105 protein-coding genes and 4 tRNA genes (2 of these 109 only partly in view) are annotated in these 114,641 nt (G+C 69.1%); 71 read left to right on the top strand and 38 right to left on the bottom strand.

The annotated features are described in order from the left end of the window. On the bottom strand, positions 1-358 hold the 5' portion of the coding sequence (locus tag LC438_RS08850; RefSeq protein WP_105673047.1) for an ATP-dependent zinc protease. Its footprint begins 131 nt before the window's first position; 358 of the gene's 489 nt are visible here — the first part of the coding sequence; the start codon lies at positions 356-358; the stop codon falls past the left edge of the window. Between the two features lie 17 nt (positions 359-375). Between LC438_RS08850 and LC438_RS08855 the strand changes: the two genes are divergently transcribed. Further along, positions 376-1,563, top strand: coding sequence for a RimK family alpha-L-glutamate ligase (locus LC438_RS08855; RefSeq protein WP_105673048.1), 1,188 nt, complete (start codon positions 376-378; stop codon positions 1,561-1,563). Between the two features lie 65 nt (positions 1,564-1,628). Here LC438_RS08855 and LC438_RS08860 read toward each other — a convergent pair whose 3' ends face one another. Then, on the bottom strand, positions 1,629-2,339 hold the full coding sequence (locus LC438_RS08860) for a DUF4191 family protein (RefSeq protein WP_105673049.1): 711 nt from the start codon (positions 2,337-2,339) through the stop codon (positions 1,629-1,631). Between the two features lie 164 nt (positions 2,340-2,503). Between LC438_RS08860 and LC438_RS08865 the strand changes: the two genes are divergently transcribed. Then, positions 2,504-3,979 carry a hypothetical protein gene (locus tag LC438_RS08865; protein WP_223586359.1) on the top strand — a complete coding sequence of 492 codons (1,476 nt, stop codon included), beginning with the start codon at positions 2,504-2,506 and terminating at the stop codon, positions 3,977-3,979. Between the two features lie 8 nt (positions 3,980-3,987). On the opposite strand, the gene sucB is transcribed toward LC438_RS08865, so the two are convergent. The 3 genes from sucB to LC438_RS08880 all read right to left on the bottom strand — a co-directional run bounded on the left by sucB (position 3,988) and on the right by LC438_RS08880 (position 8,619). Beyond that, on the bottom strand, positions 3,988-5,703 hold the full coding sequence (sucB, locus tag LC438_RS08870; protein ID WP_223586360.1) for a 2-oxoglutarate dehydrogenase, E2 component, dihydrolipoamide succinyltransferase: 1,716 nt from the start codon (positions 5,701-5,703) through the stop codon (positions 3,988-3,990). A 67-nt stretch (positions 5,704-5,770) separates the two neighbouring features. Next, positions 5,771-7,144, bottom strand: a complete 1,374-nt coding sequence (gene lpdA / locus LC438_RS08875) for a dihydrolipoyl dehydrogenase (protein WP_223586361.1) — start codon at positions 7,142-7,144, stop codon at positions 5,771-5,773. After that, a complete protein-coding gene (locus LC438_RS08880; RefSeq protein ID WP_223586362.1) occupies positions 7,141-8,619 on the bottom strand; it encodes a leucyl aminopeptidase in 1,479 nt (492 codons plus the stop codon). Before LC438_RS08880 ends, lpdA begins: the two co-directional genes overlap by 4 nt. A 113-nt stretch (positions 8,620-8,732) precedes the next feature. Between LC438_RS08880 and LC438_RS08885 the strand changes: the two genes are divergently transcribed. The 6 genes from LC438_RS08885 to LC438_RS08910 all read left to right on the top strand — a co-directional run bounded on the left by LC438_RS08885 (position 8,733) and on the right by LC438_RS08910 (position 14,885). After that, on the top strand, positions 8,733-9,674 hold the full coding sequence (locus tag LC438_RS08885) for a proteasome assembly chaperone family protein (protein WP_105673054.1): 942 nt from the start codon (positions 8,733-8,735) through the stop codon (positions 9,672-9,674). 166 nt (positions 9,675-9,840) lie between these two features. Further along, complete coding sequence (locus LC438_RS08890; protein WP_105673055.1) at positions 9,841-11,082, top strand: RNA polymerase sigma factor; 1,242 nt, start codon at positions 9,841-9,843, stop codon at positions 11,080-11,082. Further along, positions 11,082-12,398 (top strand): MurT ligase domain-containing protein, encoded by a 1,317-nt coding sequence (locus LC438_RS08895; protein WP_105673056.1) that lies wholly within the window; start codon positions 11,082-11,084, stop codon positions 12,396-12,398. The genes LC438_RS08890 and LC438_RS08895 overlap by 1 nt, the downstream gene beginning before the upstream one ends. Next, positions 12,395-13,153, top strand: a complete 759-nt coding sequence (locus LC438_RS08900; protein WP_105673057.1) for a type 1 glutamine amidotransferase — start codon at positions 12,395-12,397, stop codon at positions 13,151-13,153. Before LC438_RS08895 ends, LC438_RS08900 begins: the two co-directional genes overlap by 4 nt. Beyond that, positions 13,153-13,848: an alanine racemase gene (locus tag LC438_RS08905; protein WP_105673058.1), complete on the top strand. Its 696-nt coding sequence runs from the start codon at positions 13,153-13,155 to the stop codon at positions 13,846-13,848. Before LC438_RS08900 ends, LC438_RS08905 begins: the two co-directional genes overlap by 1 nt. Continuing rightward, on the top strand, positions 13,845-14,885 hold the full coding sequence (locus tag LC438_RS08910) for an alanine racemase (protein ID WP_223586363.1): 1,041 nt from the start codon (positions 13,845-13,847) through the stop codon (positions 14,883-14,885). Before LC438_RS08905 ends, LC438_RS08910 begins: the two co-directional genes overlap by 4 nt. 29 nt (positions 14,886-14,914) lie before the next feature. Here the strand turns inward: LC438_RS08910 and LC438_RS08915 are convergent, their stop codons facing one another. Continuing rightward, positions 14,915-15,130, bottom strand: a complete 216-nt coding sequence (locus LC438_RS08915; protein WP_105673060.1) for a hypothetical protein — start codon at positions 15,128-15,130, stop codon at positions 14,915-14,917. Positions 15,131-15,312: 182 nt separating this feature from the next. Between LC438_RS08915 and LC438_RS08920 the strand changes: the two genes are divergently transcribed. Both LC438_RS08920 and LC438_RS08925 read left to right on the top strand, forming a co-directional pair. Next, entirely contained in the window at positions 15,313-17,391 is a 2,079-nt protein-coding gene (locus LC438_RS08920) for a type IIA DNA topoisomerase subunit B (RefSeq protein WP_105673061.1), read from the top strand. Positions 17,392-17,410: 19 nt separating this feature from the next. Further along, positions 17,411-18,226, top strand: a complete 816-nt coding sequence (locus LC438_RS08925; RefSeq protein WP_223586364.1) for an alpha/beta fold hydrolase — start codon at positions 17,411-17,413, stop codon at positions 18,224-18,226. 111 nt (positions 18,227-18,337) lie between these two features. Here LC438_RS08925 and LC438_RS08930 read toward each other — a convergent pair whose 3' ends face one another. Continuing rightward, positions 18,338-20,779: a DNA topoisomerase (ATP-hydrolyzing) subunit A gene (locus LC438_RS08930; protein ID WP_223586365.1), complete on the bottom strand. Its 2,442-nt coding sequence runs from the start codon at positions 20,777-20,779 to the stop codon at positions 18,338-18,340. Positions 20,780-20,824: 45 nt separating this feature from the next. Between LC438_RS08930 and LC438_RS08935 the strand changes: the two genes are divergently transcribed. Next, the gene (locus LC438_RS08935) at positions 20,825-21,946 is read left to right on the top strand and encodes an alkaline phosphatase family protein (RefSeq protein WP_223586366.1); all 1,122 of its coding nucleotides are present in this window, start codon (positions 20,825-20,827) and stop codon (positions 21,944-21,946) included. Positions 21,947-21,961: 15 nt separating this feature from the next. On the opposite strand, the gene sepH is transcribed toward LC438_RS08935, so the two are convergent. Then, positions 21,962-22,999, bottom strand: a complete 1,038-nt coding sequence (sepH, locus tag LC438_RS08940) for a septation protein SepH (protein WP_105673064.1) — start codon at positions 22,997-22,999, stop codon at positions 21,962-21,964. 200 nt (positions 23,000-23,199) lie between these two features. Here sepH and LC438_RS08945 point away from each other — a divergent pair, with 200 nt between their 5' ends. Further along, positions 23,200-23,493, top strand: coding sequence for a DUF4193 domain-containing protein (locus LC438_RS08945; RefSeq protein WP_105673065.1), 294 nt, complete (start codon positions 23,200-23,202; stop codon positions 23,491-23,493). Positions 23,494-23,629: 136 nt separating this feature from the next. Here the strand turns inward: LC438_RS08945 and LC438_RS08950 are convergent, their stop codons facing one another. Then, positions 23,630-24,103, bottom strand: coding sequence for a DUF3093 family protein (locus LC438_RS08950; protein ID WP_105673066.1), 474 nt, complete (start codon positions 24,101-24,103; stop codon positions 23,630-23,632). A gap of 12 nt (positions 24,104-24,115) precedes the next feature. On the opposite strand from LC438_RS08950, the gene dut reads away from it, so the two are divergent. The 4 genes from dut to acnA all read left to right on the top strand — a co-directional run bounded on the left by dut (position 24,116) and on the right by acnA (position 28,908). Continuing rightward, a complete protein-coding gene (gene dut, locus LC438_RS08955) occupies positions 24,116-24,601 on the top strand; it encodes a dUTP diphosphatase (RefSeq protein ID WP_223586367.1) in 486 nt (161 codons plus the stop codon). Continuing rightward, on the top strand, positions 24,601-25,188 hold the full coding sequence (locus LC438_RS08960; RefSeq protein WP_223586368.1) for a DUF3710 domain-containing protein: 588 nt from the start codon (positions 24,601-24,603) through the stop codon (positions 25,186-25,188). The genes dut and LC438_RS08960 overlap by 1 nt, the downstream gene beginning before the upstream one ends. Further along, positions 25,185-25,919: a DUF3159 domain-containing protein gene (locus LC438_RS08965; protein WP_223586369.1), complete on the top strand. Its 735-nt coding sequence runs from the start codon at positions 25,185-25,187 to the stop codon at positions 25,917-25,919. Before LC438_RS08960 ends, LC438_RS08965 begins: the two co-directional genes overlap by 4 nt. A 154-nt stretch (positions 25,920-26,073) precedes the next feature. Continuing rightward, positions 26,074-28,908, top strand: coding sequence for an aconitate hydratase AcnA (gene acnA / locus LC438_RS08970; protein WP_105673070.1), 2,835 nt, complete (start codon positions 26,074-26,076; stop codon positions 28,906-28,908). A gap of 67 nt (positions 28,909-28,975) precedes the next feature. On the opposite strand, the gene LC438_RS08975 is transcribed toward acnA, so the two are convergent. Continuing rightward, positions 28,976-29,695 carry a hypothetical protein gene (locus tag LC438_RS08975; protein WP_146114266.1) on the bottom strand — a complete coding sequence of 240 codons (720 nt, stop codon included), beginning with the start codon at positions 29,693-29,695 and terminating at the stop codon, positions 28,976-28,978. A gap of 125 nt (positions 29,696-29,820) precedes the next feature. On the opposite strand from LC438_RS08975, the gene dxs reads away from it, so the two are divergent. Next, positions 29,821-31,761 carry a 1-deoxy-D-xylulose-5-phosphate synthase gene (dxs, locus tag LC438_RS08980; protein ID WP_223586370.1) on the top strand — a complete coding sequence of 647 codons (1,941 nt, stop codon included), beginning with the start codon at positions 29,821-29,823 and terminating at the stop codon, positions 31,759-31,761. A gap of 6 nt (positions 31,762-31,767) precedes the next feature. Here the strand turns inward: dxs and LC438_RS08985 are convergent, their stop codons facing one another. The 6 genes from LC438_RS08985 to LC438_RS09010 all read right to left on the bottom strand — a co-directional run bounded on the left by LC438_RS08985 (position 31,768) and on the right by LC438_RS09010 (position 36,494). Further along, positions 31,768-32,346 (bottom strand): hypothetical protein, encoded by a 579-nt coding sequence (locus LC438_RS08985; protein WP_223586371.1) that lies wholly within the window; start codon positions 32,344-32,346, stop codon positions 31,768-31,770. Then, positions 32,343-32,870: a hypothetical protein gene (locus LC438_RS08990; protein ID WP_105673074.1), complete on the bottom strand. Its 528-nt coding sequence runs from the start codon at positions 32,868-32,870 to the stop codon at positions 32,343-32,345. The genes LC438_RS08985 and LC438_RS08990 overlap by 4 nt, the downstream gene beginning before the upstream one ends. Positions 32,871-32,914: 44 nt before the next feature. Further along, on the bottom strand, positions 32,915-33,589 hold the full coding sequence (locus LC438_RS08995; protein ID WP_105673075.1) for a TetR/AcrR family transcriptional regulator: 675 nt from the start codon (positions 33,587-33,589) through the stop codon (positions 32,915-32,917). A 45-nt stretch (positions 33,590-33,634) separates the two neighbouring features. Continuing rightward, positions 33,635-34,330: an SPFH domain-containing protein gene (locus LC438_RS09000; RefSeq protein WP_223586372.1), complete on the bottom strand. Its 696-nt coding sequence runs from the start codon at positions 34,328-34,330 to the stop codon at positions 33,635-33,637. A 140-nt stretch (positions 34,331-34,470) separates the two neighbouring features. Beyond that, a complete protein-coding gene (locus LC438_RS09005) occupies positions 34,471-35,919 on the bottom strand; it encodes a glycerol-3-phosphate dehydrogenase/oxidase (RefSeq protein WP_223586373.1) in 1,449 nt (482 codons plus the stop codon). After that, positions 35,916-36,494 (bottom strand): TetR/AcrR family transcriptional regulator, encoded by a 579-nt coding sequence (locus tag LC438_RS09010; RefSeq protein ID WP_105673078.1) that lies wholly within the window; start codon positions 36,492-36,494, stop codon positions 35,916-35,918. Before LC438_RS09010 ends, LC438_RS09005 begins: the two co-directional genes overlap by 4 nt. Positions 36,495-36,514: 20 nt before the next feature. Here LC438_RS09010 and LC438_RS09015 point away from each other — a divergent pair, with 20 nt between their 5' ends. Genes LC438_RS09015 through LC438_RS09025 form a run of 3 tightly spaced genes read left to right on the top strand, consistent with a single transcriptional unit; the run spans position 36,515 to position 40,659 of the window. Further along, positions 36,515-38,137, top strand: a complete 1,623-nt coding sequence (locus tag LC438_RS09015; protein ID WP_223586374.1) for an FAD-binding oxidoreductase — start codon at positions 36,515-36,517, stop codon at positions 38,135-38,137. Between the two features lies 1 nt (position 38,138). After that, the gene (locus tag LC438_RS09020; protein ID WP_223586375.1) at positions 38,139-39,044 is read left to right on the top strand and encodes a diacylglycerol kinase; all 906 of its coding nucleotides are present in this window, start codon (positions 38,139-38,141) and stop codon (positions 39,042-39,044) included. Then, positions 39,037-40,659, top strand: coding sequence for an FAD-dependent oxidoreductase (locus LC438_RS09025; RefSeq protein WP_223586376.1), 1,623 nt, complete (start codon positions 39,037-39,039; stop codon positions 40,657-40,659). The genes LC438_RS09020 and LC438_RS09025 overlap by 8 nt, the downstream gene beginning before the upstream one ends. A 117-nt stretch (positions 40,660-40,776) precedes the next feature. Here the strand turns inward: LC438_RS09025 and LC438_RS09030 are convergent, their stop codons facing one another. From LC438_RS09030 to LC438_RS09045, 4 genes are all read right to left on the bottom strand, one after another. Then, positions 40,777-42,921 (bottom strand): 3-hydroxyacyl-CoA dehydrogenase NAD-binding domain-containing protein, encoded by a 2,145-nt coding sequence (locus LC438_RS09030; RefSeq protein ID WP_223586377.1) that lies wholly within the window; start codon positions 42,919-42,921, stop codon positions 40,777-40,779. A 6-nt stretch (positions 42,922-42,927) separates the two neighbouring features. Then, entirely contained in the window at positions 42,928-44,133 is a 1,206-nt protein-coding gene (locus LC438_RS09035; RefSeq protein WP_105673082.1) for a thiolase family protein, read from the bottom strand. Between the two features lie 73 nt (positions 44,134-44,206). Continuing rightward, a complete protein-coding gene (locus LC438_RS09040) occupies positions 44,207-45,400 on the bottom strand; it encodes a ribonuclease D (RefSeq protein WP_105673083.1) in 1,194 nt (397 codons plus the stop codon). Next, a complete protein-coding gene (locus LC438_RS09045; protein ID WP_223586378.1) occupies positions 45,393-45,974 on the bottom strand; it encodes a DUF3000 domain-containing protein in 582 nt (193 codons plus the stop codon). Before LC438_RS09045 ends, LC438_RS09040 begins: the two co-directional genes overlap by 8 nt. A gap of 25 nt (positions 45,975-45,999) precedes the next feature. Here LC438_RS09045 and LC438_RS09050 point away from each other — a divergent pair, with 25 nt between their 5' ends. Next, a complete protein-coding gene (locus tag LC438_RS09050) occupies positions 46,000-47,154 on the top strand; it encodes an alpha/beta hydrolase (protein ID WP_223586379.1) in 1,155 nt (384 codons plus the stop codon). On the opposite strand, the gene LC438_RS09055 is transcribed toward LC438_RS09050, so the two are convergent. Together LC438_RS09055 and LC438_RS09060 are read right to left on the bottom strand one after the other, a co-directional pair. Continuing rightward, positions 47,138-47,569, bottom strand: coding sequence for a SufE family protein (locus LC438_RS09055; protein ID WP_105673086.1), 432 nt, complete (start codon positions 47,567-47,569; stop codon positions 47,138-47,140). The two genes, LC438_RS09050 and LC438_RS09055, sit on opposite strands and share 17 nt — an antisense overlap. Before the next feature lie 19 nt (positions 47,570-47,588). Next, entirely contained in the window at positions 47,589-48,482 is an 894-nt protein-coding gene (locus tag LC438_RS09060; RefSeq protein WP_223586380.1) for a sulfurtransferase, read from the bottom strand. A 130-nt stretch (positions 48,483-48,612) separates the two neighbouring features. Here LC438_RS09060 and zapE point away from each other — a divergent pair, with 130 nt between their 5' ends. From zapE to LC438_RS09075, 3 genes are all read left to right on the top strand, one after another. Then, positions 48,613-49,653, top strand: coding sequence for a cell division protein ZapE (gene zapE, locus LC438_RS09065; RefSeq protein ID WP_105673088.1), 1,041 nt, complete (start codon positions 48,613-48,615; stop codon positions 49,651-49,653). Between the two features lie 124 nt (positions 49,654-49,777). Then, entirely contained in the window at positions 49,778-51,016 is a 1,239-nt protein-coding gene (locus LC438_RS09070) for an ammonium transporter (protein ID WP_223586381.1), read from the top strand. A 108-nt stretch (positions 51,017-51,124) separates the two neighbouring features. Continuing rightward, positions 51,125-51,718 carry a type II toxin-antitoxin system PemK/MazF family toxin gene (locus LC438_RS09075; protein WP_223586382.1) on the top strand — a complete coding sequence of 198 codons (594 nt, stop codon included), beginning with the start codon at positions 51,125-51,127 and terminating at the stop codon, positions 51,716-51,718. On the opposite strand, the gene LC438_RS09080 is transcribed toward LC438_RS09075, so the two are convergent. Both LC438_RS09080 and LC438_RS09085 read right to left on the bottom strand, forming a co-directional pair. Beyond that, a complete protein-coding gene (locus LC438_RS09080; protein ID WP_223586383.1) occupies positions 51,684-52,844 on the bottom strand; it encodes a DUF1611 domain-containing protein in 1,161 nt (386 codons plus the stop codon). The two genes, LC438_RS09075 and LC438_RS09080, sit on opposite strands and share 35 nt — an antisense overlap. Positions 52,845-52,976: 132 nt before the next feature. Further along, on the bottom strand, positions 52,977-53,618 hold the full coding sequence (locus LC438_RS09085; protein WP_223586384.1) for a Pr6Pr family membrane protein: 642 nt from the start codon (positions 53,616-53,618) through the stop codon (positions 52,977-52,979). A 94-nt stretch (positions 53,619-53,712) separates the two neighbouring features. Between LC438_RS09085 and LC438_RS09090 the strand changes: the two genes are divergently transcribed. Next, positions 53,713-54,099 carry an SPW repeat protein gene (locus LC438_RS09090; protein WP_105673092.1) on the top strand — a complete coding sequence of 129 codons (387 nt, stop codon included), beginning with the start codon at positions 53,713-53,715 and terminating at the stop codon, positions 54,097-54,099. A 58-nt stretch (positions 54,100-54,157) separates the two neighbouring features. On the opposite strand, the gene LC438_RS09095 is transcribed toward LC438_RS09090, so the two are convergent. Both LC438_RS09095 and LC438_RS09100 read right to left on the bottom strand, forming a co-directional pair. After that, complete coding sequence (locus tag LC438_RS09095; RefSeq protein WP_223586385.1) at positions 54,158-54,403, bottom strand: GIY-YIG nuclease family protein; 246 nt, start codon at positions 54,401-54,403, stop codon at positions 54,158-54,160. 284 nt (positions 54,404-54,687) lie between these two features. Continuing rightward, positions 54,688-54,763, bottom strand: a tRNA-Val gene (locus tag LC438_RS09100). Positions 54,764-54,916: 153 nt separating this feature from the next. On the opposite strand from LC438_RS09100, the gene LC438_RS09105 reads away from it, so the two are divergent. From LC438_RS09105 to LC438_RS09120, 4 genes are all read left to right on the top strand, one after another. After that, positions 54,917-54,989: transfer RNA gene (locus tag LC438_RS09105), tRNA-Gly, on the top strand. Positions 54,990-55,042: 53 nt separating this feature from the next. Next, positions 55,043-55,113, top strand: a tRNA-Cys gene (locus tag LC438_RS09110). A gap of 25 nt (positions 55,114-55,138) precedes the next feature. Further along, positions 55,139-55,210, top strand: a tRNA-Val gene (locus LC438_RS09115). 278 nt (positions 55,211-55,488) lie between these two features. After that, positions 55,489-56,379: a restriction endonuclease gene (locus LC438_RS09120; protein WP_263294812.1), complete on the top strand. Its 891-nt coding sequence runs from the start codon at positions 55,489-55,491 to the stop codon at positions 56,377-56,379. A 66-nt stretch (positions 56,380-56,445) separates the two neighbouring features. Here LC438_RS09120 and LC438_RS09125 read toward each other — a convergent pair whose 3' ends face one another. Together LC438_RS09125 and LC438_RS09130 are read right to left on the bottom strand one after the other, a co-directional pair. After that, positions 56,446-56,844 (bottom strand): hypothetical protein, encoded by a 399-nt coding sequence (locus LC438_RS09125; protein WP_223586387.1) that lies wholly within the window; start codon positions 56,842-56,844, stop codon positions 56,446-56,448. A gap of 32 nt (positions 56,845-56,876) precedes the next feature. Continuing rightward, complete coding sequence (locus LC438_RS09130) at positions 56,877-57,824, bottom strand: alpha/beta hydrolase (protein ID WP_223586388.1); 948 nt, start codon at positions 57,822-57,824, stop codon at positions 56,877-56,879. Between the two features lie 165 nt (positions 57,825-57,989). Here LC438_RS09130 and LC438_RS09135 point away from each other — a divergent pair, with 165 nt between their 5' ends. The 3 genes from LC438_RS09135 (at position 57,990) to LC438_RS09145 (ending at position 60,659) form a co-directional block, all read left to right on the top strand. After that, a complete protein-coding gene (locus LC438_RS09135) occupies positions 57,990-59,153 on the top strand; it encodes a sensor histidine kinase (protein ID WP_223586389.1) in 1,164 nt (387 codons plus the stop codon). Then, positions 59,141-59,806 carry a response regulator transcription factor gene (locus LC438_RS09140; protein WP_223586390.1) on the top strand — a complete coding sequence of 222 codons (666 nt, stop codon included), beginning with the start codon at positions 59,141-59,143 and terminating at the stop codon, positions 59,804-59,806. The genes LC438_RS09135 and LC438_RS09140 overlap by 13 nt, the downstream gene beginning before the upstream one ends. A gap of 85 nt (positions 59,807-59,891) precedes the next feature. Beyond that, positions 59,892-60,659, top strand: coding sequence for a head GIN domain-containing protein (locus LC438_RS09145; protein ID WP_223586391.1), 768 nt, complete (start codon positions 59,892-59,894; stop codon positions 60,657-60,659). A gap of 10 nt (positions 60,660-60,669) precedes the next feature. On the opposite strand, the gene LC438_RS09150 is transcribed toward LC438_RS09145, so the two are convergent. Then, positions 60,670-62,298 carry a hypothetical protein gene (locus tag LC438_RS09150; protein ID WP_223586392.1) on the bottom strand — a complete coding sequence of 543 codons (1,629 nt, stop codon included), beginning with the start codon at positions 62,296-62,298 and terminating at the stop codon, positions 60,670-60,672. A gap of 106 nt (positions 62,299-62,404) precedes the next feature. On the opposite strand from LC438_RS09150, the gene LC438_RS09155 reads away from it, so the two are divergent. Beyond that, positions 62,405-62,764: a YnfA family protein gene (locus LC438_RS09155; RefSeq protein ID WP_223586393.1), complete on the top strand. Its 360-nt coding sequence runs from the start codon at positions 62,405-62,407 to the stop codon at positions 62,762-62,764. A 1-nt stretch (position 62,765) separates the two neighbouring features. Here LC438_RS09155 and LC438_RS09160 read toward each other — a convergent pair whose 3' ends face one another. Beyond that, positions 62,766-64,118, bottom strand: a complete 1,353-nt coding sequence (locus LC438_RS09160; RefSeq protein WP_223586394.1) for a deoxyribodipyrimidine photo-lyase — start codon at positions 64,116-64,118, stop codon at positions 62,766-62,768. 117 nt (positions 64,119-64,235) lie between these two features. Between LC438_RS09160 and thrS the strand changes: the two genes are divergently transcribed. Both thrS and LC438_RS09170 read left to right on the top strand, forming a co-directional pair. Further along, entirely contained in the window at positions 64,236-66,239 is a 2,004-nt protein-coding gene (gene thrS / locus LC438_RS09165) for a threonine--tRNA ligase (RefSeq protein ID WP_223586395.1), read from the top strand. Then, the gene (locus LC438_RS09170; RefSeq protein ID WP_105677371.1) at positions 66,236-66,784 is read left to right on the top strand and encodes an HIT domain-containing protein; all 549 of its coding nucleotides are present in this window, start codon (positions 66,236-66,238) and stop codon (positions 66,782-66,784) included. Before thrS ends, LC438_RS09170 begins: the two co-directional genes overlap by 4 nt. Positions 66,785-66,889: 105 nt before the next feature. On the opposite strand, the gene pdxY is transcribed toward LC438_RS09170, so the two are convergent. Then, entirely contained in the window at positions 66,890-67,741 is an 852-nt protein-coding gene (gene pdxY / locus LC438_RS09175) for a pyridoxal kinase PdxY (RefSeq protein ID WP_105677370.1), read from the bottom strand. A 46-nt stretch (positions 67,742-67,787) separates the two neighbouring features. Continuing rightward, on the bottom strand, positions 67,788-69,092 hold the full coding sequence (locus LC438_RS09180; protein ID WP_223586396.1) for an aminotransferase class I/II-fold pyridoxal phosphate-dependent enzyme: 1,305 nt from the start codon (positions 69,090-69,092) through the stop codon (positions 67,788-67,790). A gap of 93 nt (positions 69,093-69,185) precedes the next feature. Between LC438_RS09180 and pdxS the strand changes: the two genes are divergently transcribed. The 10 genes from pdxS (at position 69,186) to LC438_RS09230 (ending at position 79,330) form a co-directional block, all read left to right on the top strand. Next, entirely contained in the window at positions 69,186-70,079 is an 894-nt protein-coding gene (gene pdxS / locus LC438_RS09185; protein WP_105677367.1) for a pyridoxal 5'-phosphate synthase lyase subunit PdxS, read from the top strand. Further along, positions 70,069-70,668, top strand: coding sequence for a pyridoxal 5'-phosphate synthase glutaminase subunit PdxT (gene pdxT, locus LC438_RS09190; RefSeq protein WP_223586397.1), 600 nt, complete (start codon positions 70,069-70,071; stop codon positions 70,666-70,668). Before pdxS ends, pdxT begins: the two co-directional genes overlap by 11 nt. Positions 70,669-70,730: 62 nt before the next feature. Then, complete coding sequence (locus LC438_RS09195) at positions 70,731-71,489, top strand: YebC/PmpR family DNA-binding transcriptional regulator (protein ID WP_223586398.1); 759 nt, start codon at positions 70,731-70,733, stop codon at positions 71,487-71,489. A 48-nt stretch (positions 71,490-71,537) separates the two neighbouring features. Next, positions 71,538-72,122 (top strand): crossover junction endodeoxyribonuclease RuvC, encoded by a 585-nt coding sequence (gene ruvC, locus LC438_RS09200; protein WP_105677363.1) that lies wholly within the window; start codon positions 71,538-71,540, stop codon positions 72,120-72,122. 9 nt (positions 72,123-72,131) lie between these two features. After that, complete coding sequence (gene ruvA / locus LC438_RS09205) at positions 72,132-72,737, top strand: Holliday junction branch migration protein RuvA (RefSeq protein WP_105677362.1); 606 nt, start codon at positions 72,132-72,134, stop codon at positions 72,735-72,737. Continuing rightward, positions 72,730-73,755, top strand: a complete 1,026-nt coding sequence (gene ruvB / locus LC438_RS09210) for a Holliday junction branch migration DNA helicase RuvB (protein WP_105677361.1) — start codon at positions 72,730-72,732, stop codon at positions 73,753-73,755. Before ruvA ends, ruvB begins: the two co-directional genes overlap by 8 nt. A gap of 74 nt (positions 73,756-73,829) precedes the next feature. Then, positions 73,830-74,228, top strand: a complete 399-nt coding sequence (yajC, locus tag LC438_RS09215) for a preprotein translocase subunit YajC (protein WP_105677360.1) — start codon at positions 73,830-73,832, stop codon at positions 74,226-74,228. A gap of 57 nt (positions 74,229-74,285) precedes the next feature. After that, positions 74,286-76,016, top strand: a complete 1,731-nt coding sequence (gene secD, locus LC438_RS09220; RefSeq protein ID WP_105677358.1) for a protein translocase subunit SecD — start codon at positions 74,286-74,288, stop codon at positions 76,014-76,016. After that, the gene (gene secF / locus LC438_RS09225; protein WP_105677357.1) at positions 76,016-77,005 is read left to right on the top strand and encodes a protein translocase subunit SecF; all 990 of its coding nucleotides are present in this window, start codon (positions 76,016-76,018) and stop codon (positions 77,003-77,005) included. Before secD ends, secF begins: the two co-directional genes overlap by 1 nt. A 69-nt stretch (positions 77,006-77,074) precedes the next feature. Continuing rightward, entirely contained in the window at positions 77,075-79,330 is a 2,256-nt protein-coding gene (locus LC438_RS09230) for a bifunctional (p)ppGpp synthetase/guanosine-3',5'-bis(diphosphate) 3'-pyrophosphohydrolase (protein WP_105677356.1), read from the top strand. Here the strand turns inward: LC438_RS09230 and LC438_RS09235 are convergent. Beyond that, complete coding sequence (locus LC438_RS09235) at positions 79,317-79,868, bottom strand: hypothetical protein (protein ID WP_223586399.1); 552 nt, start codon at positions 79,866-79,868, stop codon at positions 79,317-79,319. The two genes, LC438_RS09230 and LC438_RS09235, sit on opposite strands and share 14 nt — an antisense overlap. A gap of 62 nt (positions 79,869-79,930) precedes the next feature. Then, entirely contained in the window at positions 79,931-81,301 is a 1,371-nt protein-coding gene (locus LC438_RS09240) for a DUF349 domain-containing protein (RefSeq protein WP_223586400.1), read from the bottom strand. 214 nt (positions 81,302-81,515) lie between these two features. Here LC438_RS09240 and nirB point away from each other — a divergent pair, with 214 nt between their 5' ends. The 4 genes from nirB to LC438_RS09260 are packed head-to-tail and all read left to right on the top strand — an operon-like array spanning position 81,516 to position 86,345. Further along, positions 81,516-84,092 carry a nitrite reductase large subunit NirB gene (gene nirB / locus LC438_RS09245; RefSeq protein ID WP_223586401.1) on the top strand — a complete coding sequence of 859 codons (2,577 nt, stop codon included), beginning with the start codon at positions 81,516-81,518 and terminating at the stop codon, positions 84,090-84,092. After that, positions 84,089-84,460, top strand: a complete 372-nt coding sequence (gene nirD / locus LC438_RS09250; RefSeq protein ID WP_105676352.1) for a nitrite reductase small subunit NirD — start codon at positions 84,089-84,091, stop codon at positions 84,458-84,460. Before nirB ends, nirD begins: the two co-directional genes overlap by 4 nt. Positions 84,461-84,471: 11 nt before the next feature. Further along, entirely contained in the window at positions 84,472-85,221 is a 750-nt protein-coding gene (cobA, locus tag LC438_RS09255; RefSeq protein WP_223586402.1) for a uroporphyrinogen-III C-methyltransferase, read from the top strand. Continuing rightward, positions 85,218-86,345 (top strand): uroporphyrinogen-III synthase, encoded by a 1,128-nt coding sequence (locus tag LC438_RS09260; protein ID WP_105676348.1) that lies wholly within the window; start codon positions 85,218-85,220, stop codon positions 86,343-86,345. Before cobA ends, LC438_RS09260 begins: the two co-directional genes overlap by 4 nt. 54 nt (positions 86,346-86,399) lie before the next feature. On the opposite strand, the gene LC438_RS09265 is transcribed toward LC438_RS09260, so the two are convergent. Both LC438_RS09265 and LC438_RS09270 read right to left on the bottom strand, forming a co-directional pair. Next, positions 86,400-87,287: a formate/nitrite transporter family protein gene (locus LC438_RS09265; protein WP_105676346.1), complete on the bottom strand. Its 888-nt coding sequence runs from the start codon at positions 87,285-87,287 to the stop codon at positions 86,400-86,402. Positions 87,288-87,430: 143 nt separating this feature from the next. Further along, on the bottom strand, positions 87,431-87,727 hold the full coding sequence (locus LC438_RS09270; protein ID WP_105676345.1) for a hypothetical protein: 297 nt from the start codon (positions 87,725-87,727) through the stop codon (positions 87,431-87,433). 88 nt (positions 87,728-87,815) lie between these two features. On the opposite strand from LC438_RS09270, the gene LC438_RS09275 reads away from it, so the two are divergent. From LC438_RS09275 to LC438_RS09345, 15 genes are all read left to right on the top strand, one after another. Next, complete coding sequence (locus LC438_RS09275; RefSeq protein WP_105676343.1) at positions 87,816-89,159, top strand: replication-associated recombination protein A; 1,344 nt, start codon at positions 87,816-87,818, stop codon at positions 89,157-89,159. Positions 89,160-89,208: 49 nt separating this feature from the next. Continuing rightward, on the top strand, positions 89,209-90,504 hold the full coding sequence (locus LC438_RS09280) for an acyltransferase (protein ID WP_181155949.1): 1,296 nt from the start codon (positions 89,209-89,211) through the stop codon (positions 90,502-90,504). Positions 90,505-90,666: 162 nt separating this feature from the next. Beyond that, complete coding sequence (gene rpsD, locus LC438_RS09285) at positions 90,667-91,296, top strand: 30S ribosomal protein S4 (RefSeq protein ID WP_052674772.1); 630 nt, start codon at positions 90,667-90,669, stop codon at positions 91,294-91,296. Between the two features lie 108 nt (positions 91,297-91,404). Next, complete coding sequence (locus LC438_RS09290) at positions 91,405-91,593, top strand: hypothetical protein (protein ID WP_105676339.1); 189 nt, start codon at positions 91,405-91,407, stop codon at positions 91,591-91,593. Between the two features lie 64 nt (positions 91,594-91,657). Beyond that, on the top strand, positions 91,658-94,318 hold the full coding sequence (alaS, locus tag LC438_RS09295; protein ID WP_105676337.1) for an alanine--tRNA ligase: 2,661 nt from the start codon (positions 91,658-91,660) through the stop codon (positions 94,316-94,318). Beyond that, on the top strand, positions 94,315-94,788 hold the full coding sequence (ruvX, locus tag LC438_RS09300; protein WP_105676335.1) for a Holliday junction resolvase RuvX: 474 nt from the start codon (positions 94,315-94,317) through the stop codon (positions 94,786-94,788). Before alaS ends, ruvX begins: the two co-directional genes overlap by 4 nt. A 2-nt stretch (positions 94,789-94,790) precedes the next feature. After that, positions 94,791-96,323 carry an endolytic transglycosylase MltG gene (gene mltG, locus LC438_RS09305; protein WP_223586403.1) on the top strand — a complete coding sequence of 511 codons (1,533 nt, stop codon included), beginning with the start codon at positions 94,791-94,793 and terminating at the stop codon, positions 96,321-96,323. Continuing rightward, positions 96,323-97,135 (top strand): shikimate dehydrogenase, encoded by an 813-nt coding sequence (locus LC438_RS09310; RefSeq protein ID WP_223586404.1) that lies wholly within the window; start codon positions 96,323-96,325, stop codon positions 97,133-97,135. Before mltG ends, LC438_RS09310 begins: the two co-directional genes overlap by 1 nt. A gap of 54 nt (positions 97,136-97,189) precedes the next feature. Then, on the top strand, positions 97,190-98,419 hold the full coding sequence (aroC, locus tag LC438_RS09315) for a chorismate synthase (RefSeq protein ID WP_105676331.1): 1,230 nt from the start codon (positions 97,190-97,192) through the stop codon (positions 98,417-98,419). Further along, on the top strand, positions 98,403-98,921 hold the full coding sequence (locus LC438_RS09320; protein ID WP_105676329.1) for a shikimate kinase: 519 nt from the start codon (positions 98,403-98,405) through the stop codon (positions 98,919-98,921). Before aroC ends, LC438_RS09320 begins: the two co-directional genes overlap by 17 nt. Next, entirely contained in the window at positions 98,918-100,006 is a 1,089-nt protein-coding gene (aroB, locus tag LC438_RS09325; protein ID WP_105676328.1) for a 3-dehydroquinate synthase, read from the top strand. The genes LC438_RS09320 and aroB overlap by 4 nt, the downstream gene beginning before the upstream one ends. Next, positions 100,003-100,446: a type II 3-dehydroquinate dehydratase gene (locus tag LC438_RS09330; protein WP_105676326.1), complete on the top strand. Its 444-nt coding sequence runs from the start codon at positions 100,003-100,005 to the stop codon at positions 100,444-100,446. The genes aroB and LC438_RS09330 overlap by 4 nt, the downstream gene beginning before the upstream one ends. Positions 100,447-100,521: 75 nt before the next feature. Next, on the top strand, positions 100,522-101,082 hold the full coding sequence (gene efp, locus LC438_RS09335; protein WP_105676325.1) for an elongation factor P: 561 nt from the start codon (positions 100,522-100,524) through the stop codon (positions 101,080-101,082). Positions 101,083-101,085: 3 nt separating this feature from the next. After that, the gene (gene nusB, locus LC438_RS09340) at positions 101,086-101,496 is read left to right on the top strand and encodes a transcription antitermination factor NusB (protein ID WP_105676323.1); all 411 of its coding nucleotides are present in this window, start codon (positions 101,086-101,088) and stop codon (positions 101,494-101,496) included. A gap of 56 nt (positions 101,497-101,552) precedes the next feature. After that, on the top strand, positions 101,553-104,846 hold the full coding sequence (locus LC438_RS09345; RefSeq protein ID WP_223586405.1) for a DEAD/DEAH box helicase: 3,294 nt from the start codon (positions 101,553-101,555) through the stop codon (positions 104,844-104,846). A gap of 10 nt (positions 104,847-104,856) precedes the next feature. On the opposite strand, the gene LC438_RS09350 is transcribed toward LC438_RS09345, so the two are convergent. Beyond that, positions 104,857-105,288, bottom strand: coding sequence for a MepB family protein (locus tag LC438_RS09350; RefSeq protein ID WP_105676322.1), 432 nt, complete (start codon positions 105,286-105,288; stop codon positions 104,857-104,859). A gap of 57 nt (positions 105,289-105,345) precedes the next feature. Next, complete coding sequence (locus LC438_RS09355) at positions 105,346-106,248, bottom strand: DUF4349 domain-containing protein (RefSeq protein ID WP_105676320.1); 903 nt, start codon at positions 106,246-106,248, stop codon at positions 105,346-105,348. Positions 106,249-106,430: 182 nt separating this feature from the next. Here LC438_RS09355 and LC438_RS09360 point away from each other — a divergent pair, with 182 nt between their 5' ends. The 7 genes from LC438_RS09360 to carB form a co-directional block, all read left to right on the top strand. Further along, a complete protein-coding gene (locus tag LC438_RS09360; protein WP_105676319.1) occupies positions 106,431-108,008 on the top strand; it encodes a Rieske 2Fe-2S domain-containing protein in 1,578 nt (525 codons plus the stop codon). Between the two features lie 82 nt (positions 108,009-108,090). Then, complete coding sequence (gene pyrR / locus LC438_RS09365) at positions 108,091-108,621, top strand: bifunctional pyr operon transcriptional regulator/uracil phosphoribosyltransferase PyrR (protein WP_105676318.1); 531 nt, start codon at positions 108,091-108,093, stop codon at positions 108,619-108,621. Beyond that, entirely contained in the window at positions 108,618-109,583 is a 966-nt protein-coding gene (locus LC438_RS09370) for an aspartate carbamoyltransferase catalytic subunit (protein WP_105676317.1), read from the top strand. The genes pyrR and LC438_RS09370 overlap by 4 nt, the downstream gene beginning before the upstream one ends. Then, a complete protein-coding gene (locus LC438_RS09375) occupies positions 109,580-110,884 on the top strand; it encodes a dihydroorotase (protein WP_105676316.1) in 1,305 nt (434 codons plus the stop codon). Before LC438_RS09370 ends, LC438_RS09375 begins: the two co-directional genes overlap by 4 nt. Then, a complete protein-coding gene (locus tag LC438_RS09380; protein WP_105676314.1) occupies positions 110,881-111,390 on the top strand; it encodes a hypothetical protein in 510 nt (169 codons plus the stop codon). Before LC438_RS09375 ends, LC438_RS09380 begins: the two co-directional genes overlap by 4 nt. After that, positions 111,387-112,529: a glutamine-hydrolyzing carbamoyl-phosphate synthase small subunit gene (gene carA, locus LC438_RS09385; RefSeq protein WP_105676312.1), complete on the top strand. Its 1,143-nt coding sequence runs from the start codon at positions 111,387-111,389 to the stop codon at positions 112,527-112,529. The genes LC438_RS09380 and carA overlap by 4 nt, the downstream gene beginning before the upstream one ends. Beyond that, a protein-coding gene (gene carB / locus LC438_RS09390) for a carbamoyl-phosphate synthase large subunit (RefSeq protein WP_105676310.1) crosses the window boundary here: on the top strand, positions 112,529-114,641 show its 5' portion. The gene runs 1,175 nt beyond the window's last position; the window shows 2,113 of its 3,288 coding nt (coding positions 1-2,113); it begins with the start codon at positions 112,529-112,531; the stop codon falls past the right edge of the window. Before carA ends, carB begins: the two co-directional genes overlap by 1 nt.

Here is a 114,641-nt window from a genome sequence, read left to right on the forward strand (position 1 = left end):
CGCGGTTGCTCAGCGTGACCTCGGCGAGGACCTCGCGGTCGTGCAGGCGGATGAGCAGCTCGACGACGAAACGCTCCTGCGCGTGGCCAGAGGAGCTGCGGACGGCCCGCCGATCGTGCACGGGGCACTCCACCTCGACGGTGTCCTCCTGGCTGTCCTGCCAGGGCTTGACGCGGAATCGCACCCACTCCTCGCCGTCGCGCTCGAACTCGCGGATCTCGAAAGCGTGCAGCGATGAGGTGCGCGCGCCCGTGTCGATCTTGGCTTTCAACCAGTCGACGCCGAGATCGGGCAGGCTCACCCATTCTCGCCACCCGATAAGAGTGTTTGAATGGGATGTCTTACTCACCCGATACATCCTGGCAGGAAAACTTCGTGAAGATCGCTGTGCTCTCCCGTGCGCCGCAGGCGTACTCAACCCAACGACTCCGTGCAGCGGCACTCCAGCGCGGGCACAACGTCAAGGTGTTGAACACGCTGCGCTTCGCGATAGACCTCACGGCCGATGAACCGGACCTGCATTATCGGGGGCGTCAGCTCAGCGACTACGACGCGATCCTGCCGCGCATCGGCAACTCGATCACGTACTTCGGCACCGCCGTGGTGCGCCAGTTCGAGCAGATGGACGTGTACACGCCGAACACGGCGAACGGCATCTCCAGTGCGCGCGACAAGCTCCGCGCGAACCAGATCCTGTCGCGCCACAACATCGCGATGCCGCCGACCGCTTTCGTCCGCAATCGCGCCGACGTGCGCCCGGCGATCGAACGCGTGGGAGGCGCCCCCGTCGTGATCAAGCTCCTCGAGGGCACGCAGGGCATCGGGGTCATCCTCGCTCCGCAGGTCAAGGTCGCCGAGGCGATCATCGAGACCCTGCACTCGACGAAGCAGAACGTGCTGATCCAGAAGTTCATCTCGGAGAGCCGTGGCAAGGACATCCGCGCCCTCGTCGTGGGCGACCGCGTCGTGGCGGCCATGCGACGCTCGGCAGCCGGCGACGAGTTCCGGTCGAACGTGCACCGGGGCGGCTCAGTGGAGGCCATCGAGCTCGACCCCGTGTACGAGCGCGCCGCGGTGCGCTCGGCGCAGATCATGGGCCTGCGCGTCGCCGGAGTCGACATGCTGGAGGGCGAGGACGGCCCGCTCGTCATGGAGGTGAACTCCTCTCCGGGGCTCCAGGGCATCGAAACCGCCACGAAGCTCGACGTCGCGGGTGCGATCATCGACTACATCGCCGGCCAGGTCGCCTTCCCTGAGATCGACGTGCGACAGCGGCTCACCGTCTCGACCGGGTACGGAGTGGCAGAGCTCATGGTTCACGGGGCGGTGGATCTCGTGGGCAAGACGCTCGGCGAGGCGGGGCTGTGGGAGCGCGACATCACCGTGCTCACGCTGCACCGGGGTGTCAGCGTCATCCCCAACCCGCGCAAGCACGTGATCCTCGAGGCCGACGATCGGCTCTTCTGCTTCGGCAAGCTCGACGAGATGCGCTCCATGATCCCCGAGCGACGTCGGCGCCGTGCGAAGGTGCGTCGTCTGCCCCGCCAGCCGCTCTCCGAGTGAACGACGAAGCGCGGCCGCCCTCCTGACGAGGTGCGGCCGCGCTTCTTCGTGTGCGGGGCGTTCGATCAGCGCGGACGCTGCGAACGGACCTTGGTGGGGTCGATGCCCTTCGGGATCGGCAGCGAGGAGAGCGACTGGGAGACCGAGTCGATGCGGCGGATGACCGCGCCCATCGTCGCCTTGTCGATGGCCTTCGGAAGCTTCTTGATGGTCTTCGCCAGGTCGGCGATCGTGACGTCGTCGTCGCCATGGCCGACGTAGAGCACCGTGACGGGAACACCGTGCGCGACGCGCTCCGCCTTGCTGCGCTCATCGTTGACCAGGCGGGTGAGGCGTCCGCGAGAACCCTCGCCGACGACCACGACGCCGCCGCGTCCGACCGTGCGGTACACGGCATCCTGCGTCTTCGGGTTGATGCCCACCGGCGTCTCGGAGGCCTGCCAATTGCGGCCGAGGCTCGTGCTCAGCACATGACCCGTCGCGCCGGGCATGCCGTCGATCTTCTGGTACATGGCGGACGTCGACAGGCGCGTCATGAGGAACATCGCACCGAGGATGCCGAGCATGAGACCGGAGATGCCCCACAGGACCAGCGTCCAGATCTGGAACGGCGGGATGACGTATCCGGCGATCAGCCCGACGAGGACGCCGGCGACGAGGATGGCGATCTGCGCCCACGGAAGCCAGGGATAGATCTCACGGGTGAACTTGAAGAGGGACCTGATCTGGGAGAAGAACCCAGGACGCTTCTCAGGTGCGGACGCGCGGTTTGCCATGGGTATCAGCCTACCGATTCCCCGGTGCGTCCGATGTCCCGTTCGCGCCGGGCGGATTCCACTCTTCGTCCACAGCGGTCGATTCGCGACGGATCCATCCACATCACCCGCTTTCGCCACCACGGCGCTGGCGGATGCGCTGTCATGGTCGCATGGTGAGGGAGATGAACGCGGCGACCGGGCTGGTGCCCGGTGCGCACCGCGCGATCAGGGTGCTCGATGCGGACGAGGGGCCGTTCCGGGGCACGTTGGTCGCAGACGGCGAAAGGGTCGCCGTCTGCGCGGATGCGGCCGCGTTCAGCGGGTGGACGGGGTGGATGCTCGCGGGGAGCGATCATGTGGCCGGTCCGCTCGACCTCGTGCGTCGTGCCGACGGGCACGACGTGCTGCTGCCGTGGTGCACGGAGCGGATCTCGGCGTTTCTGGGGCGCCGAGCCGCTGCGGGCTCCACGCTCGCCCCTGGGGAGGTGAGCACCCTCGTGGCGAGTCTGCTGCGGGGTGTGGCGGAGTGCGGGGAGAGGATCGCCGAGGGGAGCGGCACCTGGTGGATCACGGACGGAGGTCGGCCGATGTTCGTGATCGGGGAGGGCGAGGACGTGCGGATCGCGACCGCGCGGATCGTCGAGCTGGTGCAGCGGGAATGCACCGACCGGGCGCTGGGGCGGCTGCTCTCCTCCGTGCAGGGTGGGCTCACGGAGGGGAGCAGCAGGCCGCGGATGCTGCCTCAGCTCCTCACGCGATGGGAGGCGGAGCTGTTCGAGCTCGCGGCGCCGAGGGCGCTCGACCGGGAAGTCCTGGCGCCAGAGAGGGTTCGCGACATCGAGATGCTCCGCGACGAGGACCCCCGCGCGCAGGTGTGGAGTCGGCGGGAACTCCGACGCGCCTCTGACGAGGGCGATGCGTCCAGGGGAGTAGGACGTGCCGTCCGCTCAGCTCTGGTGGGATGGGGGCGGGCTGCTTCCGGGACGATGGCCGACCTGCTTCTCCGTCTGCGACCTGACTCCGGCCGCGGTGTTGCGCGGGAGACAGGCGCTGGCTTGCGGAGCCGCATCGGTCGCGGGCGGCGTGACGACGGACAGAGTGACAAACGTCGGGAGGGCGACGGCGGACGGGTGCCGAGGCCCCAGCGGCGCCGAGCGCAGATGATCGCCGGTGTCGCCGCCGTGGCAGTCCTGGCCGTGGGGTTGCTGTGGCCCGCCGATGGCGCAGAGACGGTCGGTGCCGTGACACCGGAGACGCGGGTGTCCACTCCGCCGGAGTCCCCGGCCGCGACACCTGATGCACTTCCGCACAGCGCGCCGGAGTCGCCGGGCCCTGAAGAGGATCCGCTGGCGTCGGGTCCCGTGCTTCTCGACACGATCTCACAGTGCCTCGCTGAGTCCGATGCCGCGTGCACGGAGGCGGTGGCCGAAGGCTCAGCCGGTGTCGTCGATGCGCTGGCGGTCGCGCTGCGGGGCGAGGAGCGACCGGAACTCGCGCTGGTCGACGAGTACGGCGACGTCGCAGTGGTGCGGATGTCAGCGGTCGCAAGGGAGGATGGCGGTTCTCCCTCCGAGGGCGAGCGGATGCTCGTGCTCGTGCGCCTTAACGAGCACTGGCTGGTCCGCGACGTGTACGACGTCGCGGACCAGCCAGGGTGATGCTGTGATCAGGCTCCGAGGTCTGCCGCGAAGTTCGCCGCCTCGAGGCGGGCCTTGACCGCACCGAGGAAGCGAGCTGCGTCGGCGCCGTCGATGATCCGGTGGTCGTACGAGAGCGCGAGGTACACGTACGAACGGACGGCGATCGCATCGGCGCCGCCCACCTTCACGAGACCGGGGCGCTTGACGACGGTTCCGGTGCCGAGGATCGCGGACTGCGGCAGGAAGACCACCGGAGTGTCGAACAGCGCGCCGCGCGAACCGGTGTTGGTCAGCGTGAACGTGCCGCCGGCGAGCTCGTCGGGCTTCAGCTTGTTGTCGCGAGTGCGAGCAGCGAGGTCGGCGATCTCATGAGCGATCTGAGCGATGTTCTTCGACGCCGCGTCGCGCAGGACGGGAGTCAGCAGGCCGCGCTCGGTGTCGACCGCGATCGACAGGTTCTCGGTCGCCGGGTAGACGATCTGGTCGCCGTCGACCGTGGAGTTCACGATCGGGAAGGCGCGCAGAGCCTCGGCGGCGGCCAGGGCGAAGAACGGCAGGAAGGACAGCTTGTCGCCGGTCTTCTGCAGGAACGATCCCTTGACGCTGTCCCGATAGTCGGCGAGGGCCGTGACATCGACCTCGACAACCGTCGTCAGCTGGGCCGTCTGCTGCATCGAAGCGACAGCGCGCTCCGCGAGCACCTTGCGCAGACGCGACATCGGCTGCGTCGTACCGCGCAGCGGCGACACCTCGAGAGGAGCGGGAGCCGGAGCAGCGGGTGCGGCAGCGGCAGGCGCGGTGGCTGCGGCCTCGGCGGCCTTGAGCACGTCCTCCTTGCGGATGCGTCCTCCGACACCGGTGCCGGCGACGGTCGCGAGGTCGACACCCTGCTGCGAAGCGAGGCGGCGCACGAGCGGCGTCACGTAGACGTTGTCGTTCTCCGCAGCGGCCGGGGCCGGTGCGGCGGCGGGTGCCGGTGCGGCTGCAGGCGCCGGGGCAGCTGCGGGAGCGGGAGCCGGTGCGGCGGCGGGTGCCGGTGCGGCAGCGGGTGCCGGTGCGGCGGCGGGTGCAGGAGCCGCTGCAGGTGCCGGAGCAGCGGGCGCCGCGGCGGCGGGTGCTGCACCGGAGCCGACACGCGCGAGCACGGCGCCGACGGCGACGGTCTCGTCTTCACCGGCGACGATCTCCTGCAGGACGCCGGCGACCGGCGACGGGATCTCGGTGTCGACCTTGTCGGTCGAGATCTCGAGCAGGGCCTCATCGACCGCGACGGTGTCGCCGACCTGCTTCAGCCAGCGGGTGACGGTGCCCTCGGTGACGCTCTCGCCCAGTTCGGGGAGGACGATGTCGGTGGCGTCGCCAGCCGGTGCGGCAGGGGCCGCGGGTGCGGACGCAGCGGGTGCGGCCTCGGCCTGTGCACCGACGCTGGGGTCGGCCGGCTCGGGGGTCGCCTCTGCAGCAGGGGCCGCGGCTGCCGGGGCATCCGCGGTCGGTGCCGCGCCGCTGCCGTCGCCGATGCGCGCGAGAAGCGCGCCGACCTCGACGGTCTCGTCTTCGGCGACGAGGATCTCCTCGATCACGCCGGTGACAGGGGAGGGGATCTCGGTGTCGACCTTGTCGGTCGAGATCTCGAGCAGGCCCTCATCCGCCTGCACCGTGTCACCGACCTGCTTCAGCCAGCGGGTGACCGTACCCTCTGTGACGCTCTCACCGAGAGCGGGGAGGATCACGGATGTGCTCATGACGGAGTCTCCTTCAGGAAGTTGTATGACGCTTGTCTAGCTTAGTGAACTGCGCACCGGTTGGTGCTCAGAGAGCGTGGAGCGGCTTTCCGGCCAGCGCCAGGAAGGCTTCGCCCAGTGCCTCGCTCTGTGTGGGGTGGGCGTGGATCAGGGGGGCGATGTCCTCGGGGTGCGCCTCCCACGCGACGGCCAGCTGGCCCTCGGTGATGAGTTCGCCGACCCGGTCGCCGAGGAGGTGGACGCCGAGGACAGGGCCGTCCTTGAGGCGGACGACCTTGACGAGACCCCCGGTGCCGATGATCTCGCTCTTGCCGTTGCCGGCGAGGTTGTACTCGTAGGCGGCGACGGCATCCGCTCCGTGGGCGGCGATCGCCGCCTCCTCGGTGATGCCCACCGAGGCGACCTCGGGGCTCGAGTACGTGACCTTCGGGATCTGGACGTCCGGGACGTTCGCGGGCGACAAGCCCGCGATGCGCTCGGCGACCGCGATGCCCTGCTGGAAACCGCGGTGTGCGAGCTGCAGACCCGGGACGATGTCGCCGACGGCCCACACTCCGGGGACGCCGGTGCGGAGATCCTGGTCGACCGTGACGAATCCGCGGTCGAGGACGACGCCCGCCTCCTCGAACCCGAGGTCGGCGGTCACCGGACCGCGGCCGACCGCGACGAGGAGGTAGTCGGCGGTGAACTCCTTGCCGTCTTCGAGCGTGACGGTCACAGAGGCGTCGTCCTGCACGGCGGTCTGGAAGCGGATGCCGAGGGAGTACTGGATCCCGCGGCGGCGGAATGCGCGCTCCAGGCCCTTGCTGAGCGCGATGTCCTCGTTGGGGACGAGGTGCGGGAGCGCCTCGATGATCGTGACCTCGGCGCCGAACGAGCGCCACACGCTGGCGAACTCGACGCCGATCACGCCGCCGCCGAGGATCAGCACCTTCTCGGGGATGACGTCGAGGGAGAGCGCCTGCTCGCTCGTCAGGATGCGTCCGCCGATCTCGAGACCGGGGAGGGTCCTGCTGTACGAGCCGGTCGCGAGGATCACGTCCGCGCCGACGTACACGTCGTCGCCGACGCTCACCGAGCGATCGGCGTTGAGGCGCCCGGCGCCGGCCACCGTCGTGATGCCGCGGGCCTTGACGAGGCCCTCGAGGCCCTTGTACTTCTTCGCGACGATGCCTTCGCGGTATGCGCGGACGCCCGCCGGGTCGATGCCGTCGAGCGACGCCGAGATGCCGACGTGCGCGGCCCCTCGTACGTGCTCCGCCACCTCGGCGGCGTGCAGCAGCGCCTTGGTGGGGATGCACCCGCGGTGCAGGCAGGTGCCGCCGACCTTGTCCTTCTCGATCAGGGCGACGGACTTGCCGAGCTCGCTGGCGCGCAGGGCTGCGGCGTACCCGCCGCTGCCGCCACCGAGGACGACGATGTCGAAGGTGTGGGTTGTCATGATCTTGCCTCCGGGTGGGATGCGTCGGCGAAGGCGATGATCGATCGGACCATCGCCCCCGTTGGGCCCTTCTCAGTGAAGCCGTAGGGTGCGCCGTTGTGCTCGCTGGAGCCGGCGATGTCGAGGTGGACCCACGGAATGCGCGGGGCGTCCTCGGCGTCGGACACGCGGCCGACGAAGCGCTGAAGGAAGAGCCCGGCGAAGGAGGCTCCGCCCATGCGATCGCTCATGTTCGCGTTCTGCAGGTCGGCGATGGGGGAGTCGAGCGAGTCCTCCATGTAGGCGGGGAGGGGCATGTGCCACGCCGGCTCGTCCACGGCATCCGCTGCGGCCAGGAACTCCGCGACGGTGTCGTCGTCTCCGAACACGCCGGTGTGCCGATGGCCGAGCGCGGCGATGATGGCGCCGGTGAGGGTCGCGACGTCGATGATGACATCGGGGTGCTCGCGGCTCGCGGCGACCAGGCCGTCGGCCAGCACGAGGCGACCTTCCGCATCGGTGTTGTTCACCTCGACCGTCGTGCCGTCGAGGATCCGCAGGATGTCGCCGGGGCGGATCGCCCGTCCTGAGGGCATGTTGTCGGTGATGCACAGCCAGGCGGTCACACGAACGGGAAGGCCGAGCTTCGCGATGGCCCGCAGCGCGGCGAGGCTGGTCGCGGCTCCCGCCATGTCGAACTTCATCCCGACCATGGAGGCGGCGGGCTTGAGGGAGAGGCCTCCGGTGTCGAAGGTGATGCCCTTGCCGACGAGGGCGATGTGGCGCGCCGCGTCGGCGGGGGAGTAATCGAGGCGCACGAGGCGCGGCGGCCGGTCCGATCCCTGGCCCACGCCGAGGATGCCGCCGAAGCCCTGCTCGGCCAGCGCCTTCTCGTCGAGGATCTCCACGGAGACCTCGAGCCCATCGACGCTGTCGGCGGCGCTCTGGGCGAGTTGCGCGGGGCTCTGCCACTCGGCGGGCACCAGCACGAGGTCCTTGACGAGCGCGACGGCCTCGCCGACGGCTGCGGCGCGCGCCACGGCGGCATCGTCGAGCTCAGCGTGAAGCAGAACGGTGCTCGCCCGCGGCTTCGGGGGATCGGCCTTGTACCCGTCGAACCGGTGGCCTCCGAGCACGGCGCCCTCTGCCGCGGCATCCGCGAACTCCTCGAGCCCCGGCGCCAGTGCGACCGAGACGGTCGCGAACCCCGTGAGCGTGCGCAGTGCGGCACCGACGGCGTTGCGCACGGCGAGCGCGTTCGGGTTCTTCCCGGCGCCCACCACCGCGAACGGCACCGTCGTCACCTGGGGTGCGTGCACCCGCGCGAAGGCGGAAGCGCCACCCGTGAAGCCGATGCCCTGCAGCGAGTCCGCGAGGCCGGGGAAGCCGGCGAGCGACTCTGCGGAGTCGGAGATGTCGGGCACGACGAGCACTGCGGCATCTGCAGCGCTTCCGGGGAACTGATCTGAGGTGCGCGAGAGCGCGGGAAGCGTCATGCCTCCATCCTAGAGAGCACGGAGGCCGGGGGCGTGTGGTGGCGCCGCCGCGTGTTCGCTCTGAGCAATACCCGTGCCGCCCCCTCGTCCGACGCGGCTCGTAGCATGGAGATATGCCCTTCTCCGGAGACATCCTCGAACGCGTCGCCAACGCGCCGGCAGTGCCGCGCGGCCTTCCTCTGGTGATGCTCCTGACCGGATTCACCGACGCGGGCAGCGCCGTCTCCGGACTCATCGACCACCTCCGTGAGACGGCCGATCTCCAGCCCGTCGTCGTGTTCGACAACGACGCACTCCTCGACTACCGGGCGCGTCGCCCCGTGATCTCCTTCGATCAGGACCACCTGACCGAGTTCCGACCCGCTCGGCTCGAGCTCTCTCTCGCCACGGATGCGCTCGGGCAGAAGTTCCTGCTCCTCTCCGGCTACGAGCCCGACTTCGCCTGGAACGAGTTCGCGCGCACCGTCCTCGAGCTCGCGACCGAGTACGAGGTCTCCGGCGTCAGCTGGGTGCACTCGATCGCCATGCCCGTGCCGCACACGCGTCCGATCGGCACGACGGTGAGCGGCAACCGACGCGACCTCACCGTCGCGCACTCGGTGTGGCGCCCCCGCACGCAGGTTCCGGCGACCGCGGGGCATCTGCTCGAGTTCCGGTTCGCCGAGCGCGGTGATCGCGTAGTCGGCTTCGTCCTGCTGGTTCCGCACTACCTCGCAGAGACCGAGAACCCGGATGCCGTGATCACGGCGGCCGAGCGTCTGATGGCCGCGACGGGGCTGGTGCTGATGCTCGACGAGGTGCGCGCGCGCCGGGAGGACTACATCACCCGGGTCGACGAGCAGGTCCTCGGCAACGACGAGCTGCAGCAGATGGTGCACAACCTGGAGCGCCGCTACGACGCCTACATGGCGGGGCGCGACCCGGAGGACGACTCCTACGACGAGGGCGGATTCAGCGAACGCGACCTGCCCAGCGCCGATGAGCTCGCCGCGGAGCTGGAGAGATATCTGGCCTCGCGGCCGTCGGGCGATGACGACAAGCAGGGTCGAGGCTGACGATACGCGGTATGTTCCGCACCGAATGCAGCCGCACACCCGTACGTGTGCGATACTAGGACTCTGACCCGTTGTCAATCAGTCTTTTCGGAGGCTGGACTTGACAAGGGTCTTACTAGTGTCCGAAAGTTCCGGGGCGTTTCAGCGGCCCCGTGAAAGGCGAAACGTGACTCCTGCCACGACAAACAAATCCCGGACGAAGAAGACCGCCGTCGAACCGGAGATCGACGCCCAGGTCGACGAGACGCCCGAGAAGCCCGCGCCCAAGACCGCTGCGCAGCGTGCCGCGGCGAAGCGCGCTCCTGCCAAGAAGAAGAAGTCGGATGACATCGTCGAAGACGACGATGCCCCCGTCGCCGGCGCGGCCGAGGAGGCCGACGAGGACGACGACGACGCGAAGCCGAAGTTCACCGAGCCGCTGCCGACCGGCGCGATCGTCATCTCCTCGAACGACGACGAGGACGTCCCGGTCTACTCCACGCAGATCACCGGGGCGACGGCCGACCCCGTCAAGGACTACCTGAAGCAGATCGGAAAGGTCGCGCTGCTGAACGCGGCCGAAGAGGTCGAGCTCGCGATGCGCATCGAGGCCGGTCTGTTCGCCGAGGAGAAGCTCGCCGCGATGACCGCGGCGGAGAAGACCAGCCAGCTCGGACTCGACCTGCAGTGGGTCGCCCGTGACGGTCAGCGTGCGAAGAGCCACCTGCTCGGCGCCAACCTCCGCCTCGTCGTCTCGCTCGCCAAGCGCTACACCGGTCGCGGCATGCAGTTCCTGGATCTGATCCAGGAGGGCAACCTCGGCCTGATCCGCGCGGTCGAGAAGTTCGACTACACCAAGGGCTTCAAGTTCTCGACGTACGCCACCTGGTGGATCCGTCAGGCGATCACCCGCGCGATGGCCGACCAGGCCCGCACCATCCGCATCCCGGTGCACATGGTCGAGGTCATCAACAAGCTCGCCCGTGTCCAGCGTCAGATGCTGCAGGACCTCGGCAGGGAGCCCACTCCCGAGGAGCTCAGCCGCGAGCTCGACATGACGCCCGAGAAGGTCGTCGAGGTGCAGAAGTACGGCCGAGAGCCGATCTCCCTGCACACGCCGCTCGGTGAGGACGGCGACAGCGAGTTCGGCGACCTGATCGAGGACACCGAGGCCGTGGTCCCCGCTGACGCGGTCGGCTTCACGATGCTGCAGCGTCAGCTCGAGCAGCTGCTCGACTCTCTCTCCGAGCGCGAGGCCGGCGTGATCCGGATGCGCTTCGGCCTCGGCGACGGACAGCCGAAGACCCTCGACCAGATCGGCGACACCTTCGGCGTGACGCGTGAGCGCATCCGCCAGATCGAGTCGAAGACCATGGCCAAGCTGCGGCACCCGAGCCGGTCGCAGTCGCTGCGGGACTACCTCGAATGATGACGGGCGCACCTCAGGCGCGCTCGGCAGGCATCCGCTACGTCTTCCCCGTCCTGGCGGGCAAGCTCGCCCGGTTCGCCACGCGTCTGCGCGGCGGCGGATCGGCGTTTCCGGGGTACCTGACGAACAGACTCGCGCCGACGCTGCTTCCCACGCTCGCCGGACAGTTCCGGTACGGCGTCGTGTTCGTGCTCGGTTCCAACGGCAAGACCACGACGACGCACATGATCAGCGAGGTGCTGCGTGCACACGGTCTGACCGTGTTCACGAACCCGACGGGCGCGAATCTGCCGCAGGGCGTCACCAGCGCGCTGCTCGCTGATGCGACGCTCACCGGCCGCATCCGTGCCGACGTCGCCGTGCTCGAGATCGACGAGGGCTACGCAGCGGATCTCGCGGATCGGCTCTCGCCGTCCGTGATCCTCTCGCTGAACGTGCAGGTCGACCAGCTGTACCGCTTCTACGAGACCGAGCGCGTGGCCGACATGATGCTCGAGGCGTCGAAGCGCGCCACCGGTCATGTCATCGTGAACCGCGACGACCCGTACCTGAGCAAGATCGACACGAGCGCGATGCGCGGTGAGGTGTCGTTCTTCGGCGTCTCGCCCGAGCTCGTCGCGGCCTCAGCCCACGGCCTCGCGAATGCCGCGGACACCCGGAGCGGCAACGCCGGAATCCTCGACCACGACGCCTTCGCCGAGGTCGTCAGCGCCCGTGGTCGTGATGTGGTCGTCCGCGTCGACGGTGTGGACGCCGAGATCACCCTCCCCGCCCGCGGCCTGCACTACGCGGCCGACGCGGCCGCCGCGCTGACCGTGGCGTCGCGAGTCCTCGGACCCGACTTCACGGTGGAGAGCGCCGCGAAGGGCTTCGCGCAGATGGCGCCCGCGTACGGACGCGGCGAGGTCATCCCGCTCCGCCGCGACCCGGCGGGCGAGCAGGTCGAGTTCGTCATGTTCAAGAACGCGCCCAGCCTGCAGATGAACCTGGATGCGCTGGAGGGGGCCCCCGAGCGCGCCCTCATCGCGATCGACGAGGGCACCCCCGACGTCTCCTGGCTGTACGACGTCGACTTCGACGTGGTGAAGCGCATCGACGTCGTGACCGGGGAGAAGGCGTACCAGCTCGCTCTCAGCCTCGAGCACGCCGGCGTCGAGATCGGCGTCGTCGAGCCCGACATGGAGAAGGCCGTGGCGCTCATGCGGGCGCTCGAGCCCGCGGCCTCTGGCCGCCAGACCTGGTTCGTCAACTACGAGCTGATGATGATCGGGCGCAGGCTGCTCGGTCACGGAGATCAGGAGATTGCGCGCCGATGACCGACACCGTGCGAATCGTCCAGCTCTATCCGGTGGAGCTCGGCATCACTGGCGACCGCGGCAACGTGCGTGCCCTGCAGGTGCGTCTGGAGCGCGCCGGAGTGCCCGTCGACGTCGTCCGCGTCGGCATCGGGGAGGCACTCCCCGCGGATGCCGACATCATCGTGCTCGGCAACGGCCCCCTCTCCGCCATGCGCATCGTCGCAGACGACCTCCGGGCGCGCGCCGCGGAGCTCGAGAAGTTCGTCGAGGCTGGCCGTTCGCTCTTCGCGATCGGCGCGTCCGCCGAGCTCCTCAGCGAGGGCGTCGATCTGCTCGACGGTGAGATCCTGGACGGCCTCGGCCTGTTCCCGTTCCGTGTGGCGCGCACGCGCGACCGCAACGTCGGATACATCATCGCCGACGCCCCGTTCGGTCGAGTCATCGGATTCGAGGACCACGCCTCCCGCTGGACCCTCGGCCCGCAGGCCGAGGCCGCAGGCACCGTGGTGGCGGGCAAGGGCAGCTTCTCTCTTGACGGCGCGGCCGGCGAGATCGTCCGCAGGGGAGAGTCCTACGCGTCCAACGTGCAGGGTCCGGCTCTTCCGCTGAATCCGCAGTGGTCCGACGCGATCCTCACCGCGGTGACCGCACGGCGCGGCATCGCGTGGTCCGCCGGCGATGCGCACACGCATCTGAACGAGTACGCAGACGGAGCCCGCGCGGCCATCGAGCACCTCGTTCACAGCAAGGACTTCAGCACGATCGGTCTGTGATGATCAGCAGCGCGCTTCCCCGGGCGGTGATCTCGCGATCGGCGCTCACCGCATCCGCGGCGGCCGCTGTCGCCGCAGGAGGCCGAGTGGCTGATCTGCGCTCCGATGCCTGGGGGCACGGCATCCTCTCCGTCGCCCACGCGGTGACGATGGCGGGAGCCGAAGCGGTGCTCGTCGACTCGGCGAGTCAGGCCGAAGCCCTGTCCCTGGAGGGCATCGGCGCGGTCGTCGGCATCGAGCCCGACATCGACTCCGCGCGGCTCTACGGGCTGCCGGACGATGACGGCGTGCTGCTCACCGATCCCGTGATGCGGCTGGCAGGCCGCGTGATGTCGACCAAGAGGCTCAGACCCGGTGATGCCGTGTCCTACGGGTACACCCACCGCGCGACCGCGCACACCGTGGTCGCGCTGGTGACCGGCGGATACGCGCAGGGGATCGTGCGAGCGCTCGGCAACAGAGCCCACGTCGAGGTCGACGGCAGAGAACGGCCCATCGTCGGCCGGGTGGCGATGGATGTCTGCGTCGTCGACCTGCAGGGCGAGGACGTCCCCGTGGGCACAGAGGTGACATACTTCGGCGGCCGAGGTCCTGCCGGACCCGCCCTCGCCGGGTGGAGATCGGTGACGGGGCTCTCCGTCGCGGAGCTCGTGACGGTCGCAGGGTCCCACGCCGAGAGGGAGTGGGAGTCATGACCCGTCCGCAGCTGCGACTGAGCAGCGCCCGCTTCATCGCGAACATCGACGCGGTGCAGGAGCGCATCTCGCCGTCCGAGCTGATGCTCGTGATGAAGGACGACGCCTACGGGCACGGAATCACCTGGGCCGTGGAGACCGCGGCGCGCACGAGCGTGGAGTGGTTCGGCAGCTACGACGTCCGCGGAGGTCTCGAGATCCGTCGCATCCTCGAGCGCCCAGCGCGCGTGTTCGCCTGGGCGACGGCGACGGATGACGAGATCGACGACGCGCTCCTGCAGCGGATCGACCTCGGGGTGGGCACCGATGAGTACCTCGGCCGGATCATCGCCAGGGCCGTCGCCCTCGGACTCCGCGCGCGCATCCACCTGAAGATCGACACCGGGCTGCACCGCAACGGCGTGCTGCCCGAGGACTGGGCTGCGGTCGTGGAGCGCGCCCGTGCGGCCGAAGCCTCCGGTGCCATCGAGCTTGTCGGTGTCTGGAGTCACCTCGCGGAGGCGAGCGATGCCGAGGACGACGACGCCCAGAGAGTCTTCCTCGACGCTGTGCAGGTCGTGAACGCGTCCGGCGCTGCTCCGGAAGCCCTCCACCTCACCGCCTCAGCGGCGTCGTGGTGGCGTCCTGAGCTGCGCGGATCCGTCTCCCGGATCGGGGCGTTCTGCTACGGCGTCCGTTCGGCTGACGGCCCTGAGCTCGACGGGATCCTGCCGGTGGCGGAGCTCACCGCGACGGTCGTCGAGATCGCAGACGGTGCCGCGGTGATCGGCATCGGCAGTTTCGACGGCCTGTTCTCGACCCTCGCGGGCATGCCCGTCGGGACGGAGTCCGGAACTCGGCTGCTCACGAGCATCGGCGACACCACATCCGTGATGTCCGACGCGGCCGACCTCGCGGTCGGCGACACCGTCTGGATCCTCGGTGCCGGCGCTCACGGAGAGGTGAGCGCGACCTCGCTCGCGGAGCGGGTCGACACGGTGGGCGAGGAGATCCTCACCCGTCTCACCTCACGCGTGCGCCGCGTGGTCATCGACTGACGCACGCGGCGCCGGTCGGGAGCAGAGAGTCAGGCCTCGATGAGGCGAGCGGTCTCGTCGTGCCAGCTCGTCGCGATGCTGCGGAGCTTCTCTTCGTACTTGCGTCCGTGGTGAGCGCAGAAGAGCAGCTCGGAACCGTTGACGACCGCCGCGATGTAGGCCTGAGCGCCACACGAATCACAACGATCCATGGCGGTCAGGCGGAACTCGACGGCGGAGGTCTCACGTTCGGTCGTTGCATTCATCTCGGTGCCTCCTTGGGTGTCGGGTTCACTGTCGGGGTGTGCTCAATACAACCACGCGCAACCTGTACGCATGCCCGGCTTACGGCGTGTTTCGCTCAGCGCGTACGCCGCGGTGGCCGTCTGGCGCAGATCGGGGAGTGTCTGCGGCTCTGGAGGGGGTCGCGAGAATAGAATCGGAGATTGTGACCGCCGAGTATTCCGCCCATCATCTCCAGGTGCTTGAAGGGCTCGAGGCCGTCCGGAAGCGCCCCGGCATGTACATCGGCTCCAACGGCTCGCCCGGCCTCATGCACTGCCTCTGGGAGATCATCGACAACGCCGTCGACGAGGCCGTCGCGGGCAACGGCTCGAAGATCGACATCATCCTGCACGCCGACGGCAGCGTCGAGGTGCACGACAAGGGACGCGGCATCCCCGTCGACGTCGAACCGCGCACGGGTCTGACCGGTGTCGAGGTGGTCTTCACCAAACTGCACGCCGGCGGCAAGTTCGGCGGCGGCTCGTACGCGGCATCCGGAGGCCTGCACGGTGTCGGCGCCTCCGTCGTGAACGCGCTCTCCGAGCGGCTCGACGTCGAGGTCGACCGCGGCGGCAAGACCTACGCGATGTCCTTCCACCGGGGTGAGCCGGGGAACTTCGCCGACACGGGGGAGAAGCGCCCCGACGCGCCGTTCACGCCGTTCCAGGACAAGAGCGAGCTGCGCGTCATCGGAAAGGCCCCCCGCGGTGTCACCGGCACCCGCATCCGGTACTGGGCAGACCGGCAGATCTTCACCAAGGACGCGGCCTTCCAGCTCCCCGATCTGGAGACCCGCGCACGGCAGACCGCGTTCCTCGTCCCCGGCCTCGAACTCGTCGTCCGCGATGAGCGCGCCGAGGAGAAGAACGAGACCTCGTATCACTACGAGGGCGGCATCTCCGAGTTCGTCGAGTACCTCGCCTCCGATGCGCCGGTGACCGACACATGGCGCATCCAGGGCGAGGGCACCTTCAAGGAGACCGTGCCGGTGCTGCAGGCCGACGGTCACATGGTCGCCACCGAGGTCGAGCGCGTGTGCGCGGTCGACATCGCGATGCGCTGGGGAACCGGCTACGACACGACGACACGCTCATTCGTGAACATCATCGCGACCCCGAAGGGCGGAACGCATCAGCAGGGCTTCGAACAGGAGCTCCTCAAGGTGCTGCGCACGCAGGTCGAGCAGAACGCCCGACGGCTGAAGGTCGGCAACGACAAGCTCGAGAAGGACGACGTGCTGGCGGGGCTCACCGCCGTGCTCACCGTCAACGTGCCGGAGCCGCAGTTCGAGGGCCAGACGAAGGAGGTGCTCGGCACTCCCGCTGTGCGCCAGATCGTCGCTCAGGTGCTCCGGAAGGACCTCGGCGACCGCTTCAGCTCGACGAAGCGCGACGACAAGAGCCAGGCCGTTCAGCTGCTCGACAAGATCGTCGCCGAGATGAAGGCGCGCGTCTCCGCGCGCGCACACAAGGAGACGCAGCGCCGCAAGAACGCGCTGGAGTCGTCCACACTGCCGACCAAGCTCGTCGACTGCCGCACGAACGACGTGGAGCGCAGCGAGCTCTTCATCGTCGAGGGCGACTCGGCGCTCGGCACGGCGAAGAACGCGCGCAACAGCGAGTTCCAGGCGCTGCTGCCTATCCGCGGAAAGATCCTCAACGTGCAGAAGGCCTCGGTCGGAGACATGCTCTCCAACGCCGAGTGCGCCTCGATCATCCAGGTGATCGGCGCCGGATCGGGGCGCAGCTTCGACATCGACGCCGCGCGCTACGGCAAGGTCATCCTGATGAGCGACGCCGACGTCGACGGCGCCCACATCCGCACGCTGCTGCTCACCCTCTTCTTCCGCTACATGCGGCCGCTGATCGAGCAGGGGCGCGTGTTCGCCGCCGTGCCGCCGCTGCACAGGGTCATCGTGATGAACCCGGGGTCCAAGCCGAACGAGACGATCTACACGTACAGCGAGCAGGAGATGCACGCGCTGCTGACGAAGCTGAAGAAGTCGGGCAAGCGCTGGCACGAGCCGATCCAGCGGTACAAGGGTCTCGGCGAGATGGACGCCGAACAGCTCGCGACCACCACGATGGATCGTGGCGGACGTCTGCTCCGGCGGGTGCGCATGGAGGATGCGGAGGCCGCTGGTCGCGTCTTCGAACTGCTCATGGGCAACGAGGTCGCTCCTCGTCGCGAGTTCATCATCGAGTCGTCCGACCGTCTGTCGCGCGAGGCGATCGACGCCTGAGTCGTCGCGGAGGCCGGTCATGGGGCAGTTGGACGGATTCCTCGATCGGCCGGGCTCCCGCATCGCGTTCGCGGACCACGGCGGACGAGGCCGTCCGATCGTGCTCACCCACGGCGCGGGCATGGACCACCGTATGTACGACGATCAGGTGAGAGCGCTGTCCGCGGCCGGCTTCCGGCCGATCGTCTGGGATCTGCGCGGTCATGGGGAGTCGACCCTGGTCGGGCGACGGTTCACCGCGGAGGATGCCGTCGGCGACCTGAAGGCGCTGCTCGCATCGATCGGAACCGAAGGCGCCGTTCTCGTCGGGCACTCCCTGGGCGGCAACCTCTCCCAGGCAGTGATCCGCGAAGCCCCTCTGGCCGCACACGGACTGGTCGTGATCGACGCGAGCTGGAACGCCGGACCGCTGTCCGCGATCGAGCGCTTCGCTCTGCGCATCGCGGCGCCCTCGCTGGCCATGGTCCCCGCGCGGGTGCTCCCCGGACTCATGGCGAGAGCGTCGGCGACCACCCCGGCGGCCGTCGCCCGCACGGAGGAGGTCTTCGCGCGGATGCCCAAACGCGTGTTCCTCGACGTCTGGCGCGCCACCGCCTCCCTGATCGCGCCGGAGCCCGGCTATCGCACGCCGATTCCCGTCGGTCTGATGCGGGGTGCAGAAGACAGGACGGGCAACATCTCCACCGCGATGCCTGCCTGGGCCGATGCCGAGGGTGTCGTCGAGCACGTCATCGCGGGTGCAGGGCACATCGTCACCTGGGATGCACCGGACGCCGCCTCGACGGCGCTTCTGCGCATCCTGGACGGTGCCGCCTTCAGGGGCCGAGCGTCCTGAGAAGCGGGGAGCGGCAGACCCCGCACAGACTCCCGGCTCGTTCGGTCTGCGCGACGTGAGGGCGATGGGCGTTCTCGGTCGCGCTCATCCCGGCCCCTCGGGGGCGCCGGCTCAGACGATCGTGCGACCGATGGAGCCGATCACGCCGTCGATCGGCTGGCCGGACGCGTCGCGGCGAGAGCCGCTCTCGGGGAGCTTGCGGACCGCACCGGTCGGATCGACGGCGAGTGCGGGGTCCGGACCCACCCACGCCACCGTGAGCCGGTCCTCGCCCTTCAGGAAGGCGTGCGCGCGGACACCGCCCGTGGCACGGCCCTTGGCCGGGTACTCCGCGAAGGAGGAGACCTTGGCGCGTCCCGGCTCGGTGCCGGGCAGAGCGCTGTCGGCGCCCGACACGGTGGCGACGACGGCCTCGGCCTCTGGAGCCACCGCGCCGAAGAACAGCACCGAGGCGCCGGCTCCGAGCTTCACGCCCGCCATGCCGCCGGCCGGTGCGCCCTGCGGACGCACCGCGGATGCTCCGAACCGCAGCAGCTGCGCATCCGTCGTGATGAACACGAGCTCGGCGTCGTCCGGAGCCTCGGCGGCTCCGACCACGGTGTCGCCGGGCTTCATCCCGATGACCTCGAGATCCGGGCGCACGGGGAGGGTCGAGGGGACGATGCGCTTGACCGTGCCCTGTGCGGTGCCGAGTGCGATCGGCGTCTCGCTGTCGAAGCGCACGAAGCCGATGACGCGTTCGCCGCGCGTCGTGACGCCCAGATAGTCCCGCAGCGGGGTTCCCGCGGCGAGCTGCACCGACGTCGACGGCACCGACGGCAGATCGACGGGGGAGAAGCGCAGGACGCGCCCCTCGCTGGTCAGCGCACCGAGATCCGCACGCACGGTCGTCTGGACCGTCGTGAGGATCGCATCGTGCTTGCTGCGGCGCGCCGGCGCCGTCAGCTCCTGCCCCTCGGCGAGGTCGACGCGCACGGCACGACCGGTCGTGGAGAGCACGAGCACGGTCGGGGCGTCGGCGATCTGCAGATCGGGGGCGCCCTTCGCGGCCCGCGGCTTCGGAGGGGCGGCGTTCATGAGCAGCGTGCGCCGGGGGGTGCCGTAGGCGTCGGCCACGGCATCCAGCTCCCTCGCCACGGCAGCTCGCAGCAGCACCGGGCTCGCGAGGAGCTCCTGCAGCGCGGCGATCTCCGCGCGCAGCGCATCGCGCTCGGCCTCCAGCTCGATCCGGGAGAACTTCGTGAGGCGACGCAGCCGCAGCTCGAGGATGTACTCGGCCTGCAGCTCGCTGAGGTCGAACACCGACCGCAGGCGGGTGCGCGCCTGCTCGGAGTCGTCGGACGAGCGGATGACCTGGATGACCTCGTCGATGTCGAGGATCGCAATGAGCAGACCTTCGACGAGGTGCAGGCGCTCCTCACGGCGGGCGAGGCGGTAGCGGCTGCGGCGCGTGATGACCTCGAGACGGTGCGCCACGTAGACGCTGAGCATCTCCTTGAGGCCGAGCGTCCGCGGCTGTCCGTCGACCAGGGCGACGTTGTTGATGCTGAAGGAGTCCTCCAGCGGGGTCAGCCGGTAGAGCTGATCGAGCACGGCGTTCGGGTCGAAGCCCGTCTTGATGCCGATCGCGACGCGAAGGCCGTGGTTGCGGTCGGTGAGGTCGGTGACGTCGCTGATGCCCTGCAGCTTCTTCGACTGCACTGCGTCGCGGATCTTCTCGATGAGGCGCTCGGGGCCGACCATGTACGGCAGCTCCGAGACGATGATGCCGGTGCGGCGCGGGCCGAGCGGCTCGACGGAGACCTTGCCGCGCACCTTGAGCGCACCGCGTCCGGTCGTGTAGGCGTCCTTGACGCCGTCGAGGCCCATGAGGATGCCGCCGGAGGGGAAGTCCGGCCCCGGCACGAACTCCATGAGCTCCTCGGTGGAGGCGTCGGGGTTCTCCAGCAGATGCGTCGCCGCGGCGACGACCTCGATGAGGTTGTGCGGCGCCATGTTCGTCGCCATGCCGACCGCGATGCCGCTGGCGCCGTTCACGAGCAGATTGGGGAAGGCCGCGGGGAGGACGGACGGCTGCTGGAACTGCCCGTCGTAGTTCGGGATGAAGTCGACGACGTCCTCGTCGAGGTTCTCCGTGAGGGCCATGGCAGGCGACGCGAGACGGGCCTCGGTGTACCGCGCGGCCGCGGGGCCGTCGTCGAGCGAGCCGAAGTTGCCGTGCCCGTCGACGAGGGGCACGCGCAGAGCCCACTCCTGCGCCAGGCGGACGAGGGCGTCGTAGATGGCCGAGTCGCCGTGAGGATGCAGCTTTCCCATCACCTCGCCGACGACGCGGGCGCTCTTGACGTGTCCGCGGTCGGGACGAAGACCCATCTCGGCCATCTGATACAGGATGCGTCGCTGCACGGGCTTGAGACCGTCGCGGGCGTCGGGCAGAGCGCGCGAGTAGATGACCGAGTAGGCGTACTCGAGGAACGAGCCCTGCATCTCGCTTTCGAGGTCGATGTCCTGGATTCGTTCCGGGGCGAGCTCGGGCGGCGGGGTTTTCGGCATGGAGTTCCTGAGGGCGTAGATGGAGCCTGTGTCAGACTGGCTCGGATGTCCCTCATGCTACCGTCCGAGTCCCCGACAGCCCGGAGCGTCGTCGGGGTGGCGGACGACCTGTTCGCGTCCCTGCGCGGTGAGTCCGCGGTGCTGCCGCGGGCGGACTCCGTCGTGCTCGTCCTCATCGACGGCCTCGGGGCCATCAGCCTGCGAGCTCACGCCGGACACGCGCGGAGCCTGACGGCAGGGATGGCGAAGAAGGACGTCGCCCACTCGGTGTTCCCCTCGACGACGGCTGCCGCCCTGACGAGCATCCTCACAGGGGTGTGGCCCGGCGAGCACGGCCTCGTGGGATACCGCGTGCTCGACCGCGAGCGCGATGTGCTGGTCAATCAGCTGTCCGGGTGGGAGTCGGAGGGCATCGACCCCGCCGTGTGGCAGTCGGCGCCCACGGTGTTCGAACGCGGACGCGCCGAGGGCAGGCCGGTCTTCGCCGTGGGTGTCGCCGCCTACGCGGGCAGCGGGTTCACGCGGGCCACGCTGCGCGGTGCGGACTTCGTCGCGGCGCAGTCGCCCGCGGATCGCGTCGAGGCCGCCTACGAGCTCGCGGAGCGCCATCCCGGTGCCCTCGTCTACTGCTACCTTCCCGAGGTCGACAAGGCGGGGCACAAGCATGGCATCGCGTCGCGCCAATGGGCGTCGGCGCTCGAGGACGTGGACGCCGCGCTCGCACGCAGGATCCCCCCGGGCGTCGGTGTCATCGTGACCTCCGACCACGGGATGGTGGACGTGCCGAGCCATCGGCAGATGGTGCTGGAGGCCGAGCACCTCGACGGAGTACGGCACGTCGGAGGAGAGCCGCGGATGCTCCACGTGTATCTGGAGCCCGAGAGCGACGTCGATGCCGTCCTCTCGCGGTGGCGGTCGGACCTCGACGGCGTCGCCGACATCGGGTCGAAGGCCGAGGCCATCGCTTCGGGACTCTTCGGGCAGACGGTGACGGATGCCGCGGCATCCCGGATCGGCGACCTGCTCGTCGTCGCGCGGGGGAGCGGGGCCGTGTACGACGGGACCGCCGCCGATCAGCGCAGCCGGGGGATGGTAGGGCAGCACGGCGGACTCACTCCCGAGGAGCGCCAGGTGCCTCTGCTGCGATTCGGCGCGTTCGCTCGCTGAGCGGTCGCGCGCGGATCACTCGTCGGTGCGCGCTCCGAAGACGATCTCGTCCCACGACGGCATCGCGTTGCGGCGACGGCGGCGTCCGTTGTCCTGCGCGGGTTCGGGGGTGGGCTCCGGCTCGTCCTCCGGCTCGTCCTGAGACGATTCGAGAGCGTCGAACAGGGCGATCGGACTCGGCTCCGGCGAACGATCCTCGTCGTCAGCGTCGATGAGGGGCGCGCTCTCACGCTGGCCGCGACGACGGCGCAGAGCCTCGAGCAGGTCGGCCGTCTCCGGGCTGGTCGTCTGGGACTCCGGTGCGCGCTTGATCGCGGCATCCTGAGCGGCGGACGGGGAGCGCTCCGGGAGGCTCGGGTCCTCGACGTCGGCCTCCGGCGTCGGGACGAGACGGGGTCCGAAGGCGCCGGAGTCGAAGCGGCTCTCGTCCTTGTAGGGCGACGCGGGGCGCTCCGCGTCCACGGCGCGCAGCCGGGGGATGAGGCCTTCGGGCAGGGATCCCTGGCGGGAGAGCTGGGTGGCGTCGGCGTTCAGCGGTGCGAGAGCGCTGCGGCGCGGGTCGAAGCTCCAGCGCGCATCGTGCTCGACCTCGTTCGCCGTGAACTCGAGCTTGACGATCCAGCCGCTCTCGTCCTTCCAGCTCGCCCAGCGCTCGGCGGACGCCTCGAGCTCTGCGAGCTTGGCGCGGATGGCGGTGCCGAACGTCGGCTGGGCATCGGGTTCGACTTCGCTGCCGATGAGGACCGGCACGGCGAGCGCCTGCCCGATGACGTGCTCGCGCTCGGCGAGCACTGGCCCTTCGAATCGCGCGACGTCGTCGACGCCGATGCCGAGGAGCTCGGCGACCTCCGGTGCCGTGAGTCCGGCGCGGATCTGCGCCTGGATGTCGCGGGGGCTGGCGGCGAGGCGCTGCACGACGGGCTCGCTCTGTCGCGTCGCGCGGCGGATCTCCCGGTGCAGCACGTCGTCGATGGGCAACGCGAACCGCGCGCCCGATTCGGTCGCGAGTACCAGCACTCCTGCTTCAGTGCCGACGATGGTGACGTTTTCCATGCGAATGCCCCTCTGGTGGGTGTGCTTTCATGGTGTCACGCATGATCCGGCAGGGCCGGGAATACCCTGGGCGTGCCGTGAGTTTGCTCTGTCGCATGCGAGGGCATTTGCGAAATCTCTCGCGGTCATGCAAACTATGGCCGCCGATTACCCGACGGCGCATCCCGACCACTCGCACCATGAAAGTGGAGATTTACCACATGGCAACCGATTACGACGCTCCCCGCAAGAGCGAAGACGACTCCGAGTCGATCGAAGCCCTCAAGGAGCGTGTGCCGGACAAGCTCTCCGGCTCGACCGGGGACGAGGACTCGGACAACCCGTCCAGCTTCGACCTCCCGGGTGCCGATCTGTCCGACCTGGAGCTCGACGTCGTCGTGCTCCCCGCTCAGGAGGACGAGTTCACCTGCATGAGCTGCTTCCTCGTGAAGCACCGCTCGCAGCTCGACCACGAAGACGCTTCCGGTCCGATCTGCAAGGAGTGCGCTGCCTGACGCAGCGACACGCGATCGTCACGCGCTCTGAACCTCACGGTTCAGGGCGCGTCGTCGTATCCGGGCGCTGGTCGCCGCGGTGCCGGAGGGGCTGGCCGGTCGCGACGGTTCAGCCCGCGAGCGGACGCACGATGGATCAGTCGGTGACGGGCCGGGCGGCGCGGATCGCCGCGGCGAGGCGGTCGGGGGTCCGCGTCGAGATCGTCCAGGTGTCGACAGGGTCGTCCGGATCGATGTTGGGGACGGTCACGACGCCGTCGATGCCGCCGCGGATGAGGTGCCAGCCTCGTGCGGGGAGCCGCGGGCCGCGAGCCTGCCGCGCCTCGTCGCCGGTGAAGGCCTCAGGATCGCCGAGGAAACGCGCGTCGATGTGCGCCCTGCCGGCGCGCAGCACGGTGCCATCGACGGACAGCACCGGAGTGAAGCCGATGAACGCCGCGACGAGCGCAGCCGACACGGCGGCGCCGGCGAGGAGAGCCACGGTCGAGCCGACCGGGACGAAGATCAGAGACACCATGGGGCCCGCGAGGGCGACGGTCACGAGCAGCCAGAGGCTCGGCGACAGCCGCTCGCGGTAGAGCGGACGTGTCTGTGGGGCGCGGTTCTGCATTAGCCTCGTGGGGTGACTGAATCGGTGGACATCCCCATTATCGCCCCTGTGCTGAACGACGCCGTCGTCGTTCCCGGTTACGCGCACCCCGGAGACGCCGGAGCCGACCTCGTCGCTGCGGAGGCCGTGCACCTCGGACCGGGCGAGCGCGCGCTCGTCGCGACCGGCGTCCGCATCGCCCTGCCCGAGGGATACGCCGCGTTCGTGGTGCCGCGCAGCGGCCTCGCCGCCAAGCACGGGATCTCGATCGTGAACTCCCCTGGGACGGTGGATGCCGGTTACCGCGGGGAGATCAAGGTGAGCCTGATCAACACCGACATCCGCAGCGCGTACGATGTGGCCGTCGGCGATCGCATCGCCCAGCTGATCATCATGCCGGTGACCCGAGCGACCTTCATCCCCGTCGAGGAGCTGCCAGACAGCGTCCGCGGCGAGGGCGGATTCGGATCCACCGGATACCAGGCAGCATCCCACCAGAACGAAGCAGGACAAGGCTGATGACTGACAACAACGCCACCCCGTCGAAGTCGGCGCCCGACAACCGGGCCACCGAGGGCCCCCTGGACGACTCCGAGGCGAATCCCGTCCGCCCGTACATCGACCTCGGCGGCATCAAGATCCTCCCGCGGGAGGGCCTCAACCTGCGCCTCGAGGTCGAGGAGCAGACGAAGCGCATCGTCGCCGTCGGACTCGACTACGCGGACTCCTCCCTGCAGGTGCAGCCCTTCGCCGCACCGCGCTCTGGGGGTCTGTGGGACGAGACCCGCGTGCAGCTGCGCGACCAGGTCAAGGCCCAGGGCGGCCGGGTCGAGGAGCGCGACGGCCCCCTCGGCAAGGAGCTGCTCGCCGAGGTGCCCGCACCCGCGAACGAGGGCTCCGAACTGCGTCTCGCGCGCTTCATCGGCATCGACGGCCCCCGCTGGTTCCTGCGCGGCGTGATCGGCGGTGCGGCGGCATCCGACCTGGACGCCGCGGCCAAGGTCGAGGACCTGTTCCGCTCGATCGTGGTCGTCCGCGGGGGCGCTCCCATGCCCCCGCGCGACCTGATCCCGCTGAAGATGCCGGCGACGCCGGGCTCCGCGTGAGCGCAGCAGAGCCCGACGACCAGCGCGAGTCCTCCGCATCCGAGATCCTCGGGGCGGCGCTCGGCGGCGCTGCACGGCGTGCAGGGCTCGATCCCGCCGACAGCGCGAGCACGCAGAAGGTCGTCTGGTCCGCCATGGGCGGCTGGCGCGGCATCCTGGAGTCGGTCCTGCCGAGCCTCGCATTCGTGATCCTGTTCACCATCCGCCCCGAGCCGCTCGTCCTGGCACTGGGGGTGTCCGTCGGTCTCGCCGCCGTGTTCACGATCATCCGGCTGCTGCAGAAGTCGCCGCCGTCGGCCGCGATCGGCGGTCTCGTCGCCGCTGCGGCCGCCGCCGGTCTCGCGCTCTGGACGGGCCGAGGGCAGGACAACTTCGTCCCCGGTCTCATCACGAACGCCGCCTACGGGACGGTGCTGCTGATCTCGGCGCTGATCGGATGGTCGCTCATCGGCCTGGCGGTCGGGTTCCTCATGGGCGACGGCACCGCATGGCGCCGGGATCGCCGGAAGAAGCGCGCGTTCCTGTGGCTCGGGCTCGCCTGGTCCGCGCTGTTCTTCGCGCGGCTGGCCGTGCAGTTCCCGCTCTACCTCGCGGGGGAGGTCACCGCGCTCGGCACGCTGAAGCTGATCATGGGGCTTCCGCTGTTCGCTCCCATGATCGCCGTCACGTGGCTCGTGGTCCGAGCGCTCTACCCCCGCGAGTCGGTTGCCGAGTCCTCTTCCGAGGCATGATAGATTTATCTTGACATCAAGATAAATTGCAGGCTTTCGCCCGAGGCCCGCGGGGAGCAGACTGGGTTAGGTCCACCTTGCTAGCCGGACGGCGTCGGAGGCGAGCAAGATGGAGGCGCCTGTCGCTCCCATCCGAATAGAAGGAGACGGATTCGTGTCCACGGTGAACAGCTTCGGTGCCAAGAGCACCCTGACGGTCGGCAGCACCGACTACGAGATCTTCCGCATCGACACGGTGCCCGGTTTCGACAAGCTCCCCTTCAGCCTCAAGGTGCTCCTTGAGAACCTGCTTCGCACCGAGGACGGCGCGAACGTGACGAAGGCGCAGATCGAGGCGCTCGGGTCGTGGGATGCCGCGGCGGAGCCGAACACCGAGATCCAGTTCACGCCGGCGCGCGTGGTCATGCAGGACTTCACGGGTGTTCCCTGCATCGTCGACCTCGCCACGATGCGCGAGGCCGTGACGGCGCTGGGCGGCGACGCGAACAAGATCAACCCGCTCTCGCCGGCCGAGATGGTCATCGACCACTCCGTGATCGCCGACCTCTTCGGCTCGGAGAACGCTCTCGAGCGCAACGTCGAGATCGAGTACGAGCGCAACGGCGAGCGCTACCAGTTCCTGCGCTGGGGCCAGACGGCCTTCCAGGACTTCAAGGTCGTTCCTCCCGGCACCGGCATCGTGCACCAGGTGAACATCGAGCACCTCGCCAAGGTCATCTACGACCGGAACGTGAACGGCGTCCTGCGCGCCTACCCCGACACGTGCGTCGGCACCGACTCGCACACCACGATGGTCAACGGCCTCGGCGTGCTCGGCTGGGGCGTCGGCGGCATCGAGGCAGAGGCGGCCATGCTCGGCCAGCCCGTGTCGATGCTCATCCCGCGCGTCGTCGGCTTCAAGCTGTCCGGCGAGATCCCGGCCGGCGTCACCGCGACCGACGTCGTGCTGACCATCACCGACCTGCTGCGCAAGCACGGCGTGGTCGGCAAGTTCGTCGAGTTCTACGGCGAGGGCGTCGCATCCGTCCCGCTCGCGAACCGCGCCACCATCGGCAACATGTCTCCGGAGTTCGGCTCCACGGCCGCGATCTTCCCGATCGACGACGTCACCCTCGACTACCTGCGCCTCACCGGTCGCAGCGAAGAGGCCGTCGCGCTCGTCGAGGCGTACGCCAAGGAGCAGAAGCTCTGGCACGACGCGTCGCACGAGCCCGTGTTCAGCGAGTACCTCGAGCTCGACCTCGGCACCGTCGTGCCGTCGATCGCCGGCCCGAAGCGCCCGCAGGACCGCATCCTCCTCTCGGAGGCGAAGTCGCAGTTCGAGCACGACATCCTCAGCTACGCGACCCCGTCGACCTCCGACGACCTCGTCGACCTCGAGGGCAAGCACTCGTTCCCGGCATCCGACCCCGGTCAGGTCCCCGGAGAGGAAGCCCCGACGACCCGTCCGGTGCACATCAACAGCGGTGCGCCCGCCAACGCGTCGAAGCCGGTTCCGGTGACCACGCCGTCGGGGGAGAAGTACATCCTCGACAACGGCGCGGTGACCCTCGCGGCCATCACCTCGTGCACCAACACGTCGAACCCGTCGGTCATGATCGCCGCCGGTCTCGTGGCCCGCAAGGCGCTCGAGAAGGGCCTCAAGCAGAAGCCCTGGGTCAAGACGACGCTCGGCCCCGGCTCCAAGGTCGTCACCGACTACTACGAGAAGTCCGGTCTCGACAAGGACCTCGAGGGTCTCGGCTTCTACACGGTCGGCTACGGCTGCACGATCTGCATCGGCAACTCGGGTCCGCTGATCGAGGAGGTCTCCGAGGCGATCAACTCGCACGACCTCGCCGTGACCGCGGTGCTCTCCGGAAACCGCAACTTCGAGGGCCGCATCAGCCCCGACGTCAAGATGAACTACCTGGCGAGCCCGCCTCTGGTCATCGCCTACGCACTCGCCGGTTCGATGCACTTCGACTTCGACAACGACGCCCTCGGGAAGGGCTCCGACGGCAACGACGTGTTCCTCAAGGACATCTGGCCGACGCCCGAAGAGGTGCAGGAGATCGTCGACTCGTCCATCTCTCGCGACCAGTTCATCAAGCAGTACGCGACGGTGTTCGACGGCGACGAGCGCTGGCGCAGCCTCCCCACTCCGGATGACGCGATCTTCCAGTGGGACGAGGACTCGACGTACGTCCGCAAGGCTCCGTACTTCGACGGCATGACGATGGAGCTCACCCCGGTGCGCGACATCCAGGGCGCCCGCGTGATGGCGACGCTCGGCGACTCGGTCACCACCGACCACATCTCGCCGGCCGGAAACATCAAGCCGGGCACGCCGGCCGCGAAGTACCTCGAGGCGCACGGCGTCGACCGCAAGGACTTCAACTCCTTCGGCTCGCGCCGAGGCAACCACGAGGTCATGATCCGCGGCACGTTCGCGAACATCCGCCTGAAGAACCTCCTGGTCTCCGCCGTCAACGACGGTCAGGTCATCGAGGGCGGCTTCACGCGCGACTTCACCCAGCCTGACGGCCCGCAGTCGTACATCTACGACGCGAGCATGAACTACCAGGAGCAGGGCACACCGCTCGTCATCTTCGGCGGCAAGGAGTACGGCTCCGGCTCGTCGCGCGACTGGGCGGCCAAGGGCACCAGCCTCCTGGGCGTGAAGGCGGTCATCACCGAGAGCTTCGAGCGCATCCACCGCTCGAACCTCATCGGCATGGGCGTCGTCCCGCTGCAGTTCCCCGCGGGGGAGAGCTGGGAGTCGCTGGGCCTCGACGGCACCGAGATCGTCTCGATCACGGGTCTCGAAGAGCTCAACAACGGCGTGACCCCGAAGACCGTCCGCGTGACCGCCACCCCGAGCGAGCACTCGCCCGAGGGCAAGCAGGTCGTGGAGTTCGACGCGGTCGTCCGCATCGACACCCCCGGTGAGGCGGACTACTACCGCAACGGCGGCATCCTGCAGTACGTGCTGCGCTCGCTGGTCTGATCAGCTGCTGACAAGGCGCCCCGCTCGGCTTCGGCCGCGCGGGGCGCCTTGTCGTCGTGCGATCGCGTCACGCGAACATCTGGCGCAGCTTGGTGATGTCCCCGGCGTCGAGAAAGGCGCTGATCAGGTCTGCATCAGCCTCCACAGGGAACATCGGCGCGAGCGTCTTCGTCCAGATCCTGCGCATCGTGTCCACGTCGCCGGCGTTCGCCGCCTTGCGCATGTCGACGATCGCCTGCTGATAGGGGATCTGCTGAAAGCCCTCGGGAGCGTCGGGCGGCTGGAGGAAGGGGACATTCGGCACGTTCGGATCCTGCGTGAGGCGGAGCACCTGGCCGGGGTAGATGTCGCGGGAGTGATTGAACATGTCGAGTGCACCGGCTTCGATGCACAGCCTCTCGCCGATCATGATGAGCCCATCGCCCGGAGCGACGGTGTAGGTCGTGATGGCGCCGCTCTCGTCGGCGCCCACGGTGCCTTCGGCGTAAGGGCGAGGGCCGCGGTCCTCGACGATTCCGGCGATCTGTGCGGTCATGCGCCCCCAGTTGATCTGCGCCGGCCGCTCGCAGCCGTCGAACGGATCGACGGGGGCGGGGGACGGCGTGTCCGCGGGCGTCTCGACAGGGCGAGGGGCGGCGGTATCGTCCGGAGCGGCAGCGGCCTGGCCGAACAGCGACCAGCCGCCGACTGTCGACGTGGCCGCCGCGATCGCCGGGGCAGCGATCGCGGCGAGGCCCGCGACGGTGAGCGCGGACACCGCGACCGCGATCTTCTGCGAACGGTTCATGGCCATGAGCTTCGCACGGATCGCCCACCTGGCGCCAGGTTCTTCCCCAGCGCCGCGCGATAGGATCGTAGCGGCCTTCGAACCGGAACTCGGATGCCGCGTACAGAGCCTGTGAGGAGGCGCAGATGCCCATTCTTCCGAGCATCTCAGGACCCCGAGATCTGGACGCCCTGTCCACTGAGCAGCTGATCGAACTCGCTGCGGAGGTCCGCGACTTCCTCGTGGAGAACGTGTCCCGCACGGGCGGCCACCTGGGGCCGAACCTGGGTGTCGTCGAGCTCACGATCGCACTGCACCGGGTCTTCTCCTCGCCCGACGATCCGTTCATCTTCGACACTGGTCACCAGTCGTACGTACACAAGCTGCTCACAGGGCGGCAGGACTTCTCCGATCTCCGGGTCCGCGGCGGTCTCGCAGGGTACCCGCAGCGCAGCGAGAGCCCGCACGACGTCGTCGAGTCGTCGCACGCCTCGAGCTCGCTGAGCTGGGCCGACGGCGTCTCTCGCGCTCTCACCGCGACCGGTCGCGCCGACCGCCATGTTGTCGCCGTGGTCGGCGACGGCGCCCTCACGGGCGGCATGACGTGGGAGGCGCTGAACAACATCTCCGACGACAACGACCGCAACCTCGTGATCGTCGTGAACGACAACGGGCGCTCCTACGCGCCGACCATCGGCGGAATGTCCCGCTACCTCAACCGCGTGCGCACCGCGGCGGCGTACAAGGACCTGCACCGCAAGTCCGACCGCCTGTTCCGGGCCTTCGGGCCGGTCGGTCGCGCGGTGTTCCGCGGCGTGCGCGGCGGAACGCACGGGTTCCTCTCCCGCTTCACGAACAACGAGGCGCTCTACTCGAACCTCGACATCAAGTACCTCGGCCCCGTGGACGGACACGATCTGCCGGCGCTGCTGGAGACGCTCGAGCTCGCGAAGTCGTACGGGGCCCCGGTCATCGTGCACGCGATCACCGAGAAGGGCAGGGGCTACCAGCCGGCGCGTGATGACGAGGCCGACCAGTTCCATGCCGTTGGCAGGATCGATCCGGCGACGGGGGAGACGCTCTCCTCCGGCGGGCTGGGGTGGACCGATGTGTTCTCGAAGGCTCTCGTCGATGTGGGCGAGCGCCGGAGCGACGTCATCGCCATGACGGCCGCGATGCTTCGCCCCACGGGCCTCGCCCCGTTCGCCGAGCGCTTCCCCGATCGCGTGTACGACGTCGGCATCGCCGAACAGCACGCGGTGGCATCCGCCGCGGGTCTCGCCTACGGCGGCCTGCACCCGGTGGTCGCCGTGTACGCGACTTTCATGGGACGCGCATTCGACCAGGTCCTGATGGACGTCGCTCTCCACCGCGCGGGCGTCACGTTCGTGCTGGACCGCGCAGGCGTCACAGGACCCGACGGGCCCAGCCACCACGGCATGTGGGATCTCGCGATGCTGCAGATCGTCCCGCACATCCGTATCGCTGCTCCCCGCGATGCCGCGCGCCTCACAGAGGCGCTGGAGGAAGCGGTCCTCGTCGACGACGCCCCCACGGTCATCCGTTTCCCGAAGGGTGAGGTCGCCCCCGACCTCCCCGCGATCGAGCGTCTCGACGACGGCGTCGACGTGCTCGCGAGGGGCGAATCGGAAGACGTCCTCCTCGTCGGCATCGGCCCGTTCGCCGCGCTCGCGATGGACGTCGCCGCACGCCTCAGGGCGCAGGGCATCGGGGCCACCGTCATCGATCCGCGCTGGGCGATCCCCGTGCAGCCCTCGGTCATCGAGCTGGCCGCGCATCACCGTCTCGTGATCACGCTGGAGGACGGCATCCGCGTGGGCGGGATCGGCACCCGCGTGCGTCAGGTGCTGCGCGAGGCCGGGATCGACACGGCCGTGGACGAGCTGGGGCTTCCCGACGAGTTCATCGATCACGCCTCGCGCGAGCAGGTGCTGGCGGATGCCGGCCTCACCGCGCCGAAGATCGCCCAGGACGTCGTCGCGCAGGTGCTCGGCACCCGTATCCCCGTCGCCCGCAACGCCGGTGAGACCGGAGCGATCGACCTTCCGCTGCACGAACGGCACTGATCCCGGCTAGGACGTGCTCCCGGCCGCACCGCCCTCGGTGTGCGGTCGCTCTGTGCGGTGCTCCGTCCGACGTCGATCCGCGAGCAGGAGCCGGCGAGCGGTGCACCACCAGCCGAGCGGAACCGCGAGCGACGCAGAGACGGCGGGGACGAAGAGTACGTAGTCCCATATTGAGCGGATCGGGGTGAACACCTCACCGCCCCGCAGCAGCGCGATGTATACGAGGCCGATGGCGATGCCGAGCGCTGTGTAGACGACGATGTGCACCCAGAGCCGTCGGCTACGCGACAGAGCGCGCCCGAGAGGTATCGCCAGCATGACCCCCACGGGCATGACGATGAGAGAGATCGTCCCTCCGATCACGAGTGCGCAGAAGGCGGCGAACAGGAACACGTTGATGTTCGAGGGAGACGTCTCGACGCCATCCGTGAGATCGAGGGCTGTGCACCAGACGCCGATGCCTATGACGAGGAAGACGAGGAAGATCCACCACACGTCGATGCCGCCGCGCAGCGCTTCACGGTCCGTGAACGCCATCGGTCTCGCCTGAGTGCGCGGAGGGATCCCGTCCTTCTTCGCGATCATGGGCGCACCTCGGCGACCGCATCCTGAATGCTCTGCACTCGCGCCGCTTGAGAGCGAGTTCTGCTGTCTTCGAGCAGGGCGCGCCACGCTGTGTACCACCACCCCAGCGGTACCGCGAGCGCCACAAGCACGGCCGGGAACGCGAGCGGTGCGCCGAATACGCCCACGCTCTGAGGAATCTGCATCAGCAGGAGAACGAGGATGTAGGTCTTGCCGACTCCGACGCCGAAAGCCGTGAAGATCGCCACGTGAACGCGCAGAGATGCCTCGTGGCGCAGCAAGGATCCGAGCATATGCGCGAGGAGTGTCCCAAGGACCGTCACGAGAGCGGAGACGATGCCGCCGATGATGAGTACTGCGGCGTCGACGATGAGGACGCTGGGAAGAAGGGTGCCCGGCGAACCCCAGCCGGGGAAGGACGAATACGCGGCTGCGGTGATCGTCGTGGACAGAAGCAGCGTGGTCATGAACATCACCCATGCGGAGACGGCGCCTCGTACGAGCTCGGCACCAGTGAACGCCATGGGTTCCGCCGGTGTGCGAGGCGAGCGCTGCACCGATTGCGGGGTCATGATCGGACTTCCGCGATCAGTGTCAGAAGCTGCATGGTCGCTCGATGCAGTCCTGGCACCCGCACGAAGGGCAGCGCGACGCTCAACAGCCGCAGGCCGGCGTCGAGCAGCCGTGTCGTCTGCTCGTGCGACGGAGAGGTGTCGTACGTCCAGCGGAGCACAAGCGCGAGATAGCCCACGAACAGAGCTTCCGGCAGGAGCGCCGCCACGTCGGCCGGAAGGCGGTGCTGTGCGCCGTCGATCGCCTCGCGGAACAGCCCGATCGTGATGGCCCGCGCCTCCTCCGATTCGGCAGCGAGCGGGTTGATCGGCGAGTCCGGGGGGATCATCGCCGTCAGGAATCCTGCGGCGCTGCGCTGGTACGGAGTCAACGTGGACAGTCCGGATTCGAGCACCAGCCGTAGACGATCCACGAGGCCGTGCTCTCCTGAAAGAGCCGCGCGCGCCGCCGTTGCGTGCTCTTCCTGCACGCGCCGGTACAGCTCCTGGACGAGATGATCCTTGGAGGGGAAGTAGTAGTAGGCGTTTCCCGCCGAGACTCCGGCCTTCTCGGCGATCAACCGCATCGTGGTCTCGGCGTATCCGCGCTCTGTGAACGACTCGACCGCCGCCGCGCTGATCCGCGCCTTCGTACGCGCGCTCTTCGACATCGGCGCTTCAGTTTCGAACATGTTCAAAACTGTACGCCGCCGTGGCGGAGTCCGCCAGTGGGCGCCTCAGTTCAAGGCGTGCAGAGCGGCGACGGCCTGGGCGCCGCGGTCTCCGTCGCGCATGGCGGTGGAAAGAAGATAGCCGTCGGTGAGCGCGTCGCCCGTGACCATCACGCGGACGAGCTCCACGCCGCAGGCTCGACGGATCTCGTCCGCGCTGGCGGCGATCACCCTCGTGTTGATCTCGTCGTTGTGGGGCAGCTCCGCCCCGTCGAGACCGCGGATCACGTCACGCAGCGCGGCGCCGACGATGTTGGACGCACGTTCCTTGACGTTGACGACGTCGAGCTCGAAGACCCGCATATCTCGTCCGGTCGGTATGGGGCGCCACTCGAACGACGCGTGCACGCGGTGCTGGTGTCCGCCGGCGCCGGTCATCTCGCGCGCGGGGAGATCGGTCGCACGGCAGCGCACGTCGATGAGCTTGTACCAGTAGAACAGCGGGAAGGCGCCGTGCGAACCGGGATCGAGCACGACCACTTCGCCGACGGCCCCACGCCGGTTGGCCGGGCGACGCTGCGGACGATTGCGGATGATCGGCTTGCCGTTGCGCGTGCGGATGGCGGCCCAACCCTCGTCGACGGTGACCACGAAGAGCTTGAGGAGAGCCGGAAGGACCAGGAGTGTCGTGAGGATCGCCGTGCCGGTCTTCAGCAAGCCCGACATCCCCTTGCCGCCCAGCATCGTGAAGAGCATGTCCATGACACCACTGTGCCGCGTCGTGTCGCAGCAGATCGCCTCCGAAGCGCGTGCGGCGGGTGAGTTCATGCGCTGTTCGTCGGCCGTTCGCCGGAGTGCCCCGCAGCGGTTACGCCCCGGCCCTGATCGGCCGCCGCGTGGCCTCAGCCGAGGTCGGCGAGAGTACGCGCGACCAGCTCCTCGACGGCCGGGAGGCAGCGTTCCCGGTCGGCGTCGACGAGTCCGATCCTGGTCCGCCGATCGAGCACGTCCTCGGCCGTCATCGCGCCCTCGCTGCGCACGGCGAACTCCACATCGGCTCGTGTGAGACCGGTGATCTCGTCGAGGGGTTCCCGACCGGCCACGGTGCGCTCCACCAGACGCAGCGATGCGGTGCGACTCGACGGAGCGCTCAGCTTTCGTGACGAGACGGCGAGGTCGACGGCATCCTCGGCCATCCGGCGGTAGGTGGTCAGCTTGCCGCCCAGAACCGTCACGAACCCGGCATCCGACGCCACGACGAGATGCCGTCGGGAGACGTCGGAGGTGGCGTCTGCACCGCTGTCGACCAGGGGCCTGAGGCCCGCGAACGCTCCGCGCACCTGATCGCGCCGGACGGGCACGGCGAGGACCCGATTGAGAGTGCTCAGGAGGAAGGCGATCTCGGGCTCGGTGGGCTGGGCGACGGTCGGCACCGGCCCTGGCGCGTCCTCATCGGTGAGGCCCACGATCACCCGTCCGTGCTGCTGCGGCAGGGCGAACACGTATCGACTGATCGACCCCTCGTGCGGGATCGTGAGCGCCGCCGTGGGGGAGCCGAGGTCAGAGGCATCGAGGACGATGTGCGTGCCACGGCTGGGGCGAACGCTGATCGCGCCGTCGAGGGACTCCGCCCAGACGCCGGTCGCATTGATGACGGCGTGCGCCTTGATCTCGAGCCGTTCGCCTGACATGGCGTCCTCGGCCGTCGCGCCGTCCCCTCGCAGCTCGATCGCGCGCACGCGGGTCAGGATGCGCGCTCCGAGGCATGCAGCGGTGCGCGCGACCGTGGCGACCAGGCGGGCGTCGTCGACGAGCTGCCCGTCGTACGACAGCATCCCGCCGCGCAGCCCTCGGGGGTCGAGGGCGGGAGCCAGGCGATGCGCCGTGCGCGCGGAGACGAGCCTCGGGGCGGGGAGCACGGTGCGCGGTGTGCGGGCGCGCATCCGCAGCAGATCGCCGAGACCCATGCCGACCGCCCCGGCCGCGCGCTGGCGGAGAGCGACCCCCGGACTGAACGGCAGGAGCTGTGCCAGGGGGTGGATCAGATGCGGAGCGATCGTCGTCATCAGCAGGTGCCGTTCGAGAGCGCTCTCCCGGGCCGTCGCCACATCTCCGGTCGCGAGATAGCGCAGTCCGCCGTGCACGAGCTTGGAACTGAACCTGCTCGTGCCGAAGGCGAGATCCTCGGCCTCGATCAGCACGACCCTGAGGCCGCGGGAGGCCGCGTCGAGGGCGGCGCCGACGCCGGTGATACCGCCGCCGACGACGAGCACGTCCGCGGTGCCGTCGGCCGCCCTGGCGAGATCGATCCTGCGCCGAGCGACGTTGAGAACCGTGGGGTCCGGAGTCATGGCCGGAGCAGTCCGTCGAGCGCCGAGCGCAGTTCGCGCTCCCAGGCGGCGTCGGAGATGAGCTCGGACACTGTGCCGTGCGAGAGAACCGCCGACTGGGCGATGAGGAGCAGCATCACGGCGATCTCCAGAGGTTCACCGTGCCGTACCGTCCCTCCGACCTGTGCGGTGCCGATCGCCGTGGCGAGCCACTGCAGGATCATCCTCTGGCTCGACCCCACGCGCTGCAGTGTGTAGCGCGTGAACGCCTCCGGCTCGTCGGCGAGGAGACGGCCGTAGACGGAGTCGGAGCGGAACAGCGCGGTGAATCGCAGGACGTCGTCCACCAGATCGGCACGTGTGCGCGCATGCTCGGGAAACGCGTCCAGGATGCCGCCCACGCGGCGCAGCAGGGCAGCGCGGACGACATCGTCGGCGTCGCTCCAGCTGCGGTAGATCGTCGGTCGGCTGAGATCGGCGCGGCGGGCGAGCTCGGCGATCGTCACGCCGTGCACGCCCCTGCGCTCGATCAGCGCATCGGCGGCGTCGAGAATACGCACTTGCGTGGTGTCCCACATCACTTGACGTTCTTCCATGATGTGTCACACTGTAACGCATGAGCCCAGAAGATGGCAGGGTCGAGGACGACCCGTCGATGAGATGGAACGGCTGGGGCGACCCGGCGAAGGCGAAGGACCTCCCGCTCGCGGTGCGCACGCTGCTGCCCCTTCTGCTCGGACGCATCCGCAAGCCCGAGCAGGCCGCCGCCCTCGGGGAGGTCGTGCTCGGCTCCTCCGCACTCGACGACGACGATCTCGCCGCCTTTCAGGCAGCGGTAGGGGAACAGCACGTCGACCGTTCCGACGAGGCGCGCATCCGCCACGCGGGAGGACGCTCCACGCCCGATCTGCTGCGGAGGCGGCGGATCGCTCAGGATGCGCCGGATGCGGTCATCCGACCCGCCGATCACGACGAGGTCAGCGCGTGCCTGCGCGTGGCTGCCGATCGCGGCGTCGCGGTGATCCCGTTCGGCGGAGGAACCAGCGTGGTCGGCGCCCTGGACCCCGAGCGCGGACGACACCACGCCGTCGTCAGCCTCGACCTGCGCAGGCTCAGCGGGCTCGTCCGGCTCGACGAGGTCAGCGGCGAAGCGGTCCTCGCGGCGGGCACCACCGGTCCCGAGGCGGAGGCTCTGCTGTCCGCTCACGGCCTCGAGCTGGGCCACTATCCGCAGAGCTTCCGCTACGCCACGATCGGCGGCTTCGCCGCGGCGAGGTCATCCGGTCAGAACTCCGCGGGCAACGGCCGCTTCGACACCATGGTGACCGGCATCCGCGTCGCGACGCCGACCGGAGACATCGCCCTCGGCCGCTCGCCTGGTTCTGCCGCCGGGCCCGATCTGATCAGGGTCTTCCTCGGATCGGAGGGCATCTTCGGCGTGATCACCGAGGTGGCCGTGCGCGTGCATCCGATTCCGCGTGATCGCGTCTTCGAGTCGTGGTCCTTCCCCGACTTCGTGAGCGGCGCCGAGGGGCTCCGCCACGTCGCCCAGCACGGGAACGGGCCGACCGTCATCCGCCTCTCCGACGAGGCGGAGACCGCGGTGAGCCTCGCTCAGGTCGGGAAGATCGGGAAGGCGCTCGCGAAGGGCGCCAGCGTCGTCACCGTCTACGAGGGCGACGACATCGCGGAGCGCCGGTCCAGGGTCAGCGCTCTGCTCGCAGCAGCAGGAGGCGTCTCCGCGGGCGAGGGAGCGGCAGAGGAGTGGCTGAAGGGGAGATTCGACGGACCGTACCTGCGCGATTCGCTCCTGGACGCCGGCGTCTTCTGCGAGACGCTCGAGACGGCGACGACCTGGTCGAACCTCTCGACGCTGCGATCGGCGGTCGAGGCCGCCCTGAAGGACGGCTTCGCGCAGGCAGGGGCCAGGTCCTACGTCATGTGCCACGTCTCGCACGTCTACCCGACGGGGGCATCGCTGTACTTCACCGTGCTGGCCGGCATCCGCTCCGACCCGCTCGCCGTATGGGATCCGGTCAAGGCGAGCGTCAACGACGCCATCCTCGCCGCGGGGGGCACCATCAGCCATCATCATGCGGTCGGGCGGGACCACGCCGCGTGGCTGGAGCATGAGATCGGGGAGACCGGCATCCGCATCCTGTCCGCGATCAAGCGGGAGCTGGATCCCTCGGAGATCATGAACCCGGGCGCCGTGATCCCGATCGAGCGGACGCGCTGACGTGGCCGAGCACATCGCCGTGCTCGCGAATCCGTTCTCGGGCAAGGGCCGAGGCAGGCGGGCGGCGGAAGCTGCGGTCGCGCACCTGCGCGATCGTGGCGCCGACGTGCGGGCGTACGCGGGCGGCTCAGCCGCCGACACTCATCGGCTCGCCGCAGCTGCCCTGGCCGACGCCCCGCGGGCGCTCGTCATCGTCGGAGGCGACGGCACGCTGTCGGGAGTGCTCGACGAACTGTGCGCGGCATCCGTTCCCCTCGTGCTCGTCCCGGCCGGGACGGGGAACGACCTCGCACGGGCGCTGGGGCTGCCGCGCGGAGACGCCTCGGCCGCGGCGGAGCTCGCGCTGACCGGGGTACAGCGTCCCATCGACGTGGGCGTCGTCGCCACCAGGGACTCGACGCGTCGGTTCCTGACGATCGCCGCACTCGGGTTCGACGCGAAGGTGAGCGATCGCACGAACCGTCTGAGATGGCCGCACGGCGCCCTGCGCTACTACCTCGCGCTCCTCATCGAGCTCGCGCGTCTGCGTCCGATGGACTTCCGCCTATCCGTCGACGGCGCCGACCCCGAGCACGCTCCGGGAACGCTGATCGCGGTGGGGAGCACGTCGAGCTACGGCGGGGGGATGCCGGTGTGCGCGGGCGCCATCCCCGATGACGGGCTCCTGGACGTGGTGCAGGTCGCGCCGATCGGTCGGATGAGGCTGCTTCGACTGTTCCCGCTGCTGCTCCAGGGGCGGCATCTGGATCGTCGAGAGGTGAGGCACCGTCGCGCGAAGACCGTGTCGGTGTCCGCTCCCGGACTCGTGGTCTATGCCGACGGAGAGCGGATCGGCGAGGATGAATGCACCATCTCGCTGATTCCGGGCGCGCTCACGATGCTGGTGCCGAGGGAGAACAATGACTGAGTTCGACGAAGACGTCGTCATCGTGGGGTCCGGGTTCGGAGGCTCCGTCGCCGCACTGCGGCTGGCGGAGAAGGGCTACCGGGTTCGCGTGTACGAGGCCGGCCGCAGATTCGAGGACGAGGACTTCGCGAAGACCAGTTGGAACGTGCGGCGGTACCTGTGGGCGCCGGCGTTCGGATGCTTCGGCGTGCAGCGCATCCATAGGCTGCCGCACGTGATGATCCTGGCCGGCGCCGGGGTCGGCGGCGGGTCGCTCAACTACGCGAACACGCTGTATCAGCCGGGCGCGAGCTTCTTCCAGGATCCGCAGTGGCGAGGCATCGCCGACTGGGAACGGGAGCTCTCCGCGCACTACGCGACGGCGAAGCGGATGCTCGGCGTCGTCGAGCACTATCCTCACACCGGTCCCGTCGAGCGGATCATGGCCGGGGCCGCGGAAGACCTCGGCGTGGGAGACACATTCCGGCGCGCGCCCGTCGGCGTCTGGTTCGGGAAGCCGGGGGAGCGCACCCCCGATCCGTTCTTCGACGGGGAGGGTCCAGAGCGCACCGGATGCACGCTCTGCGGGAACTGCATGGTCGGATGCCGGGTCGGCGCGAAGAACACGCTCATGAAGAACTATCTCGCTCTGGCCGAGCGCCGCGGCGTCGCGATCGAATCGCTGCGGACGGTCATCGACGTGGCCGAGCTGCCCGGCGGAGGGTTCGCCGTCACGACCCAGCGCAGCGGCGCGTGGCTCCGACGAGGACGGCGGACCGTGACGGCCAGGCAGGTGGTGCTCGCCGCGGGCACGTGGGGGACGCAGCAGCTGCTGCACCGCATGAAGGAGTCGGGCTCGCTGCCGCGGATCTCGGATGCCGTCGGGCGCCTCACCCGGACGAACTCGGAGGCTCTCGACGGAGCGATAGCGACGAAGGTCCCCGAATCGCTGGAACTGGCGCGAGGGGTCGCGATCACCACGTCGTTCCACGTGGACGACCGCACCCACGTCGAGAACGTGCGCTACGGCCCCGGCTCGAACCTCATGGGCGCTCTCGCCACAGCTCTGGTCCCCGGCGATCGACGGCTCGGTGCTCGGCTGACGAACCTCGCGGCACAGGTGCTCCGTTCGCCGGTGCGGCAGTTCCGACTCGGCAACCTTCGGCGCTGGAGCGAGCGCGGCATCATCGCTCTCGTCATGCAGACGGCCGACAACTCGCTCACGCTGTCTCTGCGCCGCCGCTTCGGCAGACTGGTGATGACCAGTGAGCAGGGCCACGGCGAACCGAACCCGAGCTACCTCCCGCAGGCGCACGCAGCGGCCGCGGCCATCGCCGCACGTGTCGAGCGCGACGGCGGTGAGCCGGCCGAGGCCCGCGGCTCCTGGCCCGAGGTCTTCGGCATCCCGCTCACCGCGCACTTCCTCGGCGGAGCGGTGATCTCCTCGTCGCCGGAGGAGGGCGTCATCGACGCCTACCATCGTGTCTGGGGTCACCCTGGTCTGCACGTCGTCGACGGCTCCGCGGTCCCCGCGAATCCCGGGGTGAATCCTTCGCTCACCATCACCGCCCTCGCCGAGCGGGCTCTGTCGTACTGGCCGCGTGCGGGCGACGACGATGTGAGGCCGGTCCAGTAGGAGCACGCCACTGCACGCGTGCCTGGCGAGGCGTGCAGGGATACGCGAAACGCCTCATCCGACGTATGACGTCGGATGAGGCGTTTCGTCTCGCTTCGCTCGCTCAACGACCGGGGGTCAGCGGGCTTCGACACCCCTGATCTGCGGAGTGTGGAAGGACCCGCCGAAGGCACGCTCCGAGGCCCCTTCGCGGTCGAGGTACGGCGATGCGCCGCCGTCGATGAAGGGCCAGCCCGCACCGAGGATGAGGCACAGATCGATGTCCTCGACCTCGGGCACCACGCCCTCGTCGAGCATGAGCTTGATCTCGGTCGCCAGACCATCCTGAACACGCTGCAGGATCGTCGCTGCGGATGCGGGCGAGTTGCCCACCGCCGGCTTGAGGAGCTTCTCCGCCTGCTTGGTCCAGCCGGTCACGCGACCGCCCTTGTCCTTCTCCACGACGGCGTCCAGCGCGGCCAGCTCGTGGAAGTTCTCGTTCGCGTAGAAGCGATCGGGGAACGCGCGGACCATCGTGTCCTGCACGTGGGCGGCGACCTTCCAACCGACCAGGTCGATCAGCTGGAACGGGCCCATCGGCAGGCCGAGCGGACCGAAGGCCTTCTCGACATCCGCCACCGGGGTGCCCTCGTACACGGCACGAGCTGCCTCGCCCATGACCTTCGCGAGCAGACGGTTCACGACGAATCCGGGGGCGTCGGCAGTGAGCACCGCGTTCTTTCCCAGGCCCTTCGCGACCACGAACGCGGTCGACAGCGCGGCGTCAGACGTCGAGGGCGTCTTCACGATCTCGATCAGCGGCATCACCGCGACCGGGTTGAAGAAGTGGAAGCCCACGAGCCGCTCGGGGTGCGCGAGCTTCGAGCCGATCTCCTCGACGGACAGCGACGAGGTGTTGGTGGCGAGGATCGCGTCCTCGGCGATGATCTTCTCGATCTCGCCGAACACCTGCTGCTTGACGCCGACCTCCTCGAACACGGCTTCGATCACGAAGTCGCAGTCCGCGTAGAGGCTCTTGTCGGTGGTGCCGGTGACGAGGCCGCGCAGCTTGTTCGCGGAGTCGGAGTCCAGACGGCCCTTTGCCTCGAGCTTGCCGATCTCCTCGTGGATGTAGGCCACGCCCTTGTCGACGCGGGCCTGGTCGAGGTCGGTGATGAGCACGGGCACCTGGAGCTTGCGCACGAACAGGAGCGCGAACTGGCTGGCCATGAGGCCGGCGCCGATGATGCCGACCTTGGTGACCTTCTTGGCGAGAGCCTTGTCGGGTGCGCCGACGGGGCGCTTGGCGCGCTTCTGCACCAGGTCGAACGCGTACATCGACGCGGCGAACTGGTCGCCGGTCACGAGCTCTGCGAGCGCCTCGTCCTCGCGGGCGAAGCCTTCGGCCTTGGTGCCGCTCTTCGCCTTGTCGAGAAGGTCGAGAGCCGCATAGGGCGACTTCGGCACCGTGCCGATCTTCGACTCGAGCATGCCGCGGGCCATCTTGATCGCGATCGGCCACTTGGTGAGCCGCTCGATCTTGCCCGGCTCGTTCTTGCGCTCGACCTTCCTCCCGCCGAGGACCGCATCGGCCCAGGTCAGCGAGTTCTCGAGGTAGTTCGCCGCCGGGAAGATGGCGTCGACCACTCCCAGATCGAAGGCCTGCTGGGGCTTGAGCATCCGGTTCTGCTTGAGCGGGTTCGAGATCACGACCTCGAGGGCGTTCTCGATGCCGATCAGGTTCGGCAGCAGATAGGCGCCGCCCCAGCCGGGGATGATGCCGAGGAACACCTCGGGCAGAGCGATCGCCGCGGCGGAGGCGTCGACGGTCCGGTACGTCGAGTTCAGCGCGATCTCGAGGCCGCCGCCGAGCGCGAGGCCGTTGACGAAGGCGAACGACGGGACGCCGAGCTCGGAGAGCTTGCCGAGCACCTTGTGGCCCAGCTGAGCGATCAGGCGCGCGTTGTCTCGCGACCCGACCTTGCTGATGTCCGACAGGTCAGCACCGGCAGCCAGGATGTACTGCTTGCCGGTGATGCCGACGGCCTGGATCTCGCCGGCCGCGGCGCGTGCCTTGAGTCCGTCGAGGGTGGCGCCGAGCTCGGTGAGCGTCGCCGGACCGAGGGTGTTCGGACGCGTGTGGTCGCGGCCGTTGTCGAGGGTGACGAGAGCGAGCACCTTGCCGGAGGCGAGGCGGATGTCGCGCACGGGGGAGTGCGTGATCACCTCGCCCTCGGTGAGCGCCTGGATGGGGGAGAAGTCGATGTCTTCGTAGTTGGTCATCGCGACTTACTTCCTCTTCTTGCCGTTGTAGTGCGGGTTCTCCCAGATGACGGAGCCGCCCTGGCCGAGTCCGACGCACATCGCGGTGAGGCCGTAGCGCACGTCAGGACGCTCGGCGAACTGCGCGGCGAGCTGGATCATCAGGCGCACGCCGGATGCAGCGAGCGGGTGACCGATCGCGATCGCGCCGCCCCACTGGTTGACCCGGGGGTCGTCGTCGGCGATCCCGAAGTGGTCGAGCAGGGAGATCACCTGGATGGCGAAGGCCTCGTTGAGCTCGAACAGACCGATGTCGTCGATGGTGAGACCGGCCTTCTTGAGGGCCTTCTCGGTCGACGGGATCGGGCCGATGCCCATGATCTCCGGCTGCACGCCGGCGAAGGCGAACGACACCATGCGCATCTTGGGCGTGAGACCGAACTCCTTGACCGCTCCGCCTCCGGCGAGGAGCGACATCGTAGCGCCGTCGGTGAGGGGAGAGGAGGTGCCGGCCGTGACGCGTCCGTGGGGACGGAACGGGGTCTTGAGGGCGGCGAGGTCCTCCATGGTCGTCTGCGGGCGGCGGCCCTCGTCCTCGGTCGCGAGGCCCCAGGCGCCGTCGGCACCCTTCGTCGCGACGGACACGAGGTCGGGCTGGATCTTGCCCGCGTCGTAGGCGGCCTGCACCTTGTGCTGGCTGAGCATGCCGAACCGGTCGGAGCGCTCCTTGGTGAGGTGCGGGAAGCGGTCGAAGATGCGCTCCGCCGTCACTCCCATGTTCAGCGCGCCGGGGTCGACCATGCGCTCCGCGACGAATCGGGGGTTCGGGTCGGCGTTGCCGCCGATGGGGTGGTGTCCCATGTGCTCGACGCCGCCGGCGAGGGCGAAGTCGTACATGCCGATGCCGATCGACGCCGCCATCGTGGTGACGCTCGTCATGGCGCCGGCGCACATGCGCTCCACGGCGAGGCCGGGGACCGTCTGCGGGAGGCCGGCGAGGATCGCCACCGAGCGGCCGAGAGTGAGGCCCTGGTCTCCGGTCTGCGATGTCGCGGCGATCGCGACGTCGTCGATGCGGTCGGCCGGGACGGCCGAGTTCCGCTCCATCAGGCCGATGGTCGCCTTCACGGCGAGGTCATCTGCGCGGGTGTTCCAGTACATGCCCTTTTCGCCGGCGCGCCCGAAGGGGGTGCGCACTCCATCGACGAAGAAGACGTCCGAGATCTCGGCCACTCTGCCTCCAAGTTTGTGCGGTGACCTCAGTCTAGGAAGGCCGCGGAGGCGGGAGGAATCGGTTGGATCGAACCTACGAAGCGGGTGTGGGGGTCTCGTCGGGCGATTGACCAGCCTCTACAAAGGCGTCGGCGATCTTCTGTGCAGTCTGTGCAATCTGCCAGGGGCGCGCTCCCAGCGTGGCGAGCGCTGTGCCGATCTCTTCGACGGTCGTCCCCGGCAGATCCCACGCGATGCGACGGAGGAACTCCGGGGTGAGCAGATTCTCCGTGGGCATGCCGAGCTCCTCGGCGACGGCCTCCACCACAGGGCGTGCGGCCTTGAGCCGGGCGTCCGCCTCGGGATTGCGGTCGGCCCACGCGCGGGGCGGGGGCAGCGTGTCGCTGGGAACGCGCTCGCGCGGCAGCTCCTCGGCGGCGCGGCCGTCGACGATCGCCTGCCACCACCGATCGATCTGGGTGCGGCTGGCCCTGCCCTGGAAGTCCTTGGTGCCGGCGAGCGCCGACTTGCTCTGCGGGTTGGCGAGCACGGCGGCCACCAGCGAACGATCGGGCACCAGCCTGCCGGGGGAGACGTCCTGCTCCTGCGCGAAGGCTTCACGCGCCCGCCACAGCTCACGGGCCACCGCGAGGTTGCGCGCACCGCGCACCTGGTGGAGACCGCTCAGCCGACGCCACGGGTCCTCGCGAGGAGGCTTCGGCAGGCGGGTGATCGTGGCGGCGAACTCCTCCGCGGCGAACTCGGTCTTGCCCTGCTCCTCGAGCTCGGCGACCAGCACCTCCTGCACGTCGATGAGGTGGAGGACATCGAGTGCGGCGTACTCCAGCCACGCCGGCGGCAGCGGCCGGGTCGACCAGTCGGATGCCGAGTGCTCCTTCTTCAGGACGATGCCGAGGGTCTCCTCGACGACGGCGGCGAGGCCGACGCGTTCGTGGCCGAGGAGTCGGGACGCCAGCTCGGTGTCGAAGATCGTCGCAGGGACCAGCTCGAGCTCCCGCAGCGACGGCAGATCCTGACTCGCCGCGTGGAACACCCACTCGACGTCGCCGATCGCGGCCTGCAGCGGCGCGAAGTCCCCGATGGCAGGAGGATCGAAGAGGAAGACCCCCGCACCCCGGCGGAACACCTGCACGAGGTACGCCCGCTGGGAGTAGCGGAACCCGGATGCCCGCTCCACGTCCACGGCGACGGGACCTGTGCCCTCGGCGAGTGCGGCGCATGCCGCCAGGAACTCCTCGGAATCCGAGATCACGGAGTATTCAGTCACGTGCAGCCTTTCGCGCGCCGATCACGGCGATGCCCTCGGATCCGGGCGGAAGACCCGCCAGCATTCCGACCAGTTCGGCCCATGCCTCGACGTGCGGTCTGAACGGGCCCTCTGGAGTCCAGGACGCCCGCAATTCTATCTGTGCGCCGTCGCCCTCGACGGCGAGCCCGCCGAAACCCTTCGACAGCGTCTTGGTCGAGGTGCCGGATGCAGAGTGGTAGATCGCATCCCTCGAGTCGAGAGCATCCACCAGCCAGGACCAGGCGACGTCCGCGAGCAGCGGGTCCGTGCCGATCTCCGGCTCGAGGGGAGCCTGGGCGAACAGCACGATGCGCCACGGGCCGTCCCACGGCGCCGGAGCATCGGGATCGTGGAGGAGGACGAAGCGCCCGGTGCCGTACACCGAGTCTCCGGTGTCGTCGGGGCGGACGTCCGCGGCGAGCGCGATCGCGAACGGGGCGAGGCCCTGGGGCGTGGTGATCTCCCGAACGGCGATGTCCGCACGGAAGGCGGTCTCACGCAGTTCGGCCACGGCGGCGTCGAAGAGGGTCCCGTCATCGGGCTGTGCGGTCACGGCAACAGGCTAGAGTCAGGAGGCGATGAAGAGTCTCAGGCACGCCGTTGCGCTCCTTGTCCCCGCACTGCTCGCGCTCGGGGCTGCGGTCGCCCTGCTCGTGTTCGGCACCGCCCGTCGCGTCGTCACCCCGGGCAGGAGGCCGCTGGACACGGTCATCCGCGCTGTCGACACGGGCGCGCAGACGATCGAGCTGCAGCGGACCCTCGACACGGAGCTCCCGGGGCGCTACGGCCTGTTCACGACCGGAACCTACGGCTACGTGAAGCTGGGCGCGGTGCTCAGCGCAGATGCCACGACGGTGCGGCGCAAGCTGCTCACGCAGATCGAGCCGGGCGCCAGGGTCGACCGGGGTGCGACGTTCAGCGGCTACTACTACTCGACCCCGAGCGAACTGCACCTGCGCTGGGAGAACGTCCTGATCGGATCGCCCGCCGGTCCGTGCCCTGCGTGGTACTTCCCCGGGGAGTCGTCGACGTGGGTGATCCAGGTCCACGGGCGCGGAGCGGTGCGGGCGGAGTGCCTCAGGGCCGTGCCCGTGCTGCATGCCGCAGGGCTCCCGAACCTCGTGGTGTCGTATCGCAACGACGGCGAGGCGCCACGGAGCAGAGCCGGCGCGTATGCGCTGGGTGCTGCGGAGTGGCGCGACGTGGACACGGCGATCTCCTACGCGCTGCGCCACGGCGCCGAGCGCGTCATCCTGATGGGTTGGTCGATGGGCGGAGCGATCTCGCTGCAGACCGCGGTCAACTCGGCGAATCGCAGCAGGATCGCCGGACTCATCCTCGAGTCGCCGGTGGTCGACTGGCGCACCGTCCTGCGGTTCCAGGCGAGGGAGTCCGGACTCAGGGGGCCGCTACCGGACATGGCCATGGGTGCCCTCCAGCTCCCGCTCACCGCGCGCTTGAGCGGCGCGGACGACGCCATCTCCTTCGATCGGCTCGACATGGTGGCCAGGGCCGAGGAGCTCGACGTGCCGATCCTCATCCTGCACAGCGACGACGACGGCTTCGTCCCGTCAGACGCCTCTCACGCGCTCCAGCAGGCCCGTCCGGACATCGTGACGATGCCGCGTTTCACGGTGGCGCGGCACACCAAGCTCTGGAACTACGACCAGACGGCGTGGACGGCATCCATCACCGACTGGGTGAGCGGGAACGGCTTCAGCTCTTCTGCCTGACCTGGTTCTTGGCGCGCATCAGCATGCCCGTCATGCCGCCGATGCGCAGGGGGGAGACGAGCTTGGTCAGGCCGATCGACTGCGGGTAGTCCTCGGGGATCGAGAGGACCTCGTCGACGGTGAGTCCGGAGATCCCCTGCACCAGGATGCTGGCGAAGCCCCTTGTCGTCGGGGCCTCCGGGGGAGCGGTCGCGTGCATCGTCACGACGCCGTCGTGCACCTCGACGTAGATGTAGACGGGGGACTGGCACTCGGCGACCCGCTCGCACATCTCCGGGTGAGCGGCGACCTCGTCCGACACGGCGGGCAGCTCGTCCGCGAACTCGAGCAGGAGCAGGAGCCGATCGGGCTCCGGGGTCTCCAGAAAGGAATCGCGGATCTCGGCGAGGACGTCGGGGACGGTGCTGGTGCTCATCCCTGACATTCTCGCACCGTCAGAGGGCGCCGGGCTCTGCCCCGGTGACGATCGGCACGCGCACCGCGCTGCCCCATTCAGTCCAGGAGCCGTCGTAGTTGCGGACGTTCTCGAACCCGAGCAGGTGCGTCAGCACGAACCAGGTGTGGCTGGAGCGCTCCCCGATGCGGCAGTACGCGACGACCTGGTCGCCGTCGGCGAGACCCGCGCCGTCTCGGTAGATGGCGTCCAGCTCGGCACGCGGCTTGAAGCCGCCGTCCTCGGCGACCGCCTTGCCCCACGGCACGCTCTGCGCTGTCGGGATGTGGCCGGCGCGAAGGGCGCCCTCCTCGGGATAGGCCGGGGCGGTGGTGCGCTCACCGCTGTACTCCTCGGGGGAGCGCACGTCGATCAGCGGGTTGCCGATGTGGGCGAGCACGTCCTCCTTGTAGGCGCGGATGACGGAGTCGTCGCGCTCGATCACGGGGTACTCGGTCGCGGGGCGGACGGTGGCTTCGCGGGTGATCTCGCGTCCCTCCGCGATCCAGCGGTCGCGGCCGCCGTCGAGGAGACGCACGTCCTCGTGGCCGAAGAGCGAGAAGACCCACAGCGCGTAGGCCGCCCACCAGTTGTTCTTGTCGCCGTAGATCACGACGGTGTCGTCGCGGGAGATGCCCTTGCTGCTCAGGAGCGTCGCGAAGCCCTCGCCGTCGACGTAGTCGCGGACGACAGGGTCGTTGAGCTCGGTGTGCCAGTCCACCTTCACGGACCCCGGGATGTGTCCCGTCTCGTAGAGCAGCACGTCTTCATCGGACTCGACCACGACGAGCCCCGGATCGCCGAGGTGCGCGGCGAGCCAGTCGGTGGTGACCAGACGGCCGGGTTCCGCGTACTCGGCGAACTTGGACGAAGACGAATCGAACTCGATGGCCACAGGGATCTCCTCAGACGTTGAGCGGGCGATGACGCAGGTGCGGACGGCGTAGTGTTGAGCCGTCCCTACGACGATAGATCCCCGCTGCGCCCCCGGCACCGGATTCGTAAGACTTCGACACAGGAAAACGATGACTGACACCACCACCGCCACGGGCGTCGTGCACCTGACCGAGCGCCAGCCGACCGTCACCGGTCCCGAGATGCTCGCGAGCCTGGTGCCCCCGCCCCAGTTCGATGGAGCGACGTTCGACAGCTATCGCGCGGACGCCGCGTACCCCTCTCAGGAGGAGGCGAAGGAGACCCTGATCCGGTTCGCAGGGCGTGGTGCGCCCGTGAAGCGCGGAGGGCTGTTCAGCCGGGCGAAGAAGGAACCCGAGATCAAACCTGGCGTCTACCTCGACGGAGGCTTCGGCGTCGGCAAGACGCACCTCCTCGCCTCGATCTATCACGCGATGCCCGCGCGCAGGAAGTACTTCGGCTCGTTCATCGAGTACACCGCTCTGGTGGGAGCTCTCGGGTACAAGAACACGGTCGATCTGCTGAAGGGGGCCGATCTGCTCTGCATCGACGAGTTCGAACTCGACGACCCCGGCGACACCATGGTGATGACGCGTCTCCTCGGAGAGCTCGTCCCCACCGGGACCAAGCTCGCCGCGACCTCCAACACCCCGCCCAACGCGCTCGGCGAGGGGCGCTTCGCCGCCCAGGACTTCCTTCGAGAGATCCACGCCATGTCCGACAGCTTCGAGACGCTGCGGATCGACGGCGTCGACTTCCGCCAGCGTGCGCTCGACGGCCACGCCGTCGTGTCGTCCGATGCGGAGTACGCCGACGCCATCGCGAAGGGCGCGACCGGGGGCGCGGCATCCGACGATGCGTTCGGCGACGTCATCTCCCACCTCGCCCGCGTGCACCCCTCGCGGTATATCCGTCTGATCACGGGACTCGGGCTCGTGGGCCTTCGCGATGTGCGCGTGCTGACCGATCAGTCGGAGGCGCTGCGCTTCGTCGCCTTCGTCGACCGGGTCTACGACGCGCAGATCCCGATCGTGGCCACCGGTGTCAGCCTGGATCAGGTCTTCGCCGAGGAGATGCTCGGCGGCGGCTACCGCAAGAAGTACCTGCGGGCGATCTCGCGTCTGAACGCCCTCACCCACGCCGAACGCTGACCTGCGTAACGCGATGTTCACACGGGCGCTCAGCCTGTAACGTGCGCGCAACAAACTTCACGCATCCCGGAAATCGGGTGTCGTCACACTGAACCTCACAGTTTCCCGAATGTGAGGTTTACACATGGATGCACCCGGCAACATCTCCTGGGCGATCACAGCGACGGCTCTCGTGCTGCTGATGACGCCCGGAGTCGCCTTCTTCTACGGAGGCCTCGTCAAGGCGAAGAGCGTCGTGAGCATGATGATGATGAGCTTCGGCTCGATCGGTCTCGTCGCGGTGCTCTGGATCCTCTTCGGATTCTCGATGAGCGCCGTCGACAGCCCGACCGCCTTCGCCGGCAACCCCTTCGCCGACTTCGGCCTGAGCGCGCTGGCCAGCGGCGAGGGATCCAACGTCGCCCTGCTCGGCGTCGCGTACGGTGCGACCTTCGCGATCATCACGGTCGCACTGATCTCCGGCGCGATCGCCGACCGCGCGAAGTTCGGATCCTGGCTGATCTTCGCCGGCGTGTTCGCGACGGTCGGCTACTTCCCGGTGGCCGCGTGGGTCTGGGGCGGCGGCTGGATCATGAATCTCGGCACCACGCTGTTCGGCGAGGACAGCGGCATCGCCGTCATCGACTACGCCGGTGGAACCGCCGTGCACATCAACGCGGGTGCAGCGGCCCTCGCGCTGGCGATCGTCCTCGGCAAGCGCATCGGCTTCCAGAAGGGCATCCTGAAGCCCCACAACGTCCCGCTGACGCTCCTGGGGGCCGCCCTGCTGTGGTTCGGGTGGTTCGGCTTCAACGCGGGTGCGGAGTGGCTCGCTGAGGACATGGGCGGCGTCGGTCTGATCGGCCTCAACACGCTGGGCGCCACCGCGGCGGCGATCCTCGGCTGGATCCTCGTCGAGCGCATCAAGGACGGCAAGGCGACCTCTGTCGGTGCGGCGTCTGGTGCGGTTGCCGGTCTCGTGGCCATCACTCCGGCCTGCGCGAACCTGACGCCGGGGTGGTCGCTGCTGCTCGGCGCCCTGGCCGGCATCCTGTGCGCGCTGGCGGTCGAGCTGAAGTTCCGCCTTGGGTTCGACGACTCGCTCGACGTGGTGGGCATCCACCTCGTCGGCGGACTCTTCGGAACTCTGTACCTCGGCCTGTTCGCCACCGGCACCGGACTGTTCGTGGGCGGTGACTTCCGTCAGCTCGCCGTACAGGCGATCGCCGCGGTGGGCGTGCTGCTCTACTCGTTCATCATCTCCTTCGTGATCGGCTTCGCGATCGAGAAGACGATCGGGTTCCGCATCACGAACGAGGACGAGATCGCAGGAGTGGACCTGGTCGTGCACGGCGAGGAGGGGTACGCGCTCGCGGACGCGTGAGCGCCTACAGCATCGTCGTGCGAACGCGGAAGGGCGTCTCGGTTCCCCTGAACCGAGACGCCCTTCCGGCGTGCGCTGACGTGGTGCGGCAGCGGATAGGGTGACCCTGTGGGCAATGGCAACGGCATCCTGACCTCGATCCTGGAGATCCTCCTCAAGGCGGTGGGATCCGGGCGCAGCACGTCGCCCAAAGGTACTCCGGCACGCCCGAGGGCGCGCCTGAAGACGGATGCCGAGCGCACCGGCCCCGGGGACTCCGGGCATGTCGTCGAGCCGGGACAGGCCGCGGGCACCGACACCGTGCGCATCGATCCGGAGCGCATCCGCGACCTGCGGATCTCCTACGCGCCGGCACGTGACGGCGCTCCGGACGCCGGAGAGGTCATCTGGACCTGGGTGCCCTATGAGGAGAACGACGGCAGGGGCAAGGACCGGCCGGTGCTCGTGATCGGCCGCCAGTCATCGGACCGCGTGTACGCAGTGCGGATGACCAGCAAGGCGCACGAGCGGGACAGGGACTTCCTGTCGATCGGATCCGGCTCCTGGGACTCGCAGGGCAGGGAATCGTGGGTCGACATCGAGCAGCTGTACAGCGTCCACGAGCGCGGACTGAGGCGCGAAGCCGCCGTCCTCGACAAGGTCCGTTTCGGCCGGGTCGCCGGAGCGCTCAGCCGGCGATACGGCTGGCGAGCTGAGGGCTGAGCGCCGGGAAGGCCTGAAGCACCATCTCCACGAGCTCGCTCGCCGGCCTCGTGAGCGGATCGGTGGCGGGGATGCCGAGCTCCCCTTCGATCTCGTCGATCGCTGCGGCGAGCTGGGGAGCGGTGAGATCCTCGTGGTTGACCGTGACGCCGATCACGCGGGTGTCGGCGAACGACTCGATGAGCGCCACCTCGCTCGCGACGGACGGCATCGCGACCATCGGGAAGTCTCCGAGCGTCTTGCGGGCCGGTGCGTGCTGCACGATGACGGCTTCGGGGCGGCTTCCCCGGAGGATGTGCGCCGAGGTGAGGTACGCGGGGTGGCTGAGTGCGCCCTGTCCTTCGACGATGATCACGTCGGGATCCTCGCCCTCGAAGGCCGCGACGACCTGGTTCTCGACCTCGCCCGAGCAGAACTGCGGCACGAGCGCGTCGAGGGCGACTCCGTAGCGTCCGCCCTGGATGATCGTGGTCTGGCCGGTGCCGACGAGGACCGCCCGGATGCCGGCGTCGGTGAGGGCGCGGACGAGGAGCGTCGCGGTGGTCCGCTTGCCGATGGCGCCGTCGGTGCCGAGGATCGCGATCCGAGGGCAGGTCACATCGAAGATCCGACCGGAGAAGAGGTGCAGGTCCTTCTTGTCGCGCGGGCGGCGCACATCGGTGATGGTGACTCCTGCGGCGATGCTCGCGGAGACGAACTCGGCATCGTCGCCGAGGAACTCGTGCAGACCGCTGACGATGTGCATGCCCCGTGAGATGCCGTCGAGCAGGGCCCGGCGCACCGCGGGGGAGATGAGCCCGTCGGCGGGGGCGACACCGCAGATGAGGTAGTCGGGCACCCGCCCGGCGTTGACGATCGCCTGGGCGAGGTTCGCGAGGATCGGGATGCCGTTGTCCGCGCCGTCGAGGAACGCGCCCGTGTCCTGGAACGCGCGTGTGCTGTCGATGACGCTGAGGATCTCGTACTTCTCGGAGTGGCGCACGAGCCCGTTGGCGGTCTTGCCGTCCTGCTCGCCGAACTGTCCCTCGCAGTACACCACGGCCGTCGAACCGGCGGGAAGCGTCGCGGGGAGCGCCCAGTCGAGCGCAGAGGAGTCGATCGGGTCGGAAAGGGAATGGGCGGGCATGGCGCGCTCCTAGGATCACCCAGAGGAGGCGACGGAGAACGAAATGGCCGATGGGGGCCCGTTGGTCGACAAGAAGTCTTCCCTGACGTCGACGAGGTGCCGACCCGGTCACCGTAGCAGTCGAGCCTGGGACTACCCCGCGAACCCGGTCGACACCGTGGCGACCCCGCGCTGACGACTCATCGTCCAGACCAGTGCAGCCGCGGCGAGGAGGGCGAGCAGCAGGCCTCCGGCGGTGGCCGCGAGCTGTGCGGCGCCCCGTTCGGGAAGGAGGAATCCGTACGGGACCCATCCGTCCGTCGCGCCGCGGACGAGCGTCACGACGAGCCAGGTCAGCGGATAGGGGAGGACGATCCAGAGCCGCCGCCAGGGCAGCGGCGGCCGATCGCCGACGAGGAGCCAGTCCAGCACCAGCAGCACGGGGAACACGAGGTGCAGCGTGATGCTGACCCATGCGGGAGCGGTGCCCGTACCCGGGACGATGAGATTGTAGATCAGCGCGACGATGATCATGCCGGTGACGGCCGCGCCGCGCGCCTGCGGCATCCAGTCCGGCACCGTGCGTGTGACGGCTGCCGCAGCCCCGCTCGCGATCAGGATCAGGCCGGTCAGCAGGCTGGTGAGGTTCGTGAAGTAGCCGAAGTAGTCGAACGGATTCGCGCCCTGTGCCGGGATGCCGATCGCATACGTGTAGATCAGGATGCCGATGACGGCGGCCCCGACGAGCATGCGTGCGATGGCGACGGGGCGAGAGGCGGGGCGGATCTCGGGCACGTCCCCAGGCTATGCGGGGAGGGCGGCAATCCGTTTCCCCCTGCGCTCCGAACCAGCTGTGAGTCGCGATCCGCGGCGCAGCTAAGGAGGAATCATGCGTTTCATCCCCACCAAGGTCCACGGTGCCCTCGACTACATCGTCGGTGTGGCGTTGATCGCCGCACCGTGGCTGTTCGGCTTCTCCAGCGTCGGGGGCGCTGCCGTCGTCATCCCGATCGTGCTCGGTGTCGGACTCATCGTCTACAGCCTCTTCACCAAGTACGAGTGGGGTCCGTTCGGGTTCATCCCGATGCCCGTCCACCTCGTGTTCGACATCGTGGCGAGCCTGTTCCTCGCGCTGTCGCCGTGGCTGTTCGGCTTCTCGGGCCAGGCGCTCAACGTCTGGCTGCCGCACGTCGTGGTCGGCGTCGCGGTGATCGTGGTCGTGCTGTTCTCCCAGCCTCAGCCGGCCCGCGTGAAGGTCTCTGCGGCTCACGCGTGAGAGCGACGACGACGGTGCTGCCGGACCTGTCCGGTGGCGCCGTCATCGGCGTGTGAGGTCACCGAAGTGCATCGCTCAGCCAGCGGGCATAGAGCGTCCACGGCTCGCCGCGTTCGCGCAGAGCCGCGATATGCGCTCTCACCTCGTCGGTCAGGGTGAACCACTCGCCGCCCTCCCTGACCGAGGCGAATTCTCGGTGTCGCTGCTGTTCGAGGGCCCTGCCGCCCTGTTCGAAGGCGAGGAGCTCGTCGTGCCGGATGCTCGTGAGGCGCTGCCGTGGCCTCCGGCTCGTGCCGATCTTCACCCGGCGGTCGTATCGGAGGTAATAGACCACTTCGATCGCGGGAAGAGGCAGGTCGGGGTCAGGTGCGTCTCCGTAGCGCCAGCCGCAGTCGGCGCAGATCAGGGAACCTTCGCGCCGTGTGCCGCGCAGACCCCCGCAGAGTCCGCACGGCCCGGGCAGGGGAGGAAGGTCTGACACGGTGTGAACGGTAGCCGTGGGCTCCGACACCCGAGACTGAGCCGGTCGGGCCTTCTGCTGCGGTGAGGCGAAGAAACCCCGCGGAGTCGAAGCTCTGCGGGGTTCTGTGGTGGGCGATACCGGACTCGAACCGATGACCTCTTCCGTGTGAAGGAAGCGCGCTACCAACTGCGCCAATCGCCCATACCCGTGGGGTACGTCAACCGATACTACCCGACCGTCGGGGGCCCTGTTGACCAGATCGCGGGACACGCGCGAGATTCGGGTCTGGTTTTGACAACCGCCGATCGTCGGCTAATGTTTATCAAGTGCTCGGGGCAACAACCCGGGAACAACGCGGATGTAGCGCAGTTGGTAGCGCACAACCTTGCCAAGGTTGGGGTCGCGAGTTCGAGTCTCGTCATCCGCTCAAGTGCAGGGGCCTTCTTCGGAGGGCCTTCCGCACGTGGGGTCAATCCACACGGTGGCGTGGCCGAGCGGCTAGGCACCGGCCTGCAAAGCCGTTTACACGGGTTCGAATCCCGTCGCCACCTCTCAGAAACTGAATAGCCCCAACGGGCGCGATTGGCGCAGCGGTAGCGCGCTTCCCTGACACGGAAGAGGTCACTGGTTCGATCCCAGTATCGCGCACAGACAAAACCCCCGGTTCATCCGGGGGTTTTTGCGTTCCCGGGCCTTCGAGGGCGATCCCGCGGCGAGCTCGGACCCCAGCGAGACAGCGACCTCCAGTCGGAGGGATACACGGTGAAGCTGCGTGGCGAGACGCGCGAGCGGTGTCGTGGGCACCTTCGGTGAGGTTCGTACACTCGAATCATGTGCCGGTCCGACCTGGGCTGGAGCGCGAAGACAGGATGTAGTCCCGTGGAGGGCATGAAGTGACGGAGCAGATGCCGAACTGGGAAGGGTTCATGATCCCGACGCTTCGCGTTCTCGACGACGGGATCGTCAGGCACTGGCGGGAGTTCCAGCCGCTGGTCGCCGACGCGGCGGGGCTGACGGAGTCTCAGACGCAGGAGTTGCTGCCGTCGGGCAGTCAAGTCAAGTACGAGAACCGCATCGGCTGGGCGGTCTCGTTCCTCACCAACGTCGGTGCGCTCGCACGGCCGAAGCGGGGCCATTACACGATCACAGACGCCGGCCGTCAGCTCATCGGCTCCTTTCCCGACGGCATCCGCGAGCGCGACATCCGTGCGCTCGGTGCCGACCCGGAATCGCCGATCCGCCTCTACGAGAAGACCGAGCGGGCGAAGCCCAGCGATACGGTCGCGGCGGTCGACGGCGAGTCGATGACCCCGATCGAGCAGGTGCAGAGCGGTATCGCTCGCATCGATGAGGAGGTCGCCGCCGAGCTGCTCCAACGACTCCAGGGCAAGGAACCCGGATTCTTCGAGCAGGCTGTCGTAGAACTGCTGCTCGCCATGGGCTACGGCGGAACCACCGGCGGCGGCAGCGTGACGCAGCGCAGCAACGACGGCGGGATCGACGGGGTCATCGATCAGGATGTGCTCGGGCTCAGCCGCGTCTACATCCAGGCGAAGCGCTATGCCGACCACAACGCCGTCCAGCGTCCCGACGTGCAGGGTTTCGTCGGGGCCCTCAGCGGAAAGGCGGACAGCGGCGTCTTCATCACGACGAGCCGGTTCTCCGAGGGGGCGCGCGCCTATGCCGAAGGCGTCCCCATGCGCGTCATCCTCATCGACGGTGCGCGACTCACGAGCCTGATGATCCGTTACGGCGTCGGGGTCCAGGTGCGCGAGACGTACAAGGTCGTCGAGATCGACGAGGACTTCTTCGCCTGAGCCGCCGCGCGGCGCCAGACGATTGCGGATGTGTCCCGCCGGAACCCCCGGCGGGACGCGCGATGTTCAACGGGGGGAGCGGTCCTCCTCGGCGGTCGCCCACAGCGCCCAGAGCACGAGCAGCGGCTGCAGGAAGAGGCGGCCGAGACGGCGGGCGTCCGTGTCGAGGCCGGGTGCGGAGCGGCGCGTACGCCATTGGTGCACGTTCCCGGGGAACACGGCGACGAAGAACCCCGCCACGGCCCAGCCCATCCTGCGGCGTTCGCGGGGGAGGGCGACGAGACCGGCAGCCAGCGCGAGCTCCGCCGCCCCCGAGGCGATGACGATCGCGTCCTTGTCGAGGCGCGTGACCCGCGTCGCCCAGTCCGGGACGACGATCCGGAAGCCCCGATTGCGGACGAGATGGGCGGCGCCGGCCGCGGCGAGCACCAGCGCGAGCATCCATCGTGCAGCAGTCCTGACCATGCGTCTACGCTATCCGGTGCCCGCCGGCGACCTCAGCCGACCTGTGCCGATCGAGCCGCCTCCCATGCGCGGAACTCTTCAGCGATCCGCGGCGACTGCGTGTGGTGCAGATAGTGCGAGCCGTCGAGCGCGATCACCGTTCCGTCATCGACGCCCGCAGCCTGCTTCTCGTGCAGTTCCCGCCACTCCGGGACCTCCTCGTTGTGCTCCACGACGAAGAGCAGCAGCGGCAGCGCCGGGGCGAATCCGGTGCCGAGCGCGTCAGCGAAGTTCGTGCGGATGTGGGACATCTCATCGAGATACGTCGCACTCAGCGAGTTCCGGTTGGAGAGCATCACCAGTTGCTCGCGCACCTCTTCGGAGTACACGTCCTCCTCGTAGCCCGTGGCGGACGTGGCGACAAGGCGGATGAGCCCGAGGTTCTTGGCGGCGCCGAGCAGGCCGATGGGGAACGCGGTGTCCGTTCGGGGCTGACCGGGCACACTGGAGTCGATACCGACGAACGCCTCGACCTCGTCGGGATAGCGACGTGCGAGTTCGATGCCGTACACCCCGGCGATCGAGTGCCCCATCAGCACATACCGGTCGATGTCGAGCTCGTCCAGAGCCTCGTGCACCTCGGAGACGATGTTCGCCGTCGTGCGTTCGCGGTCCGTGCCGTCGCTCAGGCCGTAGCCGAACGGCTCGACCACGACGACGCGGTGATCCGCCGACAGGTCATCGACGAGAGGCGCGAAATCGAGCGCGGGCGACGCCGTGCCGAACCCGGGGAGGAGCACGATGGTCTCGTCGCCCTTGCCGCTGATGGCCACGTTCATGTGGCGTCCGTCGACCTCGACGAGCTGGCCGTAGGGCTCGATCCGCTCCTGTTCGGCGTCGGTGGCGACGACGTTCACGATCGTGGTCGTCGCCAATCCGACGGCGATCACCGCGGCGACGGCGGTCACCGAGACGAGCACTCTCTTCACAGACTTCTTCATTCGGACCTCTCCCGCGGCGCACGGTGCGCCCCGTCCTTCCAGCGTCGTTCGGATGCCCGCTCGAGGCATCGCCCCGGCGCAGACATCTCCCTACCGCGTTCGCAGTACGGGGAAGTCATCCTCAGGGCGGACTCCCGATCCGGCCGCGCGCGGAATACTGGAAGGATGCCCGCCCGCCCCGCTTCCGGACTCACCGCGCCGTTCGGGGATGTGATCGCCGTCGCGGTCATCGTCCTGTTCGCGGTGCTGCCCTACCCGGAGTCGGTCTTCCAGGTCCCCGGGATGCTGCTCCCGATCGCGCTCCTGCCGGCCGCGGCGATGCCGTTCCGTCGTCGGTGGCCCCTCGCGGTCCTTGGCGTCAGCGTCGTCGTCGCGGTCGTCCTCTCGGTGATGGGGATACTCTCGCCGAGCTCTCTCATCGCGACGGCGATCAGCGCTTTCGCCGTCACCGCGTACACGCGTCGCACTGTGGGGCTGATCGCGCTGACGCTCGTCGTCGGAGTCGTCTTCGTCTCCAACGCGGTCCCGCTGCACGGAGAGTTCTTCGATTCGAGGGCCTTGCAGTTCCTGTTCTTCATCGCACTGGCCGGGGCGATCGGCGATGCCACACGATCTCGTCGCGAGTTCGGCGCCGCGATGACCGAGCGTGCGGAACGTGCGGAGCGCGGCCGGGAAGAGGAAGCCAGACGTCGGGTCGCGGAGGAGCGTGTGCGCGTCGCGCGCGATCTCCACGACGTCGTCGCGCATCAGATCACGGTGATCAGTCTCAACGCGGGCGTCGCGTCGTCGGCGCTGGAATCCCGACCGGATCGCGCGAGAGAGGCGCTGACGACGATTCGACGCGCGTCCCGCACGGTCCTCACCGACATCGGGGGCCTGATGGCGCTGCTGCGCTCCGAGGATCCGGAGGACACCGGGGATCTGCGCCCGCAGACCGGGCTCGCGGGCGCCGCCGACCTGATCGCGCGCTTCGTGGACGCGGGGCTGCGCGTCGAGCTCCACGACGAGTCCGCCGGGGTCGCGCTGTCTCCGTCGAACGATCACGTCGCCTACCTCGTGCTCCTGGAGAGCCTCACCAACGCCCACAAGCACGGGGCGGATCGTCCCGTGCGCGTCCGCCTGGACATCGTCGGCGGCGATCTCCTCATCGACGTCCGCAACGAGGTGCGTCCGGGGCCGGAGGCGTCCGCTGGCGGTCACGGGCTCGTCGGGCTGCGTGAGCGCGTCACAGCCGTCCGCGGCACGGTCCGGACGGAGAGCGTCGACGGAGTGTTCCGTCTCGACGTACGACTCCCCACAGACGGAGGGAATGACGAATGGTCACCGTGATCATCGCTGATGACCAGCCGCTCATCCGGCAGGCCGTCCGCGACATCCTCGGCGACGCCGGCATCCTCGTGGTCGGCGAGGTCGCCACAGGGCGGGATGCCGTGCGCGCCGTGGAGCGCGAGTCGCCGGACGTGGTGCTGATGGACATCCGGATGCCCGACCTCGACGGCATCGCCGCGACGGCCGAGATCTGCGCAGAGGGGGCAGGGGGTCGCACGCGCGTGCTGATCCTCACGACCTTCGAGGAGGACGAGTACGTGGTGGCGGCCCTGCGCGCGGGTGCCAGCGGATTCATCGGCAAGGGCGCCGAGCCGGAGGAGATCGTGCGCGCCGTGCTCACGATCGACCGGGGCGACTCGCTCCTGTCGTCCGCTGCGACACGCGCCCTCATCGAGCGCTCGCTGCGCGCCGCCGACGCATCACCCCGCGTCCCGGATCAGGTCCTTCTCGACGCGCTCACCGACCGCGAGCGCGAGGTGATGCTGCTCGTCGCCGGCGGACTGACCAACCAGGAGATCGCCGAGACCCTGACGATCTCTCCGCACACCGCGAAGACCCATGTGAATCGGACGATGATGAAGCTGGGAGCCCGCGACCGCGCACAGCTCGTGATCCTCGCCTATGAGTGGGGCCTCGTCGTTCCCGGCGTCTGACGAGACCTCCTCGTACCCCAGAGGGAGGCGGATTCCATACCCCGGTAGCTGTTCAGCGGCCCGGCGCCTCCGTAGCGTGTCTTCCATGCGCTCCCGTCTGCTGTCCTCCACCGTCATCCTGCTCGCCGTCACCGCCGCCCTGACCGGCTGCGCGGTGTTCGACACGGGGACACGGGTGAGCGAGGACCGACCGATCACGGACATCAACGAAGTGGTGCTGGATACGAGCGGCGATCTCACGATGCGCGTCGGCAGCACGCCATCCCTGCGTGTCACCGCAGGGGAGAACGTGATCGGCGAGCTCACGTCCGAGATCTCCGATGGGGTGCTGACCCTCGGCATGGAGAAGACGCCCATCGGATGGAACGGTGAGATCCGCTACGAGCTCACGGTGACGACCCTCGAGACTCTCCACGTGCGAGGCTCGGGCGACGCGCAGGTCGACTTCACCGGCGCGACGGCGCCCTCGATCGACGTGCAGGGTTCGGGCGATGTCGAGGCCGCAGGCGTCGCCGCGGACTCGGCCTCCGTCGTCGCGGACGGTTCAGGCAGCATCTCCGTCGACGATGTCCAGCTCTCCGAGCTGACCGTCCGCATGACGGGATCCGGGGGCGTCGAGATCGACGGCACGGCCGCCGCCCAGGACGTCGAGGTCGCGGGGTCGGGTGGGTTCAGCGCGGCATCCCTGCGCAGCGACCGCGCCCGCGTGGTCGTCACCGGGTCGGGGGATGCCGATGTCGACGCCCGGCTCTCCCTCGATGTCGTGATCGACGGGAGCGGAGACGTCTCCTACGCGGGGGACCCGAGCGTGACGAAGAAGATCTCCGGCTCGGGGGAGCTGTACCGTCGCTGAACCTCGGAGGTCAGCTCCGGGACCGCGTACGCGAGCTCACCAGGAGCGCAGCCCCTCCCGCGCCCAGCAGGACGGCCAGGACGCCGAGACCGAGTGCGGCGCGCGCATCCGATCCGGTGGTCGCGAGAGTGCTCCCCGACCCCGGTGAGGTCGGCGCTTCCGGAACGACGGGACGTGCGGAGACGGCGACCTCTGCGGTGGGCACCGGTGGCTCAACGGACTCTTCCGCGTTCCGGGGCACGACTCCGCGGGCGTTTCCGCTCCAGGAGACGGTTCCCGGACGAGGCCCTGACGCCGTCGCGCGGAACGTGTAGGTCACCACGAGCGTCTCGCCGGGGCCGACGATGCCGGTCCAGCGGACGGCGCTGCCGTCCACCGTCACGGCACCGGAACTCGCGTCCGCATCGCGGATGAGGACGGAGGCGTCGTTCGCGGCGAGGAGGTCGGCGACGTTCACGTCGAGGGGGGTGTTGCCGGTGTTCGCGATGGTGAGAGCGACCCGTCCGGTCGTCTCTCCGGGGGCGGCGGTGTCGGGGGTCACTGCGCGGTCCACGGACAGCGCCGGAGAGATCGGGGTACCGGAGGCCGCTCCGCCCGAGCCGGCGAAGAAGGCGAGAGTGGACAGCCCTCCCACTCCGTTCCCCCCGCCCTGGTGCCCGCCGACCGATCCGGTCACGATACGGGTGCCGGCGCCGAACACCTTCCGTCCCTGAAGCGGGAGGGCGGTGTTGGGAGCGTCGAACAGCGAGGGGCCCGCCGAGACGAGGTCGTACGCCTGCTCGACGACGATGTATCCGGTCGGCGAACCGGTGACCGTGACGCCGAACACCGGCTCGCCATCGTGCGTCTCCTGCTCGTCCACCGTGTAGTCGACGCCGTCCTGCCACAGGGATGCCGGATCCGTGAACCCGCTCAGAGTGGCGGGGAGCTCGTCCAGCCCGAACACCCGGGTGGACCCGCTGACAGGGGCGAGTCTTCCGGTCCAGTCGTTCGCGCCGCCCACTCCGATCCACTGGCCGCCGTCTTCGGCGAACTCGGGGACGGCCTCGACGACGGAGCGCGCGAGGAAACGCAGGGAGCCGGTCGGGCTCGGGACCCACGTCCCCACGGTGCCGGCGGGGTTCCAGGCGAATCCCGTGTAGGAGGCGCTGAGCGGGAACACGACGCCGTCGGCCGCGGCCTGAGCCGTGAGCGTGTCGTTCCCCGGGCCCACGGAGTCGGCGCTGACGAAGATCGCGAGCTCGGCCTGCAGATCGACGACCGCGGCGGCTGCGGCGGAGTACGTGACGGTGATGCGGTGTCCGTCGGGTGACACGGCGAAGGTCGCGAGCTCCACCCCGTCCTCATCGCGCAGCGTCCCGGGAGCGGCCGCCGCAGTGAGATTCGCGGAGAGGTCGATGTTCGTGGCTTCGCCTGGCACGGGATCGGCGTCGGAGAGATCGATGCGCAGCGCCCAGGTCGGGTAGGCGGTGGACGGCCAGGACGGCTCGCCGGGGAAGTACGGCTCCAGCGACACGGCCGCTACCGGAGTCACGTCGTCGGAGGGAGCGACCGCGGCGCCCGCGGCCGTCGGCAGCGCGACGATCGCGAGGGCGAGAAGGCCGGCGACGGCGGCGGGGCGGGAGCGGACAGAGCGCATGGCGTGGCCTATCGGGTGCAGTGGGGGAGACGGGGATGCGATCGGCTCCCCGTGATCACCGTATCGATCAAGACGGTGAGTGCGGGAACCCTGGAACACTGAACGCATGACCGTTCTGCGCATCAGCATCCTGTTCCTGCTCGCTGCCGTCGCGGAGATCGGCGGCGCCTGGCTGATCTGGCAGACCGTGAAGGAGGACCGCGGGTGGCTGTTCGCCGTGTTCGGCGTGATGGCCCTCGGAGCGTACGGATTCATCGCCGCGCTGCAACCCGATGCGAACTTCGGGCGAGTGCTCGCGTGCTACGGCGGTGTGTTCATCGCCGGCTCCCTGGCGTGGGGCATCATCGTCGACGGATTCCGGCCCACGACATGGGACTGGGTGGGTTCGGCCGTTGCACTGGTCGGTGCGGCGATCATCGTGTTCGCTCCGACGGCTGGCGGCGCGAGCGAGTCGGCGGCGCTGTGAGTCAGGGGAGATCCGCGGAGGTTCGTTTCATCCGCTCATAGGCCGCGAGAGCCGCTTTCCTCGTGGTGCCCAGATCGACGATCGGCGCCGTGAGGAGGGAATCCCCGGCCCATCGTTCGACATAGCGGGACTGCGGATCGAACTTCTTCGCCTGAAGCTCAGGGTTGAAGACCCGGAAGTAGGGCGCGGCATCGGCGCCGGACCCGGCCACCCACTGCCAGTTGAAGGGGTTGCTCGCCTCGTCCGCGTCGACGAGCGTGTCCCAGAACCACTCCTCGCCGAGCCGCCAATCGATCAGCAGATTCTTCACCAGGAACGACGCGGCCACCATCCTGACGCGGTTGTGCATGAATCCGGTGCTCCAGAGCTCCCGCATCCCGGCATCCACCAGCGGCACGCCGGTGCGTCCCTGCTGCCACGCGGTGAGCTGTTCGACGTCGACCGGCGGCCAGGGGAAGGCGTCGAAGGACGGGCGCAGGTTGCGGGTCGCCAGATCGGGGAAGTGGAAGAGGGTGTGCCAGGCGAACTCCCGCCATCCGAGCTCGGCGAGGAACTTCCCTGTCCCCGGTGCGCCCGCGGCGCTGTGCCACACGGTGAACGGGCTCAGCTCTCCCCAGCGCAGTCGAGGAGAGAGCAGCGAGGTCATTCCCGCCGCGGGCTCATCACGCGTTCGTTCGTAGTCGTCGACGTCTTCCGTGAGGAACTGAGCAAGGCGGTCGATCGCTGCGGGCTCGCCGGGTGTCCACGTCTCTCGCAGACCTCCGGCCCAATCAGGGGACGACGGGCGCAGAGCCCACCCGGCGATGTCGTCGGATTCGAGAGCGGGCGGGATGCCGACGAAGTCGTCAGGTTCCGGCAGCGGACGCCGGGGCGCCGGAAGCGCCTGGCAGGCGCGCCAGAACGGAGTGAAGACGGAGAAATGGGTGCCCCCGCCCGTCCTGACCATCCACGGCTCGTGCAGAAGCGACGCCGAGAAGGACTCGACCAGAAGACCGGCCTCGCGCAGCGAGGACTTCAGGGCGGCGTCGATCTCGCGCTCGGCCGCCCCGTAGCGCCTGTTCCAGTACACGGCGCCGGCGGAGCTCTCCCGGACCACATCCTCGACGACCCGTGACGCGGGGCCTCGCCTCAGCACCAGGGGCACGCCCTTCTCCCCGAGCCGCTCCGCCAATGACGACAGCGAATGGTGCAGCCACCAGCGAGCAGCCCCTCCCAGAGCCCGGACACCGGGTGATTCCTCATCGAGCAGGTACAGGGCGATGGTCGGCTCACCACGGCGCGAGGCCGCGAGCAGGGCCGGGTTGTCCGCGATTCGGAGATCATCGCGCAGCCAGACGATCGTGGGAGAGGGCATATCTCATTGTCCCCTCTGCGTGCTCGTCACCGCGGAGCTCCCACGGTTCGCCCGATTCCGAGTGCGAGAGCGGTCTGAAGCACCCGGTCGTGCGGGTAGCCTGGATTCCTGACCCAGATGGAGTGCTCAGTGCCTGAAAACGCCCAGCCGAAAGACGGCTTCGCCCTGTTCTCTGACCGATCCGTCGTCGCGATGCGCGTCGGCGGCGTCCTCAAGGACCTCGCCGCCACCGTGACCGACGCCGACGAGGTCGAGCCCGTCACCATCGACAGCCCCGACGGGCTGAACATCCTGCGTCACTCGGCCGCTCACGTGCTCGCCCAGGCGGTGCAGCGCATCAATCCGCAGGCGAACCTCGGCATCGGCCCGCCCATCACCGACGGGTTCTACTACGACTTCGGCGTGGACACGCCCTTCACCCCCGAAGACATCAAGGCCATCACCAAGGAGATGCAGCGCATCGTCCGCGAGGGCCAGCGCTTCGTGCGCCGCGTCGTCACCGACGATGAGGCGCGCGCCGAACTCGCCGATGAGCCGTTCAAGCTCGAGCTCATCGGTCTCAAGGGCTCGAACGCCGACGCGGCCGAGGGCGCGTCCGTCGAGGTCGGCGAGGGCGAGCTCACGATCTACGACAACACGACCCGAGACGGCGAGGTCGTCTGGAAGGACCTCTGCCGCGGGCCGCACCTGCCCAACACGCGGATGATCGGCAACGGCTGGGACCTCACCCGCATCGCCGCGGCGTACTGGCGCGGCAGCGAGAAGAACCCGCAGCTGCAGCGCATCTACGGCACGGCCTGGCCGTCCAAGGACGAGCTGCGCGCGTATCAGGAGCGCCTCGCCGAGGCCGAGCGTCGGGACCACCGCAAGCTCGGCGCGGAGATGGACCTGTTCTCCTTCCCCGACGAGATCGGCTCCGGTCTCGCGGTGTTCCACCCGAAGGGCGGCATCATCCGCTACGAGATCGAGGAGAACCTGCGCCGTCACCTGCTGCGCAACGGGTACGACCTCGTGAACAGCCCGCACATCACGAAGAAGGATCTCTTCATGACGTCGGGTCACCTGCAGACGTACGCCGACGGCATGTTCCCTCCGATGCACCTCGACGAGATCGTCGACGAGGAGGGGAACATCACACGGCAGGGGCAGGACTACTACCTGAAGCCGATGAACTGCCCGTTCCACAACCTCGTCTTCCGTTCGCGTGGACGCTCGTACCGCGAGCTGCCTCTACGGCTCGCGGAGTTCGGCACCGTCTACCGATACGAGAAGAGCGGCACGCTGTCCGGCCTGACCCGCGTCCGAGGGCTGACGCAGGATGACGCGCACATCTACGTGGCCCAGGATCAGGTCAAGGAGGAGCTCACCACCAACCTGAACCTCGTCCTGGACCTCCTGCGCGACTACGGGCTCAACGACTTCTACCTCGAGCTGTCTACGAACGAGGAGGGGAACCCGAAGTTCCTCGGAGAGCCCGAGCAGTGGGCCACGGCCATCGAGACCCTGCGCGAGGTCGCCGTCGCATCCGGCCTCGAGCTCGTCGCCGATCCCGGTGGCGCGGCCTTCTACGGTCCCAAGATCTCGGTGCAGGCGCGCGACGCGATCGGCCGCACCTGGCAGATGTCGACGATCCAGCTGGACTTCAACCAGCCCGATCGCTTCGAGCTCGAGTACACCGGATCCGACGGGCAGAAGCATCGTCCGGTGATGATCCATCGCGCCCTGCTGGGTTCGGTCGAGCGCTTCTTCGCGATCCTTCTCGAGCACTACGCAGGAGACTTCCCGCTGTGGCTGGCGCCGAGCCAGGTCGTCGGCGTCCCGGTGGCCGAGCAGTACGGCGACTACCTCGACGACGTGATCGGCCAGCTGCGCGCGGCGGGAGTGCGCGCAGATGTCGACCACTCCGACGACCGCATGCAGAAGAAGATCCGCAACCACACGACGGCGAAGGTCCCCGTGATCCTCATCGTCGGCGAGCAGGACAGGGCAGCGGGTACGGTCTCGTTCCGCTTCCGCGACGGCACGCAGGAGAACGGCGTGCCGGTGGCGGATGCCGTGCGCCGGATCACCGCGGCGATCGCTTCGCACGCGCTGGTGCTGAAAGCAGGGGACCTGGCGTGACCTCGGGTTCTGAGTCGTTGGAGGACGCCGGTCATCTGGCCGGCGTCCCCGACGAGTTCCAGAGGCTGTGGACCCCGCACCGGATGGCGTACATCCAGGCGGGCCCGGAGCCGCTGCGCGAGGAGTGCCCGTTCTGCGAGGCGCCGAAGCACCCGGACGCGGAGAGGCTGATCGTGGCACGGGGCGAGACCGCCTATGTGCTGCTGAACCTGTTCCCGTACAACTCCGGCCACATGCTCGTGTGCCCGTACCGGCACATCGCGACCTACGATCAGGCGACGCCGGAGGAGGTCGCCGAGATCGGCGCCCTCACCCAGACCGCGATGCGCGTGCTGCGCGAGGTGTCACGCTGCGACGGCTTCAATCTGGGCATGAACCAGGGCGCCGTCGCCGGGGCCGGCGTCGACGCCCATCTGCACCAGCACGTGGTGCCGCGATGGACGTCGGACGCCAACTTCTTCCCGATCATCGCCAAGACGAAGGCGCTGCCGCAGCTGCTCGGCGAGGTGCGCGAGGCCGTCGCGAACGCCTGGCCCTCCGCCTGAGCCTCACACGTCTCGTCGCTGCGCTCCTCGCTCAACGGCCGGATGCGGGAGTCCGGTCGCTGAGCGAGCGAGCGCAGCGAGACGAAGCGCGGTAGCGTCCGCGCCTCAGCGCACCTGGCGTGCGGTGAACTGGAGTCGCGGGTTCGCGTAGAACTCCTGCGCCTCGATGAGCTGCAGCTCGCGTTCGCCCGACTCGAGGGTCAACGACAGCAGGTCGAACACGCTCGACGCCGTGCGCTCCAGCGCCGTCTGCGCGCTGCCGGTCTGCACGTAGTGGGCGGTGAACAGTGCGGCGGTGACGTCGCCGGAGCCGTTGGCCTTCATCGGAAGGCGCGGGGTCTGCACGATCCACGCACCGGTCGCGTCGGCGACGAGCATCTCGATCGTGCCCTCTTCGCGGTCGGGTCGCTCGACGCTGGTGACCAGCACGGTCGAGGGGCCCATGGCCATCGCGAGGTCGACGGAGGCGAGGGTCGATTCCAGCGTGTCGGGCTCGGTCTCGGTGAGGAAGCCCAGCTCGAACTGGTTCGGCGTGATGATGTCGGCCACGGGGACGACCTTCTCGCGGAGCAGGATCGGAATCGCGGGAGCGACGAAGCAACCGGACTTGGCGTTCCCCATGACCGGATCGCACGCGTAGACGGCCTCCGGGTTGGCGGCCTTGACTCGGGCCACGGCGTCGATGATGACGTCGCCGATGCCCTCTCCGCCCTGGTAGCCGCTGAGCACCGCGTCGATCTCGCCGAAGACGCCGCGCTCCTCGATGCCGGTGATGACCTCGGCGACGTCGGCCGGCGCGATGAGCGGGCCGCGCCAGGCGCCGTAGCCGGTGTGGTTGGAGAAGTTCACCGTGTAGACCGGGAGCACCTCGACGCCGATGCGCTGCAGCGGGAAGACCGCCGCCGAGTTGCCGACGTGGCCGTATGCGACGGCGGACTGGATGGAGAGGACCTTCATTCTCCGATCCTTTCGTTCAGAGCGGGCCGGAGACCGCGGGGGTGGATCATCGCACTGCCGCGACGAGGTCGGTGACGAGCGTCGCCGCATCGTCGTCGGAGAGATCGTGGACAGTGAGGCGCAGGTGGCGCGACGGCTCTGCCCTGTCGTCGAGAGCGAAGTCGTCACCTGTGCGGGCCAGCCAGCCGCGCCGCATGAGGCGCTCGGCGACCGTGCGCGCGGCGATCGGCAGGGCGACCCACAGGCTCAGTCCATCTGATGCGGCGGCCTCGATGCCGTGCTCTCGCAGACGGGTCGCGAAGTCGTCATTCTTGGCCGCGTAGTGCTCGGATGCCGCCGCGATCCGCGCTGCCACGGTCTCGTCGGTCAGCTGCGTGAGCGTCAGGCGCTGCAGCAGGTGGCTCACCCAGGTGGTGCCGGGGCTCAGCCGCATCGCGAGACGCTCTGCGGTCTCGGGATCGGTCGCCGCCACGGCCAGGCACATGTCGGGACCCAGGAACTTCGAGACCGAGCGCACAAGCGCGAACCGTCGATGCGCGGGGCCGATCAGGGTCTCGTAGGGGCGGCGCGACAGCATCGAGAAGTGATCGTCCTCGATGATCAGCACGTACGGGTGCGCGGCGAGCACGGTGCGCAGCTCCGCCGCCCGGCGGGCGCTGAGGCTGGCCCCGGTGGGGTTCTGCGCGCGGGGTGTGCAGATCACCGCGCGGACGCCGGCGTCGAGTGCGGCCCGCAGACCGTCGACCGTCATGCCCTCTTCGTCGACGGGCACGGGGACGGCACGGTATCCGCCGAGCCGGACGGTGTGGATGCTGGCCAGGAAGCACGGATCCTCGAGCGCGACGGCGTCGTCGCGCATGAGAGCCTGCGCGAGCAGGCGCTCCACGGCATCCACCGCACCGCTGGTGATCGTGATGCGGAAGTCGGCGTCGCCGAGGTCTGCGGCGACCCAGTCGTGCGCCCACTCGTCGAGCCCGCGGTCGATCACGGGCTCTCCGTAGAGCACCGGGCGGCCGGCGAGGGTGGCGAGTGCGGGGGATGGGTCCGGGATCAGCCGAGGATCCGGGTTTCCGGTTCCGACATCGCGGAGCACCGTGTCGGCGGCGTATCCCTCCTGGGCGACGGACTCGTGTCCCGCGACGACGGTCCCTGCGCGGCCACGCGACACGACGAGTCCCGCCTGGGCCAGCTGACGATACGCGGCGACCGCCGTGTTGCGATTGACGCCGAGGGTCGAGGCGAGCTCACGCACCGGAGGCAGGACGCTGCCCGCACGCAGCAGGCCGCGGTCGCGCAGCCCGCGCACGCTGTCGGCGATCTCCGCCGCGGTGCTCCCTGTGATGTCCGTCATGAGTCCTCGTGACCGATTCTAGGTCGTTCCGGACAGTGCTATCTTTTGACATAGATCAAAACGAGCTTTGGTTCATCCTGACAGGAGCCCCTCATGACCGAACAGACCACCACCGGATCCTCGCGCGTCAAGCGCGGGCTCGCCGAGATGCTCAAGGGCGGCGTCATCATGGACGTCGTCACCGCCGAGCAGGCGAAGATCGCCGAAGACGCCGGCGCCGTCGCCGTGATGGCCCTCGAGCGCGTTCCCGCCGACATCCGCGCCCAGGGCGGCGTGTCGCGCATGAGCGACCCCGACATGATCGACAGCATCATCGACGCGGTCTCGATCCCCGTGATGGCGAAGGCGCGCATCGGCCACTTCGTCGAGGCCCAGGTGCTGCAGGAGCTCGGTGTCGACTACATCGACGAGTCCGAGGTGCTCTCGCCCGCCGACTACGTCAACCACATCGACAAGTACGGCTTCACGGTGCCCTTCGTGTGCGGCGCCACCAACCTCGGCGAGGCACTGCGCCGCATCAACGAGGGCGCGGCGATGATCCGCTCCAAGGGTGAGGCGGGCACCGGAGACGTCTCCGAGGCGATGAAGCACATCCGCAAGATCCGCGGCGAGATCGCCGCGCTCACCGCGCTCCCGAAGGACGAGCTGTTCGTCGCAGCCAAGGAGCTGCAGGCGCCGTACGAGCTGGTCGCCGAGATCGCCGAGACCGGCAAGCTCCCCGTCGTGCTGTTCGTGGCGGGCGGCGTGGCCACCCCCGCGGATGCCGCCATGATGATGCAGCTCGGCGCGGATGGCGTCTTCGTCGGCTCCGGCATCTTCAAGTCGGGCAACCCCGCAGAGCGCGCGAAGGCCATCGTCAAGGCCACGACGTTCTTCGACGACCCGAAGGTCATCGCCGAGGTGTCCCGCGGACTCGGCGAAGCCATGGTCGGCATCAACGTCTCCGACCTCCCCGCACCGCACCGCCTCGCCGAGCGTGGCTGGTAGCCCGAAGGTCGGCGTGCTCGCGCTGCAGGGCGACGTGCGCGAGCACGCCGCCCTGCTCGCCGGTCTCGGCGCCGAGGTCGTGCTCGTACGCCGTCCGGAGGAGCTCGCGACGGTATCGGGGCTCGTGATCCCCGGCGGCGAGTCGAGCGTGATCGACAAGCTCTCCCGGATCTTCGGTCTGCAGGAGCCCATCCGCGAGGCGATCGCCGCGGGGATGCCGGTGCTCGGCACCTGCGCCGGGCTCATCATGCTGGCGGATGCCGTGGTCGACGCGATCGACGGACAGGAGTCGTTCGGCGGGCTCGACGTCGTCGTCCGACGCAACGCCTTCGGCCGCCAGGTCGAGTCCTTCGAGGCGGAGCTCGACGTTCCCGAGCTCGGCACGGGGTCCGTGAAGGCGGCGTTCATCCGCGGACCGGTGGTCGAGAGCGTCGGAGAGGCGGCATCCGTCCTCGCCGCACTGCCGGACGGCCGCGTCGTCGCCGTCGAGCAGGGCGGTCTCCTCGGGCTCAGCTTCCACCCGGAGATCACGGGGGAGAGCCGCTTCCACGCGCGCTTCCTCGATCGGGTCGCGGCGCGCGCGGCGTGATTCGTTAGACTGGACGATGCCCTGGGCCAGGCGCCCGGGCGGATTCGACGAGCGGGAGACTTATGTCCGGGCATTCCAAGTGGGCCACGACCAAGCACAAGAAGGCGATCATCGATTCGCGGCGTGCGAAGTCGTGGGCGAAGCTCATCAAGAACATCGAGGTCGCGGCCAAGCTCGGCGGCGCCGACCTGCAGGGCAACCCGACGCTGTTCGACGCCGTCCTCAAGGCGAAGAAGACCTCCGTCCCGAAGGACAACATCGATCGCGCCATCAAGCGCGGCGCCGGTATCGGCGGCGAGGCCGTCGAGTACACCTCGATCATGTACGAAGGCTACGGACCCAACGGCGTCGCCCTCATGATCGAGTGTCTGACCGATAACAAGAACCGTGCGGCGGCCGAGGTGCGCACCGCGCTCAGCCGCAACGGCGGCACCCTCGCCGACCCCGGCAGCGTGGCGTACAACTTCAGCCGCAAGGGCGTCATCGTGGTGAGCTCTGAGGGCACCACCGAAGACGACGTCATGATGGCGGCGCTCGAGGCGGGCGCCGAGGAGATCGAGCCGCACGCCGAGGGCTTCGAGATCGTGACCGAGCCGACCGACATGGTCTCGGTGCGCTCGGCCCTCGTCGACGCGGGCATCGAGTACGAGTCGGCCGACGTCGAGTTCGTCCCGAACCTCAAGGTCGAGATCGACGCCGACACGGCGCGCAAGATCTTCCGACTGATCGACGCCCTCGAGGACAGCGAAGACGTGCAGAACGTGTTCAGCAACTTCGACCTGTCGGCCGAGGTGCAGGCGGAGCTCGAGAACGACGAGTGACGGGCGCGCCGGGCAGCCGGCGCCGCTGACGGCGCATAGCCTGGAGAGGTGACCTCCTCCACGTTGCGCGTCCTCGGCATCGACCCCGGTCTGACCCGGTGCGGTGTCGGCGTCGTCGACGTCGACCGCGCCCGTCGAGGGACGCTCGTGCACGTCGGCGTGATCCGCTCCGCCGTCGACGCGCCGATCGGCGAACGTCTCGCGACGGTGGCCGCCGGCATCCGCGAGGTGATCGCGGCGCACCGCCCTGACGCGGTCGCCGTCGAGCGCGTGTTCGCTCAGCAGAACAGCCACACGGTGATGGGCACCGCGCAGGCGAGCGGTGTCGCGCTCCTGCTGGCGGCCGAGGCCGGTCTTCCTGCGGCGACCCACACGCCGAGCGAGGTGAAGGCCGCGGTCACGGGCTACGGTTCCGCCGACAAGAGGCAGGTGCAGGCGATGATCGCCCGCATCCTCCGTCTCGACGCCCCGCCGCAGCCCGCCGACGCCGCTGACGCGCTCGCGATCGCGCTGTGCCATGCGTGGCGCCGAGGGGCTGCGGGAGCTCCGGGGCAGGACGTGCTGACGCCCGCGCAGAAGGCCTGGGCGGATGCCGAGCGTGTCGCTCGAACGTATGTACGATCCGGTGCCTAGACTGGTGAGATGATCTCCTCGCTGCACGGCATCGTCCTGCACACGACGCCGGACCAGGTCGTCATCGAAGTCGGAGGAGTCGGGTTCTCCGTCGCCGTCCCCGCCGATGTCGCGCACACCGCCGCGATCGGGGAGCGGCTGATGCTGCACACGAGTCTCATCGTCCGCGAGGACGCCCTGTCGCTCTACGGGTTCGCGGATCGCAGCGAACTGGAGGTCTTCGGCCTGCTCATCAGCGTCACCGGTGTCGGACCGAAGTCCGCGCTCGGTGTCCTCTCGCACCTCACGGTCGACCAGATCGCCGAGGCCGTCACCGCGGAGGACGACGCGCCGTTCCGTCGCGTCTCCGGCATCGGTCCGAAGACCGCCAAGCTGATCGTCGTGCAGCTCGCCGGAAAGGTGGCTCCCGTCGGAAGCCCGGCCAGGAAGCCCGCCGCCGGGGGAGTCGACGTGATCGATCAGGTCGCGGCGGCGCTCATCGGGCTCGGCTGGTCCGAGAAGGTCGCCGTCGAGGCGGCGACCCAGACGGCTGCCGACGCCTCGGAGGCCGAGCGCTCGTCCGTCGCGTCGCTCCTGCGCCGCACCCTCGCGATGCTGGGGCCGGCGCGTGTCTGACGCGCGCGACGCGACCGAGCCGGTCGACGAGACAGAGCTCGCCATCGAGGGCGCGCTGCGACCGACCAGTCTCAGCGACTTCGTCGGTCAGCAGAAGGTCCGCGGCCAGCTGCAGCTGCTGCTGGACGCCGCCGGCATCCAGAGCCGCCCGGCCGACCACATCCTCCTCGCGGGCCCCCCAGGGCTCGGCAAGACCACTCTGGCCATGATCGTCGCTCACGAGAGCGGGCGTCCGCTGCGGCTCTCCAGCGGCCCGGCGATCCAGCACGCCGGTGACCTGGCCGCCCTGCTGTCGAGCCTGACCCCCGGCGAGGTCCTCTTCATCGACGAGATCCACCGCATGGCGCGCTCGGCCGAGGAGATGTTGTACCTCGCGATGGAGGACTTCCGCATCGACATCATGGTCGGCAAGGGCGCCGGGGCCACGAGCATCCCCCTGGAGCTCGCCCCGTTCACCCTCGTCGGCGCGACGACCCGCTCCGGTCTGCTCCCGAACCCGCTCCGGGATCGCTTCGGCTTCACCGGCCACCTCGAGTTCTACGACGAGTCCGAGCTGGAGCGCGTGATCGACCGATCCGCTCGCGTACTCGGAGTCGATCTGCCCTCTGACTCCCTCGCAGAGATCGCACGGCGCTCCCGTGGCACCCCCCGCATCGCGAACCGCCTCCTCCGGCGCGTCCGCGACTACGCACTCGTGCACGGCGGGGGAGAGGCGACCCTGTCCGGCGTCCGCGCGGCCCTCGAGCTCTACGACGTCGACTCGATCGGCCTCGACCGCCTCGACAGGGCAGTGCTGGAAGCGCTGGTCCGCCGGTTCAAAGGCGGCCCCGTCGGTCTCAGCACGCTCGCCGTCGCGGTCGGCGAAGAGGCCGAGACCGTGGAGAGCGTCGTGGAGCCGTACCTCGTGCGGATCGGCTTCCTCGGTCGCACTCCGCGGGGTCGGATCGCCATGCCGGAGGCCTACGCGCACCTCGGCGTCGCCCGTCGCACCGAAGACGGACTGTTCGATCACCTATAATCGCTGAAGACTTCCTTCCGATCCCCCCTGGTGCACGCCGTCGTCGGCGTGTGCGCGACTGAAAGGCATCCGCGATGGATCCCACACTCATCATGCTCCCGATCCTCGCGGTGCTGATCATCTTCATGTTCGTGAACACCCGCAAGCGTCAGAGGCAGATGAAGGCCGACCAGGAGGCCAAGGCGACGAAGACCGTCCCCGGCGCCAAGGTCCTGCTCCAGGGCGGCATCTTCGGGACGATCGTGGCCTACGACCCGATCGACCTGGACGAGCCGGCTCTGGTGGAGATCGCACCCGGCACGATCATCGAGGTGCACAGCCAGGCGATCCTGCGGGTCGTCGAGCCCAAGGACGCCATCGCGGACGACGTGACGGATGCCGTCGACGAGACGCCCGCCGCTGACGCCGCTCCCGGCATCGAGACGGCCGAGGAGACGCGCGCGCGTCTCGAGCGCGACGCGGACGACAAGTAATCCTCCTCAGGACCATGGCGCCGCACCGGCGCTCCGGCATCTCAGAAAGCTGATCACGTGGCTTCTTCCTCTCCGGTCCGTCACGCCTGGAGGGTCCTTCTCGGACTCGTCCTGGTGACAGGCGTCCTCTTCGGCATCAACGCGCTCGGCGTGTATGTGTTCAAGCAGAGCTCGTGGACCCCAGAACTCGCCCTCGACCTCCAGGGCGGCACGCAGATCGTCCTCCAGGCGCAGACCGAAGACGGCGCAGCGCCATCGCAGGAGCAGATGGACCAGGCGGCCGCGATCATCCGGCAGCGTGTCGACGCCTCCGGTGTGAGCGAGGCCGACATCACGACCGAGGGCGGCCAGAACATCGTCGTGCAGATCCCCGGTGTGGCCGACGAGGCCACGCGCGAGCGGATCAAGTCGAGCGCTCAGCTGGAGTTCCGCGCGGTGCTCTACACGACGGCCGCCGCGACGTCGTTCACCGGGGAGGACGGCAACACCACGCCGTATCCGACGCCGGACCCCTCGCTGAACGCCACCCCGACGGTGAAGCCGACGGACTCGAGCGACCTCGCGTGGGTCACCGACAAGCTGCAGGCCGAGTTCCTCGCCTACGACTGCGCGAACCCGCCGGCCGACGCCTCGCGGGCTCCCCAGGACCAGCCGTTGATCGCCTGCGACCCGAGCGGCACCGCCAAGTACCTCCTGGGCCCGGCCGAGCTCACCGGCACCGCGATCACCGATGCGACGGCCGGCCGCGACCCCAAGTCGGGCGCCTGGCTCGTGCAGCTGACCATGACGTCTGAGGGAGCCGACGCCTTCGGCAAGGTCAGCACGCGTCTGTACCAGAACAAGCTCGCCAACCTCTCGCCGCGCGACCAGTTCGCGTTCGTGCTCGACGGCAGCGTGATCAGCGCTCCGCAGATGAACGGGCAGATCCTCGACGGCCGCCCGAGCATCTCGGGCAGCTTCACCCAGGAGTCCGCGACCACTCTCGCCGACCAGCTCAAGTTCGGCGCCCTGCCTCTCAGCTTCGTGGTGCAGAGCTCGGGAACCGTGTCGGCGACCCTCGGTACGCAGCAGCTGCAGATCGGCCTCATCGCCGGTCTCATCGGCCTCGCGCTCGTCGCGATCTACTCGCTGATCGTGTACCGGGCTCTCGGCGCCGTCATCGTCGCCTCGATCGCGGTGATGGGTGTGCTGACCTACATCATCATCTGCATCCTCGCGTGGCGCATGGGCTTCCGTCTCTCGCTCGCCGGCGTCGCCGGTCTGATCGTGTCGATCGGATTCGTCGCGGACTCCTTCATCGTGTACTTCGAACGAATAAGGGACGAGCTGCGCGACGGCAAGTCGATCACGGCAGCCGTGGAAGACGGCTGGGGCCGCGCGAAGCGCACGATCTACATCTCGAAGTCGATCAACATCCTCGCCGCCGTCGTGCTGTACATCCTGGCCGATGCGACGGTGAAGGGCTTCGCGTTCACCCTCGGGCTCACGACCCTGATCGACGTGTTCATCTTCGTGATCTTCACGCACCCGGTCATGCAGCTGCTCGTGCGCACCCGCTTCTTCGGCGGCGGACACAAGCTCTCGGGCCTCGACCCGGAGTCCCTCGGCGCGGTCTACCGCAGCCGCTCGCAGTACCGCGAGGTCGCGACGGCATCCGCCGGCCGCGGGGCGAAGAACGCGCGCTCGCGCGGAGAAGCAGACCGCAGGCAGACGATCGCCGAGCGCAAGCGCGCAGAGGCACTCGCCGGCGACAGAGCCGGCAGCGGCGGAAATGAGGGGGCGAACTGATGGCTTCCATGAGTGAGTTCGGCAACAACCTGTACTCGGGGAAGACCTCTTTCCCGTTCGTCGCCAAGCGTCGACTGTGGTTCATCATCGCCATCGCGCTGGTGGTCGGGTCGATCCTCGTCCCGTTCATCCGTCCCGTGCAGTTCTCCATCGAGTTCACCGGCGGATCGCAGTTCACGGTCACCGCCCCGAACAGCATCGATCAGAGCACGGCGACCAAGGCCGTGCATTCGGTGGTTCCGGATGCTGCGACGAAGGTCGTGGTCGTCAGCGGCAAGGACATCCGCGTCCAGACCGATCAGATGAGCGACGAGGAGACGCAGAAGGTCTCCGCCGCTCTCGCCGATGCCTACGGAGTCGACCTGAAGAGCGTCACCTCCTCGTTCATCGGCCCCGCGTGGGGTGAGAACGTCACCAAGCAGTCGCTGTGGGGACTCGCGATCTTCCTGGCGCTGACCTTCCTCATCCTCGCCCTGTACTTCCGCACCTGGAAGATGTCCGCGGCGGCGATCATCGGCCTGCTCGACGTCCTCGTCATCACGATCGGCGTGTACGCTCTCGCGGGCTTCGAGATCTCTCCGGCGGCCGTCATCGGCTTCCTGACGATCCTCGCCTACTCGCTGTACGACACGACCGTCGTCTTCGACAAGGTCCGGGAGAACACCACGGAAGACGGGGAGAAGTCCGGACGCACCTTCGGGGAGTCGGTCAACCTCGCCGTCAACCAGACGCTGGTGCGCTCGATCAACACCTCGGTCGTCGCCGCACTGCCTGTCGGGGCGATCCTCTTCATCGGCGCCTTCTGGCTCGGCGCGGAGACGCTGACCGACATCTCGCTGTCGATCTTCGTCGGCATCCTGGTCGCGACGTACTCGACGCTGTTCGTCGCCGCTCCGCTCTACTCGCTGTTCCGCGAGAACGAGCCGCAGCTCATGGCGCGTGACGCGAAGATCCGCGAGGCTCGCGCCAAGGCGACCGTCGACGCGTGATCGTGCTCGTCCTGCGGGGCTCGGCCCCGCAGGACCCGCGTAAGATGTAGTGATTGGGGAGGTGAGCGGATGGCGGAACCGCAGACGTCGTCGCAGGGTTCGAGCCTGCGACGCCTGGTTCCCCGCATCTTCTCCCGCGCGCCCCGGATCAATGATCTCGACAACCTGATCCGCACGGTCCGAGCGAATCATCCTCGTGGTGATTTCGCCGTGATCGAGCGCGCCTACGCGGTGGCCAAGGAGAAGCACGAGGGCCAGAAGCGTCAGAGCGGCGAGCCGTACATCACCCACCCGCTCGCGGTCGCCCAGATCCTCGCCGAGCTGGGCCTCGGACCCAGGGCGATCGCCGCGGCTCTCCTGCACGACACCGTGGAGGACACCGGCTACGCGCTGAGCGAGCTCACCGCCGAGTTCGGCGACGAGGTCGCGATGCTCGTCGACGGCGTCACCAAGCTCGACAAGGTCAAGTACGGCGAGAGCGCCCAGGCAGAGACCGTCCGCAAGATGATCGTGGCGATGTCGAAGGACATCCGCGTGCTGCTGATCAAGCTCGCCGACCGACTGCACAACGCGCGCACCTGGGGCTTCGTGCCGCCCGAGAAGGCGGCGAAGAAGGCCAAGGAGACGCTGGAGATCTACGCGCCCCTGGCCAATCGACTCGGCATCCAGGCGATCAAGTCCGAGCTCGAGGACCTGTCCTTCGCGGTGCTGCACCCGAAGATCTACAACGAGATCCACAGCCTCATCGCGCAGCGCACGCCGCAGCGCGAGAAGTACCTGAACCAGGTCGTCCAGGAGATCGACGAGGATCTGCGTGACCTGCGCATCCGCGGCAAGGTCGTCGGACGCCCCAAGCAGCTGTACTCCGTCTATCAGAAGATGGTCGTGCGGGGTCGCGAGTTCGACGACATCTACGACCTGATCGGCATCCGTGTGATCGTCGCCTCCGTGCGCGACTGCTATGCGGTCCTCGGCGCGATCCACGCCCGGTGGACTCCGCTGCCCGGCCGGTTCAAGGACTACATCGCCACCCCGAAGTTCAACCTGTACCAGTCGCTGCACACCACGGTGATCGGTCCGGCCGGTCGCACGGTCGAGATCCAGATCCGCACGCAGGAGATGCACCAGCAGGCGGAGTACGGCGTCGCCGCCCACTGGATGTACAAGGAGCGGATGAACGGCGGCAAGGCCGAGGTGCGCGCCGCCGACGCCGATATGGCGTGGCTCGCACACATCTCCGATTGGCAGGCGGAGACGGCCGACCCCGGTGAGTTCCTCGACTCCCTGCGCTTCGAGATCGGAGCCAAGGAGGTCTACGTCTTCACGCCGAAGGGACGTGTGATCGGCCTTCCGGCCGATGCGTCTCCGGTGGACTTCGCCTACGCCGTGCACACCGAGATCGGTCACCGCACGATGGGCGCCAAGGTCAACGGACGCCTCGTGCCCCTGGAGTCCGAGCTCAAGAGCGGAGACGTCGTCGAGGTCTTCACGTCGAAGAACCCCGACGCGGGTCCGAGCCAGGACTGGCTGGGCTTCGTCAAGAGCACACGGGCGCGCAACAAGATCCGTGGATGGTTCACGAAGGAGCGTCGCGAGGAGGCGATCGAGCAGGGCAAGGAGGCCATCGCCCGGGCGATGCGCCGGCAGAACCTCCCGCTGCAGCGCCTGATGAGCCAGGACTCCTTCGCAGAGGTCGCGCACCAGCTTCGCTACGAAGACGTCTCCGCACTGTACGCCGCGGTCGGCGAGGGGCACGTCTCCACGCAGTCCGTGCTGGAGAAGGTCACCGCGCTGGTGGCGGCCAACGATCCGGCCACGGGTCCCATCGACCTCCCCGGGAGCATCCCGACCAGGGAGCCCCGTGCCGGAGACTCCGGCGTGCTCGTGCGCGGAGCCGCCGACATCCTCGTGAAGCTCGCAAAGTGCTGCACTCCGGTGCCGGGCGATCAGATCGTCGGCTTCGTGACCCGTGGCAGCGGCGTCTCTGTCCACCGGGCCGACTGCGTGAACGTGAAGGCCCTCAGCAGCGAGGAGGACAAGGACCGCTTCGTCGAGGTGTCCTGGGCGCCCACGACCAAGAGCGTGTTCCGCGTGCAGATCCAGGTCGAGGCGCTCGATCGCTCCGGACTCCTCTCCGACGTCACCCGCGTGCTCAGCGAGCACCACGTGAACATCCTCTCCGCCACGGTCTCGACCACCGACGAGCGCCTCGCGCTCAGCCGGTTCGTCTTCGAGATGGGCGATGCCGTGCACCTCGATCGCGTCCTGAACGCGGTGCGGCGCATCGATGCGGTGTACGACGTGTACCGCGTCACCTCCTCCTGAGCCTCAGCCTCTCGAGAGTCGCGAGCGCGCCCCGTGATCCGGGGACGCGCGTCCTCACCGACAGGGAGCGCTCGGCCTCCTCGACGAGCGGTGGGCTCTCGGCCGCGAGCAGGCGCATCCACACGAGCATCCGCGGGTCACGGGTGGTGGTGAGCGCGAGATCGACCATCGTCCTCACCGGAGTGGTCGTGAGGACTCCGCCGAGCAACTGGACATCGAATGCCGGGACGCGCGTGTCGTGGAAGATCAGCCGATGATCGGGGTCCGGTCTGAATCTCCTCTCCGCGGTGCGCTGCACGTGGTGGGGTGTCGGGGGCGTGTCGCCGGCCCCGTGGATCCACGCGGCTGTCGGTCCCGAGGCCGCAGTGCCGGCCGGGACCAGTCCGGCGATCATGCGGGCCCTGAGCGCCGGCCCCTCGACGAGATCGGCGGGGATGTACCCCTCGCCGAGCTCGACCACGTGCCCGTCGAGCCGCGCGGAGCTGAGCTCGGGAAGAGTCAGACGATCGCCGGGCAGATACACGAACGCGGGATGCATCACGCCAGTGTGGCGTACGGCATCCCGCGTCCGGGCGTCTCTGCGGAGATCTGTGGAGAGGCTCAGCCCCCGAGGGCGTTCAGCCAGGTGCGACGAGCCTCGAGAGCGTCAGCCGCGGTCTTGGCCGCCTTCTTGTCTCCGGCCTTCTCCGCCGCGGCGAGCTCGGCCTCGAGCTTCTCGATGGCCTCGACCAGCTGCGAGCTCATGTCGTTCGCGCGTGCCTTGGTCTCGGGGTTGTTCTTCTTCCAGTCGACCTCTTCGCGGGCCTTGAGCGCCTGTTCGATCACGCGCAGGCGGTCATCGAGAGCGCGCTCCTTCTCGCGGGGGAAGATGCGACCGACCTCGTCCCACTGACGCTGGATGCGGGTCAGCAGTGCGCGGGCGCTCTTGATGTTCGGCTCGTCGGCGACGGCCTTGGCGTCTTCGAGGAGAGCCTGACGGGCCTCGATCTTCGGAGCCGACTCGGCTTCCTCCGCCGCGGCCTCCTCGGCACGGGCCGAGTACAGCGCATCTCCTGCGGCCTTGAAGCGCGCCCAGAGCGCGTCGTCGGCCTTGCGACCGGCGCGGCCGGCGGCCTTCCACTCGTCGAGGAGGTTGCGGTACGACGGGATGCCGTCGGTGCCGCGAGGAGCGAGGGCCTCGGCGCGCTCGACGAGGCGGGTCTTCGCATCGCGGGCCGCCTTGTGCGCGTCATCGAGCTCCGAGTAGAACGCTCGGCGCTGCTTGTCGACGACGGCGCGCGCATCGCGGAATCGCTTCCACAGCTGCTGTGAGACGCCCTTCGACAGACGAGGACCGTTCTGCTGGTGGGCCTGCCACTCGTCGAACAGCGCGCCGAGCTCGGCGGTCAGCTGCTTCCACTGCACCTTCGAGAGGTCGCGGGCGGCGATGGCCTCCGCGCGCTCGACGAGGGCGGTGCGCTCGGCGACGGCCTTGTCGACCAGCTCCTTGGCCTGGCGCGCCTCTTCGGCGGTGGCCTCGGAGAGGGAATCGGTCAGGGCGTTCAGGCGGTCGCGGAGTCCAGCGAGATCGCCGACGGCCGCGGCATCCGTCGCCTCGGTCAGAACGTGCCCCGCCTGCTTCGCGAGATCGCCGGCCGAAGCGCCACCGGCCTGGTGGCGCTGCTCCAGCGCGTGCACCTTGAAGGCGATGTCGTCGTACTTGCGCACGAAGTAGGCCAGCGCCTCCTCGGGAGTGCCGTCGGGGTACTGACCGACGACGCGCCAGGTCTCGCCCTCGAGCACCTCGACGGTGCCGTCCTCCGACACGCGTCCCCACTTCGCCACCTCCTCGGGAGTGGACGTGGGGGGCGTCGCGGCGGCTGCGACGGGCGCGACGGCGGCCGGCGACGGCAGCTTGCGCGGCAGCGGCGCGGCAGGGGGAGCGGGAACGGGAACGGGGGGAGTCGGCTTCGAGGACTCGGGGGCAGACACGATGATTCTCCTTGCGCGGTACGGCCGCGGGAGGCGGAAAGGACGAACTTCAGCCTAGTACGAGGGGCACTCCCGTTGTGGCCCCGCGTTCTCACGCGGACGTTATCGATCTGTGAGGAGAACGTTCGATGCGCGAAACACGGCGCATCACCTCCGGGAAACACCGCACTCCTATCGTCGCCAGCACGACAGTCCCCGCGTCGACAGGAGATCCATGGACGACATCGCCCCCGCAACCCCCGAGATCGTCGTCGTCGGGGCCGGCATGGTCGCGCATCGGTTCGTGGAGAGTCTGCTCAGCAGGACGGATGCCGCGATGCGCGTGACCGTGCTCGGCGACGAGGGGCGGCATCCCTACGACCGGGTCGGACTGAGCGGCTTCTTCTCCGGCGCGGGGCCAGAGGATCTCGAACTCGACCGATCCGTGTTCGACGACGATCGCGTCGAGCTCGTGAGGGATGACCGCGTGCTGCGGCTCGATCGCGCCGCGCAAACGGTGACGACGCGATCCCGGCGCGTGCTCCGGTACGACACCCTGGTGCTCGCCACCGGCTCGTACGCCGCGCGGGTGGCGGTCGACGGGGCAGACCTGCCCGGATGCTTCGTGTATCGCACGCTCGACGACATGCAGCGGCTGCAGGAGTTCGTGTCGCGACGCGCAGGCATGCTCGGGCGCCCGCTTCGCGGCACCGTGATCGGGGGCGGACTGCTCGGCCTCGAGGCGGCAGGTGCGCTGCAGGGGATGGACGTCGACGTCACGGTGGTGCAGTACTCCGATCGGCTCATGTCCCAGCAGCTCGACGCGGTCGGCGCCTCCATGCTGCGTCGGCTCCTGGAGGCCCGCGGCATCACGGTGCGGACGGAGGCCCGCACGACCCGACTCGACCCCGACGAATCGGGAGCGGTGACCGCTCTGGAGTTCCAGGACGGCTCGTTCCTGCGCGCCGACGTCGTGATCTTCACCGTCGGAGTGCGTCCGCGCGACGAGCTCGCCCGCAACGGGGGGCTGCGGGTGGACCCTCGCGGCGGTGTGCTCATCGACGATCGATGCACGACGTCCGACCAGAACATCCTCGCCATCGGCGAGGTCGCCAACTACGAGGGGCGCTGCGTCGGGCTCGTGGCGCCCGGGTACGCGATGGCCGAGGTCGCGGCGACCGGTCTGCTCGGAGGAGAGGCGGCGTTCCCCGGATACGACGACTCGTCCAAACTCAAGCTCTCGGGCGTGGACGTGGCGAGCTTCGGCGACGCCATGGCGACGACGCCCGATGCGCTCGACGTCGTCTACGCAGACCCGGTGGCGGGCGTGTACAAGAAGCTCGTCCTCTCGGACGACGCCCAGACCCTGCTCGGCGGCATCCTCGTCGGCGACGCGTCCGCATACGGAGCGCTGCGTCCGCTGGTCGGCGCGCGTCTGGGTGCTGACCCTGCCGCCTACCTGCTGCCGGAGAACGGCGACGAGCCCGCGCGAGCGGCCCTCCCCGACGAGGCGGTCGTGTGCTCGTGCGCGAACGTGTCCGCCGGGCGCATCCGGAGCGCCGTGCACGAGGAGGGGTGTCGGGATGCCGCCGCCGTCAAGGTCTGCACCAAGGCGGGCGCCACGTGCGGCTCGTGCGCCCTGATGGTGAAGAAGCTGGTCGGACAGGAGCTCGTCGCTCTGGGTCAGACGGTCTCCCACGCGCTGTGCGAGCACTTCGAGCTGTCGCGGGCGCAGCTCTTCGACGCGGTGAGGGTCTCCGGGCTGAGCACCTTCAGCTCGATCGTCGAGCGCTTCGGACGAGGGCGCGGGTGCGACATCTGCAAGCCGGCGATCGCGAGCATCCTCTCGGTCCTCGTCGGATCGCACGTCCTCGACGGCGAGAACGCCACGCTGCAGGACACCAACGACCACGTCATGGCGAACATGCAGAAGGACGGCACCTACTCGGTGGTGCCGCGCATGCCGGGCGGCGAGGTGACGCCGGACGGTCTGCTGGCGATCGGCGGCATCGCGAAGGACTTCGCCCTCTACACGAAGATCACGGGCGGCCAGCGCATCGACATGTTCGGCGCCCGTCTCGAACAGCTCCCGCTCATCTGGGAGCGGCTGGTGGATGCGGGATTCGAGTCGGGGCACGCGTACGGCAAGTCCCTGCGCACGGTGAAGTCCTGCGTCGGATCGACCTGGTGCCGTTACGGAGTGCTCGATTCCGTGGGGATGGCCGTGCGGCTCGAGCTGCGCTACCGGGGCCTCCGAGCGCCGCACAAGCTCAAGCTGGGGGTCTCCGGATGCGCCCGCGAGTGCGCGGAGGCGCGAGGGAAGGACGTCGGCGTCATCGCGACCGAGACCGGCTGGAACATGTACGTGGGCGGCAACGGCGGATTCGCTCCGAAGCACGCACAGCTGCTCGCCTCCGATCTGGACGACGACGGGCTGATCCGCGCGATCGACAGGTTCTTCATGTACTACATCCGCACGGCCGATCGACTGCAGCGCACGGCGCCCTGGCTCGACGAGCTCGAGGGCGGGCTCGACACGCTGCGCTCCGTCATCTTCGACGATGCGCTCGGCATCTGCCGCGACCTCGACGAAGCGATGGCCCAGCACGTCGACCGGTACGAGGACGAATGGGCGGCGACACTGCGCGACCCCGAGAAGCTCGCCAGGTTCCGATCGTTCGTGAACGCGGCTGACACTCCGGACCCCTCGCTCGCCTATGTCGCGGAGCGAGGGCAGATCCGCCCGGCGACAGCGGCGGAGAAGCGCGGCGGAGTCCTCATCGCCGGCACCGCTCTGGAGGTGCGCCGATGACCTCGCCTGCGGTGCGGGAGAGCATCCGGGTGTGCGGGCTCGACGACCTCGAAGTGGAGCGCGGACGCGCCGCCCTGGTCGACGACCTCCAGGTCGCGCTCTTCCGGCTGCGGGACGGATCGGTGCGCGCCGTGGACAACCTCGACCCGTTCACCGGCGCCCAGGTGATCGCGAGAGGGATCGTGGGCACTCGGGGGGACGCGGACACCGTCGCCTCCCCGCTGCACAAGCAGGTGTTCGATCTCGCGACCGGTGAGTGCCTCGACGCCCAGGGGAGAGAGGTCGTCCAGGACGGGGCGCAGTCCGGTCTGCGGGTCTGGCCGGTGCGGGTCGTCGAGGGAGACGTCTTCGTCGAGGTGCCCCGGTGAAGCGGCCTCGCGTGGGACGGGTCGATCTGGTCGGGGGCGGTCCCGGCCCCGCGTATCTGATGACGCTCCGCGGGTACCGGCTGCTCCAGGAGGCCGACGTGATCGTCGCCGACCGCCTGGGACCGTTCGACGAGCTGCGTGCCGAGATCGACCCTGATGTCACGGTGATCGATGTCGGCAAGCGGCCGGGGCACCATCCGGTGCCGCAGGAGGAGATCAACGCGCTGCTCGTGGCGCATGCGAAGGCGGGGAGCAGGGTCGTGCGCCTCAAGGGCGGTGACCCCTTCGTGTTCGGACGCGGCGGCGAGGAGGTCATCGCGTGTCAGGCGGCAGGCGTCCCCGTGAGCGTCACTCCCGGAGTGAGCAGCGTGATCTCCGTCCCACAGGCCGCGGGCATCCCGGTCACCCATCGCGGCGTCGCCTCGGCGCTCCACGTGGTGAACGGTCAGGGCGAGATCACGCACAGCACGCTTGCGTCGATGGCCGATCCCGCAGTCACGACCGTGGTGCTCATGGGCGTGTCGGCCCTTCCGCGCATCGTCTCGTCCGCCCTCGACTTCGGGGTCGATGCGGCGACGCCCGTCGCCATCGTCGAGAACGGGCTCACGGATCGTCAGCGGACGATCCGGTGCACACTGGGAGACGTGGTGAGACAGGCCGAGGACGCACGTGTGACCAACCCCGCGGTGATCGTGTTCGGTCAGGTCGCGCGGGCGGACCTCCTGCTCCCCGCCGATCTGATCTCCACAGGCACAGCGTGAGTCCGACGCGTCCGCTCGAACACGCACTCGCCGGCTGCACGATCGTCGTCGCCGCCGATCGACGCTCCGCGGACCTGGCGTCCGCCCTCGAACGCCGCGGCGCCGCCGTGCACCGGGCGCCCGCGCTCAGCATCGTGCCCAACGCCGACGACGAGGAACTGCTGCTCCGCACGGAGCGGCTCGTCGCCGCACCTCCGGACATCGTGGTCGTGACGACCGGTGTCGGCTTCCGAGGCTGGATGGACGCCGCCCACGAGCACGGCGTCGATGAGCGACTGGACGCCGCGCTCGATGGCGCGCACTTCGTCGCGCGAGGGCCCAAGGCGCACGGCGCGATCCAGCAGGCGGGATTCTCCGCGGACTGGGTCGCGGAGTCCGAGACGTCAGCGGAGGTGGGGGAGTACCTGCTCGCGTCGGGCGTGTCGGGCAAGCGCATCGTCGTGCAGCACCACGGTGCGGGTGCGGACGGTCTCGACGAGCTCCTGGAGGGCGCGGGCGCCGACGTCGTCAGCATCACGGTGTACCGCTGGGGCCCGCCGCCGAACCCCGAGGTCGTGCGCCGCTCCACGCTGCAGGCGGCCTCTGGTGAGGCGGATGCCGTGCTCTTCACATCCGCCCCCGGAACGGCCTCATGGCTCGCCGTCGCTGCCGAGGCAGGGGCGATCGACCGGATCCGTCGACGCGCGGAGGCCGGACGGCTGCTGCTGGCGGCGGTGGGGCCGGTGACCGCGATCCCCTTGAAGGAAGCGGGCCTTCCGCTCACGATCGCCGAACGGGGTCGACTCGGCTCCCTCGCGCGGACCGTGATCTCTCACTTCGGGGGCGGTCGGGCGCCGTCGCTCGTCACGGACGTCGGCCGCGTGGAGGTGCGCAGCAGCGGTGCGCTCATCGACGGGCGCTTCATCGCGCTGTCGCGCACGGGCTCGGCGCTCCTGGAGGCACTGGCCGATGCCGGTGGCCGGGTTCTCACCAGGGCGGACCTCGGGAACGCACTGCCCGGAGGCGAGCGCAATCCCCACGCCGTGGAAGTCGCGATCGCGCGACTCCGTGAAGCAGTGGGCGGGACGGATCTCATCCAGACGGTCGTCAAGCGCGGCTATCGCCTCGCCGTCAGCGACCGCTGAACACGACGACGATGGCCCGGAGCTGCATGCTCCGGGCCATCGTCGGTGAGGCGCTCAGATCGCTCCGACGACCTCGGGTGCGCGCTCCGGTGCGGTGCGCGGCGCGCGGCGCTCGCGTTCGGCGCGCTGGGCGCGGATCGGTCGGGCCGCGGCCGTCCTCCCGTAGGTGAGGTAGAGCGGGAGGCCCGCGAGGAGGAGCCCTCCGACGAGGTTGCCCACGACGGTCGGAATCTCGTTCCACACGAGATAGTCCATGATCGTGAAGTCGGCGCCGAGGAGCAACCCAGAGGGGAACAGGAACATGTTCACGATGGAGTGCTCGAATCCCATGTAGAAGAACAGGGTGATCGGAAGCCACATGGCGACGATCTTGCCGAGCACGGTCTTGGAGACCATCGACATGATCACCGCCGTCGACACCATCCAGTTGCACAGGACTCCTCGGATGAAGAGGGTCAGCATGCCGGCGGCGCCGTGCTCCGCGTAGCCGACCGTGCGACCGTGCCCGATCTCGCCGATCGCGAGGCCGACCGGGCTCGGATCGGCCGAGAACCCGTAGGTGAAGTAGATCGCCATGAGCAGCGCGACCAGGAGCGCCCCGGCGAAGTTGCCGAGGAAGACCAGTCCCCAGTTGCGCAGGACGGCGGTGACCGTCGCTCCGGGGCGACGGTCGAGGACGGCGAGCGGGGCCAGAGTGAACACCCCCGTGAGCAGGTCGTAGCCGAGGAGGTAGAGAAGCACGAAGCCGATGGGGAACAGGAGAGCGCCGAGGAGCGGCTGCCCGGTCTGCGTCGAGACGGTGACGGCGAAGGCGGCGCCGAGGGTGAGCACGGCCGCACCCATGAAGGCGCGGATGAGGGTGTCGCGGGTGGAAAGACGGAGCTTGTAGGCGCCGGCATCCACCATCAGGGTGACGAGCTCTGCGGGCGTGGCGTATGACATGGGCGGACCTCCACGAGGATCGAGGCGAGCGGATCGCTCGCTGTGCCCACACTCGTGCATACGCGTTTCGGACAGACGCCCGAGGCGTTACATCCGTGGTGCGATCCGCTCACACCGCGCGGCGGCGGGTGTGAGGTCGTCGGTCACTCCGCCGGGGTCTCCGCGGGCGTGGGCTCCTGCGAGGGCTGCACGGTCGGCGCATCCGTGGGGGAGACCGTGGACGTCGGGGTGGGGGTCGGCTCGGGGGCGGTCACCTGCGCGTGCACGAACTGGCTGGCGATGGCCGCGGCGACGACGAGTCCTCCGACGACGCCGGCGATCGTGTTGTCGCGCACCCGACGGCGGATCTGGCCGTCGTGCCAGGCGCCGCGCGCCGCATGCAACCGGGCGCGCTCCGCCTGGGCGCGTGTCTGTGCGCTCTTCGAACCGCGTGCCACCATGCCGTGCTCCCTTACTGGACGTGAATCGACGACGTCGCCTGAGAGCCTATCGCCGCGAGTGTCCCTCGCCCGCATTAGCCTGGAGAGCATGACATCCGCTGCCGCACTGCTCTCAGGGCAGACGCCCCTCGCCGTGCGCATGCGACCCGTCTCGCTCGCCGAGGTCGCCGGTCAGAAGCACCTGCTCAGAGCGGGGTCGCCGATCGTCGCCCTCGCCGATCCCGCGGCGACCTCGCCCGGAGCCGTGTCGATCATCCTCTGGGGGCCGCCGGGCACCGGCAAGACGACCCTGGCGCAGGCGATCGCGCGCTCGTCCGGTCGCCGATTCGTCGAGCTCTCGGCGATCACGGCCGGCGTGAAGGACGTGCGGGAGGTCATGCAGGAGGCGATCACCCAGCGCGACCTCTACGGCCAGACGACGATCCTCTTCCTCGACGAGATCCACCGGTTCACCAAGGCCCAGCAGGACGCCCTCCTGCCTGGAGTCGAGAACGGGTGGGTCATCCTCATCGCCGCGACGACCGAGAACCCGTCGTTCTCGGTCATCTCGCCACTGCTCTCCCGATCCCTGCTGCTGACGCTGCAGCCGCTCACCGACGACGACATCGGCGTGCTCGTCGACAGGGCGGTCGCCGACGCGCGCGGACTGAACGGCGGCGTCTCCCTCTCCGACGAGGCGCGGTCGGCGCTGGTGCGGCTCGCATCCGGCGACGCCAGGCGTGCTCTCACCGGACTGGAGGCCGCGGCCGCGGTGGCGCTGTCCCACGGCGAGAGCGACGGCGACGCCGACGGCGTTCCCGCGGTCACCGCCGACGATGTGGCGCAGGCCGTCGACAAGGCTCTGCTCCGCTACGACCGGCAGGGCGATGAGCACTACGACGTGATCAGCGCGTTCATCAAGTCGATCAGAGGATCGGATCCGGATGCCGCGCTCCACTACCTCGCCCGGATGATCGAGGCGGGGGAGGACCCGCGCTTCATCGCCAGGCGGCTCGTGATCTCGGCGTCGGAAGACGTCGGCCTCGCCGACCCGCAGGCCCTGGTGATCGCGGTCGCGGCCGCAGACGCCGTCGCCTTCATCGGCATGCCGGAGGGGCGCATCCCGCTCGCGGAGGCGACCGTCTACCTCGCGACGACGGCGAAGTCGAACGCCGCGTACGTCGGCATCGACGCGGCGATCGCCGACATCCGCTCCGGCGGCTTCGGCCGGGTGCCGCTGCATCTCAGAGACGCGCACTACCCCGGGGCGAAGCGTCTCGGGCACGGCAAGGGCTACGTGTATCCGCACGACAGCGAGTACGGCATCCTCCCGCAGCAGTACCTGCCGGACGAGCTCGACGGGCGTCGGTACTACGAGCCCAAGAACCTCGGCGCGGAGCGCGACATCTCCGCGCGTCTGGAGCGGATCCGCAAGATCCTCGGGGATCGCTGAGCGGAGCAGCATCCGCCGTCCTGCGCCGCCTTCCCTCTACAGTGGGCTCGTGCCAGGCAGACTCACCCGCATCCCTCCCGATCGCGATCTCTCGATCGACTTCGTCCGCGCGATCTGCCTGCCCGTCGTCGTGCTGCTGCACGCGCTGCAGATGGGCATCGACGGGGAGCCTCTCCGCGCCTTCAACGCGCTGGCGGAGTGGACCCCGCTGGCCGGCCTGACCTGGGTGGGCATGATCATGCCCACCTTCTTCATCGCCGGCGGGTTCGCCGGCATCACCACGTGGCGTCGGCTGCGTCATCGCGGGGAGACAGCGGGGGAGTACATCCGCGTGCGCGCGCTGCGTCTCGCCCGGCCCGTGCTGCTGGCGATGCTCGGGGTGCTGGTCGTGATCGGCGTGATGGCGGCGAGCGGGGCGGATCCGGAGTTCCTGCGCACCTTCGCGTTCCGCCTGGCCGAGCCGCTGTGGTTCATCGCGGTCTACGCGATCTGCACCTCCTTCGTGCCGCTGATGGCGTGGTTCCATCGCCACGCCGCCTGGGCGACCTATCTCTCGCTCGCGGCTCTCGTCGTGGCGGTGGACCTCTCCGGACGGTATCTGGGGCTGCCTCTCGGCGCGCTGAACTGGCTCTTCCTCTGGCTGTTCGTGCAGCAGCTGGGCTTCGGGGTGCGGGACCAGTGGTACTCCCGCCGTCCGCGGTGGCTGCTCCTCCTGCTGGCGGCAGTCGCGTACGGGCTCATGTGCGTCGCGGTCTTCGGCATGGGGTACGACCCGGACATGATCGCCAACCTGAATCCGCCGACCGTGCTCCTCCTTCTGCTCGGGCTCGCCCAGGTCTATCTGTTCACCCTGCTGCAGCCGGCGATCCGCGCCCTCATGCGCAGACGGGCCGTCCTCGTCGTCATCGGCGCGCTGGGGCTGTACGGAATGGTGATCTACCTCTGGCACACCGTCGCGATGGCCGTGGTCGTGGGCGGGCAGCTCGCGCTCGGCCTGCCGTTCCCGACTGCGCTGACGCCGGAGTGGTGGCTCACCCGCATCCCCTGGCTCATCGCGATCATCGTCGTGATCGGGGTGTTCTGCGTCGTCGTCCCGCCCATCGAGAAGCGGTGGCCGAAGGAGAGGGGGCGCGTCATGCCGCTGTGGGCGGCGGCCGTGTGCACCCTGCTGCTCGTCGTCGCCGTCGGCTGGGTGCTCACGCAGGGGTATCTGGCTCCCGGCACCGCGGGCGCGCTGCTCGCCCTCGTGGCTGCGATCGTCTGGCTCACCGTGGGCGGTCCGGGTCCGCGGCGGAGCGTCGAGCCGATGGAGGATGCGGGGAACACCGGTGTTCCGCGGGAGTGATCGGCGATCTGTTAGACTTGATCGGCTCGAAACCGAGTTTTCGGGCATCTCCTCGTTCACACCCCACCTTGCTGGCGCCCCGGCGTGCGCTCCAAGGCAGAACGCGGGCGATACGTCCGCGAGTCGCGAAAGCCGCGACCGCGTCATCGGAAGGACAGCTTCGTGACCACGAAGTCCCAGGACCGCCGCAAGGTCCGTCTCAGCCGCGCCCTCGGCGTGGCCCTCACCCCGAAGGCCGCCCGCTACCTCGAGAAGCGTCCCTACGCTCCGGGTGAGCACGGCCGCACGAAGCGCAAGGCCGACAGCGACTACGCCGTCCGTCTGCGTGAGAAGCAGCGTCTGCGCGAGCAGTACGGCATCCGCGAGAAGCAGATGCGCAACACCTTCAACGAGGCTCGCCGCCAGGAGGGTCTGACCGGTGAGAACCTGGTCGAGCTCCTCGAGATGCGTCTCGACGCCCTCGTGCTGCGTTCGGGCTTCGCCCGCACCACCGCGCAGGCTCGTCAGCTCGTCGTGCACCGTCACATCCTCGTCGACGGCCAGCTCGTCGACCGCCCGTCGTTCCGCGTGAAGCCGGGTCAGCTCATCCACGTCAAGGCCAAGAGCGAGGGCACCGAGCCCTTCCAGGTCGCAGCAGCCGGCGGTCACGCCGAGGTCCTGCCTCCCGTTCCCGGCTACCTCGAGGTCGAGCTCGACAAGCTCCAGTCGCGTCTGGTCCGTCGCCCGAAGCGCGCCGAGGTCCCCGTGACCTGTGAAGTGCAGCTCGTCGTCGAGTACTACGCGGCTCGCTGATACAGCGTTTCTCGCACAGGAGGCGTCGGGGTCACCCGACGCCTCCTGTCGTTTGCGCATACGATGGGATGACCGCGCCTTCGCGGATCTAATGGCAAGGATGACGACATGAAGAACGTGCTGTGGTTCCTGATCGGCGTGATCGGCGGCTTCGTCGCGGCCCACTTCATGAACAAGGACCCGCGCGGCCACGACATCCTCGCCGAGGTCGACGCCCGGATCAACGAGTTCACGGCGATCATCGGCGACGCGTACCGCGAGCAGGAGGCACGGCTCACCGAGCCGGCCGACGACTGAGACCCGCGCTCCACCACGCGGCACCCTTCCCCTCCCTTCACACGCAAGGACACCCGGCACAGCTATGAAAACTGCGGAGATCGCGCAGCGCTATCTCGATTTCTTCGAGAAGAACGACCACCTCATCGTCCCGTCGGCTTCGCTGGTCAGCGACGACCCGTCTCTGCTCTTCACCGTCGCCGGCATGGTGCCGATGATCCCGTACCTCACGGGCGTCGTCCCCGCGCCGCATCCCCGCATCGCGGATCTGCAGAAGTGCATCCGCACCAACGACATCGAAGAGGTCGGCCGCACGGCACGCCACGGCACGTTCTTCCAGATGCTCGGCAACTGGTCGTTCGGCGACTACTTCAAAGAGGGCGCGATCCGCTACGCGTGGGAGCTGCTGACCTCGTCTGAGGCCGACGGCGGCCTCGGTTTCGACGAGAAGGACCTCTGGGTCACCGTCTACGAGACCGATGACGAGGCGGAGGCGATCTGGCGCGACATCATCGGCCTGAAGCCCGAGCGCATCCAGCGTCTGGGCCGCGCGGACAACTACTGGAACACCGGTCAGCCCGGCCCCGGCGGCCCCGACAGCGAGATCTTCTTCGACCGCGGCCCCGCCTACGGCAAGGACGGCGGACCGGCGGTCGACGACTCGCGGTTCCTGGAGATCTGGAACCTCGTGTTCATGCAGGACTTCATCGAGAACATCCGCGGCAAGACGGAGTTCGACATCGTGGGGGAGCTCCCCATGAAGAACATCGACACCGGCATGGGCCTCGAGCGCGTCGCGTTCCTCAAGCAGGGCGTCGAGAACATGTACGAGACCGATCAGGTGCGCCCGGTGCTCGACCGCGCCGTCGAGCTCTCCGGCCGCACGTACGGCTCCGTGCACGAGGACGACGTCCGCTTCCGTGTCGTCGCGGACCACGTGCGCTCCTCGCTCATGCTGCTCTCCGACGGCGTGCGTCCGTCGAACGAGGGCCGCGGGTACATCCTGCGTCGACTGATGCGCCGCACGGTGCGCTCGATGCGGCTGCTCGGCGTCGATGAGCCGGTCTTCCCTGAGCTCTTCGCGACCTCTCGCGACGCCATGAAGTCCGCGTACCCCGTGCTGGAGCAGGACTGGTCGACGCTGTCGGCATCCGCGTTCGCGGAGGAGGAGACGTTCCGCCGCACGCTCGCCCAGGGCTCGACGATCCTGGACCTCGCGCTCGACGAGACGAAGAAGGGCGGGGGCACGACCCTCAGCGGCCCCGAGGCCTTCCTGCTGCACGACACCTACGGCTTCCCGATCGACCTCACCCTCGAGGTCGCCGAGGAGGCGGGGCTCGATGTGGACCGCACCGCGTTCGACGGGCTCATGCAGGAGCAGCGCCAGCGCGCGAAGGCCGACGCCCGCAACCGCAAGCGCCAGCTGGCGGACGTCTCGGTGTACCGTGAGCTCCGCTCGCTCGGCGAGACCGGTTTCGACGGCTACACCGCGCTCGAGGTGGAGTCCCGCATCCTGGGCATCCTCGTCGACGGGCAGCCGGTGAAGAGCGCCGCGGAGGGCCAGATCGCCGAGGTCGTGCTGTCGGAGACCACGCTGTATGCCGAGTCGGGCGGTCAGGTCGCCGACAAGGGGACGATCATCGGACCGGGGTACGAGCTCGAGGTCCTCGATGTCCAGCGTCCGGTTCCCGGGCTCATCAGCCACACGGTCGAGGTGAGCCGCGGCTCCGTGGCGGTGGACGATGCGGCGACGACCGTGGTGGACGCCGCGAACCGTCGTGCGGCACGCCAGGCTCACTCCGCCACGCACCTCGTGCACGCCGCTCTGCGTGACACCCTCGGCAAGACCGCGACCCAGGCAGGCTCCCTGAACCGCGCCGGCTACATGCGCTTCGACTTCGCGTGGTCGCAGGCGCTCTCCGCCGAGACCCGCACCGAGATCGAGGAGATCACGAACCGCGCGGTGCAGGACGCGCTCGAGGTCACCACCCGCATCATCTCGCTGGACGAGGCCAAGGAGGCCGGCGCCATGGCGCTGTTCGGCGAGAAGTACGGCGACGTCGTGCGCATGGTCGACATCGGCGGCCCGTGGTCGCGTGAGCTGTGCGCCGGCACGCACGTGAGCTCCAGCGCCGAGATCGGGCTGGTCAGCATCGTCGGGGAGTCGTCGGTCGGCGCCTCCAACCGCCGCATCGAGGCTCTCGTCGGTCAGGACGCGTTCCGCGAGCTCGCAGCAGAGCGGGCTCTCGTGTCGCAGCTGAGCGCCTCGCTGAAGACGCCGCGTGAGCAGCTGCCGGAGCGCATCGCCGACCTGTCGGCGAGCCTGAAGGCCGCGGAGAAGCGCATCGCCCAGTTCGAGGCGAAGGAGCGCGCCGGTCAGGTTCCGGCGATCGCCGATGCCGCCGCCCGCGTGGGCGATTTCCTGCTCGCATCGCAGTCGCTCGGGGAGCTGGCCTCTGCCGATGACCTGCGCGATCTCGTGCTCGGGGTCCGCGATCGCCTGGGGTCGGCTGCTGCCGTCGTCGCGCTCGGCGCGGTCGTGAACGGCCGCCCCGTCGTGGTCGTCGCCACCAACGACGCGGCTCGCGTGTCCGGAGCCAAGGCCGGGGTGCTCGCGAAGCGCGCCGCCGGGGTGCTCGGAGGCGGAGGAGGCGGTCGCGATGACGTCGCCCAGGGCGGTGGAACGGATGCCGCGGCTCTGCCCGCGGCTCTCGACGCCGTCTCCCAGGAGCTGCACGCAGCGTGAGCGGGTTCCGCCGCGGAGTGCGGATCGGCATCGACGTCGGCAAGGCGCGCGTCGGGGTCGCCAGGTGCGATCCCGACGGCATGCTCGCCGTCCCCGTCGAGACCGTGCCGCGCTCGGAGACGTCGATCGACAGGATCGCCGAGATCGCCGCCGAGTACGAGCCGCTCGAGTTCGTGGTCGGCCTGCCCGTGAACATGCAGGGCGCAGACACCGCATCCACGACGGATGCGAGGGAGTTCGCCGAGGCGCTGCAGAGGCGGACGGGCACCACGGTGCGTCTCGTCGACGAGCGCCTGAGCACCGTGTCCGCACACGCCGCGCTCCGTTCTTCGGGGAGAAATCAGAAGAACTCTCGTAGCATTGTGGATCAGGTCGCCGCCGTGGTGCTTCTGCAGCAGGCGATCGACACGGAGAAGAGCACGGGGAAAGCGCCCGGTGCCGCGATTCCGTTCGACGAGGAGTCCCACTGATCATGCCCGAACGTGAGAGTGCCGCCCCCCAGCACGATCCGGAAGCGCGCCTCGGCGAGCTGTTCGAGAATCTCCCCGCGCCGACGCACCAGATCCCGACGGTGGACAACACCCCTCCCGCCCCCGGATCCCGTCGTGCCGCCCGCGAGGCCGCATCCTCCGGTGCACCCACCGCGTCGAACGGCTCGGCAGGGGAGCAGCCTTCGGCACCCGGCCCTGCGCCTGCGGCCGAACCGCCCCTCGCATCGACCGGGTCCGCCCCGAGCGACTCGCCTGTGGCGTCGTCTGATGTCGCGCCGGCGGCTCAGGAACCCGCTGCGGTGCGATCCGCGGCGCAGGAGCCGCTCGCCCCGACCCCGGTGTCTCCCGTCGTTCCCGCATCGGCCCCCGACAAGCCCGCGGGCGGCGGACTCGAAGACCTCTTCCACCACGTCGACGAGGACGATCACCGGGCAGCGCCCAAGAAGAAGCGCCGCACCGGATGCCTGGTCGCGCTCATCATCGTCCTGGCGCTCATCGGAGGCGTCGTCGCCGGGGGAGTCTGGGCGATGAACACCTACGGCGACAAGATCAACGAGATCATGGGCTGGGGCGACCCCAAGGACTGGGAGCCCGGGCTCGCCTCCGGCGAGGCCATGGTCACCATCCATGACGGAGACACCGGGAAGCCGGTCTCGGCCGCGCTCTTCGAAGCCGGGGTCACCCGCACCAAGGACGTGTTCTACGACTACCTCGTCGACGAGAACATCGCCGTCACCTTCTACCCGGGCATCTACCGTCTGCAGGAGAAGATGACGGCGGCCGACGCCCTGGAGGCGCTGAAGAACCCGGAGAACAAGCTCGAGAACACCGTCGGGGTGAACGAGGGCGGGACGATCGCCTCGATCCTGCCGGGGATCTCGGAGTCGCTGGGCTTCCCTCTGGCCGATCTGCAGGCCGCGGTCGCCGATCCGTCGGCGTACGGCGTCAGCGCCCAGAGCCTCGAAGGCTGGCTCTTCCCCGCCGTGTACACCTTCGATCCGGGTGTGACGCCGGTCCAGGTCATCCAGCGCATGGTCGACCGCACCCGCGAGTCTCTGACGAAGGCTGGCGTGCCGGATGCGGATGCCGAACGCATCCTCACCATCGCCTCGATCATCCAGCGCGAGGGCCGCACGGACGATTTCGCCAAGGTGTCGCGGGTCATCCAGAACCGCCTCGACATCGACATGAAGCTGCAGATGGACTCGACGGCGCAGTACGGATACGGCTCCCTGCACGAGGGAGTGGTGTCGAGCTCGGCCGAGGCGCTCAAGGACCCGAACCCGTGGAACACGTACGTCAACACGGGGCTTCCCGTGACGCCGATCGCGAGTTCGAGCGACGCCGCGATCGACGCCGCCATGCACCCCGCTGACGGGCCGTGGCTCTACTTCGTGACGATCAACCTCGCGACGGGGGAGACGGTGTTCTCCACGACGTACGAGGAGCACCAGGCGGCGATCGAGAAGTGGGACGCCTGGTGCAAGGCGAACCCCGACGGCGGCTGCAGCTAGTGAGCCGAACCCGTCTGGCGGTGTGGGGAGACCCCATCGCCCATTCGAAGTCCCCTCAGCTGCACGCTGCGGCGTACGGCGTCCTCGGGCTCGACTGGTCGTACGACCGTCGCCGGGTGGCGGAGGGCGAGTTCGCGGGTGCGGTCCGCTCCCTCGACGACTCCTGGCGGGGCCTGTCGCTGACGATGCCGTTGAAGGACGAGGCGTATCGGATCGCCGACGTCCGCGACGCGCACGCCGAGCTCACGGGAGTCGCGAACACGCTGACGCTGGGCGCCACGGTCCACGCGTTCAACACCGACGTCGGTGGCATCATCGACGCGCTCGGCGAGAGCGGGATCACGACCGTCGAGCGCGTTCGGCTGCTCGGCGCCGGGGCGACGGCGGCATCCGCACTCGTCGCCGTCGCGGACATGGGCGCGCGATCGGCGGACGTGCGGGCCCGTCGGCCCGAGAGCGCGTCGACCCTTCGCGAGCTGGGTGCGCGGTTGGGCGTGGAGGTGACGGTGCTCCCCTTCACGGAGACGGCGGATGCCGTCGAGCTGACGGTGTCGTCGTTGCCGGGCGGCACCGCGCTGCCCGAGGACGTCGTGGCGCCGCTCGCCGCGGCCGGCGGTGCGCTGTTCGATGTGGCGTACGCGCCGTGGCCGTCGGCTCTCGCGACGAACTGGGGCGATGTGCCGGCCATTCCCGGTCTGGGCATGCTGCTGCATCAGGCCGTGCGGCAGATCCGCGTCTTCGTGCACGGCGATCCCGGTGTCCCGCTGCCGGATGAGCAGGACGTCGTCGCCGCGATGCGCACCGCGCTCTAGCCTCTCGGCGACATGCGGCGCGGATCGGGTCGAAACGCGTGGGAGACTAGAGCAATGCTCCGCGTGCTCACGGCCGGCGAATCGCACGGCCCAGAACTCATTGCCGTCATGGAGGGTCTGCCCTCCGGCGTCCCGGTGTCGTCCGAGGCCATCCAGGCCGACCTCGCCCGTCGCAAGCTCGGCTATGGCCGCGGCTCGCGCATGAAGTTCGAGCAGGACGAGCTGACGATCTCCGGCGGCGTGCGGCACGGCAAGACCCTCGGCAGCCCGATCGCGCTGCGCATCGGCAACACGGAGTGGCCGAAGTGGATCGAGGTCATGAACCCCGAGCCCGTCGAGCTCACCGACAAGTCCCGCGGCCGCAGCGCCCCGCTCACGCGTCCGCGACCCGGGCACGCCGACCTCGTCGGCATGCAGAAGTACGACTTCGACGAGGCGCGTCCGATCCTCGAGCGCGCCAGCGCCAGGGAGACCGCCGCCCGCGTCGCGCTGGGCGCCATCGCCCGCTCCTTCCTCGGCGAGCTCGGCATCCGCCTGGTCAGCCACACGCTCTCGATCGGCCCCGTGCAGGTGCCCTCGGGCTCGCCGCTGCCGACGCCCGACGACGTCGACGCGCTCGACGCCGATCCGCTGCGCTGCTTCGACCCCGCGACCTCTGCGCTGATGGTCGCCGAGGTCGACGACGCCAAGAAGGACGGCGACACCCTCGGCGGCATCGTCGAGGTGCTCGCCTACGGCCTCCCGCCGGGGCTCGGCTCGCACGTGCACTGGGACCGTCGCCTCGACGCGCGACTCGCCCAGGCGCTGATGAGCATCCAGGCGATCAAGGGCGTGGAGGTCGGCGACGGCTTCGAGACCACCCGCCGCCGCGGATCCGCGGCCCACGACGAGCTGTTCGCGACGGCGGACGGCATCTCTCGAGGCTCCGACCGCGCCGGCGGCACCGAGGGCGGGATGTCGACCGGCACCGTCCTCCGCGTCCGTGCGGGCATGAAGCCGATCGCGACAGTCCCGCACGCGCTGCGCACGATCGACGTCGCCACGGGCGAGGACGCCACCGCCCACCACCAGCGTTCCGACGTCTGCGCGGTTCCCGCGGCCGGCGTGGTCGCGGAGGCGATGGTGGCGGTCGAGCTCGCGAACGCCGTGCTCGAGAAGTTCGGCGGCGACAGCATCCGCGAGACCCGGCGCAACATCGACTCGTACCTGGAGAGCATCCCGGCCGAGCTGCGGACGACTCCCGCATCCGAGGCGGCGCTCATCGCGCATGACGAGCGCGGCTGATCCTCTGACGCTGGTGCTGGTCGGCCCGATGGGGGCCGGCAAGACCAGCGTCGGTCGACGGGTCGCGCGCGCGCTGGGGGTCGCGTTCATCGACACCGACAAGCGCGTCGCAGCCGTGCACGGACCGATCCCGGTGATCTTCTCCGAGCACGGGGAGGCGCACTTCCGGGCTCTCGAACGTGAGGCGGTCGCGACGGCGCTCGACGAGGGCGGCGTCGTCTCCCTCGGCGGCGGTGCGGTGACGGACGCGGCCACGCGGGAGCTCCTGCGCACGCATCAGGTGGTCTACCTGACCGTGAGTGCGGAGGCGGTCGCAGACCGGATCACCGGCGGGGGGCGGCCCCTGCTGGCCGGAGACGACCCCGTGCAGCGGTGGAGACAGATCTTCGAGCAGCGCCGGGGTCTGTATGAAGAAGTGGCATCGGCGACCTTCGACACGTCGCGTCGTCCGATGCAGAGGATCGCGGACGATATCGCCGCATGGAGGAGAGAACAGCGATGAGCACGACGACCATCAGCGTCACGGGCGACGCCCCCTACGACATCCTCATCGGACGGGGCATCCTCGACAGCGTCTCGGCGGCGCTCGACCCGGCCGTGCGGAAGGTCCTCGTGGTGCATCCGCCCACGCTCGCCGCGCGGGCCGCAGAGCTGCGCGATCGCCTGCTCGCCGACACGGCGAACGGGCCGCGCGAGGTGCTGCTCGCCGAGGTCCCCGACGCCGAGCAGGGCAAGCGCATCGAGGTGGCGGCGTTCTGCTGGCAGGTCATGGGGCAGGCCGACTTCACCCGCACGGACGCGGTGATCGGCTACGGAGGGGGAGCGGTCACCGACCTCGCGGGCTTCGTGGCCGCGACCTGGCTGCGCGGCGTGCAGGTCGTGCAGGTGCCGACGACCGTTCTGGGTCTGGTCGATGCCTCGGTCGGCGGGAAGACCGGGATCAACACCGCCGAGGGCAAGAACCTCGTCGGCGCGTTCTGGGCGCCGAGCACGGTGATCGGCGACCTCGACGAACTCGGCAGCCTGAGTGCGAACGAGGCGACCGCCGGCTACGCCGAGGTCGTGAAGGCCGGGTTCATCTGGGCGCCGGAGATCCTCGACATCATCGAGGCCGATCCGTCGCGCGCCGTCGACACCACGACCCCGGAGTTCCGCAGGGCGGTCGAGCTCGCGATCGACATGAAGGCCAGGGTCGTCTCCGACGACTTCCGCGAGGCGGGCCAGCGCGAGATCCTCAACTACGGCCACACCCTCGGGCACGCCATCGAGCACGCGGAGCGCTACAAGTGGCGTCACGGCGCCGCGATCTCCGTGGGCATGATGTACGCGGCCGAGCTGTCGCGGCTCGCCGGGCGACTGTCCGACGACTCCGCCGAGCGCCATCGCACCGTGCTGGAGTCGCTGGGGCTGCCGACGACCTACCGTGCGGGGGCATGGAAGCAGCTGCTCGCCACCATGCAGCGCGACAAGAAGACCCGAGGGGGGATGCTGCGCTTCATCGTCCTCGACGAGATCGGCAAGCCGACCGTGCTGCAGGCGCCCGACGAGTCGCTGCTGTTCGCGGCGTACCAGGAGGTGGGGGCGTGAGCGCACCGCGCCGGCTGCTCCTGGTCAACGGGCCGAACCTCAACCTCCTCGGCACCCGTGAGCCGGGCATCTATGGTTCGGCGACCCTCGCCGACGTCGAGCGGCTCTCTGCAGAGGCCGCCGCCGCGGTCGGCTTCGACCTGCGCGCGCTCCAGAGCAATCACGAGGGCGTGCTCATCGACGCCATCCACGCCGCGCGCGAGGACTGCGCCGGCATCGTGATCAATCCCGGCGGTCTCACGCACACCTCCGTCTCGCTCCGCGACGCCCTCACCGGCGTCGGTCTGCCGTTCGCCGAGGTGCACATCTCCGACGTGTACGCCCGGGAGGAGTTCCGGCACCACTCCTACCTCGACGACGTCGCCGCGGTGCGGGTGGTCGGCCGAGGCGTGGACGGCTACGCCGACGCCGTGCGGGAGCTCGCAGCGCTCATCCCGTAGAATCGACTGTCGGCTCGCGCTTCGACCAAGCCCGGCCACCCGCGAACTTCACACCACGAACGGAACTCTCAGCGCATGGCATCTACCGCAGACATCAAGAACGGCATCGTCCTCAACCTGGAGGGCCAGCTCTGGAGCGTCGTCGAGTTCCAGCACGTCAAGCCCGGCAAGGGCGGCGCGTTCGTGCGCACCAAGCTCAAGAACGTCCTCACGGGCAAGGTCGTCGACAAGACGTTCAACGCCGGTTCCAAGGTCGAGATCGAGAACGTCGACCGCCGCGACTACACGTACCTGTACACGGACGGCGACGGCTACGTCTTCATGGATCAGACCGACTTCGACCAGATCACGGTCGGCTCGGCCACCGTGGGCGACGCGAAGAACTTCCTGCTCGAGAACCAGCAGGTCACGATCGCGCTGAACAACGGCAACCCGCTGTACCTCGACCTCCCGGCATCCGTCATCCTCGAGGTGACCTACACCGAGCCCGGCCTGCAGGGCGACCGCTCCTCCGCCGGCACCAAGCCCGCGACGCTGGAGACCGGCTACGAGATCCAGGTGCCGCTGTTCCTCGAGACCGGAACCAAGGTCAAGGTCGACACCCGCACGGGTGACTACCTCGGTCGCGAGAAGTAAGGCGTGAGCGCTCGGACGAAGGCGCGCAAGCGCGCACTCGACATCATGTTCTCCGCCGACGTGCGCGGAGACGAGGTCTCCGTGGCCCTGGCCGCCGAGGCCAAGCGCGCGGCGAGCGAGCCGGCCCGTGAGGCGTCGTGGCTGTACGCCCGCGAGATCGTCGACGGGATCATCGATCACCGCGACGAGATCGACGAGCACATCACCACGCACAGCCGGGACTGGAAGCTCGAGCGGATGCCGGCCGTCGATCGCGCTCTGCTGCGCATCGGCGTGTGGGAGATCCTCTACAACGACCAGGTGCCCACGGCCGTCGCGATCGACGAGGCCGTCGAGCTCGCCAAGGAGTTCTCGACCGACGACTCCGGCGCGTTCGTGCACGGAGTACTCGCCAGGGTGGCTCGCGCCGCCTGAGTCGCCGCCCGAGTCGCTGCGTCCGCATTGTCCGACGCAGCGGGAAGGATGCTGGCATGCCCGCACCTCACGTCGATCTCCGCGATCTCATGCAGATCACGGATGCGGGAGGCTATACGCGCGGACTGGCGTACTTCCGTGAGGGCAACGTCCTCGATCTGATCTGGCACGAGGATCGCCAGGAGCTCGAGGCATATGTGAAGGGCAGCGCAGGAGCGCAGTACCTGTGCGAGGTCACCTTCATCTCGTCCGGTGGCAAGAGACGAGTCCGCTCCACGCGTTGCTCGTGCCCGGTCCGCACGGCGTGCAAGCATGTCGTGGCCGCGCTGCTCGCGTCGAACGTGCACGAGTACGCCCAGCAGGCGGGGGCGAGGGCCGTCGATCCGGTCGCGGAGCCCGCTGCGGAGGCTCCCGCGGCTCCCGCAGCCTCGTGGCGATCGCTGATCGGCCCAGCGGTCGCCGCGCACACCCAGTCGCTCGCGCTCGGCGTCGAGCTGCGCCACCGCGAGTCGCGCGGCGACAACCACTGGGCGCCGCGGGCGGTGCGCCCCGCGACGCCTCGAGATCTCGCCAAGCCGTCGGGAGAGCTTCTGCTCGCGATCCGTCCGCTGATGCGCAGCCACCAGACCGGCTCGTGGATCCAAGGGCACGCGGGCTGGGATGTGGTGCGTAGGGACGTGTCGCAGTTCGGCAGGGTCCAGAACCGCTGGTTCGGCGACCTGCTCAGCATCTCCCGCGACTCGCTGCTCTCGGGGAACGCCGGCGAGTGGCTGGTCGTCGACCAGATCGAGTCGACGCTGCTGTGGGGCCATCTGCGCGCCGGGGCGGCGCTGGGCATCCCGCTGGTGCCGAGTCAGAAGAGCGCGACGGTGCGCCTCGCCGAGCGGGCCGAGGTGGCCGCATCCATCACCCGCCCCGACGGCGGTGATCTGCGCGTCGCCGCGGAGGTGGCGATCGACGGCCGCGCCGTCCCCTCAGCCGAGGTGCACCCGATCGGACGCACGGGCGTGTACTCCGCCACCCTCATCGGCAATCGGATGGAGATCGTCCTCGCCGAGGCGCCGCTCAGCGAGCAGATGCACGCACTGCTGAGCGCGCGGCTGCCCATCGAGGTGCCCGCCGAAGAGGAGTCCGCGTTCGTCGAGAACGCCTACCCGCTGCTGGCCAGGCGAGTGCCCGTCCGCACTGCCGGTGCGGTGTCGCTGCCGGAGATCCCGGCGCCGGAGGCGGTGCTGAATCTCGCCTTCGAGCGGGGCGATGTCGTGAGCTACTCGTTCGAGTGGTCGTACGGCGGGTTCGGCAGGGTCCCCTTCGAGGCGGGGAGCGCTGCGGTGCGCGATCCTGCGGCGGAGTCGGAGAAGCGCGCCCTGCTCGAATCCGTCTGGCAGGAGCACTCGACCACGCGCTTCGCGCCGACCGGTTCCTTCCACGACATCGACGCCGCGGCCTTCGTCGCGCAGGTGGTCCCCGCGTTCGAGGCCGTCGGCGTCATCGTCGCGACCACGGGCACGCGCAAGGAGTACCGGGAGCTGACGGGAGACCCCGAGGTCAAGGTGACGACGCTCGAGACCACCGACTCCGACTGGTTCGATCTCGGGATACTCGTCACGATCGACGGAAGGAGCATTCCCTTCGGGCCGCTCTTCACCGCGCTCAGCAAGGGCAGGAAGAAGCTGCTGCTCTCCGACGGCGGGTACTTCTCGCTCGCGCATCCGGCGCTCGACCGGCTCAGGGAGCTGATCGACGAGGCCGGCGAGCTCGACGAGTGGGAGACCGGTCCGCGGATCAGCCGCTACCAGACCGACCTCTGGGAGGAGTTCGAGGACCTGGCCGACGAGGCCCAGCCGGCGGTGAGCTGGCGCTCGACGGCGGAGGGACTCCGCCAGGCGACCGGAGTGCCGCCGACGCCGGTGCCGTCCGGCCTGCACGCCGAGCTCAGGCCGTACCAGAAGACGGGCTTCGACTGGCTGGCGTTCCTCTGGCGGCACCGGCTCGGCGGCATCCTCGCCGATGACATGGGACTCGGGAAGACGCTGCAGCTGCTGACCTTCGTGCAGCACACCAAGGAGAAGGGGGAGAAGCGGGCGTTCCTCGTGCTCGCCCCCACCTCGGTCCTCAGCACCTGGAAGTCCGAGGCTGCGCGCTTCACTCCGGGGCTGCGGGTTGCAATCGTCGACAGCACGAGCGGGCGTCGCACAGGCCGGTTGGCGGATGCCGCGGCATCCGCCGACATCGTCGTGAGCTCGTACACGGTCGCCCGGCTCGATGAGAGGGAGTTCGGCTCGGTCGACTGGGCGGGGCTGATCCTCGACGAGGCGCAGTTCGTGAAGAACCCGAAGACCAAGCTGCACAGAGCCATCTCGGCCTTCCGAGCCGATGTCACCTACGCGGTCACCGGCACCCCGATGGAGAACAGCCTCTCCGAGCTCTGGTCGCTCCTGAAGCTCGCGGCGCCCGGGCTCTTCCCGTCGGCGCGGAAGTTCCGCGATCGCTACATCCAGCCGATCGAGAAGGGCAAGGTGCCCGAGAACGAGGAGGGCGGGGAGTACCGCCAGCGCCGGCTCGCCCAGCTGCGCCGCCGCATCCGCCCGCTCATGCTCCGCCGCACGAAGGAGCTCGTCGCGTCGGATCTGCCCCCGAAGCAGGAGCAGGTGCTCGAGGTCGAGATGAGCCCCGCGCATCGCGCGCTCTACGACGTCGTGCTGCAGCGGGAACGCCAGAAGGTCCTCGGTCTGCTGGACGACCTCGACCGCAACCGGTTCATCGTGTTCCGCTCGCTGACGCTCATGCGGATGCTGAGCCTCGCGCCGGAGCTCATCGATGAGAACGATGCGCACATCGGATCGAGCAAGCTCGACACCCTGCTCGAACGCGTCGTCGAGCTGCAGGCCGAGGGGCACCGCGCCCTGGTGTTCAGCCAGTTCACGTCGTTCCTCGACCTCGCCGCGGCGCGTCTCGATGCGGCCGGCATCCCGTACGCGCACCTCGACGGCTCCACGCGCCGTCGCCAGGATGTCATCGACGGATTCAAATCGGGGCAGCAGCCCGTGTTCCTGATCAGCCTGAAGGCCGGCGGGTTCGGACTGACGCTCACCGAGGCCGACTACGTGTTCCTGCTGGACCCGTGGTGGAATCCCGCCGCCGAGGAACAGGCGATTGACCGCACGCACCGCATCGGCCAGACCAGCCAGGTGTTCGTCTACCGGATGATCTCGTCGGGGACGATCGAGGAGAAGGTGCTGGAGCTCCAGCAGCGCAAGGCGCGTCTGTTCACCGCGGTGATGGACGACGACGAGCTCTTCGCGCAGTCGCTCACCGCCGACGACATCCGCGGTCTCTTCGACGAGTAGACCCTCCGGGTCAGTACTCCCGGAACGCGGAGGCCTGTGCACGCTGGGTCGCAGTGGCCTGGGGGTTCAGGCCCGCGCACCAGCTCGGATAGACCCGGAAACCGCGCTTTCCCGACGTGCGCCCTGCCGTGATGCCGAGTCGGGAGAGGTCCGCCGCAGCGAACCGGAAGACGCCGCGACGGTCGTCCTGCTCCACGAACACGAGCAGGCCCGCCGCTGGGTCCTGCTCGTCGAACGGTGCGGTCTTCCCCGCGGCGTCGCGCCGCCAGAAGGCGAGGAATGCTCCCGGTTTCGTCGGGGTGACGCGGGCGGTGCGGATGTGCCAGAGGTCGCCGTCGATCCGCACGGCGCCCGACTCGTAGTCGCCGTTCTGCTCCTGTGGGGTCACCGCCACGTCCATCCCCAGGATGGACGCATAGGTGTGGAACGCACGGAACTCCATCCGGCCAAGCTATCGCGCGTTCCGGTGACGGGCCGCAGAGGTCCGCCGCCGAGAGGGTCAGTGCGGAGCGGGCATGTCATCCATGACCGCGAACAACTCGGCGTCCGGCGCCGGGCGCGGCGGTTGAGGCCGGGCGGCCTGACGGCGCCGGCCGCGGATGACCAGCAAGATCACGACGGCGGCGATCGCAGCGAGCAGGACGAGCCAGGGGAGTGCCACGCCGATGCCGATCAGCATCGCGCCCCAGAAGGCGACGAATCCGTCCCAGCCGATCGTCAGCGCGTCGCCGAAGTCCTTCGGGGCGGTCTCGACCGGCACGTACTCCGACATGAGGCTTAGCGTGATGGTCGACATGGCCACCTGGTCCTCCAGGGAACGGGACTGGGCCTCCAGCCCCTCCAGCTCGCTCTGGCGCTCGGCGATCGCTGACTCCAGCTCGATCAGGTCCGAGGTCTCGGATGCCGTGCCGAGCCAGTCCGTGTAGCGGGCGATGGAGGCGCGAAGCGTGGTGATCCTGGCGTCGAGGTCGCGCTGCGTCGCGCCCACCTCGGTCGACTCGAGCGCGGTCTCCTTCACGGCGCCCAGCGCGGCGAGGTTGGTGCGGACCTCTTCGATGGCGTCGGCCGGGATTCGCAGGGTGAGCTCGGCAGTGGCCTGTCCGCCGTCCTCGGCGGCGCGTTCGGTCCTTCCGCTGACGCGGCCTCCCACGTCCGACACGATCGACGTGGCGTCCGCCGCCGCGGCGATGGGATCGTCGGCGACGATCGAGATCCGCCCGGTGATCACGACCGCGGTGTCCGGTTCATCGGCCTCGTTCGATGACGCCGCCTCCTGCACCGGGGCCCGACCTCCGCCAGCCGCTTCCGCGCCCCCCGACCCGCCGACGGCGCAGCCCGCGAGGCCCAACCCCGCCAGCGAAGCGAGGACGAGCGCTGTCAGCAGTCTCCGTGTCGTGTTCATAGGGGCAGGGTAGTGAGCGGAGACCGGCGTGCAGCAGGGAGTTCGATCACGATCCGGTCAGGGTTGGGTAACGAGTCCGCAACGCGCGCCGGGGCCGGTGGCGGTGCGTATTCACGGCCGGTCTCCGAGGTCGTCCAGGCGGTCGCCGGTAGACTCTACGGGTCCACTTCGAGAGGAATGCAATGCGGATCACGGGACTCGGCCACGCGGGAATGTTCATCGAGACGGTCGGCGGCAACATCATCTGCGACCCCGTGCTGGGCCCCTCGTTCTTCGGATCCTGGTTCCCGTTCCCCGACAACCGCGCCCTGGACTGGGAGCGCTTCGGAAGGGAGGCGGACTTCCTCTACATCTCGCACAGGCACCGCGACCACTTCGATCCGAAGCTGCTGGAGCGGTACATCCGCAAGGACATCGAGGTGCTCCTGCCCGAGTACCCGATCGACGATCTCGAACAGGACATCCGCGCTCTCGGCTACACGAACATCACCTACGCGCCCGCGGGGGAGATCATCGAGCGCGGGGAGCTCAAGATCATGATCACTCCGCTCCGCGCCCCCAGCGACGGTCCGATTGGCGACTCCTCCCTCAGCGTCGACGACGGCACGGGATCGATGCTGAACCAGAACGACTCGCACCCCCTCGACCTCGAGAAGCTGCTCCACTTCGGAACCCCTGACGCGTACTTCACGCAGGTCTCCGGCGCCATCTGGTGGCCGATGGTCTACGACCTTCCGCTCGACGCCAAGCAGAACTTCGCGAAGCTCAAGCGCGACGCGCAGAACAAGCGCGCCATGTACTACATCGAGAAGGTCGACGCCCCGCACGTCTTCCCCATGGCGGGTCCCCCCATGTTCCTGCGCGACGACCTGTTCGACTTCAACGGGCTCGGCAAGAACGGCGAGTCGATCTTCACCGATCAGAAGCAGTTCCTCGCCCACATGAAGGAGCTCGCGCCGCAGTACGACGGCCAGCTGTTCATCCCCGGGACGGTCGTCACCGTCGAGGGCGGCGAGGTCTCGACCGCGCAGACGCTGTACTCGGATGCCGAGATCGCCCACATCTTCGACGAGAAGTGGGACTACCTCGAGGAGCAGCGGGCGAGCAGGCAGCAGGAGATCCGCGACGAGGAGGCCTCCCGCGCGGAGATCATCCCGCCCGCGGAGATGCTCGAGGCGATCAAGACCTGGTGGGAGCCGCTGCTCAAGAAGTCGCGCACCATCCGGCTCGGCGTCGGCGGCTGCGTGCGGTTCCGCATCGGCGATCTCGACATGGTGGTCGACTTCCCTCGGGCGAAGGTCCGCGAGTACGCGGGGGAGGAGTGCATCTACTGGTACACGATCCCCGCAGACCTCGTCTCCACGAACATCGTCGACCACGAGATCGACTGGTCGAACTCGATCTTCCTGTCTATGCAGTTCTCCGTCGGCCGCAGCGGGAAGTTCAACGAGTTCCTCACGACCTTCCTCAAGTGCCTCTCGGTCGATCGGATCGAGTACGTCGAGAACTGGTACCAGGAGCAGACCGATCAGACCGAGGACGCCGAGGTCGGCGGGTGGGTCGTGCAGCGGCGCTGCCCGCACCTGCGCGCCGATCTCACCCGCACGGGCACGGTCGACGAGGACGGCATCCTCACCTGCAGCATGCACGACTGGAAGTGGGACCTGAAGTCCGGACGCTGCCTGTCGACCAGCGGCCACCCGATCCGCGCGAAGCGCATCGACGAGTCCGCCGACGAGGAGCTGCTCCCCACGAGCTGACGTCCAGGGGCCCCGGCTCCGATAGACTGGATCTGCAAACAACCTTTAAGACCGTCCTGTGAGGCGGAGAAGGGAGTGGCTGATGAGTGCACGCACTGTGCTGCACCACGCCGACATCTCGCGGGCTCTGACCCGCATCGCCCACGAGATCCTCGAGTCCAATCGAGGCGCCGAGGACCTCGTCCTCCTGGGCATCCCGACCCGCGGCGTCACCCTCGCCCGTCGCCTCGCGCTCGTGATCAGCGAGATCGCCCAGACGCCGGTGCCCTCCGGTGCGCTCGACGTCACGCTGTTCCGCGATGACCTCTCGAAGCATCCGACGCGGTCTCCGCATCCCACCGAGATCCCGGCCGGTGGCATCGATGGCAAGACCGTGGTGCTCGTGGACGACGTGCTCTTCTCGGGACGCAGCATCCGTGCGGCCCTCGACGCCCTGCAGTCGATAGGGCGGCCGTCGATCGTCCGTCTCGCGATCCTCATCGATCGTGGGCACCGTGAGCTGCCCATCCGCCCCGACTTCATCGGCAAGAACATCCCGTCCTCCCGTCAGGAGCGCGTCAACGTGCGTCTGATCGAGAACGACGGCGCCGAGGAGGTGACGATCGAGGCATGAGGCACCTGCTCGACACCAAGAACCTCGACAGAGCGACCGCCCTGCGCATCCTCGACGTCGCCGAGGACATGGCCGACACCCAGTCGCGCGAGGTCAAGAAGCTGCCGACCCTGCGCGGCAAGACCGTCGTGAACCTCTTCTTCGAGGACTCCACGCGCACCCGCATCTCGTTCGAGGCCGCAGCCAAGCGCCTCTCCGCCGACGTCATCAACTTCGCCGCGAAGGGGTCGAGCGTGTCCAAGGGCGAGAGCCTGAAGGACACCGCACAGACCCTCGAGGCCATCGGAGCGGATGCCGTCGTCGTGCGGCATCCCTCGTCGGGCGCACCGCAGACGCTCGCCACAAGCGGGTGGATCTCCGCCGGGGTCGTGAATGCCGGCGACGGCACGCACGAGCACCCCACGCAGGCTCTCCTGGACGCGTACACGATCCGCAAGCGCAGGTTCGGCGCCGACAGCCGCGGGCGCGATCTCAGCGGCATCCGCGTGGTCATCGTCGGCGACGTGCTGCACTCGCGCGTCGCTCGCTCCAACGTCTGGCTGCTCAGCACCCTGGGTGCGGAGGTCACTCTGGTCTCGCCGCCGACCCTCGTTCCGCAGAACGTCTCCCTCTGGCCGGCGAAGGTCGTCTACGACCTCGATCAGGCGCTGGCCGATGGGCCGGACGCCGTGATGATGCTGCGCATCCAGCTGGAACGCATGAACGCCGCGTATTTCCCGACTGAGCGGGAGTATTCCAGGCGCTGGGGCCTCGACGCACTGCGCGTGGCCGGTCTCCCGGACGGTAGCATTGTGATGCACCCCGGGCCCATGAACCGCGGGTTGGAGATCTCCTCTGAAGCCGCCGACTCCGCGCGTTCCACCGTGCTGGAGCAGGTGACGAACGGAGTCTCCATCCGGATGGCTGTGCTGTACCTGCTGCTGGCAGGAGAACGAGACGACGAACGAGGGGGAGACCTGTGAGCGAGACCCTCGTCATCACCGGCGCGCAGCTTCTCGGTGCCGAGAGCGCCGACATCATCGTGGAGAACGGGGTGATCTCCGAGATCGGCTCCGGTCTCACCCGCGCGGGTGCTCGCGTGATCGACGCCGCAGGGCTGGTGGCCCTGCCCGGTCTCGTCGATCTGCACACCCACCTCCGCGAACCCGGCTACGAGGCCTCCGAGACGATCCTCACCGGTACCCGCGCTGCGGCGGCCGGCGGATTCACGGCGGTCTTCGCCATGCCGAACACCTCGCCCGTCGCCGACACCGCCGGCGTCGTCGAGCAGGAGCTCGCCCTCGGCGAGGCCGCCGGCTATGCGACCGTCCAGCCGATCGGCGCGGTCACCGTCGGCCAGAAGGGCGAACGCCTCGCCGAACTCGGCGCCATGGCGACGTCCAGGGCGCAGGTGCGGGTCTTCAGCGACGACGGCTTCTGCGTCTTCGATCCGCTGATCATGCGCAGGGCGCTGGAGTACGTGAAGTCGTTCGACGGCGTCATCGCCCAGCACGCACAGGATCCTCGCCTCACCGAGGGTGCGCAGATGAACGAGGGCTCGGTCTCCGCCGAGCTCGGACTCGCCGGCTGGCCCGCGGTCGCCGAGGAGTCGATCATCGCGCGCGACGTGCTGCTCGCCGAGCACGTCGGCTCCCGGCTGCACGTCTGCCATCTCTCGACCGCCGGATCAGTGGACATCATCCGCTGGGCGAAGAAGCGGGGCATCAACGTCACCGCCGAGGTCACCCCGCATCACCTGCTCCTCACGGACGAACTGGTGCGCGGCTACGACGCGCGGTACAAGGTCAACCCGCCGCTGCGTCGTCAGGAGGACGTGCTGGCCGTGCGCGAGGGCCTCGCCGACGGCACGATCGACATCGTCGCCACGGACCACGCCCCGCACCCCAGCGAGCACAAGGCGTGCGAGTGGCAGGCCGCGGCCAACGGCATGGTGGGTCTGGAGAGCGCACTGCGGGTCGTGCACCAGTCGATGGTGCAGACCGGCCTCATCGGCTGGGCGGATGTCGCCAGGGTCATGAGCGCCGCGCCGGCGAGGATCGGCCGCCTGGCGGGCCACGGCACGCCGCTCGAGGTCGGGCAGCCCGCGCAGCTCGCGCTCTACGACGCCTCGATCGCCGGGGTGTTCACGGAGTCCGACCTGCACGGCCGCAGCGTGAACTCGCCCTACCTGGGCCGCGACCTGCCGGGGCGCGTGCAGTTCACCGTGCACGGCGGCGTCGTGACGGTCGCCGACGGCGCAGTGGTCGCGGAGCTCGGCGCGTGACCCGCGAGGTGGCGATCACCCTCACGATCGTCCTGGCGCTGCTGGTGCTGGGCGCGATGACGTTCGCCTGGCGTCGACGTCTTCGTCGGGATTCGGGGCTCTCCGCCCCGCTCGGGGTCCCCGAGCACGCAGAGGTCACCCATCGTCGCGAGGTGCTCTACGTCTCGACCACGAAGCACGACCAGCCTCTCGAACGGCTGACCATCTCCCCGCTGGCGTACCGCGCCCGAGGCGAGGCGGCCGTCACCGACCGCGGACTCGCACTCTGCCTCGACGGGGCTCCGACGGTCTTCGTCGCGGCATCCCGACTCGTCTCGGTCGACCGCGCGACGGTCACGATCGACCGCGTCGTCGAGCCGGGCGGTCTGGTCCGAGTCGCCTGGAACGCCGACGACGACACGATCGTCGACTCCTATCTGCGCGTCGCCGACGGCGACCCCACCACCTTCATCACCGAACTGCAGCGGATCGTTCCCGCCGCCCCCGATTCAGGAGCCACATCATGACCTCCCTGCCAGAACCCGCCGTCCTCGTCCTCGAAGACGGCACCCGCCACACCGGCCGCGCGTACGGAGCCATCGGCACGACGCTCGGAGAGGTCGTGTTCGCGACCGGCATGTCCGGATACCAGGAGACGCTCACCGACCCGTCCTATGCGGGTCAGATCGTGCTGCAGACGGCCCCGCACATCGGAAACACCGGCATGAACGACGAGGACCCCGAGTCCCGACGCATCTGGGTGGCCGGGTACATCGTGCGCGACCCCTCGCGCGTCGTGTCGAACTGGCGCGCCAACGCCTCGCTCGACGAGACGCTCGTCGAGGACGGCGTGGTCGGCATCAGCGGCATCGACACCCGTTCCATCACCCGTCACATCCGGTCGGCCGGCTCCATGCGCGGCGGCATCTTCTCGGGAGAGGCCGCCGGCCTCGACGCGGAGGAGCAGGTGCGCATCGTCCGCGAGGCGCCGCAGATGGCTGGACAGAACCTGTCCGCTCAGGTGTCTGTCGACGTCGCCACGGTGACCTCGGCGATGGGACAGCGCATCGGCAATCTCGCCGTGCTCGACCTCGGCGTCAAGCAGGCCACGATCGACAACCTCGCGGCCCGCGGCTTCGAGGTGCACGTGCTGCCGCAGAACTCGACGATCGACGACATCCGCGCGGTCGACCCCGTCGCGGTCTTCTACTCGAACGGACCCGGTGACCCCGCCGCCTCCGACGCGCACGTCGGGCTGCTCCGCAGCGTGCTCGACGACGGACTGCCGTTCTTCGGCATCTGCTTCGGCAACCAGCTGCTGGGGCGCGCCCTCGGTCTGGGCACGTACAAGCTCCCGTTCGGGCACCGCGGCATCAACCAGCCCGTCCTCGACAAGTCCACGGGGCGCGTCGAGATCACCGCTCACAACCACGGCTTCGCCGTCGAGGCGCCCCTGGACGGCGCGTTCGACAGCCCCAACGGCTACGGCAAGGTCGAGGTCAGCCACATCGGCCTCAACGACAACGTCGTGGAGGGCCTGCGCGCCCTCGACATCCCCGCGTTCTCCGTGCAGTACCACCCGGAAGCCGCGGCCGGACCGCACGACGCCAACTACCTCTTCGACCGATTCGCGGCGATGGTCCGCGAGAACAAGGACGCCAAGTAATGCCCAAGCGCGACGACATCACCTCCGTCCTCGTCATCGGATCCGGCCCGATCGTCATCGGTCAGGCCTGCGAGTTCGACTACTCCGGCACCCAGGCGTGCCGCGTGCTCCGCGAGGAGGGCGTCCGCGTCATCCTCGTCAACTCGAACCCGGCGACGATCATGACCGACCCCGACTTCGCGGACGCGACGTACATCGAGCCGATCACCCCCGAGGTCATCGAGACGATCATCGCGAAGGAGCGGCCCGACGCCATCCTCCCGACGCTCGGCGGACAGACCGCCCTCAACGCCGCGATGGAGCTGGACGCCCGCGGCATCCTCGCCAAGTACGACGTCGAGCTGATCGGCGCCAAGGTCGATGCCATCAAGAAGGGCGAGGATCGCCAGATCTTCAAGCAGCTCGTCCTCGACGCCGGTGCCGACGTCGCACGCAGCGTCATCGCGCACACGATGGACGACCTGCTCGCGGGCGCCGCCGAGCTCGGGTACCCGCTGGTGGTCCGTCCTTCGTTCACGATGGGCGGCCTCGGCTCCGGCTTCGCGTACGACGAGGAGGACCTCCGTCGCATCGGCGGCGCGGGTCTGCGGGACTCGCCGACCACCGAGGTGCTCCTGGAGGAGTCCATCCTCGGCTGGAAGGAGTACGAGCTCGAGCTCATGCGCGACACGGCCGACAACACCGTCGTGGTGTGCTCCATCGAGAACGTCGACCCTGTCGGCGTGCACACGGGTGACTCGATCACGGTGGCCCCCGCCCTCACGCTCACCGACCGCGAGTACCAGAAGCTCCGCGACATCGGCATCGACATCATCCGCGCCGTGGGCGTCGACACGGGCGGCTGCAACATCCAGTTCGCCGTCGACCCCTCCAACGGACGCATCATCGTCATCGAGATGAACCCGCGCGTGTCCCGCTCGAGCGCGCTCGCCTCGAAGGCGACGGGCTTCCCCATCGCGAAGCTCGCGGCCAAGCTCGCGCTGGGATACCGCCTCGACGAGATCCCGAACGACATCACCGGGGTCACCCCGGCGAGCTTCGAGCCCACGCTCGACTACGTCGTGGTGAAGGTCCCGCGCTTCGCCTTCGAGAAGTTCCCCGCGGCCGACGCCACGCTCACCACGACCATGAAGTCGGTCGGCGAGGCGATGGCCATCGGCCGCAACTACGCGACGGCGCTGCAGAAGGCGCTGCGCTCGCTCGAGAAGCGCGGATCGAGCTTCCACTGGGGCGCGGAGGACCGCACGGTCGACGAGCTCCTGGAGATCTCGAAGATCCCGACCGACGGTCGCATCGTCACGCTGCAGCAGGCGCTGCGCAAGGGCGCCACCGTCGAGCAGGCCTTCGAGGCGACGGCCATCGATCCGTGGTTCCTCGACCAGATCGTCCTGATCAACGAGGTCGCCGAGCTCGTCCGCACCGCGGAGGAGCTGGACGCCGCCACCCTCCGCTACGCGAAGGAGCACGGCTTCTCCGACGCCCAGCTGGCGCAGCTCCGCGGCACGACGGAGGCCGAGGTCCGCGGCGTTCGCCACGGACTGGGCATCCGGCCCGTGTACAAGACGGTCGACACCTGCGCGGGCGAGTTCCCCGCGCTCACGCCGTACCACTACTCGAGCTACGACTTCGAGTCGGAGGTGGCGCCGTCCGAGCGGACCAAGGTCGTCATCATCGGGTCCGGTCCGAACCGCATCGGTCAGGGCGTCGAGTTCGACTACTCCTGCGTCCACGCGTCCTTCGCGCTGTCGGACGCCGGATTCGAGACCGTCATGGTCAACTGCAACCCGGAGACCGTGTCCACCGACTACGACACCTCCGACCGCCTCTACTTCGAGCCGCTGACGCTCGAGGACGTGCTCGAGGTGCTCGACGCCGAGGCTGCGAGCGGCACGATCCTCGGTGTCGTCTGCCAGCTCGGCGGCCAGACGCCCCTCGGCCTCGCCAAGGGCATCGAGGCGGCCGGGTACACCGTGCTCGGGACCAGCCCCGCCGCGATCGACATCGCCGAGGAGCGCGAGCTGTTCTCGCAGCTCCTCGACAAGGCGGGCCTCCTGGCGCCGCGCCACGGCACCGCGATCGACGCGGACGGAGCCGTGGCCGTGGCCGAGGAGA

Origin of the sequence: Microbacterium sp. OVT16B (assembly GCF_019969705.1) — a bacterium.
GTDB lineage: Bacteria > Actinomycetota > Actinomycetes > Actinomycetales > Microbacteriaceae > Microbacterium > Microbacterium natoriense.

Coding starts and splice junctions, on each gene's coding strand:
- LC438_RS08860 (WP_105673049.1), bottom strand. CDS start 2,339: ATGGCAAACCGCGCGTCCGCACCTGAGAAGCGTCCTGGGTTCTTCTCC.
- LC438_RS08865 (WP_223586359.1), top strand. CDS start 2,504: ATGAACGCGGCGACCGGGCTGGTGCCCGGTGCGCACCGCGCGATCAGG.
- sucB (WP_223586360.1), bottom strand. CDS start 5,703: ATGAGCACATCCGTGATCCTCCCCGCTCTCGGTGAGAGCGTCACAGAG.
- lpdA (WP_223586361.1), bottom strand. CDS start 7,144: ATGACAACCCACACCTTCGACATCGTCGTCCTCGGTGGCGGCAGCGGC.
- LC438_RS08880 (WP_223586362.1), bottom strand. CDS start 8,619: ATGACGCTTCCCGCGCTCTCGCGCACCTCAGATCAGTTCCCCGGAAGC.
- LC438_RS08885 (WP_105673054.1), top strand. CDS start 8,733: ATGCCCTTCTCCGGAGACATCCTCGAACGCGTCGCCAACGCGCCGGCA.
- LC438_RS08895 (WP_105673056.1), top strand. CDS start 11,082: ATGACGGGCGCACCTCAGGCGCGCTCGGCAGGCATCCGCTACGTCTTC.
- LC438_RS08900 (WP_105673057.1), top strand. CDS start 12,395: ATGACCGACACCGTGCGAATCGTCCAGCTCTATCCGGTGGAGCTCGGC.
- LC438_RS08905 (WP_105673058.1), top strand. CDS start 13,153: ATGATCAGCAGCGCGCTTCCCCGGGCGGTGATCTCGCGATCGGCGCTC.
- LC438_RS08910 (WP_223586363.1), top strand. CDS start 13,845: ATGACCCGTCCGCAGCTGCGACTGAGCAGCGCCCGCTTCATCGCGAAC.
- LC438_RS08915 (WP_105673060.1), bottom strand. CDS start 15,130: ATGAATGCAACGACCGAACGTGAGACCTCCGCCGTCGAGTTCCGCCTG.
- LC438_RS08925 (WP_223586364.1), top strand. CDS start 17,411: ATGGGGCAGTTGGACGGATTCCTCGATCGGCCGGGCTCCCGCATCGCG.
- LC438_RS08930 (WP_223586365.1), bottom strand. CDS start 20,779: ATGCCGAAAACCCCGCCGCCCGAGCTCGCCCCGGAACGAATCCAGGAC.
- LC438_RS08935 (WP_223586366.1), top strand. CDS start 20,825: ATGTCCCTCATGCTACCGTCCGAGTCCCCGACAGCCCGGAGCGTCGTC.
- sepH (WP_105673064.1), bottom strand. CDS start 22,999: ATGGAAAACGTCACCATCGTCGGCACTGAAGCAGGAGTGCTGGTACTC.
- LC438_RS08945 (WP_105673065.1), top strand. CDS start 23,200: ATGGCAACCGATTACGACGCTCCCCGCAAGAGCGAAGACGACTCCGAG.
- LC438_RS08950 (WP_105673066.1), bottom strand. CDS start 24,103: ATGCAGAACCGCGCCCCACAGACACGTCCGCTCTACCGCGAGCGGCTG.
- LC438_RS08960 (WP_223586368.1), top strand. CDS start 24,601: ATGACTGACAACAACGCCACCCCGTCGAAGTCGGCGCCCGACAACCGG.
- LC438_RS08975 (WP_146114266.1), bottom strand. CDS start 29,695: ATGAACCGTTCGCAGAAGATCGCGGTCGCGGTGTCCGCGCTCACCGTC.
- dxs (WP_223586370.1), top strand. CDS start 29,821: ATGCCCATTCTTCCGAGCATCTCAGGACCCCGAGATCTGGACGCCCTG.
- LC438_RS08985 (WP_223586371.1), bottom strand. CDS start 32,346: ATGATCGCGAAGAAGGACGGGATCCCTCCGCGCACTCAGGCGAGACCG.
- LC438_RS08990 (WP_105673074.1), bottom strand. CDS start 32,870: ATGGCGTTCACTGGTGCCGAGCTCGTACGAGGCGCCGTCTCCGCATGG.
- LC438_RS08995 (WP_105673075.1), bottom strand. CDS start 33,589: ATGTTCGAAACTGAAGCGCCGATGTCGAAGAGCGCGCGTACGAAGGCG.
- LC438_RS09000 (WP_223586372.1), bottom strand. CDS start 34,330: ATGGACATGCTCTTCACGATGCTGGGCGGCAAGGGGATGTCGGGCTTG.
- LC438_RS09005 (WP_223586373.1), bottom strand. CDS start 35,919: ATGACTCCGGACCCCACGGTTCTCAACGTCGCTCGGCGCAGGATCGAT.
- LC438_RS09010 (WP_105673078.1), bottom strand. CDS start 36,494: ATGGAAGAACGTCAAGTGATGTGGGACACCACGCAAGTGCGTATTCTC.
- LC438_RS09015 (WP_223586374.1), top strand. CDS start 36,515: ATGAGCCCAGAAGATGGCAGGGTCGAGGACGACCCGTCGATGAGATGG.
- LC438_RS09025 (WP_223586376.1), top strand. CDS start 39,037: ATGACTGAGTTCGACGAAGACGTCGTCATCGTGGGGTCCGGGTTCGGA.
- LC438_RS09030 (WP_223586377.1), bottom strand. CDS start 42,921: ATGACCAACTACGAAGACATCGACTTCTCCCCCATCCAGGCGCTCACC.
- LC438_RS09050 (WP_223586379.1), top strand. CDS start 46,000: ATGAAGAGTCTCAGGCACGCCGTTGCGCTCCTTGTCCCCGCACTGCTC.
- LC438_RS09055 (WP_105673086.1), bottom strand. CDS start 47,569: ATGAGCACCAGCACCGTCCCCGACGTCCTCGCCGAGATCCGCGATTCC.
- zapE (WP_105673088.1), top strand. CDS start 48,613: ATGACTGACACCACCACCGCCACGGGCGTCGTGCACCTGACCGAGCGC.
- LC438_RS09070 (WP_223586381.1), top strand. CDS start 49,778: ATGGATGCACCCGGCAACATCTCCTGGGCGATCACAGCGACGGCTCTC.
- LC438_RS09080 (WP_223586383.1), bottom strand. CDS start 52,844: ATGCCCGCCCATTCCCTTTCCGACCCGATCGACTCCTCTGCGCTCGAC.
- LC438_RS09090 (WP_105673092.1), top strand. CDS start 53,713: ATGCGTTTCATCCCCACCAAGGTCCACGGTGCCCTCGACTACATCGTC.
- LC438_RS09120 (WP_263294812.1), top strand. CDS start 55,489: ATGATCCCGACGCTTCGCGTTCTCGACGACGGGATCGTCAGGCACTGG.
- LC438_RS09125 (WP_223586387.1), bottom strand. CDS start 56,844: ATGGTCAGGACTGCTGCACGATGGATGCTCGCGCTGGTGCTCGCCGCG.
- LC438_RS09130 (WP_223586388.1), bottom strand. CDS start 57,824: ATGAAGAAGTCTGTGAAGAGAGTGCTCGTCTCGGTGACCGCCGTCGCC.
- LC438_RS09135 (WP_223586389.1), top strand. CDS start 57,990: ATGCCCGCCCGCCCCGCTTCCGGACTCACCGCGCCGTTCGGGGATGTG.
- LC438_RS09140 (WP_223586390.1), top strand. CDS start 59,141: ATGGTCACCGTGATCATCGCTGATGACCAGCCGCTCATCCGGCAGGCC.
- LC438_RS09145 (WP_223586391.1), top strand. CDS start 59,892: ATGCGCTCCCGTCTGCTGTCCTCCACCGTCATCCTGCTCGCCGTCACC.
- LC438_RS09150 (WP_223586392.1), bottom strand. CDS start 62,298: ATGCGCTCTGTCCGCTCCCGCCCCGCCGCCGTCGCCGGCCTTCTCGCC.
- LC438_RS09155 (WP_223586393.1), top strand. CDS start 62,405: ATGACCGTTCTGCGCATCAGCATCCTGTTCCTGCTCGCTGCCGTCGCG.
- LC438_RS09160 (WP_223586394.1), bottom strand. CDS start 64,118: ATGCCCTCTCCCACGATCGTCTGGCTGCGCGATGATCTCCGAATCGCG.
- thrS (WP_223586395.1), top strand. CDS start 64,236: ATGGAGTGCTCAGTGCCTGAAAACGCCCAGCCGAAAGACGGCTTCGCC.
- pdxY (WP_105677370.1), bottom strand. CDS start 67,741: ATGAAGGTCCTCTCCATCCAGTCCGCCGTCGCATACGGCCACGTCGGC.
- LC438_RS09180 (WP_223586396.1), bottom strand. CDS start 69,092: ATGACGGACATCACAGGGAGCACCGCGGCGGAGATCGCCGACAGCGTG.
- pdxS (WP_105677367.1), top strand. CDS start 69,186: ATGACCGAACAGACCACCACCGGATCCTCGCGCGTCAAGCGCGGGCTC.
- LC438_RS09195 (WP_223586398.1), top strand. CDS start 70,731: ATGTCCGGGCATTCCAAGTGGGCCACGACCAAGCACAAGAAGGCGATC.
- ruvA (WP_105677362.1), top strand. CDS start 72,132: ATGATCTCCTCGCTGCACGGCATCGTCCTGCACACGACGCCGGACCAG.
- yajC (WP_105677360.1), top strand. CDS start 73,830: ATGGATCCCACACTCATCATGCTCCCGATCCTCGCGGTGCTGATCATC.
- secF (WP_105677357.1), top strand. CDS start 76,016: ATGGCTTCCATGAGTGAGTTCGGCAACAACCTGTACTCGGGGAAGACC.
- LC438_RS09230 (WP_105677356.1), top strand. CDS start 77,075: ATGGCGGAACCGCAGACGTCGTCGCAGGGTTCGAGCCTGCGACGCCTG.
- LC438_RS09235 (WP_223586399.1), bottom strand. CDS start 79,868: ATGCATCCCGCGTTCGTGTATCTGCCCGGCGATCGTCTGACTCTTCCC.
- nirB (WP_223586401.1), top strand. CDS start 81,516: ATGGACGACATCGCCCCCGCAACCCCCGAGATCGTCGTCGTCGGGGCC.
- nirD (WP_105676352.1), top strand. CDS start 84,089: ATGACCTCGCCTGCGGTGCGGGAGAGCATCCGGGTGTGCGGGCTCGAC.
- LC438_RS09265 (WP_105676346.1), bottom strand. CDS start 87,287: ATGTCATACGCCACGCCCGCAGAGCTCGTCACCCTGATGGTGGATGCC.
- LC438_RS09270 (WP_105676345.1), bottom strand. CDS start 87,727: ATGGTGGCACGCGGTTCGAAGAGCGCACAGACACGCGCCCAGGCGGAG.
- LC438_RS09275 (WP_105676343.1), top strand. CDS start 87,816: ATGACATCCGCTGCCGCACTGCTCTCAGGGCAGACGCCCCTCGCCGTG.
- LC438_RS09290 (WP_105676339.1), top strand. CDS start 91,405: ATGAAGAACGTGCTGTGGTTCCTGATCGGCGTGATCGGCGGCTTCGTC.
- alaS (WP_105676337.1), top strand. CDS start 91,658: ATGAAAACTGCGGAGATCGCGCAGCGCTATCTCGATTTCTTCGAGAAG.
- mltG (WP_223586403.1), top strand. CDS start 94,791: ATGCCCGAACGTGAGAGTGCCGCCCCCCAGCACGATCCGGAAGCGCGC.
- aroC (WP_105676331.1), top strand. CDS start 97,190: ATGCTCCGCGTGCTCACGGCCGGCGAATCGCACGGCCCAGAACTCATT.
- LC438_RS09320 (WP_105676329.1), top strand. CDS start 98,403: ATGACGAGCGCGGCTGATCCTCTGACGCTGGTGCTGGTCGGCCCGATG.
- aroB (WP_105676328.1), top strand. CDS start 98,918: ATGAGCACGACGACCATCAGCGTCACGGGCGACGCCCCCTACGACATC.
- efp (WP_105676325.1), top strand. CDS start 100,522: ATGGCATCTACCGCAGACATCAAGAACGGCATCGTCCTCAACCTGGAG.
- LC438_RS09345 (WP_223586405.1), top strand. CDS start 101,553: ATGCCCGCACCTCACGTCGATCTCCGCGATCTCATGCAGATCACGGAT.
- LC438_RS09350 (WP_105676322.1), bottom strand. CDS start 105,288: ATGGAGTTCCGTGCGTTCCACACCTATGCGTCCATCCTGGGGATGGAC.
- LC438_RS09355 (WP_105676320.1), bottom strand. CDS start 106,248: ATGAACACGACACGGAGACTGCTGACAGCGCTCGTCCTCGCTTCGCTG.
- LC438_RS09360 (WP_105676319.1), top strand. CDS start 106,431: ATGCGGATCACGGGACTCGGCCACGCGGGAATGTTCATCGAGACGGTC.
- pyrR (WP_105676318.1), top strand. CDS start 108,091: ATGAGTGCACGCACTGTGCTGCACCACGCCGACATCTCGCGGGCTCTG.
- LC438_RS09370 (WP_105676317.1), top strand. CDS start 108,618: ATGAGGCACCTGCTCGACACCAAGAACCTCGACAGAGCGACCGCCCTG.
- carA (WP_105676312.1), top strand. CDS start 111,387: ATGACCTCCCTGCCAGAACCCGCCGTCCTCGTCCTCGAAGACGGCACC.